This is a genomic window from Oricola nitratireducens, assembly GCF_014904745.1.
GTDB classification, from domain to species: Bacteria; Pseudomonadota; Alphaproteobacteria; order Rhizobiales; family Rhizobiaceae; genus Oricola; species Oricola nitratireducens.
The window spans coordinates 1-82099 of the sequence record NZ_JACZCS010000026.1; the positions used below are offsets into that span (position 1 = coordinate 1).

At 65.7% G+C, this 82099-nt stretch carries 87 protein-coding genes; 39 read left to right on the forward strand and 48 right to left on the reverse strand.

Features of this window, described 5'->3' with window-relative positions; translation table 11 throughout:
• Positions 1-71 precede the first annotated feature (71 nt).
• From IG169_RS13670 to IG169_RS13705, 8 genes are all read left to right on the forward strand, one after another.
• Positions 72-1184 (forward strand): sirohydrochlorin chelatase, encoded by a 1113-nt coding sequence (locus tag IG169_RS13670; RefSeq protein WP_193176782.1) that lies wholly within the window; start codon positions 72-74, stop codon positions 1182-1184.
• Positions 1185-1196: 12 nt separating this feature from the next.
• Positions 1197-1826, forward strand: coding sequence for a precorrin-8X methylmutase (locus IG169_RS13675; protein ID WP_193176783.1), 630 nt, complete (start codon positions 1197-1199; stop codon positions 1824-1826).
• Entirely contained in the window at positions 1823-3025 is a 1203-nt protein-coding gene (gene cbiE / locus IG169_RS13680; RefSeq protein WP_193176784.1) for a precorrin-6y C5,15-methyltransferase (decarboxylating) subunit CbiE, read from the forward strand. Before IG169_RS13675 ends, cbiE begins: the two co-directional genes overlap by 4 nt.
• Positions 3022-3762 carry a precorrin-2 C(20)-methyltransferase gene (gene cobI / locus IG169_RS13685; RefSeq protein WP_193176859.1) on the forward strand — a complete coding sequence of 247 codons (741 nt, stop codon included), beginning with the start codon at positions 3022-3024 and terminating at the stop codon, positions 3760-3762. The genes cbiE and cobI overlap by 4 nt, the downstream gene beginning before the upstream one ends.
• Complete coding sequence (gene cobJ / locus IG169_RS13690) at positions 3752-5584, forward strand: precorrin-3B C(17)-methyltransferase (protein WP_193176785.1); 1833 nt, start codon at positions 3752-3754, stop codon at positions 5582-5584. The genes cobI and cobJ overlap by 11 nt, the downstream gene beginning before the upstream one ends.
• Positions 5584-6357, forward strand: a complete 774-nt coding sequence (gene cobM, locus IG169_RS13695) for a precorrin-4 C(11)-methyltransferase (RefSeq protein ID WP_193176786.1) — start codon at positions 5584-5586, stop codon at positions 6355-6357. The genes cobJ and cobM overlap by 1 nt, the downstream gene beginning before the upstream one ends.
• 166 nt (positions 6358-6523) lie before the next feature.
• Positions 6524-6886 carry a SpoIIAA family protein gene (locus IG169_RS13700; RefSeq protein WP_193176787.1) on the forward strand — a complete coding sequence of 121 codons (363 nt, stop codon included), beginning with the start codon at positions 6524-6526 and terminating at the stop codon, positions 6884-6886.
• Positions 6887-7071: 185 nt separating this feature from the next.
• The gene (locus tag IG169_RS13705; RefSeq protein WP_193176788.1) at positions 7072-7365 is read left to right on the forward strand and encodes a hypothetical protein; all 294 of its coding nucleotides are present in this window, start codon (positions 7072-7074) and stop codon (positions 7363-7365) included.
• 64 nt (positions 7366-7429) lie between these two features.
• Here the strand turns inward: IG169_RS13705 and IG169_RS13710 are convergent, their stop codons facing one another.
• Together IG169_RS13710 and IG169_RS13715 are read right to left on the reverse strand one after the other, a co-directional pair.
• The gene (locus tag IG169_RS13710) at positions 7430-8323 is read right to left on the reverse strand and encodes a DMT family transporter (protein WP_193176789.1); all 894 of its coding nucleotides are present in this window, start codon (positions 8321-8323) and stop codon (positions 7430-7432) included.
• 32 nt (positions 8324-8355) lie between these two features.
• Positions 8356-9555: a multidrug effflux MFS transporter gene (locus IG169_RS13715; RefSeq protein WP_193176790.1), complete on the reverse strand. Its 1200-nt coding sequence runs from the start codon at positions 9553-9555 to the stop codon at positions 8356-8358.
• Between IG169_RS13715 and IG169_RS13720 the strand changes: the two genes are divergently transcribed.
• The gene (locus IG169_RS13720) at positions 9554-9952 is read left to right on the forward strand and encodes a hypothetical protein (protein WP_193176791.1); all 399 of its coding nucleotides are present in this window, start codon (positions 9554-9556) and stop codon (positions 9950-9952) included. The genes IG169_RS13715 and IG169_RS13720 overlap by 2 nt on opposite strands.
• Positions 9949-10854, forward strand: a complete 906-nt coding sequence (locus tag IG169_RS13725) for a LysR substrate-binding domain-containing protein (protein WP_193176792.1) — start codon at positions 9949-9951, stop codon at positions 10852-10854. Before IG169_RS13720 ends, IG169_RS13725 begins: the two co-directional genes overlap by 4 nt.
• On the opposite strand, the gene IG169_RS13730 is transcribed toward IG169_RS13725, so the two are convergent.
• The gene (locus IG169_RS13730; RefSeq protein WP_193176793.1) at positions 10838-11512 is read right to left on the reverse strand and encodes a cobalt-precorrin-6A reductase; all 675 of its coding nucleotides are present in this window, start codon (positions 11510-11512) and stop codon (positions 10838-10840) included. The two genes, IG169_RS13725 and IG169_RS13730, sit on opposite strands and share 17 nt — an antisense overlap.
• Positions 11509-12642: a cobalt-precorrin-5B (C(1))-methyltransferase gene (locus IG169_RS13735; protein ID WP_193176794.1), complete on the reverse strand. Its 1134-nt coding sequence runs from the start codon at positions 12640-12642 to the stop codon at positions 11509-11511. The genes IG169_RS13730 and IG169_RS13735 overlap by 4 nt, the downstream gene beginning before the upstream one ends.
• Positions 12643-12713: 71 nt before the next feature.
• Between IG169_RS13735 and cobA the strand changes: the two genes are divergently transcribed.
• Genes cobA through cbiB form a run of 4 tightly spaced genes read left to right on the forward strand, consistent with a single transcriptional unit; the run spans position 12714 to position 16851 of the window.
• Complete coding sequence (gene cobA / locus IG169_RS13740) at positions 12714-13544, forward strand: uroporphyrinogen-III C-methyltransferase (protein WP_193176795.1); 831 nt, start codon at positions 12714-12716, stop codon at positions 13542-13544.
• Positions 13541-14839: a cobyrinic acid a,c-diamide synthase CobB gene (locus tag IG169_RS13745; protein WP_193176796.1), complete on the forward strand. Its 1299-nt coding sequence runs from the start codon at positions 13541-13543 to the stop codon at positions 14837-14839. Before cobA ends, IG169_RS13745 begins: the two co-directional genes overlap by 4 nt.
• Entirely contained in the window at positions 14839-15840 is a 1002-nt protein-coding gene (cobD, locus tag IG169_RS13750; protein WP_193176797.1) for a threonine-phosphate decarboxylase CobD, read from the forward strand. The genes IG169_RS13745 and cobD overlap by 1 nt, the downstream gene beginning before the upstream one ends.
• 18 nt (positions 15841-15858) lie before the next feature.
• Positions 15859-16851 (forward strand): adenosylcobinamide-phosphate synthase CbiB, encoded by a 993-nt coding sequence (gene cbiB / locus IG169_RS13755; RefSeq protein WP_193176798.1) that lies wholly within the window; start codon positions 15859-15861, stop codon positions 16849-16851.
• Here the strand turns inward: cbiB and IG169_RS13760 are convergent.
• Positions 16836-17711 (reverse strand): NmrA family NAD(P)-binding protein, encoded by an 876-nt coding sequence (locus IG169_RS13760; RefSeq protein WP_193176799.1) that lies wholly within the window; start codon positions 17709-17711, stop codon positions 16836-16838. The genes cbiB and IG169_RS13760 overlap by 16 nt on opposite strands.
• Before the next feature lie 109 nt (positions 17712-17820).
• Here IG169_RS13760 and IG169_RS13765 point away from each other — a divergent pair, with 109 nt between their 5' ends.
• Positions 17821-18549, forward strand: a complete 729-nt coding sequence (locus IG169_RS13765; protein WP_210326014.1) for a TetR/AcrR family transcriptional regulator — start codon at positions 17821-17823, stop codon at positions 18547-18549.
• 12 nt (positions 18550-18561) lie between these two features.
• On the opposite strand, the gene IG169_RS13770 is transcribed toward IG169_RS13765, so the two are convergent.
• The 5 genes from IG169_RS13770 to IG169_RS13790 form a co-directional block, all read right to left on the reverse strand.
• Positions 18562-20190 (reverse strand): ABC transporter ATP-binding protein, encoded by a 1629-nt coding sequence (locus IG169_RS13770; RefSeq protein ID WP_193176800.1) that lies wholly within the window; start codon positions 20188-20190, stop codon positions 18562-18564.
• Entirely contained in the window at positions 20187-21059 is an 873-nt protein-coding gene (locus IG169_RS13775; RefSeq protein ID WP_193176801.1) for an ABC transporter permease, read from the reverse strand. Before IG169_RS13775 ends, IG169_RS13770 begins: the two co-directional genes overlap by 4 nt.
• Before the next feature lies 1 nt (position 21060).
• On the reverse strand, positions 21061-22005 hold the full coding sequence (locus IG169_RS13780; protein WP_193176802.1) for an ABC transporter permease: 945 nt from the start codon (positions 22003-22005) through the stop codon (positions 21061-21063).
• A gap of 80 nt (positions 22006-22085) precedes the next feature.
• Positions 22086-23570 (reverse strand): ABC transporter substrate-binding protein, encoded by a 1485-nt coding sequence (locus IG169_RS13785; RefSeq protein ID WP_210326015.1) that lies wholly within the window; start codon positions 23568-23570, stop codon positions 22086-22088.
• Between the two features lie 85 nt (positions 23571-23655).
• A complete protein-coding gene (locus IG169_RS13790) occupies positions 23656-24927 on the reverse strand; it encodes an acetylornithine deacetylase/succinyl-diaminopimelate desuccinylase family protein (RefSeq protein ID WP_210326021.1) in 1272 nt (423 codons plus the stop codon).
• Positions 24928-25164: 237 nt separating this feature from the next.
• Between IG169_RS13790 and IG169_RS13795 the strand changes: the two genes are divergently transcribed.
• Both IG169_RS13795 and IG169_RS13800 read left to right on the forward strand, forming a co-directional pair.
• Positions 25165-25995 (forward strand): hypothetical protein, encoded by an 831-nt coding sequence (locus tag IG169_RS13795; RefSeq protein ID WP_193176803.1) that lies wholly within the window; start codon positions 25165-25167, stop codon positions 25993-25995.
• 254 nt (positions 25996-26249) lie between these two features.
• The gene (locus tag IG169_RS13800; protein ID WP_428982250.1) at positions 26250-26672 is read left to right on the forward strand and encodes a L,D-transpeptidase; all 423 of its coding nucleotides are present in this window, start codon (positions 26250-26252) and stop codon (positions 26670-26672) included.
• Between the two features lie 33 nt (positions 26673-26705).
• Here the strand turns inward: IG169_RS13800 and IG169_RS13805 are convergent, their stop codons facing one another.
• Genes IG169_RS13805 through IG169_RS13825 form a run of 5 tightly spaced genes read right to left on the reverse strand, consistent with a single transcriptional unit; the run spans position 26706 to position 31561 of the window.
• Positions 26706-27677, reverse strand: coding sequence for a lipid A biosynthesis lauroyl acyltransferase (locus IG169_RS13805; protein WP_193176805.1), 972 nt, complete (start codon positions 27675-27677; stop codon positions 26706-26708).
• Between the two features lie 15 nt (positions 27678-27692).
• Positions 27693-28721, reverse strand: a complete 1029-nt coding sequence (locus IG169_RS13810; RefSeq protein WP_193176806.1) for a zinc-binding dehydrogenase — start codon at positions 28719-28721, stop codon at positions 27693-27695.
• Between the two features lie 37 nt (positions 28722-28758).
• Positions 28759-30039, reverse strand: coding sequence for a beta-ketoacyl-ACP synthase (locus IG169_RS13815; RefSeq protein ID WP_193176807.1), 1281 nt, complete (start codon positions 30037-30039; stop codon positions 28759-28761).
• A complete protein-coding gene (locus tag IG169_RS13820) occupies positions 30036-31238 on the reverse strand; it encodes a beta-ketoacyl-ACP synthase (RefSeq protein WP_193176808.1) in 1203 nt (400 codons plus the stop codon). The genes IG169_RS13815 and IG169_RS13820 overlap by 4 nt, the downstream gene beginning before the upstream one ends.
• Positions 31239-31279: 41 nt before the next feature.
• A complete protein-coding gene (locus IG169_RS13825; protein ID WP_193176809.1) occupies positions 31280-31561 on the reverse strand; it encodes an acyl carrier protein in 282 nt (93 codons plus the stop codon).
• A gap of 211 nt (positions 31562-31772) precedes the next feature.
• Between IG169_RS13825 and IG169_RS13830 the strand changes: the two genes are divergently transcribed.
• The gene (locus tag IG169_RS13830) at positions 31773-32774 is read left to right on the forward strand and encodes an aldose epimerase family protein (RefSeq protein WP_193176810.1); all 1002 of its coding nucleotides are present in this window, start codon (positions 31773-31775) and stop codon (positions 32772-32774) included.
• 7 nt (positions 32775-32781) lie between these two features.
• Here the strand turns inward: IG169_RS13830 and IG169_RS13835 are convergent, their stop codons facing one another.
• Positions 32782-33702 (reverse strand): sugar kinase, encoded by a 921-nt coding sequence (locus IG169_RS13835; protein ID WP_193176811.1) that lies wholly within the window; start codon positions 33700-33702, stop codon positions 32782-32784.
• 195 nt (positions 33703-33897) lie between these two features.
• On the opposite strand from IG169_RS13835, the gene phnX reads away from it, so the two are divergent.
• The 3 genes from phnX (at position 33898) to IG169_RS13850 (ending at position 36254) form a co-directional block, all read left to right on the forward strand.
• The gene (gene phnX, locus IG169_RS13840; protein WP_193176812.1) at positions 33898-34752 is read left to right on the forward strand and encodes a phosphonoacetaldehyde hydrolase; all 855 of its coding nucleotides are present in this window, start codon (positions 33898-33900) and stop codon (positions 34750-34752) included.
• Positions 34753-34875: 123 nt separating this feature from the next.
• Positions 34876-35388 carry a hypothetical protein gene (locus tag IG169_RS13845; protein ID WP_193176813.1) on the forward strand — a complete coding sequence of 171 codons (513 nt, stop codon included), beginning with the start codon at positions 34876-34878 and terminating at the stop codon, positions 35386-35388.
• 158 nt (positions 35389-35546) lie between these two features.
• Entirely contained in the window at positions 35547-36254 is a 708-nt protein-coding gene (locus tag IG169_RS13850; protein WP_193176814.1) for a DUF1045 domain-containing protein, read from the forward strand.
• A gap of 10 nt (positions 36255-36264) precedes the next feature.
• Here the strand turns inward: IG169_RS13850 and IG169_RS13855 are convergent, their stop codons facing one another.
• A complete protein-coding gene (locus IG169_RS13855; protein WP_210326017.1) occupies positions 36265-36513 on the reverse strand; it encodes a hypothetical protein in 249 nt (82 codons plus the stop codon).
• Positions 36514-36518: 5 nt separating this feature from the next.
• Positions 36519-37670, reverse strand: a complete 1152-nt coding sequence (locus IG169_RS13860; protein ID WP_193176815.1) for an aromatic ring-hydroxylating oxygenase subunit alpha — start codon at positions 37668-37670, stop codon at positions 36519-36521.
• Between the two features lie 187 nt (positions 37671-37857).
• On the opposite strand from IG169_RS13860, the gene IG169_RS13865 reads away from it, so the two are divergent.
• Positions 37858-39525, forward strand: a complete 1668-nt coding sequence (locus tag IG169_RS13865) for an ABC transporter permease subunit (protein WP_193176816.1) — start codon at positions 37858-37860, stop codon at positions 39523-39525.
• Between the two features lie 49 nt (positions 39526-39574).
• Here the strand turns inward: IG169_RS13865 and IG169_RS13870 are convergent, their stop codons facing one another.
• Positions 39575-40603 (reverse strand): Fe(3+) ABC transporter substrate-binding protein, encoded by a 1029-nt coding sequence (locus tag IG169_RS13870; protein ID WP_193176817.1) that lies wholly within the window; start codon positions 40601-40603, stop codon positions 39575-39577.
• A gap of 156 nt (positions 40604-40759) precedes the next feature.
• Here IG169_RS13870 and rirA point away from each other — a divergent pair, with 156 nt between their 5' ends.
• The 5 genes from rirA (at position 40760) to glpK (ending at position 46315) form a co-directional block, all read left to right on the forward strand.
• A complete protein-coding gene (gene rirA, locus IG169_RS13875; RefSeq protein WP_193176818.1) occupies positions 40760-41221 on the forward strand; it encodes an iron-responsive transcriptional regulator RirA in 462 nt (153 codons plus the stop codon).
• A 171-nt stretch (positions 41222-41392) separates the two neighbouring features.
• Positions 41393-42400: a DUF7507 domain-containing protein gene (locus tag IG169_RS13880; protein WP_193176819.1), complete on the forward strand. Its 1008-nt coding sequence runs from the start codon at positions 41393-41395 to the stop codon at positions 42398-42400.
• A gap of 48 nt (positions 42401-42448) precedes the next feature.
• Positions 42449-44008: a DUF7507 domain-containing protein gene (locus IG169_RS13885; RefSeq protein ID WP_193176820.1), complete on the forward strand. Its 1560-nt coding sequence runs from the start codon at positions 42449-42451 to the stop codon at positions 44006-44008.
• 69 nt (positions 44009-44077) lie between these two features.
• Positions 44078-44755 carry an MIP/aquaporin family protein gene (locus tag IG169_RS13890; RefSeq protein WP_193176821.1) on the forward strand — a complete coding sequence of 226 codons (678 nt, stop codon included), beginning with the start codon at positions 44078-44080 and terminating at the stop codon, positions 44753-44755.
• Positions 44756-44818: 63 nt separating this feature from the next.
• A complete protein-coding gene (gene glpK / locus IG169_RS13895) occupies positions 44819-46315 on the forward strand; it encodes a glycerol kinase GlpK (RefSeq protein ID WP_193176822.1) in 1497 nt (498 codons plus the stop codon).
• Between the two features lie 62 nt (positions 46316-46377).
• On the opposite strand, the gene IG169_RS13900 is transcribed toward glpK, so the two are convergent.
• From IG169_RS13900 to IG169_RS13990, 19 genes are all read right to left on the reverse strand, one after another.
• Positions 46378-48669 (reverse strand): amylo-alpha-1,6-glucosidase, encoded by a 2292-nt coding sequence (locus IG169_RS13900; protein WP_193176823.1) that lies wholly within the window; start codon positions 48667-48669, stop codon positions 46378-46380.
• Between the two features lie 104 nt (positions 48670-48773).
• Positions 48774-49901, reverse strand: a complete 1128-nt coding sequence (locus IG169_RS13905) for a glycosyltransferase family 4 protein (protein WP_210326018.1) — start codon at positions 49899-49901, stop codon at positions 48774-48776.
• Between the two features lie 215 nt (positions 49902-50116).
• Positions 50117-50545, reverse strand: coding sequence for a MarR family winged helix-turn-helix transcriptional regulator (locus IG169_RS13910; protein ID WP_246717382.1), 429 nt, complete (start codon positions 50543-50545; stop codon positions 50117-50119).
• Between the two features lie 2 nt (positions 50546-50547).
• Entirely contained in the window at positions 50548-51159 is a 612-nt protein-coding gene (ureG, locus tag IG169_RS13915) for an urease accessory protein UreG (RefSeq protein WP_193176824.1), read from the reverse strand.
• Between the two features lie 2 nt (positions 51160-51161).
• On the reverse strand, positions 51162-51596 hold the full coding sequence (locus IG169_RS13920) for a DUF3995 domain-containing protein (protein WP_193176825.1): 435 nt from the start codon (positions 51594-51596) through the stop codon (positions 51162-51164).
• A complete protein-coding gene (locus tag IG169_RS13925; RefSeq protein ID WP_193176866.1) occupies positions 51593-52222 on the reverse strand; it encodes an urease accessory protein UreF in 630 nt (209 codons plus the stop codon). Before IG169_RS13925 ends, IG169_RS13920 begins: the two co-directional genes overlap by 4 nt.
• Positions 52223-52248: 26 nt before the next feature.
• A complete protein-coding gene (locus tag IG169_RS13930; RefSeq protein WP_193176826.1) occupies positions 52249-52530 on the reverse strand; it encodes a YrhK family protein in 282 nt (93 codons plus the stop codon).
• A 37-nt stretch (positions 52531-52567) separates the two neighbouring features.
• Positions 52568-52915, reverse strand: coding sequence for an SMR family transporter (locus tag IG169_RS13935; RefSeq protein ID WP_193176827.1), 348 nt, complete (start codon positions 52913-52915; stop codon positions 52568-52570).
• Positions 52916-52950: 35 nt separating this feature from the next.
• On the reverse strand, positions 52951-53424 hold the full coding sequence (locus IG169_RS13940) for an urease accessory protein UreE (RefSeq protein WP_193176828.1): 474 nt from the start codon (positions 53422-53424) through the stop codon (positions 52951-52953).
• A 10-nt stretch (positions 53425-53434) separates the two neighbouring features.
• A complete protein-coding gene (locus tag IG169_RS13945; protein WP_193176829.1) occupies positions 53435-53971 on the reverse strand; it encodes a hypothetical protein in 537 nt (178 codons plus the stop codon).
• 21 nt (positions 53972-53992) lie between these two features.
• On the reverse strand, positions 53993-54445 hold the full coding sequence (locus tag IG169_RS13950) for a baeRF12 domain-containing protein (protein WP_193176830.1): 453 nt from the start codon (positions 54443-54445) through the stop codon (positions 53993-53995).
• A 126-nt stretch (positions 54446-54571) separates the two neighbouring features.
• A complete protein-coding gene (locus IG169_RS13955) occupies positions 54572-55594 on the reverse strand; it encodes an NHL repeat-containing protein (RefSeq protein ID WP_193176831.1) in 1023 nt (340 codons plus the stop codon).
• A 127-nt stretch (positions 55595-55721) separates the two neighbouring features.
• Positions 55722-56210 carry a GNAT family N-acetyltransferase gene (locus IG169_RS13960; protein ID WP_193176832.1) on the reverse strand — a complete coding sequence of 163 codons (489 nt, stop codon included), beginning with the start codon at positions 56208-56210 and terminating at the stop codon, positions 55722-55724.
• A 62-nt stretch (positions 56211-56272) separates the two neighbouring features.
• Positions 56273-56815, reverse strand: coding sequence for a peroxiredoxin (locus tag IG169_RS13965; RefSeq protein ID WP_193176833.1), 543 nt, complete (start codon positions 56813-56815; stop codon positions 56273-56275).
• 241 nt (positions 56816-57056) lie between these two features.
• Positions 57057-57353, reverse strand: a complete 297-nt coding sequence (locus tag IG169_RS13970; protein WP_193176834.1) for a putative quinol monooxygenase — start codon at positions 57351-57353, stop codon at positions 57057-57059.
• A 98-nt stretch (positions 57354-57451) separates the two neighbouring features.
• The gene (gene ureC / locus IG169_RS13975) at positions 57452-59164 is read right to left on the reverse strand and encodes an urease subunit alpha (protein WP_193176835.1); all 1713 of its coding nucleotides are present in this window, start codon (positions 59162-59164) and stop codon (positions 57452-57454) included.
• Between the two features lie 19 nt (positions 59165-59183).
• The gene (locus tag IG169_RS13980; protein WP_210326019.1) at positions 59184-59597 is read right to left on the reverse strand and encodes a lysozyme inhibitor LprI family protein; all 414 of its coding nucleotides are present in this window, start codon (positions 59595-59597) and stop codon (positions 59184-59186) included.
• Positions 59594-59899: an urease subunit beta gene (locus tag IG169_RS13985; RefSeq protein WP_193176836.1), complete on the reverse strand. Its 306-nt coding sequence runs from the start codon at positions 59897-59899 to the stop codon at positions 59594-59596. The genes IG169_RS13980 and IG169_RS13985 overlap by 4 nt, the downstream gene beginning before the upstream one ends.
• A gap of 99 nt (positions 59900-59998) precedes the next feature.
• Positions 59999-60301 carry an urease subunit gamma gene (locus IG169_RS13990; protein WP_193176837.1) on the reverse strand — a complete coding sequence of 101 codons (303 nt, stop codon included), beginning with the start codon at positions 60299-60301 and terminating at the stop codon, positions 59999-60001.
• Between the two features lie 247 nt (positions 60302-60548).
• On the opposite strand from IG169_RS13990, the gene xylB reads away from it, so the two are divergent.
• Together xylB and xylA are read left to right on the forward strand one after the other, a co-directional pair.
• Positions 60549-62003, forward strand: coding sequence for a xylulokinase (gene xylB, locus IG169_RS13995; protein WP_193176838.1), 1455 nt, complete (start codon positions 60549-60551; stop codon positions 62001-62003).
• Complete coding sequence (gene xylA, locus IG169_RS14000) at positions 62000-63313, forward strand: xylose isomerase (protein WP_193176839.1); 1314 nt, start codon at positions 62000-62002, stop codon at positions 63311-63313. Before xylB ends, xylA begins: the two co-directional genes overlap by 4 nt.
• Positions 63314-63373: 60 nt before the next feature.
• On the opposite strand, the gene IG169_RS14005 is transcribed toward xylA, so the two are convergent.
• Genes IG169_RS14005 through paaG form a run of 5 tightly spaced genes read right to left on the reverse strand, consistent with a single transcriptional unit; the run spans position 63374 to position 68601 of the window.
• A complete protein-coding gene (locus tag IG169_RS14005; protein ID WP_193176840.1) occupies positions 63374-65344 on the reverse strand; it encodes a 3-hydroxyacyl-CoA dehydrogenase NAD-binding domain-containing protein in 1971 nt (656 codons plus the stop codon).
• On the reverse strand, positions 65341-66003 hold the full coding sequence (locus IG169_RS14010) for a TetR family transcriptional regulator (protein ID WP_193176841.1): 663 nt from the start codon (positions 66001-66003) through the stop codon (positions 65341-65343). The genes IG169_RS14005 and IG169_RS14010 overlap by 4 nt, the downstream gene beginning before the upstream one ends.
• Before the next feature lie 7 nt (positions 66004-66010).
• A complete protein-coding gene (paaK, locus tag IG169_RS14015; protein WP_193176842.1) occupies positions 66011-67321 on the reverse strand; it encodes a phenylacetate--CoA ligase PaaK in 1311 nt (436 codons plus the stop codon).
• Between the two features lie 39 nt (positions 67322-67360).
• A complete protein-coding gene (paaI, locus tag IG169_RS14020; protein ID WP_193176843.1) occupies positions 67361-67801 on the reverse strand; it encodes a hydroxyphenylacetyl-CoA thioesterase PaaI in 441 nt (146 codons plus the stop codon).
• Positions 67802-67809: 8 nt separating this feature from the next.
• A complete protein-coding gene (paaG, locus tag IG169_RS14025; RefSeq protein WP_193176844.1) occupies positions 67810-68601 on the reverse strand; it encodes a 2-(1,2-epoxy-1,2-dihydrophenyl)acetyl-CoA isomerase PaaG in 792 nt (263 codons plus the stop codon).
• A 122-nt stretch (positions 68602-68723) separates the two neighbouring features.
• On the opposite strand from paaG, the gene paaZ reads away from it, so the two are divergent.
• Both paaZ and IG169_RS14035 read left to right on the forward strand, forming a co-directional pair.
• Entirely contained in the window at positions 68724-70754 is a 2031-nt protein-coding gene (gene paaZ, locus IG169_RS14030; protein WP_193176845.1) for a phenylacetic acid degradation bifunctional protein PaaZ, read from the forward strand.
• A gap of 82 nt (positions 70755-70836) precedes the next feature.
• The gene (locus IG169_RS14035) at positions 70837-71700 is read left to right on the forward strand and encodes a PaaX family transcriptional regulator (RefSeq protein WP_193176846.1); all 864 of its coding nucleotides are present in this window, start codon (positions 70837-70839) and stop codon (positions 71698-71700) included.
• Here the strand turns inward: IG169_RS14035 and IG169_RS14040 are convergent, their stop codons facing one another.
• Entirely contained in the window at positions 71701-72114 is a 414-nt protein-coding gene (locus tag IG169_RS14040) for a PaaI family thioesterase (RefSeq protein ID WP_193176847.1), read from the reverse strand. It lies immediately after the preceding gene.
• Between the two features lie 95 nt (positions 72115-72209).
• Between IG169_RS14040 and paaA the strand changes: the two genes are divergently transcribed.
• The 5 genes from paaA to paaE are packed head-to-tail and all read left to right on the forward strand — an operon-like array spanning position 72210 to position 75876.
• Entirely contained in the window at positions 72210-73205 is a 996-nt protein-coding gene (gene paaA, locus IG169_RS14045) for a 1,2-phenylacetyl-CoA epoxidase subunit PaaA (protein WP_193176848.1), read from the forward strand.
• A 5-nt stretch (positions 73206-73210) separates the two neighbouring features.
• Positions 73211-73495, forward strand: a complete 285-nt coding sequence (paaB, locus tag IG169_RS14050; RefSeq protein WP_193176849.1) for a 1,2-phenylacetyl-CoA epoxidase subunit PaaB — start codon at positions 73211-73213, stop codon at positions 73493-73495.
• Between the two features lie 16 nt (positions 73496-73511).
• The gene (paaC, locus tag IG169_RS14055; RefSeq protein ID WP_193176850.1) at positions 73512-74264 is read left to right on the forward strand and encodes a 1,2-phenylacetyl-CoA epoxidase subunit PaaC; all 753 of its coding nucleotides are present in this window, start codon (positions 73512-73514) and stop codon (positions 74262-74264) included.
• On the forward strand, positions 74258-74782 hold the full coding sequence (paaD, locus tag IG169_RS14060; protein WP_193176851.1) for a 1,2-phenylacetyl-CoA epoxidase subunit PaaD: 525 nt from the start codon (positions 74258-74260) through the stop codon (positions 74780-74782). The genes paaC and paaD overlap by 7 nt, the downstream gene beginning before the upstream one ends.
• Positions 74783-74799: 17 nt before the next feature.
• A complete protein-coding gene (gene paaE / locus IG169_RS14065; RefSeq protein WP_193176852.1) occupies positions 74800-75876 on the forward strand; it encodes a 1,2-phenylacetyl-CoA epoxidase subunit PaaE in 1077 nt (358 codons plus the stop codon).
• A gap of 9 nt (positions 75877-75885) precedes the next feature.
• Here the strand turns inward: paaE and IG169_RS14070 are convergent, their stop codons facing one another.
• Entirely contained in the window at positions 75886-76482 is a 597-nt protein-coding gene (locus tag IG169_RS14070; RefSeq protein ID WP_246717383.1) for a TetR/AcrR family transcriptional regulator, read from the reverse strand.
• Positions 76483-76657: 175 nt separating this feature from the next.
• On the opposite strand from IG169_RS14070, the gene IG169_RS14075 reads away from it, so the two are divergent.
• The 3 genes from IG169_RS14075 to IG169_RS14085 are packed head-to-tail and all read left to right on the forward strand — an operon-like array spanning position 76658 to position 80452.
• The gene (locus IG169_RS14075) at positions 76658-77152 is read left to right on the forward strand and encodes a (2Fe-2S)-binding protein (RefSeq protein WP_193176853.1); all 495 of its coding nucleotides are present in this window, start codon (positions 76658-76660) and stop codon (positions 77150-77152) included.
• Positions 77149-78207, forward strand: coding sequence for an FAD binding domain-containing protein (locus IG169_RS14080; RefSeq protein WP_193176854.1), 1059 nt, complete (start codon positions 77149-77151; stop codon positions 78205-78207). The genes IG169_RS14075 and IG169_RS14080 overlap by 4 nt, the downstream gene beginning before the upstream one ends.
• The gene (locus IG169_RS14085) at positions 78200-80452 is read left to right on the forward strand and encodes a xanthine dehydrogenase family protein molybdopterin-binding subunit (protein ID WP_193176855.1); all 2253 of its coding nucleotides are present in this window, start codon (positions 78200-78202) and stop codon (positions 80450-80452) included. Before IG169_RS14080 ends, IG169_RS14085 begins: the two co-directional genes overlap by 8 nt.
• Positions 80453-80552: 100 nt before the next feature.
• On the opposite strand, the gene minE is transcribed toward IG169_RS14085, so the two are convergent.
• The 3 genes from minE to minC form a co-directional block, all read right to left on the reverse strand.
• On the reverse strand, positions 80553-80816 hold the full coding sequence (gene minE / locus IG169_RS14090) for a cell division topological specificity factor MinE (protein ID WP_193176856.1): 264 nt from the start codon (positions 80814-80816) through the stop codon (positions 80553-80555).
• The gene (gene minD / locus IG169_RS14095) at positions 80813-81628 is read right to left on the reverse strand and encodes a septum site-determining protein MinD (RefSeq protein WP_193176857.1); all 816 of its coding nucleotides are present in this window, start codon (positions 81626-81628) and stop codon (positions 80813-80815) included. Before minD ends, minE begins: the two co-directional genes overlap by 4 nt.
• A gap of 31 nt (positions 81629-81659) precedes the next feature.
• A partial coding sequence (gene minC / locus IG169_RS14100) for a septum site-determining protein MinC (protein ID WP_193176858.1) occupies positions 81660-82099 on the reverse strand: 440 nt, incomplete at its 5' end.

Sequence of the window (82099 nt, forward strand, 5' to 3'; positions counted from 1 at the left end):
GAGGACAAGGCAGACACCGCCACCGAAGACGGCGCGACCGCCGACGACACGAACGCAGTCGAGGCCTGATCATGCTGAAAGGGATCGAGGGCGGCCCGCGCTACGGGATCATGGTGTGCGGCCATGGCAGCCGCAACCAGAACGCGGTCGGCGAGTTCTCCAAGCTGGCGATCCGGCTGCGCGAACGCTTTCCGCAATGGCCGGTCGAATATGGCTATCTGGAATTCGCCAATCCGGTCCTGCACAAGGGGCTGGACGCGCTGAAGGAAAAGGGCGCGACACATATTCTCGCCGTGCCGGGCATGTTGTTTGCGGCCGGCCACGCCAAGAACGACCTGCCCTCGGTGCTGAACAGCTACCAGGCGAAAAATCCGGACGTCAGAATCGATTACGGCCGCGAGCTCGGCATCGACCTGAAGATGATCCGCGCGGCCGGCGAACGCATCCGCGAGGCGCTTGACGCCAGTCCGTCCGACGTGCCGATGGAAGAGACCATGCTGGTCGTTGTCGGGCGCGGCGCGTCCGACCCGGACGCCAATTCCAACGTCGCCAAGGTGATGCGCATGCTCTGGGAGGGCATGGGATTCGGCTGGGGCGAGACCGCCTATTCGGGCGTCACCTTTCCGCTGGTCAAGCCGGCGCTGGAACATGCCGCCAAGCTCGGCTACCGGCGCATCGTCGTCTTCCCGTATTTCCTGTTCACCGGGGTGCTGGTGAAGCGGATCTATTCGCAGACCGACGAGGTGGCGGCGGCAAATCCGGAGATCGAATTCGTCAAGGCGCCGTATCTGAACGACCACGACCTCGTCATCGAGAGCTTCGTCGACCGGGTGCGCGAGATCCTCGACGGCGCCAACAACATGAACTGCCAGATGTGCAAGTATCGCGAGCAGGTGCTGGGCTTCGAGGCGGAGGTGGGCCAGGCGCAGGAAAGCCATCACCACCATGTCGAGGGCGTCGGCGGCGCGCCCGAAAACTGCCCTTGCAACGGCGACTGCGACGGGCGCTGCCGCGACGAGGAATTCTGCCGCGAACACGGCATCGAGTGGACGCCGGTGCACGCGCATGACCACGATCATGACCATCAGCACGGGCACGATCATGACCATGGCCACCATCATCATCCCTATCCGCATGCCGGCCACCCGCTCGGGCCGAAAAGCATGGAAAAGGCGCGGGGCTGAGACAGGCCTTCGATGATGGACTACATCCGCGAACCTGACGCCATCTATGCGAAATCCTTCGAGATGATTTCGCGCGTCGAGCAATTGCAGGCGCTGCCGGAGGCGATCCGGCCGGTGGCGACGCGGATCGTCCATGCCTGCGGCATGCCGGAAGTGCTCGGCGACCTGCGGTTCTCGGACGACATCGCCGACGCGGTCGCGAAAGCGCTTGCCGGCGGAGCCGACATCTATTGCGACGTCGAGACGCTGCGTTACGGGGTGATGAAGCATCTCCTGCCCGGGGGCTGCGAATTGCATTGCCGGATTTCCGCGCCGGATGTCGCGGCCCACGCCAAACGGAACCGGATGACGCGGGCGGCGGCGCAGATCGACCTTTGGGGCGAGCGGCTGGCAGGCCAGATCATCGCCATCGGCAATGCGCCGACGACGCTGTTCCGGCTGCTGGAGGCGATCGACGCGGGCGGCGCGCGGCCGGCGGCGATCATCGCCTTTCCGGTCGGATTCGTCGGCGCGGCGGAATCGAAGCAGGAACTGGCGGACAATCCGCGCGGTATTCCGTTCATCACGCTGCTCGGCCAGAAGGGCGGCACGGCGATGGCGCAGGCCGCTGTCAACGGGCTCGCCGGAGGATTGAACACATGAGCGATGCCTGGCTGCATATCGTCGGTATCGGCGAGGACGGCATGGACGGGTTGACCGCCGAGGCGCGGGCCCTGGTCGGGGACGCCGAGGTGATCGTCGGCGGCGATCGGCATCACACGCTCGCCGCCAACATGACGGCGAAACGGATCGCATGGCCGTCGCCCTTCGATGCGATGATCGAGGAGATCAGGAGCCACAAGGGCAAACGCGTCGTGGTGCTGGTGACCGGCGATCCGCTGTGGTTCTCGGTCGGCGCGAAGATCCTCAAGGGCATTCCGAAGGACGAGATCGTCTTCCACCCGCAATTGTCGGCGTTCCAGTTCGCGTCCTGCCGGATGGGCTGGTCGCTGGCCGATGTCGAAACGCTGACGGTGCATGGCCGCGCCGCCGAGCAGATCGTCCCGTGGTTCGCGCCAGGCGTGCGGATGCTGCTGCTGACCAAGGATGCGACGTCGCCGGGGACGGTGGCAAGGCTTCTGAGCGAACGCGGCTACGGGCCGTCGACGCTGACGGTGCTGGCGGCGCTGGGCGGGCCGAACGAGGCCCGGTTCGAGGGCGTTGCCGAAAACTGGGACACGCAAGTGCCGGATTTCCACGTCCTGGCGGTCGAGTGCATCGCCGGGCCGGATGCGCAGGTGCTACCGCGCACCGGGCTTCCGGACGAGGTCTTTTCGCATGACGGCAAGATCACCAAGCGGACGGCGCGGGCGCTGGCGCTGGCAAAGCTGGTGCCGGTGCGCGACGGCATCCTGTGGGATGTCGGCTGCGGTTGCGGTTCGGTCGCCATCGAGTGGATGCGGGCCGGCCGCGAGGCGCTCGCCATCGGCATCGAGCCGCAGGAAAAGCGCCGCGCCATGGCGGAAGAGAACGCGCTGAAACTCGGCGCGCCGAAATTGCGTCTCGTCGACGGGACCGCGCCGGAGGCGCTCGCCGGACTGCCGGCGCCGGACGCCGTTTTTGTCGGCGGCGGGATTTCGCGAGTCGGCATAGAGGCTTGCATCGACGCGTTGAAGCCGCATGGCAGGCTGGTCGTCCACGCGGTGACGCTGGAAAGCGAGGCGGTGCTGCTTGCCGCGTTCGACGCGCATGGCGGCGAGTTGCAGCGCATCTCGGTCGACACGGCGCAGCCGGTGGGGCCGTTCCACGGCTGGAAGCCATCCATGCCGGTCACCCAGTGGGCATGGACGAAACGACCATGACCGGCACGCTCTACGGACTGGGCGTCGGGCCGGGCGATCCCGAGCTCCTGACGCTGAAGGCGCACCGTATCCTGACGGCATGCCCGGTCGTCGCCTATCCGGCACCGGATACCGGCGAAAGCTTCGCGCGGTCGGTCGTTGCGGGCTACCTTTCACCCTATCAGGTCGAAATCCCCATTGTCGTGCCGATGCGGGTCGAACGGTTCCCGGCGGCGGAGGTCTACGACCGCGCGGCCGACGAAATCGCCGGCCAGCTCGACGCCGGGCGCGACGTGGCGGTGGTCTGCGAGGGCGATCCGTTCTTCTACGGCTCCTTCATGTACCTGTTCGAGCGGCTGGGGCCGCGTTACCGGACCGAGATCGTGCCGGGCGTCTCCTCGGTGATGGCGTCGGCTGCGGCGCTGCAGCGCCCGCTCGCGGCGCGCAACGACGTGCTGACCGTCATTCCCGGCCCGTTGCGGGACGCGGAGATGGAAACGCGGATTCTCAATTCAGACGCGCTGGCGATCATGAAGGTCGGCCGGCATTTCGCTCGGATCAGGAAACTGATCGACAAGCTCGGCCTGCTCGATGTCGCCGGCTATTGCGAGCGGGTCAGTCTCGGCGACGAAAAGATCCTGCCGCTGGAATCAGTTACCGCCGATACAGCACCCTATTTCTCGATGATCCTGATCTACAAGGGCGCGGAGGACTGGATCCGCGCGCTTCCCGCCGGAGGCGGACAACATGCCGACTGAAACCGTTCCCCCGGCGATCGTGATCCTGAGCGACGCGGCGCTGCCGGTCGCCGAGACCATCCGCAACACGACCGGCGGGATGATCCACGGCGCGAAAAAGCGCGTCACGCAAGCGGACGGCATCGTGCTGTTCGACGATGTGAAGGCGCATATGCAGGCGCTGTTTCTCGATTCCGTGCCGATCGTCGCGGTGATGGCGTCCGGCGCGGTGATCCGCATCCTCGCGCCGCTACTCGCCGCCAAACAGGACGAGCCGCCAGTGGTCGCGGTGGCGGAAGACGGCCATGCGACTGTGCCGCTGCTCGGCGGCCATCACGGCGCCAATACGATGGCGCGGGACATTGCCTTTGCGCTCGGCGGGATGGCGGCGGTGACGACGGCGGGGGATCTCCGCTTCGGCGTGGCCCTCGACGCGCCGCCCAAGGGCTATGCGCTTGCCAATCCGGGCGATGCCAAGGCGGTGATGGCCGAACTTCTGGCCGGCGCGGACGCGGTGCTGGACGGCGAGGCCGACTGGCTGTCGCAAAGCGCCATCCCGCTTGCCGGAAACGGCACCGTGACGCTCGCGGTCACCGACATGCGGCGCGATCCGGGCAAACTCGAACTGGTCTATCACCCGCAACGGCTCGTGGTCGGGATCGGTTGCGAACGCGGCTGCGACCCGGCGGAGGCGTGGACGCTGGTGCGCGACACGCTGGCCGAAGCCGGCCTGGCGGCGGACGCCGTCGGCGCGGTGGTCTCGCTCGATCTCAAGGCGGACGAACGGGCGGTGCATCACGTTGCGGCTCAACTGGGCGTGGCGGCGCGGTTCTTCGACGCGACGGCGCTGGAGGCCGAGACGCCGCGGCTGGAAAACCCGTCCGAGGTAGTGTTCGCCGAGGTCGGCTGCCATGGCGTCGCCGAAGGCGCGGCACTGGCCGCCGCCGGACCGCAGGGCGAACTGGTTGTCGCCAAGCGGAAATCGGCACGGGCCACCTGCGCGGTCGCGCGGGCGCCGAAACCGTTCAAGGCGGCGAATTTCCCCGGGAGGGCGCGCGGCACGCTTTACGTCGTCGGCATCGGGCCGGGCGCGGAGGCCTGGCGGTCGCCGGAAGTCAGCCGCATGGTGACGGCGTCGAGCGATCTCGTCGGCTATTCGCTCTATCTCGACCTGCTGGGGCCGCTCGCAGCCGGCAAGACGCGGCACGATTTCGACCTCGGCAAGGAAGAGGACCGCGTCCGCCATGCGATGGAACTGGCGGGCGAGGGCAAGGATGTGGCGCTGGTCTGCTCGGGGGACGCGGGCATCTACGCGATGGCGACGCTGGTGTTCGAACTGATCGACAAGGGCGGTGTCACGGACGCGGCCAGCCGAATCGCGATCCAGGTGTCGCCCGGCATCTCGGCGCTGCAGGCGGCGGCGGCGCGGGCCGGCGCGCCGCTGGGGCACGATTTCTGCACCATCTCGCTGTCGGACCTGCTGACGCCGTGGGAGGATATCCAGCGGCGGGTGAAGGCGGCGGGCGAGGGCGATTTCGTCGTGGCCTTCTACAATCCGGTGTCGAAGAAGCGGCGCACGCAGCTCGCCTGGGCGCGCGACGAATTGCTGAAGCATCGCCCGGCGGAAACGCCGGTGATCCTGGCGACCAATCTCGGCCGCGACGGCGAGCAGGTGCGCATCGTGCCGCTCGGAGAACTGAATGTCGACGATGTCGACATGCTGACCGTGGTGGTCGTCGGCTCGTCCGACAGCCGGGTTGCCGAGACGGGCGACGGCCGGCGTTGGGTCTACACGCCGCGCGGCTATTCCGGGAAGGCCGGGACCATGATGGGGAACGCATAATGACCGTCTATTTCATCGGCGCCGGGCCGGGCGCGCCGGACCTCATCACCGTGCGCGGGCTTCGCCTGATCGAGCGCTGCCCGGTCTGTCTTTACGCGGGATCGCTGGTGCCCGAGGAAATCGTGCAGGCGGCGCCGGCCGACGCGCTGGTGCTGGACACCGCGCCGATGCATCTCGACCAGATCATGGAGGAGATCGAGAAGGCGCACCGGAAAGGCCAGGACGTGGCGCGGGTACATTCCGGCGATCCGTCGATCTATGGCGCGGTCGCCGAGCAGATGCGCCGGCTCGACGCGCTCGGGATCGACTGCGAGATCGTGCCCGGCGTGCCGGCCTTTGCCGGGGCGGCGGCGAAACTGAAGGCGGAACTGACGCTGCCGGAGATCGCGCAGACGATCATCGTCACGCGCACAGGCATGAAGGCCTCGGCGATGCCGGAGGGCGAACAGCTGGAAGTGCTCGGCAAATCCGGCGCGACGCTGGCGATCCACCTGTCGATCCGCAATCTCGACTATATCCGCCGGTCGCTCGAACCCTATTATGGCGCCGACTGCCCGGTGGTAATCGCCTATCGCGCGACATGGCCTGACGAACTCTATATCCGCACCACGCTTGCCGGGATGAAGGAGAAGGTGCGCGAGGCGAAGATCACGCGCACGGCGCTGGTCTTCGTCGGCAAGGTGTTCGGCGAGGTCGCGTTCCGCGATTCCGATCTCTACAACGCCGATTATGCTCATGTGCTGCGCAACCGCGGCAAGAAGAAAGCCGGTTAGCGCGACGGCGCTGAAATCCGGCCGCCGACGCGGAAATTGACGGACATCAAAGCGTCTTCCGGCCAAATGCGGACAACATCGTCGCCATAATGGATTCGGCGTCCGCACCGGTCGAGATGACCGTGCAGCGCGGGGATGACGGGTTTCTGTGCAAAGGAGAACGCCAATGATCGAGTTCATGGACGAAAGCACCGGAAAATTCGTCGGAATCCGGGCGAGCGGCAAGCTCACCGACGCCGATTACAAGGAGGTCCTGATCCCGCGGCTGGAAAAGATCCTGAAAGAGGAAGGCAAGCTCGACCTGCTGGTCCACATGGACAAGGATTTCGCGGGATGGGACCTGCACGCCGCCTGGGACGACATGACCTACGGTTTCGGGCACACCGCCGATTTCGACAAGCTCGCCATCGTCGGCGGGCCGGACTGGATCGGCTGGTGCATCAAGGCCTGCGGCTTCCTGTTCAAGGGCGAGGTCCGGACCTATCCCGAAGACCAGCTGGAGACGGCGTGGGAATGGGTCGCGGGCTGACGCGGCGGGGTCTGGCCTCCGTTGCTTCAGGGCGCCGGAGACGATCATCGTTTCAAGGAACCGACGAACGTCCCCAACTGTTTGTTTTAACGCAATTCCGGACGGAAAACCGGTTTCCACTTTTCCTGGAATTGCGTTAGACGGGACCAAACGGGACCACCAAACGACACGATCAGGAGAATGCCGTGACGACGATAAAGGAAAGCCTGCAGGAACTGCGCGAGAGCCTCAAGGAACTCGAGGACCGTCTGGCGGAAAAGAAGACCAGGATCGAAGCGGACGCCGAGGCTCCGGCCGAGGGGAAGGCGAAGATCGAGGCATTCGAGGCCAAGGCGGCGGCCATGAAGGCCAAACTTCCCGCAGAGGAAGGTTCGGTCTGGCAGGCGATCAAGAACGAGGTCAACCGCGACCTCAACGCCCTGTCGCAGGATCTCGATCATACCGTCAATTATATCGACGAGCACTACGGCGAGAAGTAAAAGGCGGGGTTTTTCCCGCTGCGTCTCCGGACGGCGAACCGGCTTCCACTTCGCCTGGAAACGCTCAGGCCGCGAAAATCAGGCTCGATCCTGCGATCACCAGCGCCGCGCCGGCCCAGGCAAATGCGGCCGGGCGCTCGCCGGTCCTGATCCAGATCAGCGGCAATATCCAGGCGGGCGTCGTCGCCGACAGCGTCGCGACGATGCCGACCTTTCCGCCCGAAAGCGCGAACAGCACCAGCGTCATGCCGATGCCCATGGCGGCGATGCCGGAGATGCCGATCACCGCCACCATGCGCGCCGTCGGCCGCGCCCTGGCCTGAACCTGCCGGATGCCGGTCGCCATCAGCAGCGACAGGCAGACCACCGCGACGGCGACGCGCAGCGCCGAGGCAGATGCCGGATCGACGCCGGAGGCCATGACGGGCCGGGCGATCAGCGATCCGACGGACTGGCAGAGCGCTGCGCCCAGTCCGAGCGCGATGCCGGCCGGCAGCGAGCCTTTCACCGTTTCCCAGATGTCGAGTTGCGAGCGCCTTTTGCCGAAGACGATCGCCAGGATGACGCCGGCGAACACGATGGCGATGCCGGCGATCTTCTGCGGGACGATCGCCTCGCCGAGGAACAGCCAGCCGAGCACCGCCGACATCGGCGCGTTGGTGGAAAACAGGATGTTGGAGCGGCGCGGGCCCATCCGGTTCATGGTCAGGAACAGGCAGGTGTCGCCGAGAAAGATGCCGATGAAGCCGGACGGCGCCAGGGGACCGAGAAATTCCGGCCGAAGCGTGCGCCAGCCGCCGGTGATCGCGACGATGATGACCAGCATGACCAGCACGATGCCCATGCGCAGCCGGTTGAAGGCGATGGCGCCGAACTGAGACGACGGGCCTGCCGCGATCACGGCGGAGAAGGCCCAGGTCATCGCGGCGCAGGCCGCGGCCAGTTCGAATATGCTCATCTCTCGCCCGATCCCATATGGTCAGGACGGCGTCATGCGGCGGCGCCGGGCTGCGTGCGGACCCGCAGCGTGACGACGGCGAGCGCCAGCGCGGACGCGGCGCAGACCGCGATGGCCGCGACCATCGGCAGGGCGGTGCCGTCGAAGAACGGACCGGTCGCCGCGATCATCACGCCGCCGGCGAGCATCTGCAGCGTTCCGCCGAGCGAGGAGGCGAGGCCGGCCATGTCGCCGTGATCGTCGAGCGCCATGACCATGGTCGGCGCGATGACGAGACCCATGAAGGCGTTTGCGACGAACAGCAGGCCGATCAGCAGGTAAATCGACCGGAAGCCGAGCAGGACCAGCGCGAACAGCGCGAAGGCGGCCGCGGCGAAGCCGGTGACGGCGGCGAGGACCATGCGTCCCATGCCGAACCGGTCGCCGAGGCTTGCCGCGAATTGTGACGCGCCGAAGAAGCCGACCGCGTTGACCGCGAAGGCAAGGCTGAAACCGGTCGGCGACATGCCGTACTGGCCGGTATAGACGAAGGACGCCGTGGCGAGAAAGACGAAGAAACTGGCCATGCCGAAGCCGCCTATGAAGGTCAGGCCCATGAATTTCGGATCGCCGAGAAGCTGCCTCGCTCCGGCCAGCAGAACGCGCGGGCGGATTGCAACGCGGTGTTCCGGCACAAGCGTTTCCGGCAGGATGAAGGCGGTCAGCAGGATGGAGAGCACCGCGGCGGCGGCGAGCACGCCGAAGATCAGCCGCCAGCCGCCAAGTACGATCAGGCCCGAGCCGGACAGCGGCGCGAGCATCGGCGAGACCGAGATGACCAGCATGATCAGCGCCATCAGCCGCGTGGCGGCGCTGCCGGTGTAGAGGTCGCGCACGATGGCGCGCGGCACGACCATGACGGTCGCCGCGCCGAGCGCCTGCACGAAGCGTCCGGCAGTGAGCCAGCCGATGGACGGCGCCAGCGCGCAGCCAAGCGAGCCGACGATGAAGATCGCGAGGCCGAGATAGATCGGCTGCTTGCGGCCGATCCAGTCCGACAGCGGGCCATAGACGAGCTGGGCGATGCCGAAGGCAATGAAATAGGCCGTCAGCGTCGTCTGGGTCGCGGCGATGGTCGTGTCGAGGTCGTCCGCGATCACCGGGAGCGCGGGAAGATACATGTCGATGGCGAAGGGCCCGACCCAGGCAAGCAGGCCAAGCACGATTGCCGAACGCAGGAATCCGGGCTGCATGGAAATTTCCGCCGTGTTCTCGATTGCCGGGATCGCGGGCCGGAGCGATTCCGGTGCGAGGGCGCTCCCTACATCGATTCAGAAGACGAGGCCAGAGGCGGCGGGATTCCTGCTGACAAAACCGGATGGCAGACGGGCCGGGTCAGCGCCTGCCATGCTCGCGGGCCGACCGGAAGGGCAGGTCCGCAAGCTCGTTCGGGTCCATGGCGCGAATGACCGGATGGGACAGCGGATCGCTGTGCCAGTCGGCGTCTCCGGGCCGGACCGGGACGGAAGGAGATCGTTTCCGCCACGGATTGAGCATATAGAAGATGTTGAACATGAAGCTATTAAAGCATCATGGCTCCGGCTAAAAAATCGACTTCTTGTCGATTCTGATTTAGAAAAACTAAAATGAAGAATCTCAACAGGATCCATCTTTCAGGGTTGCGCGCGGTCGAGGCGGTCGGCCGGCTCGGCAGTCTTGCGGCTGCGGCCGAGGAAATGGGCGTCACCGCCGGGGCGGTCAGCCAGCAGCTGCATCGCACGGAAGAGGCGCTCGGGCGGCCGCTGTTTGCGCGCGAGGCCAAAGGGCTGCGGCTTACCGCGCTGGGGGAGGAGGTCTGCGCCCGGCTGACGGCGGGCATGGCGGAACTGTCGCGGGCCGTGGCGCTCACCGAGGCGCGGGCACATGACGCGCTGACGGTCTCCGTCGCGCCGATTTTCGCCAGCCGGTGGCTGGTGTGGCGGCTCGAAAAGTTCCGCGCCGCCGATCCCGGCGTGCGGGTACGCATCGACGCCGATGTCGGGCTGGTCGATCCTAACACCGCCGATATCGACGCCTGCGTACGCGTCGGCAAGGGCGGCTGGCCGGGCGTCGCGGCGGAATGGATGCTCGATCAGACGGTCTTTCCGGTCTGCCATCCACGACTCGCGGAGACCCTGAAATCGCCCGGCGACCTGGCGAAGGCGCCGATCGTGCGGGACCAGTACGCGATGTTCGACTGGGATGTCTGGCTCGCGCCGAACGGTCTCGACAAGTCGATCCTTGGCGAGGGGCCGGTCTATTCCGACGGATCGCTCGGCCTCGACGCGGCAATCGCGGGGCAGGGCGTGTTTCTCGCCTGGGAACCGTTGGCGAGCCATGCGCTTGCGTCCGGACAGGTGGTCGCGCCGTTTCCCGACCGGTATCCGACGGGTGATTCCTACTGGTTCGTCACCGCTGCAGCACCGCGGCCCAACCCGCATGTGGCGCGGTTCCGGGAATGGCTGAAGAACGAGTTGCAGGCGTCTGTCGGCGGTTTCAGCGCGCAATCATGATGACGGGCAGGTCGAACTGCCGCGCGGCCTCGATCTTGGCATAGGCGCCGTTGCCACCGGAATTGCGGCAGACGATGTGGGTGATCGCGTGGCGTTCGAGCAACGCCGCTTCCTCCTCCGCCGTGCGGCCGGGCAGGCCGGTGACGATCTCGTGGTCCGGCAGGGCGAGTGGCTCGGCCGGCGGATCGACCATGCGGACGACGAAATGCACGTCGCCGCGCGCCGCGAAGGGGGCGATATGCTGGCGTCCGAGCGCCAGAAGGACACGCGCGCCGGAGGGAAGCGCGTCGCGGGCCTCCTCCAGCGAGGCGACCTCGGTCCAGTCGTCGCCGGATTGCTTGCGCCAAGGGGCGCGGGTGCGCGTGTCGAGCGGCACACAGGCGAGCGTGGCGGCGGCCTTCGCGTTGGCGGATATCCGGTTCGCGAAGGGGTGGGTCGCGTCGATCAAACGGGTCACGCGCTCCCGTTCCAGAAAGACGGCGAGTCCTTCCGCGCCGCCGAAACCGCCGATGCGGACCTCGCCTGCGACGGGTTTCGGTTCCTTCGTGCGGCCGGCCAGCGAGGTGATGACGCGCCAGTCCGGATGCTCGCGGACGATCTCCGCCGCCAGTTCCGCGGCTTCCCTGGTGCCGCCGAGAATGAGGACGGTTTCGCTCATGCGAAACCCGTCCGGGCGAGGATTTCGCCCTGGCGGCCGGTGACGATGACCTCGACGGCGACCGGGGCGTCGCGCAGCGTTTCCTTCGCGGTCGCGCGGGCCAGTTCGGCGATCGGCGGGGCGAGCGCGACGCCGTTTTGCCGAGTCAGTTCAAGCACTTCCTGCGCCGTGTTGGCGGATCGAATCCGGTCGCTCAGCTCCTGATTCAAGCCGGCGTCGAGGGCGTGTTTCAACAGGAACTCCATGTCGACCTGGCTGCGGCCGGAATGCAGGTCGAGCGCGCCTTGCGCCAGCTTGGCGAGCTTGGCGAAACCGCCGGCGATGGTCAGTCTTTCGACCGGGTGGGCGCGCAGATATTTCAGTAGCCCGCCGGCGAAATCGCCCATGTCGAGCAGCGCGATCTCGGGCAGGCCGTAGATCGCCTGGGCGGCGGCTTCCGAGGTCGAGCCGGTTGCGCCGAGGACATGGGTCAGCCCCGCGGCGCGCGCCACGTCGATGCCGCGATGGATCGAATGGATCCAGGCGGAACAGGAAAACGGGTGCACGATGCCCGTGGTGCCGAGGATCGAGATACCGCCGAGGATGCCGAGGCGCGGGTTCCAGGTCTGCTGCGCCAGCGCCTCGCCGCCGGGCACCGAGATCGTGATCTCGATGTCGGCCGGAATGCCGTGCTCGGCGCAGAGCGTCTCTACCTCTTTCGTCATCATGGCGCGCGGGACGGGGTTGATCGCCGGTTCGCCGGGCGGCACCGGCAGGCCCGCTTTCGTTACCGTGCCGACGCCGTCGCCGGCGCGAAAACCGATGCCGGTTCCAGGCCCGGCGCGGCGCACGCGGGCGATTATCGTCGCGCCATGCGTGACATCCGGATCATCGCCCGCATCCTTGACGATGCCCGCCTCGGCATAATTGTCGCCGAGGGTTTCGCGCGCCAGCGCGAAGGCGGGCGTTTCGCCCTTCGGCAGGGTGATCGAGACAGGATCGGGAAATTTTCCGGTCAGGAGCGCCGTCAGAGCGGCCCTGGTCGCGGCGGTCGCGCAGGCGCCCGTCGTCCAGCCGCGCCGAAGCGGGCCTCCCGGCTTGCGGCCTTCCTTGCGCCTTACGCGCCTGATTTCGGCTTTGCCCGTGACCATCACCGCCTTATAGGTGACAGCATGACGGCGCGAAAGCGGGAAGGACGACAGCGTTGAACGCAGACGGGATCATGGACGGATTGCCGTGTTTCGAGGCGGGCCATGTCTGGCTCGTCGGGGCGGGGCCGGGCGATCCGGGCCTGCTGACGCTGCATGCCGTCAATGCGCTGAAACAGGCCGACGTGATCGTGCACGACGCGCTGGTCAATGCCGGCTGCCTGGCGCTCGCCAACGCGGATGCGGTGCTCGAATATGCGGGCAAGCGCGGCGGCAAGCCGTCGCCGAAACAGCGCGACATCTCGCTGCGCCTCGTCGATCTTGCGCGCGAAGGCAAGCGCGTGCTGCGGCTGAAGGGCGGCGACCCGTTCGTCTTCGGGCGCGGCGGCGAAGAGGCGCTGACGCTGGTCGAGCACGGCATTCCGTTCCGCATCGTGCCCGGCGTCACCGCCGGGATCGGCGGGCTTGCCTATGCCGGTATCCCGGTGACGCATCGCGACGCCAACCACAACGTCACCTTCCTGACCGGCCATGACGCGACCGGCGTGATGCCCGACGCGATCGACTGGGCCGGCGTCGCGCGCGGCTCGCCGGTGATCGTCATGTACATGGCGATGAAACATGTCGGCACCATCACCGCACGGCTGATCGCCGAGGGGCGCTCGCCGGACGAACCGATGGCCTTTGTCTGCAACGCGACGACGGCGCAGCAGCAGGTGCTGGAGACGACGCTCGGCCGCGCCGAGGAGGATCTCGCGGTCGCCGGGCTGTCGCCGCCGGCCATCGTCGTCGTCGGCGAGGTGGTGCGGATGCGCGCGGCGCTCGACTGGCTGGGCGCCGCGGAACAGGGCCGGGTGCTGCGAACCGATCCGCTCGGCAGCCGGACAAAGGGCCGGTCCGCATGATGGGTTTCCTCGTCGCCGCGCCGCATTCCGGCTCGGGCAAGACGACAGTGACGCTCGGGCTTCTACGCGCGCTGCGCGACCGCGGCGTGGCGCTGGCGCCGGCCAAGGCCGGGCCGGACTATATCGATCAGGCATTCCACACCGAGGCGGCCGGCGAGACCTGCATCAATCTCGATCCGTGGGCGATGCGGCCGGATCTCCTGCGTATTCTCGCCACGCGCCACGCCGCAGGCGACCGGCTGCTCGCCGTCGAGGGCATGATGGGGCTCTACGACAGCGCCGCCAATGGCGAGGGATCGCCCGCCGATCTCGCGGCGCTGCTCGGCCTGCCGGTCGTCTTCGTCGTCGATTGCGCCCGCATGGCGCATTCGATCGCCGCGCTGGTCGCCGGTTTCAACGATTTCAGGTCCGACGTCCTGATCGCCGGGGTGATCCTCAACCGGATCGGCAGCGCGCGCCACGAACAGATGCTGCGCGACGCGCTGGACCCGTCGGGAATACCGGTGCTCGGCGCGGTGCGCCATGACCCGTCGCTGGCGCTGCCGTCGCGCCATCTCGGTCTCGTGCAGGCGCGCGAACACGAAAATCTCGACCGGTTCATAACGGACGCCGCCTTTGCCATGACCGTCTCCCTCGATCTCGACCGGATCGCCGCGCTGACGACGATGACCGGCGACGGCGAAGTGACGGCCGGCGTGCCACGCCTGCCGCCGCTCGGCCAGCGCATCGCGGTGGCGCGCGACGCGGCTTTCGCGTTTTCCTATCCGCACGTCCTGCGCGGCTGGCAGCGCCAGGGCGCGGAAATCTCCTTTTTCTCGCCGCTCGCCGACGAGGCGCCGGCCGAGGATGTCGACGCGGTCTATCTTCCGGGCGGCTATCCCGAACTCCATGCGGGCAAAATCGCGGCCGCGGAGGGCTTCCTTTCCGGCCTGCGCGCGGCGGCCGGGGCCGGCAAACCGGTCTATGGCGAGTGCGGCGGTTACATGGTGCTGGGCGAGGGCCTGATCGACGCCGACGGCGCGCGCCACGCAATGGCCGGGCTGCTGCCGGTGGTCACCAGCTACGCGAAACGGAAGCGGCATCTCGGCTACCGGCGGCTGGCGCCGCTCGCCGCCTCGCCCTGGGCGCTGCCGCTGACGGCGCACGAGTTCCACTATTCGACGCTGATCTCGGAGGGCGAGGGCGAGCGGCTGTTTTCGGCGGCCGACGCGCGCGGCGCCGATCTCGGCCCGATGGGGCTCAGGCGCGGCTCCGTCGCCGGTTCCTACATGCATGTCATCGACAGGGCGGACTGATGGACACGATCCGGCACGGTGGCGCGCTCGATCGCGCGATTGCGGAATATGGCGGCGACCGCGCCGACTGGCTCGACCTGTCGACGGGCATCAACCCGGTTGCCTGGCCGGTGCCGGACCTTCCGGCCGGAGTGTGGCAGCGGCTGCCGGACGACAGCCTGATGCAGGACTGCCTTGACGCGGCGCGGAGTTATTACGGCGTTCCGGATGGCGCGGACATCGTCGCCGCGCCGGGCACGCAGGCGATCATCCAGTGGCTGCCGCTGCTGTTCAACTATCTCGACCGGGTGACGATCGTCTCGCCGACCTATGGCGAATACGCGCAGGCCTTCCACATGGCCGGCGCCGGGATCGAGACGCCGGCGGAGCTTCCCGAGGGCGGCGATACCGGTCCGCTGCTGATCGTCGGCCAGCCGAACAATCCGGACGGGCGGGCATGGCCGGCCGAGCGGATCGCGCGTCATGCGCGCGGCGAGGGCGGCGTGCGCATGGTGGTCGCCGACGAGGCCTTTGCCGACGTCAAGCCCGGCTGTTCGCTGGTTGCGCTGACCGCCGAACCGGGGCTGACCGTGCTGCGCTCTTTCGGCAAGTTCTTCGGCCTTGCAGGCGTACGGCTCGGCTTTGCCATCGGCGACCCGGACGTGATTGCCTCGCTGCGACAGATGATCGGCCCGTGGGCGGTGCCGGGGCCGGCGCTCGCGATCGGCGCGCAGGCGCTGCGCGACCACGACTGGATCGCGGCGGCACGGGCGCGGCTTGCCTCCGACAGCGCGCGGCTTGCCGACCTGCTGGACAAGGCGGGCCTGGAAATCGTTGGCGGCACGGACCTGTTCGTGCTGGCCGCCCTTGACGAGGCCGCGCGCATCGCGCGGGCGTTGGCGGAACGGCACATCCTGGTGCGTGCGTTCGACTACGAGAAACGCTGGCTGCGCTTCGGACTGCCTGGCGGAGGTCAGGAGTTTATCCTGCTAGAATCGGCCCTTGCCGAAATTTTCCGGTAAGGGCAAGACTTTGGCGTCATGTATGCCGGGGGTCACTTCACCATTCTCCTGATCGCCCTGATCGCCGACCGGCTGATCGGCGATCCGGACTGGCTTTGGCGGCGCGCGCCGCATCCGGTCGTCTGGTTCGGCACGGTGATCGGCGCCTTCGAGCAGGCCTTCAACAATCCGGAGCATTCGCCGAAAACGCGCGAGAAACTCGGCTTCCTGGCCATTGCGGTGCTGCTGCTGTTTTCCGGCGTCATCGGCCACTGGCTTGCATGGGCGTTCGATTTCATCGGTGTCTTCGGCCTGGCGGCGGAACTCGTCGTGGTGACCATCCTGATCGCGCAGAAATCGCTTGCCGACCATGTTCGCGCGGTGGCGGACGGGTTGCGTGACGGCGGACTTGCCGGCGGCCGCAAGGCGGTGGCGATGATCGTCGGGCGCGATCCGCAGACGCTGGACGAAGCCGCCGTCGCGCGCGCGGCGATCGAGAGCCTCGCCGAAAACGCTTCCGACGGCGTCGTCGCGCCGGCTTTCTGGTACGCTGTCTTCGGACTGCCGGGGCTGTTCGTCTACAAGATGCTGAACACCGCCGATTCGATGATCGGCCACAAATCCGAACGCTATCGCGCCTTCGGGCGCGCCTCGGCGAAACTGGACGATCTTGCCAACTGGGTTCCGGCGCGGCTGACGGGCGTGATGATCGCGCTGGCGGACGGGAGCCTGCAGGGGATCGACCGGGCACGGCGGACCTTTGGCGTGATGATGCGTGATGCGGGGCTGCACCGCTCGCCGAATGCCGGCTGGCCGGAAAGCGCGATGGCGGCGGCGACCGGCATCGCGCTCGGCGGCCCGCGCTTCTATGCCGGCGACATCGCCGACGATCCCTTCATGAATGTCTCGGGCCGACATTCGGCGACCGAAAGGGATATCGTGGCGGCGCTCGCAGTGTTCTGGCGCACCATGACGATTCTCGCGGTGATCGTGGCGGTCGTGGCATTGACCTCGCGCTATTCCCTTTTCTGACCTATCGGCAGGTGCGTGGCGAGAAAGTCGCGCGCCGATATCGGCGGACGAGCGAGCAGCTTTTCCAATGCCGGATCGATGGCGGCGAACTCGCCCCTGCGGCTGGCCCTGAAAACCCCAAGGAGCATTTCGGCCCGATCTTCCGGCATACCGTGAGACATCATGTTCTGCTTGTGCTGTTCATCGGAAATCGTGATGCGCCTTATCGGGCGCCCGGCCAGTTCGGAGGCCATGGCGGCGATATCGTCGAAATCGAGCGCCTCGGAGGCCGTCAGCGGTGGTGTCGGGCCGTCGAAACGCCCTTCATCGGCGAGGATGATGGCGGCGGCCGTAGCGAGGTCGGCATGGCTGGTCCAGGACACCGGACCGTCCTCGGGAGCAGCGAATTCGCCAGTTTCGACCGCCCGTCCGAGCGTCATGAGAATTGTGGCGGCGTAAAATCCGTTGCGCAACGACGTGAAGGGGACACCCGAGGAACCCAATATTTCCTCTGTGGCGGCGTGGTCGCACATGGGTTCGAACAGCGACGCCGGATTGGCGCCCATATGGGCCGTGTAGAGGATGCGGCGGGCGCCGGCCTGTTTCGCCATCTCGATCGCGGCGCGGTGCTGGCCGAGCGCGGCTCCGCCGGTGGTGCTGGCGGACACGATCAGGACCTGCGCCGCCCCTTCGAAGGCATGCGGCAGGCTTGCGGGGTCCGCGTAGTCCCCGCGGCGCACGCGCACGCCCCTGTCGCCGAACGCCAGCGCCTTTTCGGGATCGCGAACGCTGGCGCCAATCCTGTCGGCCGGCATGCGGTCGAGGAGCTTTTCGATAATGGAACGGCCGAGCTGGCCGCTGGCTCCGGTGACGATGATCATGATGCTGTTCCTGAATTTTATCGTTGATAATACGTTTGTGTTATCATCGATATTTATCGATAACAAGTCTCTGCTATCGTTGTTAACAGGGAGGGTGTAGGATCGGCGCATGATGGACATTCAGAGTGCGGAACGGGCTGAAGGAAACGACGGACACGATGTGCGCGGGCGGATTGTTTCCGCAGCGGCGGAACTCATCGCGAGCGGTGGGCGCGACGCGGTGACGACGCGCGCGGTGGCAGCGACGGCAGGCGTCCAGGCGCCGACCATTTACCGGCTGTTCGGCGACAAGGGGGGACTTCTCGACGCGGTCGCCGAGCAGGGCTTTGCGGATTATCTGAGGGAAAAAAAGGTCCGCAAACCGGATTCCGATCCGATCGGGAACCTGCGGACCGGCTGGGATCTGCATGTCGGTTTCGGCCTCGCCAACCCCGCGATCTTCTCGATCATGTTCGGTGATCCGCGTCCGGGCGTTGGCCCGCCGGCCGCCGAAGCAGGCTACGACCTGTTGAGACAACACGTCCGGCGCGTCGCTGCGGCGGGGCGACTGAGGGTGAACGAGGAGAGGGCGGTTAACCTGATGCGCGCTGCAGGGACCGGCACCGTGCTGGCGTTGCTGACCATGCCGGAAGGCCGCCGGGACATGGGGCTCTCCGAGGCCGCGCGCGAAGCCGTCATCGCCGCGATCACATCCGATGTTTCCGCGGTCGACAATCCGGGGCCCGCCGGTGCGGCAATCGCATTGCGCGCGGTGTTGCCGGAAGCGACGGGATTGACCGACGGCGAGCGGCGTTTGATGGCGGAATGGCTCGACCGGCTTGCCGGGGGCTCGTCCTGAGCCGGAGTTGCATCAACCGGCTGTTAGCCGTCTTGTAATTGCCCTTTGCAAATCCGGCGCGGCGGCAATGAGGCGTCGGGTCACATCGGTCTGCGGGTGGTCGAGCACGGTGGACGTCTTCCCGGTCTCCACGATCTTTCCGTGATCCATCACCAGCACGTCATGGGTGATCGCGCGGGCGACCGTCAGGTCATGGGTGATAAACAGGAAGGCAAGGCCGAGATCGTCGTTCAGCTTGGCGAAGAGATCGAGGATCTGGGCGCGGATCGATACGTCGAGGGCGGAGACGGGCTCGTCGGCGACGACCAGCTTCGGCCGGGTGATGATGGCGCGGGCGATGGCGAGGCGCTGGCGCTGACCGCCGGAGAATTCATGCGGATACTTGTCCCTGTCGGCGGGCGTCATGCCGACCTCGACAAGCGCCTCGGTGACCCGTTCGCGTTTCTCGCGCCGGCCCATGCGCTCGTCCATCAGGTGCAGCGGCTCGGCGACCGAGGTCTCGATCTTCTGGCGCGGATCGAATGAGCCGTAGGGATCCTGGAAGACGACCTGCATCTCGCGGCGGGCGGGGCGGAGCGCCCGTTCGCCGAGGGCAGAAGTCTCCATGCCGTCGAAGACGATTTTCCCGGATGTCGGCCTGTCGAGCGCCAGGATCATGCGGGCGAGCGTGGACTTGCCGCAGCCGGACTGCCCGACCAGCGCGACGGAATGGCCGGCGCGCACCGAAAACCCGACGCCGTCGACCGCGCGCACCGGCTCGCCGCGGCCGAACAGGCCCTTGCGGTGGCCGGGATAGTGGCGCGCGACATTCTCGAGTTCGAGCAGGCGGTGCTCGTCGCCGGGCGGCGTTGCGGCGTTCGCCCAGGCGGGCACATGCGTCGAGGCCTCGGCGAGCGCGCGGGTATAGGGGTGCTTCTGCTCGCGCAGCACGGAGGCGGTTTCGCCGGCCTCCTGCACTTCGCCGCGGCGCAGGATGGCGATGCGGTCGGCCATGTCGGCGACGACGCCGAGATCGTGACTGATCAGGATCAGGCCCATGTCGTTTTCGGCGACGAGTTCGCGCAGCAGGTCGAGGATCTGCGCCTGCAACACAACGTCGAGCGCGGTGGTCGGCTCGTCGGCGATCAGCAGTTTCGGATGCAGGGCGCAGGCGATGGCGATGACGACGCGCTGGCGCTGACCGCCGGAGAGTTCGTGCGGGTAGCGCGACAGCGGGAATTTTTCCTCCGGCAGGCCGACCCGGGCGAGGATGGCGCGGGCGCGGGACTCGGCTTCCGGCCGGTTGGCGCCGGTATGCCAGCGGATGCCTTCGGCGACCTGCTCGCCGATGGTCTTGACCGGGTTGAGCGCGGTCATCGGTTCCTGGAACACCATGCCGATGTCGTCGCCGCGCAGGTCGCACAGGCGGTCCTCGGTCGCCGACAGCAAGTCCTCGCCGATGAAGCGGACGCTGCCCGCGGTGCGCGCGGCATGTGGCAGCAGGCCCATGACGGTCAGCGCTGTCATCGACTTGCCTGAACCGGATTCGCCGACCAGTCCGACGACCTCGCCGGCCCTCACGGTGAGATCGACGTCTTTCAGGATCGCATGGCGGCCGATCGACAGCGACAGGTTTTCGATCTCGAGGACGGGACCGGTCATCGCTGCCGCCGCAATCTCGGATCGAGCACGTCGCGCAGCCCGTCGCCGAGCAGGTTGAGGCCGAGCACGGTGACGATGATAGCAAGGCCCGGCACGATCGCCATGTGCGGGGCGATCGTCATCATGGTCTGCGCCTCGAACAGCATGCGGCCCCAACTCGGCGCGGGCGGCTGGGTGCCGAGGCCGACATAGGAAAGCCCGGCTTCGGCGAGGATGCCGAGCGAGAACTGGATCGTGCCCTGGACGAGCAGCAGGTTGGCGATATTCGGCAGGATATGCTGGACGGTGATCAGCCCAGCGCGTTTTCCCGAGGCACGGGCGGCGAGGACGAATTCGCGCGGCCACAACGCCAGCGCGCCGCCGCGCGCCACGCGGGCGAAGACCGGAATGTTGAAGATGCCGATGGCGATGATGGCGTTGACGATTCCGGGGCCGAAGATCGCGGTGATCATCACGGCCGACAGCAGCGCCGGAAAGGCGAAGACGATGTCGGAGGCGCGCATCAACACCTCGTCGGCGAGGCCGCGTTTCGCCGCCGCCCAGCAGCCGAGCGGCACGCCGACGGCGATGCCGATGCCGACGGCGATCAGCGCCACGGCGATGGAATTGCGGCTGCCGACCATGATCATCGAGAGGATGTCGCGGCCGAAATGGTCGGTGCCGAACCAGTGCGCCGCATTCGGCGATTGCAGCCGGTCGGCGATGACGAGCTTGGTTACGTCATAGGGCGTCCAGGCGAATGAAAACAGCGCGACGGCGACGACGACGGCGGTGATCAGCGCGCCTGCGAGGAAGGAGCGGTTGGTGAACGCCTTGCGGGTGAAGTGCCGCCAGTCCTCATGTTCGAGGGCGATCAGCTCCTCTTCCATCTCACCGCCTCCTCAGGCGCGGATCGGCCCAGGCATAGGCGAGATCGACGAGGAAATTGACGATAATGACGGTGGCGACCAGCAGCACGACGACGCTTTCGACGACGATCAGGTCGCGCTGGGTGATCGCCTGGAAGACGAGGCGGCCGAGGCCGGGCAGGTAGAACACGTTCTCGATGATGATCGTGCCGGCGAGCAGGAAGGAGAATTGCAGGCCGAGGATGGTCAGGACCGGGATCAGCGCATTGCGCAGCGCGTGACGCCACAGCACGATGTTGGCGGGCAGACCCTTGGCGCGCGCGGTGCGGATATAATCCTCGCCCATGACGTCGAGCAGCGCCGAGCGGGTGACGCGCGACAGGATCGCCGCCTGCGGCAGGGCCAGCGCGATCGCCGGCAGCAGCAGCGAGGCGAGCGCCGGCCAGAAGCCCGCCTGCCAGCCGGGAAAGCCGCCGGCGGGAACGAGGCGCAGCGTGACCGCAAAGACATAGACGAGAAGCAGCGCGAACCAGAAATTGGGGATGGCGATGCCGAGCTGGGTCGCCGCCATGACGCCTGCATCGGAGGCGGTGCCGCGCCGCGACGCCGAAAAGATGCCGACGGGAATCGCGATCGCCGTCGACAGGAACAGCGCCATCAGCGCCAGCGGCAGCGAGACGACGAGCCGCTCGCGCACGAGGTCTATCACCGGAACCGAATAGGTGTAGGAGCGGCCGAAATCGCCGCTCAGCAGGCCGCCGAGCCAGGAAAAATAGCGGATCAGTAGGGGTTGATTCAGGCCCATCTGCTCGCGCAGCGCGGCGATGGCGTCCTCGCCGGCGTTCATGCCGAGCATCAGGCGGGCCGGGTCGCCGGGGACGATCTCGAGGACGGCGAAGACGATGGCGCTCGCCGCCAGAAGCGTGATCAGGACGACGGCGATGCGGCGCAGCGCGTAGGAGAGCATGGAACCGGTTTACCTGCTGCAAGCGCAAAGAAAAAGGCGGGCCGTTGCAGGCCCGCCCGAAAATCTGGCCTCGCGCCTGCCTAATCCTTCCAGGAGACGCCGGTCAGGTCGTCGGCCTGCAGCGGCATGTCGTGCCACAATCCCTGCAGCTTGGCGTCCCAGATGCCGATCTTCGGAAGCTGGAACAGGTAGCCGTTGACCGCATCCTTGGCGATGATCTCCTGCGCCTGGCGCAGCAGCGCATAGCGCTCGTCCTCGTTGGCGGTCGCGTCAAGCTTCGCCATCACGTCCTTGAAGGCCTGGTTGTGATAATCGAAATAATAGTCATCGCGCGCATAGATGCCGATGTCGTTCGGCTCTGTGTGCGAGACGATGGTCAGGTCGTAGTCCTTTGCCTTGAAGACCTGGTCGAGCCATTGCGCCCATTCGACCGGGATGATCTCCAGATCGATGCCGACCTCGCGCAGCTGCGCGGCGACGATCTCGCCGCCGCGGCGCGCATAGCTCGGCGGCGGCAGTTTCAGCGTCGCCTTGAAGCCGTCCGGGTAGCCGGCTTCGGCGAGCAGCTGCTTCGCCATTTCCGGATCGTAGGGGTAGGTCTCGACGAGTTCCTCGTAGGCGGGGTTATGCGGGGCGAAATGCGAGCCGATCGGTGTGCCGAAGCCGAACATCGCGCCGTCGATGATCGCCTGGCGGTCGATGGCGTGGGCGATGGCCTGGCGCACCTTCAGATTGTCGAAGGGCGGCTTGCCGTTGTTGGTCGCAAGAATGGTCTCGCCCTCGGTGGAGCCGATGACGACGGAAAAGCGCGGGTCCGATTCGAACTGGGCGACGGCTTCCGGCGCCGGAAAGGCCGGGAAGGCCTGGATGTCGCCGGCCATCAGCGCCGAGGTGGCGGCGGCCGGATCGGAGATGAAGCGGAAGGTCGCCTTGTCAAGCGCCACCGGATCGCCCCAGTAGTCCGGATTCTTGACCAGTGTCACCGACGACCCCTTGGCCCAGGTGTCGAACTTGAACGGGCCGGTTCCGACCGGCTTTTCCTTGTTGGTGTCGGCCGACTCCGGCGCGACGATCACCGCGTCGCCCCAGCCCATATTGTAGAGGAACGACCCCTGGGGATGGCTGAGCGTCACCTTGACGGTGAGATCGTCGACCGCCTCGACGCTTTCGATGGCCGCAAACAGCGCCTTCTGGGCGTTGGTCGAATCGTCGGCGCGGGCACGATCGAGCGAGAAGACCACGTCGCCGGCATCAAGCGCCGTGCCGTCGTGGAACTTGACGCCGTCATGCAGCTTGAAGGTGTAGACGAGGCCGTCATCCGACAGTGTCCAGCTTTCGGCGAGGTCCGGCTGGACCGCGCCGTTGGAGCCGATCCGCGTCAGGCCCTGGAAGATGTTGGCGTATGTCACATCGTCGATCGCGCCGGCCGCGCCCGCCGTCGGATCGAGATGCGGCGGTTCGAGCTGGATGGCGAGCGTGAGATCGGTGCGCGCCGCGAAGGCGGACGTCGTCAGGGCAAGCGCGAAGGCCGCGCCGGCGAGAATGGATCTGATTATCGGTATCATGGCGAGCCTCCCGAGTGTCGCGGCCAAATCTAAGCAGGATCGGTGTGGATTGTCAGCACGGTTCGGACTTCAATCGCGTATGTACTCACCGTTGCCGTGCAAAAAGCAGTTCGTGCAGCGCCAGCGCCATCACCTGCGCCGACTGGATCATGTCCTCGATACCGACCCATTCGTCCGGGCGGTGGGCGAGATCGAGGATGCCGGGACCGTAGGCGACGCAGTCGTAGAGATGGCCGAGGCGGGCGATGTGCTTCTGGTCGTAGGTGCCCGGCGAGATGACGTAATCCGGCTCACGGTCGAAGATCGTCTGGATGCCGTGCGCGACGGCGCTGGCGACGGGCGCGTCCTTTTCGGTCATCAGCGGCATCACTTCCATGATGTCGCGGATCTCGTAGTCGAATTTCGGCCGCGTCGCCTTGAGATCGTCGAGGATTGCGATGACCTCGCCCTTGACGTCGGAAATCGTCTCCTCGAGCAGGAAACGCCGGTCGATGGTGAGCTTGCAGGAGTCCGGTACGTTGGGCGAGGGCAGGCCGGTATAGTCGTCGGTCTGGCCGCCATGGACGGAATTGAGGTTCAGCGTCGACCGGCGCGCGCCTTCCGGCACGACCGGCATGCGCGTCTGCCTGGTGTCGAGGGCGGGAAACAGCTTGTCCTCGAAGGCAGCGAGCAGCGCGCCCATGTGGCGCACGGCGCAGTCGCCGAGGAACGGCATCGAGCCGTGCGCCTGTTCGCCCATGGTCTCGATCTCGGCCCACCAGACGCCGCGATGGCCGAGGCAGACGCGGTCCTTGTTGAGCGGTTCCGGAATGATCACGTGGTCGACGCGCGGATGCGAGAAATAGCCCCTCTTCGCCAGATAGGCGACGCCGCCGAAGCCGCCTGATTCCTCGTCGACCGTGCCTGAGATCTCGATCGCGCCCGGATAGTCGGGAAACGCCTCGATGAAGGCTTCGACCGCGACGACCGAGGCGGCGAGCCCGCCCTTCATGTCGCAAGCGCCGCGCCCGTAGACGCGGCCGTCGCGCACAACGCCCTCGAAGGGATCGACCGTCCAGCCGTCGCCGGCCTCGACGACATCGATGTGCGAGTTGAAATGGACGCACGGGCCGGGGCTTTTTCCCTCGCGGCGGGCGATCACGTTCATGCGCGGGAAATAGTCGTTGTCGCCGGGGGCGCCTTCGCCGCGGACGAACTCGGTCGCGAAACCCGACGCTTGCAGACGCCTGCCGAGGAATTCGGCGCAGGGCACATAGGCCTCGCCGGGCGGGTTGACCGTCGGAAAACGGATGAGATCGCGCGTCAACGCGACGAGGTCATCCTTGCGCCCGGCAATCGATTCCAGCATCCCGTCCATCACCGCATTGATCACCAGATTTCCGGGGAGGGCAAGCGCGAAGGGAGATTTCCCTGCGGGCCATGCAAGTGGTTGAAGCTGTTGCCGTCATGCACCACTTGGGCGCGAAATTTTCCCGCGGCGGTGTCTCCTCTTTACGTAAGGTGCTTTGGGGCGTATCGGAACGTCAGGGCATCAAGAGACTCGAAATCAAGACCACGGCGACAACGCGATTCGCCAACTCCGGAGCTCTTCTTCATGAAAAAACTGATTCTCGCCGCGGCCATGGCCGCTATTTCCGCTCCCGCATACGCCGCCGACTACACGATGGCGCCGGTTGCGACGACGTCCGGCAATGCGTGCTCGGGCCATATCGAGGCCTATGCCGGCGATACGCATTTGACCGGTAACGGTGGCGGCGGGGATGCGTGGGCCTATGGCGGCGCAGCCCGTGCCAACTGCAACTTCAATGCGCGCTGGAATGCCCAGGGCGATCTCATGGTCGACGGGCTCTCGTCGCAATCGAGCGGCAGCGACCTCACCAGCTATGGCGGCGCCGTTCACGTCTATTGGCGCGATCCGTCGGCCTATGCACTCGGCGGTTTCGCATCGCTGGAAGGCTTCGGCGGCTCGTCCGGCCTGAATGACGTCTACCGCTACCTGATTGGTCCGGAAGGCCAAGTCTATATGGGCAATGTCACGCTCTACGGACAGACCTATTACGGTCAGCTCACTGACGGAAACAGCGGTTACGATATCTGGGGCGCGCGCGGCGTGGTCCGTTATTTCGCCCGCGAGAACATACGGTTCGACGGCGAGCTCGGTTATCGCAACATGTCCGTTAGCGGCGGAGATCTCGACGTGTTCACGGCCGCTGCGGAAGCCGATTACCGCTTCGACAACAGCCCGGTCTCCGTCTTCGGCCGCTACCAGTTCGATCATCTGACGCCCAATAGCGGCGGTAGCAATATCAGCCTGCACAAGTTTGTCGTCGGTGCGCGGCTGAGCTTCGGCAGCAAGACGCTGCTGGACGAAGACCGCAACGGCGCCACGATGGATACGATCCAGCCGAACTACATCATCTACTGATCCTGACGGATCACGCCGGCCGGGTAAGGCCAAGAGCGGAAATTGAAACCGCGGAGCTGATGCTCCGCGGTTTTTTCATGTTTCACGGGGGCGTCAAAACGAGGTGTTATTCGCGAACTGCGCCAAGGCGTATAACAGCCGAAGTAACGATTTGTTTGAATCGTTCATGTATTTTGACCAAGGGGTAAAAGTGGGGCTACCGTGACGTGGTGGGGCGGCAGTCGTCGAGTAGAGGAGTAGGTCGAGTGATACGCATTCTTGCAAGCGCCGTCCTTGCCGCGGCCATTCTGATTTCCGGGACTTCCGCCAGCCTGGCCAACAGGCTCGTCGCCCATGTCGATCTTTCCAAACAGACCATGACCGTCAAGAAAAACGGGCGTGTTCTCTACAAATGGCGCGTTTCGACGGCGCGTAGCGGCTACCGTACGCCAACCGGCCAGTGGAGCCCGACCCGCATGCACAAGATGTGGTATTCGCGCAAATACGACATGTCGCCGATGCCATATTCCATATTCTTTTATGGCGGTTACGCGATTCACGGCACAAATTACGTGAAATCGCTCGGCCGTCCGGCGTCGCATGGATGCGTTCGCCTCGACACCGCCAATGCGCGCAAGCTCTACGATCTGACGCGGGAAGTCGGCGCCGACAATATGCGCGTCGTGATCACGCACTGATCGTTTGGGACTGCGGCCGGCCTGTCCGGCCGGTCATGCCGCGCCGGGTTTCGTCCCGGCGCTCTTCTTCGTGTTGCGTGGAGGATGTCTGACCTCCCAGCGGCGGTGAAACCACATCCACTGATCGGGATATTCGCGCACCCAGCGCTCGACGATGTCGTTGAGCATCTGGGCGGTGGCCTCGACGTCGATCTCGCCCTTGTCGTCACGCGGCAGGTCGACGGCTTCCTCGAGGATCAGCCGGAACCGGCCCTGCGGCAGACGTACGCAGCGGGCCGGGTGGACCGGGCGGTCGAACTGGCGGGCGAGCTTGGGTAGCAGCGGGTTGGTCTGGACCGGCCGGCCGAAGAAGGTTCCCGCGATACCGCGGATGAACTTCTGGTCGACGAGCATGCCGACGGAGCCGCCTTCGTCGAGCATCCTGGCGAGGCCCCAGGCCGCGCCCGCCTTGGACGGGACGAGGTGGCCCATCGCGGTGCGGCGCGCCGACAGCAGTTTCTTGGCGATATAGGGATTGTTGGGCGGCCGGAAGAGGGCGGTGACATTGAGCCCGAAGGTCGCCGCGCAGACGGGCAGCAGTTCGAAATTGCCGGTATGGGCGGTGAAGAAGATGCAGGACGCGTTCTCGGCATGCAGGCGACGGAAGATTTCCTCGCCCTCGACCTCGACGAGGCCGGGCTCGTCGGCGTCGGGATCGAAGTCGAACAGCTTTTCCAGATAGACGTATTCGGCGCCGAGCCGGAACATGTTGCGCCACATGCGTCTCGCGATTTCCTTGCGTTCCTCCTCGGTCTTTTCGGGGAAGGCGGCGCGCAGATTGTCGAGGGCTATTCTGTGGCGCGAGGTCAGCGGCCCGAGCGCCTGTCCGAGGGCGGCGGCGAGTTCGATCGCGGTGCGGGCCGGCAGAAGCCGGGCGAGGCTGAGAAGCCCGAAGGTCAGCTGCGCGATCAGCCACAGGCGCAGCCGACGGGCGTTCTTCCACAAGCGCAGGAGGGATTGGGGCATTGGGGATATGTTCCGTCAGCTGACGCGCAGCAGGATCTTTCCGAAGACGTCGCGCGTTTCCATGCGCGCCAGCGCGTCGCCGATGCCGTCGAAATCGACTTCCGTGTCGACCACGGGATGGACGATGCCGCGCGCCATCTTCTGCATCGCGTCGGCCATGTTCTGCATCCGGCAGCCAAAGGAGCCGATGAGGCGCAATTGCTGCTGAAAAAGCATCATCAGGTTCACGTCCGTGGATACACCGGAGGTCGAGCCGCAGGTGACCAGACGACCGCCTCGTTTCAGTGACAGCATGGAGCCGGCCCATGTGTCCTTGCCGACATGCTCGAAGACGACATCGACGCCCTTCTTCTTCGTCAGCTTGCGCACGACGCCCTCGAAGCGGTCCTCGCGGTAGTTGATGACGTGATCGGCGCCGAGCGCCTTCGCCGGCTCGATCTTGGCGTCCGAGCCGACGGTGGTGATCACCGTGCAGCCCATCTTTTTCGCAAGCTGGATCGCCGCCGAGCCGATGCCGGACCCGCCGGCATGGACGAGGACGGTCTCGCCGGGCTTCAGCTGCGCATTGTCGAACAGCATGTGCTCGACGGTTCCGAAGGTGATCGGGGCAACCGCCGCACCGGTCGCATCGACGCCGGGCGGGGCGGGCACGAGGTTGCGGGCGGGAAGATTGATCTTTTCCTGGGCGAAGCCGTCGAGGTGGAAGCCGTGCACGCCGGCGACGTTTTCGCAGAGATTGTCGCGGCCCTCGGAGCAGGGGCCGCACAGGCCGCAGGTCTGCGCGCCGAAGATCGCAACGAGCTGGCCGGGCTTCAGGCCGGATACGCCGGGGCCGACGGTCTCGACCTCGCCGGAGGCTTCCGCGCCGATGACAAGCGGCATCTTGCGCTTGGCGAAGGCCATGCCGCGCCATCCCCACACGTCGATATGGTTCAGCGCGACCATGCGGATGCGCACCGTCACCTCGCCGAGGCCCGGCGGGGGCGGCGGCGGCAGGTCCACCTCAACAAGTTTGCGGTCTTCCACGAGCTGCAAGGCGCGCATGGCGGTTCCTTCTCGGCGTAATCGGATCGGAGTGGGCTTAAGCGGGTTCCGCCGCGATGACAAGGCAGGTGTTCTGTCCGCCGAAGCCGAAGGAGTTGGAAAGCACGCGGCCGACCTTCGCCTCGCGTTTCACATTCGGAACGACATCGAGCGGGATCGCCGGGTCGGGATTGGCGTGATTGATCGTCGGCGGCAGCGTGCCGGTGCGGATGGCGAGCAGCGAGAACACCGCCTCGATCGCGCCGGCGGCGGTCAGCGTGTGGCCGATCATCGACTTGTTGGACGAAATCGGGATCGACGAGATGGCGTCCCCGAAGACGGTCGACAGCGACAGATATTCCATCTTGTCGTTTTCCGGCGTCGAGGTGCCGTGCGCGTTAACGTAGTCGACGTCGCCGGTCGACACACCGGCATCGGCAAGCGCGGCGCGCACGGCGGCAATCGCCGGCGAGGCGTCCGGCTTGGAGCGCGTGCGGTGGAAATCGTCGGCGCATTCGCCGCAGCCTTCGAGGATGCCGAGCACGGTCGCGCCGCGGGCATGAGCGCTTTCCAGCGATTCCATGACGAAGGCGCCAGCGCCTTCCGCCATGACGAAGCCGTCGCGATCCTTGGAGAAGGGCTTGGAGGCCTTTTCGGGAACGTCGTTCTGGGTCGACAGCGCCGACAGCAGCGAGAAGCGGACCAGGGCCTCGGCAGTCACCGAACCGTCGGTGCCGACGGAAGTCACCCGCTCGGCCTCGCCGCGGCGAATTGCCTCGACGCCGAGCTGGATCGCGGTCGCGCCCGAGGCGCAGGCCGTCGACAGGGTAACCGGCAGGCCGCGCGTGCCGAGCCGCTCCTGCAGCTTCTGGCCGACGGTGCCGAACTGGGCCGAATGGTAGAAATCGAGATGATTGCCGTTGCGCGCTGCAAGCAGCAGGCGGTCATAGCCCGGTTCCTTGCCGCCGGCTTCGCGCCCGTCCGCGTCGAGCTTGAGGCGCTGCCACCATTCCAGTTCGACCGGCGGAGCGGCGAGGAAAAGCGGGCCGCCAAATTCCTTTTCCGACAGGCCGGATTCGCGGATCGCCTCGACTGCGGCGGCTTCGGCGAGCGCATAGGTGAGCGCGGCGGAACCGGCCTCGACCGGCGTCATGAAATCGACCGTGCCGGCGATGGTGGTGCGCAGATGCTCGGTCGGGAAACGCTTGATGCGGTGGATGCCGGACTGGCCGGCGGTCAGCCTGGCCCAGTTGTCGTCCTTGCCGGCGCCGAGCGAGGAGACGACGCCTGCGCCGGTGATGGCGATGATCGGCCGTCCGGCGTGATCGGTGTAGCTCATGCGCCGGCTCCTTGCGCCCTTGTGACGACGGCCATGCCCTCGGCGGCGTTGAAGCCGAGTGTCAGGACGCCGATCGAGGCGGGGACATCGGCCGCGGCCTCGAAACCGGAGCCGAGTGACGGAATGGTTTCGCCGTGGCTGAGCGACAGGGCGGCAAGAGCCACGGCCATCGGGAACTGCGCGTCGCGCATGTGGCCGAGCGCCGAGGTGACGCCGCGCACCGGAATGCCGGGCGCATGCGCCGCAAGGAACGCCTTTTCGTCGGCGGTGCGGGCATGGATGCCGGCGGCCGAGGAGACGATCATTGTTGTCTCGGCGATGCCGGCCTCGGCGGCGAGCCGTTCCAGGCGCTTCATGGTTTCGGGCGAGCCGACAGGACCCTGGTCGGCTGCGACCGGGCCGAGGACGCCATAAATTTTCGCGCTGCGCGCCTCGGCGTGTTCGCGGCTTTCCAGCACCAGGAAGGCGCCGCCGGAGCCGGAGACGATGCCGCCGCCCTCGACCGGTTCGCGCTCCCAGACCGGCGCCCAGCCGCCGCGCGAGAGATAGTGGCCGAGTTCGTAGCCGAGCAGCATGTCGGGGTGTTCGGCATTGTAGGCGCCGCCGACGAGCGCGTGCGTGCTCTGGCCGGCGCGGATGCGCGCCGCCGCCGTCTGCACGGCCGAGATGCCGGAGCCTTCCTCGCCCATGAAGGTGCGCGAGGACCCGGTCACCTTGTGGACGATGGAAATGTTGCCGGCGAGCAGGTTGGAGAGCTGCGCGAGAAAGAGGGTCGGGCGCAATTCGGTCGTCAGCACCTCGTTGATCGCGACGCCGACATCGTCGACGCCTTCCGCGACCTTGTTGAGGATCATGGTGTCGACATCGACGTCGCGTTCGCCGCCCGAAGCGGCCACGATCATGTCCATCGAGGCGCACAGCGCCTCGTCGCCCTTTATGCCGGCATCTTCCAGCGCGAGGCCGGCGGTGTAGGTGCCGATGCGTTGCCAGGCTTCCATCTGGCGCTGATCGCCGCGCTTGGCGATCTGCAGCGACCAGTCGACTTCCGGCAGGGGATGGACCGTGTAGGGCGCGAAACGCTCGCGCTCGAGCACCGGGCCGGCGAAATTGCGCAGCGCATTCCAGTTGGCTTCCGCTCCCTCGCCGAGCGAGGAGAGGATGCCGATGCCTGTAATGACGACGTCGTTGGGGCTGGACATCAGTGAGGCAATCAACCGTTCATGCCGGCCGGGCCGGAGGCTCAGGCCGTTTTGGCTGCGACAAGATCGTCGATCTTGGCGCAAAGATTCTTGAGGACAAAGTATTCTTCGGTGGCAACCTTGCCGTCATTGACGTCCTGGGTCCACTGCTCGAGCGGAATCTTGATGCCGAATTCCTTGTCGATGGCAAAGACGATATCCAGGAAATCGAGGCTGTCGATGCCGAGGTCGTCAATCGTGTGGCTTTCGGGAGTGATCGAGTCGCGCTCGATTTCGCTGGTGTCCGCGATGATATCGGCGACTTTTTCGAATGTAGTAGCCACTCTTGTGTCCTTCATGTCTTCGCACGGCGCCCGGTCGGCAGGCGGTGCATCAAATCAAACAATTACCGTGTTGCGCGCTCTCTAGCGTGTTTGTACGCCAAGGAAAAGGCCGTTGTCGCGCGAGGAATGCAACCAGGACGCGAAACCGGGTATGGCCTCGCGTTTACGGGTATCCTAGTGATTCCCCGTCGCTGCGGAAAGGTGGAGCCGAATGGAAGAATGGGGATATCTGTCATCCGGCGAAACGGTGCGCCGCGTGACGCTTGCCGGCGGCGGGCTGACGGCCCGCGTCATCACGCGCGGCGCGGCGGTGCAGGACCTGCGCCTCGAAAGCTATGACGCGCCGCTGGTGCTCGGTTTCGACCGTCTCGACCACTACGAGCGGTTTTCCCCCTATTTCGGCGCAATCGCCGGGCGTTTCGCCAATCGCATCGCGAATGGCCGGTTCTCGCTGGACGGCGTCGAATACCGGCTCGACCAAAACGACCACGGTCATTGCCTGCATGGCGGCAGGCGCGGCTTCTCGGAGTTGCTCTGGGACATCGAGGATCTCGGCGCCAGCCATGTCGTGCTGCGTCTCGACAGCGCCGACGGCGACATGGGCTTTCCCGGCGCGCTCAGCGCGCGCTGCCGCTACGCACTGGGCGGGGAGGGCGAATTCCGCGTCACGCTGACGGCCGTGACCGACGCGCCGACGGTCTGCGCGATGGCGCATCACAGCTATTTCAACCTCGATGACGGCGGCGCGACACCGGCGACCGGGCACGAAATCATGATCGCGGCGGACAGCTATCTTCCGGTCGACGACACGCTGATCCCGCTCGGGGCTCCGGCTCCCGTCGAAGGCACGGCGTTCGATTTCCGCCGGATGAAGCGGATCGACGCCTACGATCCGGGCGCTTTCTACGATCACAATTTCTGCCTTGCGGAGACCGGGGGCGCGATGCGCGAGGTGGCGAGACTGCACGCGCCGCGCTCCGGCGTGTCGATGACGGTCGCGACGACGGAGCCCGGCCTGCAATGGTTCACCGCACCGGGCATGGCGATCGAACCGTCGGGCCTTGACGGGCGGCGCTATGGCCATCACGCCGGGATGTGCCTGGAAACGCAGATCTGGCCGGACGCGCCGAACCGTCCGGGCTATCCGAGCGCCGTGCTCCGGCCCGGCGAAACGCGCGAACAGAAAACAATCTACCGGTTCCGGCGCGGCTGAGGCCGGCTCAGGGGCGCAGGATCGCGAATTCGGTCATCGGCATCAACGCGCCGTGGTGGCGGATGACCCGGCCGGCGACCCGATGCGCGAACAGGGCGGCGTCTTCCGGCGGGTGGCCGGCGAGGCGGGCGGCGAGATAGGCGCCGTTGAAACTGTCGCCCGCGCCGGTGGTGTCGAGCGGCTGGATTTCTTCCGGCGGCGCGACGGTATGGCTGGCGAGATCGACGGCGACCAGCGCGCCGCCGCCGCCGGATTTGACGACGATCTCGCCGGGACCGAAATGGCGGATGCGCTCGACGGTTTTTTCCGGCGTGGCGTCGCCGAAAAGCGCCCGCTCGTCGTCGAATGTCGGCAGCACGATTGTGGCGGCGCGATAGGCCTCGGCGATGGCGGATTGCGCCTCGTCCCGGCTGGCCCAGAGCCGAGGCCGATAATTCGGATCGAAGGCGACGGCCGCGTCGGCGTTGCGGGCCGCTTCGACGATGGACAGAAGATCGGCGCGTGCGCGCGGGTCGAGGATGGCCAGCGTGATGCCGGAAAAATAGATCAGCCCGGCGCCCGACAGGCTCGCGGCAAGCGCGTCGTGGTCGTCCGCCAGAAGGCGCGCGGCGGAATTTTCGCGCCAGTAGGTGAAGGAGCGCTCGCCCTTCCTGTCAAGCGTGATGGCATAGAGCCCCGGCGCCTTGCCGTGGATGACCGGGCTTGCGGCGACGCCGATGCCGTTGGCGCGCAGAAAACCGATCTGCTCCCTCGAAAACGGATCGTCGCCGAAGGCGCTCACATAGTCGGTTGCCGTCGTTTCCGGGGAGAGCGCGCGCAGATACCAGAGCGTGTTCAGCGTGTCGCCTGCGAAGCCCTGCCGCCACGTCACACCGTCGCGGCCGGACAGTTCGATCATGCATTCGCCGATGGAAACGATTCGGGTCATGGGCGGCGCTCGCGGTTGAAACAGACGGACAACGCTTCGACTCCGGATACAGCACGGCCTCGCGGCGGAGGCAAGAAAGCGGTGACGGGGAAATTTCGTGAAGCCCGGATTTCCCCGATTTTGCGGGTTCTTCCGCCGCTGTTTTCAACTGTCTTATGACTGTCACATGGCCCGGTAGAATAGGAGGCAACCGAATTGGGGCATTGGTCGGTCCGGATGCATGTGAAGGCGGTCATCTTCGATTGGGCCGGAACGCTGGTCGACTTCGGCTCGCTGGCGCCCGTCCTGTCGATACAGCGTGTGTTCAAGGAGGCCGGGACTCCCGTCGCCGTCGAGGAAGTGCGCGCCGGCATGGGGCTGGGAAAACTCGAACATATCCGGATGCTCGGCGCGAGCGACCGCGTCGCGCAGGCCTGGGCGCACGGTCATGACGGCGCGCCGTTCGCGGACAAGGACGCCGTCCTGCTGCATGAAGCCTATCGCGCCGTGAACCGCCACGTCGCCAGCGAACGCGGCAAGCTGATTTCCGGCGCGCTCAAGGCGAGCCGGGCGCTGCGCGAGCGCGACATCGCGATCGGAACCACGACCGGCTATTCGCGCGACATCATGGAGCATGTGATCGCGGTCGCGCGGGCGCAGGGCTTCGAGGCGGACGCGGTGGTGTGCGCCGACGATGTGCCGGAATCGCGGCCGTCGCCGCTCGCCGTCTATCACGCCATGGTGCTGCTCGGTGTCTACCCGGCCTCGTCGGTCATCAAGGTCGACGACACGGTGCCCGGCCTGATGGAAGGCAAGGCCGCGGGGGCATGGACGGTCGGCGTCAGTGAGACCGGCAACGAGATGGGGCTGACCGAGGAGGCGTTTGCGGCGCTGCCGGCGCGCGAACGCCTCGAACTCGCCAATGCGGCGGCCAAGCGGCTCACCGACGCAGGCGCCGATTACGTGGTCGGATCGGTCGCCGAGATCCCGGCCATCGTCGACGACGTCAATGAAAGGCTGGCCGACGGCGAGCGCCCGGAATTGCTCGAATACGAACCAACGGCGGCGTGACGCGCCCGACGAACGGACGAGGAAAACGGGGTGTGTCCTGTCTCGGCCCTTGCGACTGAAGGCTTGCAATTCGAAGCGGTATCCGGCCATTTTTCGGCGACAGCCCAGACGCTGGAAGGCTTGATGCAGATATTACCGAAGCGCCGTTCTACCCGACTCGAACAGGGGCACCGTCGCATCGCTACAATTTTGGCCGCGGTCATGTGCCTTTGCCTGGCGCATCCGGCCTATGCCGGTTCCCGGTCCTGCGGCCCGGAATGGCATTCCGCGCGCCTGACCAACTATGAATCCTATCCGGAGCCAGGCAGTGCGGAATGCATAGAAAATAACGGCTGCACCTGGGCGGGGCAATTCTATGGAGGCTCCGGAACCTATTCCGAAGAATGGGTTGCGAAGCACAATATCGTGGCCGTGCATCTGAAGGACTGGGACTGGCTTGGCATGAAGACCCTGCGCCTGCGCCAGGGCACCAGAGAGATAATCGTACAGGCGATCGACGCGTGCTCGGATGCGGATTGCGACGGGTGTTGCACGGCCAATCTCGGAGGAGACGGCCACCTGATCGACATCGAGAAATACACCATGGCCCGCTTCGGATCGGGGGACGGCCTGGTCGAGTTTCAGGTCTGTGACTAGCGCCCCGCGAAGACGGGCTTTTGCCGCGCCCGGAGCCTCCGGCGATGCCAGTGCCGGATATTTATTACGCCGGATAAGGTTTTTTCCGCCGGTTTCGCATGGTTGTCACAAGCAAAGCGTAGCAGGGTTGAACCTGTTTCAGGAGGCTGATTCGCCCCATGCGCTATGCTATTTACTACACGCCGCCCCGCGACCATCCGCTGACGCGCGCCGCATCGAGCTGGCTTGGGCGCGACGCGTTTTCCGGCCTGACGCTGCCGCATGCCGAGCGCACCGGACTGGCGCTCGGGGAAATCGCATATTTCACGGCGGTGCCGCGCCGCTACGGATTTCACGGGACGTTGAAGGCGCCGTTCCGGCTGGCCGACGGCGTCGGCGAGGCCGAATTGCTGGACATGGCCGAGAAATTCAGCCGCGAGGCCGAGCCAGTCGTCGTCCCGAAAGTGACGGTGGCGCGGTTGGGCGGGTTCTTCGCGATCGTTCCGGAAGAACCGAACCGGGCGCTGAACGAGTTCGCGGGGCAGGTGGTCGCCGTGTTCGACAAGCTGCGCGCGCCGCTGAGCGAAAAGGAGTTCGAGCGCCGCGACCCGGAAAAAATGTCGACATCGCAGCTGCGCAACCTGCAGAACTGGGGTTACCCCTACGTTTTCGACGATTTCCGTTTTCACATGACGCTGACGGGCCATGTCGAGCCCGCCGACCGTCCGCGCCTCGAGGCCGCGCTCGACCGGCATTTCCATGCCGTGATCGGCGAGCCGCTGGTGATCGACCACCTCGCGGTCTTCATCGAACGCGAGCAGGGGGCCCCGTTCGAGGTGCATTCGCTGTTTCCGATCGCCGCTGGCGGCAAACGCCGCTTCGCCTGAGGCCGGACGTTCAGAGGCGGCCGTGGCGCCGCAAGACGGCCGCGTAGCGCTCGGCCTCGGGCGCACCCTGTTCCAGCGCGAAAATATAGGCCTGGGTATAGAAGAAACAGGCCGAGGCGATGTCGCCGTCTTCCGCGAACCGGTCCGCGGCTTCGCCGTAGAGGCCGGCCAGGCGCATCCCGTCACCGGCCTCGTGGGCGGCAATGACCGCGCCATTGAGGCGGTCGAGCGGCTGCGCGGGCCCCGGCAACGGCATCACCGACGTCACCGCGCCAACTGCGTCGCGATCCAGTGGTGGAACATGTGCGTCGGGCTGTCCATGGCCGGCGAGAAGCGGCCGCCGTCGAAATGGACCGCGTTGCGTCCTTCCTGCATGCCCTCGACCACGAAGATGTCCTCCTCGAAGACGACTCTCCACTGCGCTGTGTTCTTCGCGCGCAGCGCGGCGCGTTCGGGGCCGGTGGAACTCTCGTCGTGATAGTAGATCTCGACATGCTCGACCGTGCTGGCATTATCCCGCGGTTCGAGGATGATGGCGAAGGAATGGTCGCGGTGCACGCCGAACAGAACGTTGGGATAAAGCGCGATATATTCGGCGGCCGTGTCCCATTTTTCGCCGAGCCCCGGCGCATCGGCGAAGGTTTCATTCTCGTCGCCGCGCAGCTGGCGGTAAACCAGCGTTCCCTGGCCTGAAAAAGCACCCGGTTCCTCGATATGGTAATGATCCTCGAGGCGCGAATAGCTGTTCAGGCCGGGATGCACCCAGGGCAGGTGGTAGCTCTCGCAATAATTCTCGACGGCGAGTTTCCAGTTGGTCGCGACCTCGAGTTTGAAGCTCGAATCGGCGCCGGAATGGAGCAGGGGGCGATCGAATTCGCGCCAGCGCGCGAGCATCTTTTCATGCGCTTCCTCGAAGGGCGGGGCGTCGCCGGAAATATTGACGAAGACGACGTCGCGCCAGACATGGGACCGGACCTCGATCAGGCCGAGCGCGTCGCGGTCGATCGCCGCGTGGGTGTTGTGGCCGGGACCGCCGACATGCGGCGTCGCCTTGAGCGCGCCGTCGAGGTCGTAGCACCAGGAATGGTAGGGACAGCGGATGGCGCCGCGGATGCGGCCCGGCTCGCGGACGAGGATCATGCCGCGATGGCGGCAGATGTTCTGGAAGACGCGCAGCTTGCCGTCGCGGCCGCGAATGACCACCAGCGGCTGGCCGAGAAAGGTGAGCGGCATGGCGTCGCCATTTTCCGGCACGTCCTTGGCGAAGCCGATGGCCGCCCAGTTGTCGAAAAAGACGCGCTCCTTTTCTGCCTCGAAACATTGCCGGTCGGTGTAATACCGGTTCGACAGGCCGTTCGCTGTCGCGACCGGTTCCATGACACGCGCCAGATCCTCATCCACCAAACGTTGTTCCATCGTGAGCCTCCACCCGGGTCGACAGATTGTCCGTAACAGTGATTTTGAGCGGGCAGGGACGCTTTGCCCATGCGGATTTGAGAAATCGGCAGGTCCATTCGCGACGCCGTGACGCGATTGACGTTAAAACCTGTTTGTCATACTCCACTTTCCTTATCGTTTCGAAACCGGGCTCCTGGCGCCTTCTGTGACGCATTTTCCACTCAAAACCCTCGCATGGATCGGCGCGGGACTGTGCATCATCCCGATCGCCGCCGTCGGCATTGCAGCGGCGGGCGGGACGTTCGACACGTGGTTCCGGCTGTGGGACACGGTCCTGCCGCGTTACATCTGGAACACGGTGCAGCTTGCCTTCTATGTCGGGATAGGCACGGCGGCGACGGGAACGGGGGCGGCCTGGCTGGTCACGATGTGCCGCTTTCCCGGCAGCCGCATCCTCGAAATCGTGCTGGCGCTGCCGCTGGCCTTCCCGGCCTATGTGCTGGCCTATGCCTATACCGACCTGCTCGATCATCCGGGGCCGGTGCAATCGACGCTGAGGGCCGTCACCGGCTGGGGACCGCGCGACTACTGGTTTCCCGAGATCCGCTCGCTCGGCGGCGCTGCGCTGATGCTGATCTTCGTGCTCTATCCCTATGTCTTTCTGCTGGCACGGGCGGCGTTCCTGCGGCAGTCTCCCACAGCCTATTTCGCGGCGCGCACGATGGGACACGGACCCTGGAGCGCCTTTTTCCGGGTCAGCCTGCCGGTCGCGCGGCCGGCAATCGCCGGCGGCACGATCCTCGCCATGATGGAGGCCATCGCCGACTTCGGCACCGTGGCGCATTTCGGCGTGCAGACCTTCGCCACCGGCATCTACCAGGCATGGTTCTCGATGGGAGACCGTCCGGCCGCCTCGCAGCTCGCATTCTGCCTGATGCTGGCGGCGCTGTTTCTGGTCGCGCTCGAATCGAGGCAGCGCGGCGGGGCGAAACACCACCAGGCGGGCAACCGCATCGAGGCGATGACCCCGCATTTTCTGTCCGGCTGGCGGGCGGCGGCGGCGATCCTCGCCTGCCTGATTCCGGTTGCGGCCGGCTTCGTCATTCCGCTGGTCACGCTGCTCGAAATGGCGGTGCGGTCCGGGCAGAACCCGTTCGCGCCGCGCTATCTCGATTTCGTCCAGAATTCCCTGATCCTGGCCTCCGTCGCCGCGGTACTGACGGTGATCGGCGCCGTGATCGTTGGCTACCGGATGCGGCTTGCGCCGGGCAAGGCGGCGATGATCACCAAGACCCTGTCGGGTATCGGCTACGCGCTGCCGGGCTCCGTCATCGCGGTCGGGTTGCTGGTGCCCTTCGCGCGGCTCGACAATACGATCGACGCCTTCATGCGCGCGCATTTCGACATCTCGACCGGGCTGCTCTTCACCGGCTCCATCGCGCTTCTGGTGATGACCTATATCGTGCGCTTCATGGCGGCCGCCTTGTCGGCCTTCGATACCGGCATCAGCCAGATCAGGCCGAATGTCGACGCGGTGGCGCGCACGCTCGGTTCCGGCACGCTCAACATGCTTTTGAAAGTGCATTTGCCGCTGATGCGGGCGAGCCTGCTGACCGCCTTGCTGATCGTTTTCGTCGATACGATGAAGGAACTGCCGGCAACGCTTATCCTCAGGCCGTTCAATTTCGACACGCTGGCGGTGCAGGCGCACCGGCTGGCCTCCGACGAGCGGCTGGCGCAGGCGGCGGTGCCGTCGCTGGTGATCGTCGCCTTCGGGCTGCTGCCGGTCATCATCCTGTGCCGGACGATTGCGCGTACGCAGCAAACCCGCGAGGCGGTGGAGATCGAGGGGCTGGTGCCGCTGGAGGCATGAAAAAGCCCGGCCGAAGCCGGGCTTTGCGTTTCGGCGATGCGTGTCGCGATTACCTGAAGCCGATCGCATTGAAGATGTTCTGGGCCTCGGCCTGGTACTCGCCGAGCGCGGCGAGGTTCAGGTCGTCGCGCTTGAACTTGCCCAGCTTGACGACCGCCGCCGACATGGCGACGCCATCGACGACGGGATATTCGTCGTTGCCGGACGCGAAATATTCCTGCGCCGAATCCGAGGCGAGATATTCGAGGAACTTGACCGCATTTTCTCGGTTGGGCGCGTTTTTGAGAACGCCGGCCGCCGAAACGTTGACATGCGCGCCGCGGCCGTCCTGGTCCGGGAAGACCCAGCCGATCTCGTCGGTATGGCCGCTGACGCCGTCCACCTGGGAATGCAGGGTGCGGGCGAAATAATAGGTGTTGGCGACGGCGATGTCGCATTCGCCCGAAACGATACCGGCGAGCTGGTCGATGTCGCCGCCCTGCGGCTGGCGGGCGAGGTTGTTCTTCAGGCCCTCAGCCCAGGCCTTGGCCTTTTCGGGGCCTTCCTCGGCGATGCGCGAGGCGAGCAGGGACAGGTTGTAGATGTCGAGGCCGGAGCGGATGCAGATCTGGCCCTTGTATTTCGGGTCGGCGAGTTCGTCATAGGTCTGCGGCGGCTCCTTCACGCGGTCCTTGGCGTAAAAGATGATGCGGGCGCGGGTCGAAAAGCCGAACCAGAGATTGTCCGGGTGCCGCAGCGCCGCGGGAATGCGCTTTTCCAGGAAGTCGCTGTTGACCGGCGACAGCAGGCCGGCGTCGGCGGCGCGCCAGATGCGGCCGGCATCGACGGTGATCAGCACGTCGGCGGGGCTGTTCTTGCCTTCCGCCTTGAGACGTTCGATCAGTTCGTCGGCATTGCCCTCGATCCGGTTGACCTGGATGCCGGTCTGTTTCTCGAAATCGGAATAAAGCCGCTCGTCCGTGTCGTAGTGGCGCGACGAATAGAGATTGACTTCGCCGTCGGCGCGAGCCGCCGATACAATCGGAAACGCCACAGTCGCTGAGAGGAGGGCTGTGACGACGCGCATGCGCAGGGTCATGGATGGCTCCCGTTTATCGTTGTTAACCTGACTGTCAGGCTCATGTTTACCTGATAAAATCGCCCCGGACTGTCAAGAAAAAAGTTGACAAATTTGGTTTGGTTATCTGGAATGATTCCAAACTAGCGGCTATATAGGTCTGAACGGAGACGATTCATGCGCCTGACCAAACAGACAAACTATGCCGTCCGCATCCTGATGTACTGCACGGCCAATGCCGGTCATCTAAGCCGGGTGGCGGAGATCGCCCGGGCCTATGGCGTGTCGGAACCGTTCCTGTTCAAGATCCTGCAGCCGCTGACCGAAGGCGGGCTGATCGAGACCGTGCGCGGCCGCAATGGCGGCATCCGGCTCGGCCGCGACGCCTCCGACATCACGCTTCTCGACGTGGTCCGGCTGACCGAGGACAATTTCAGCATGGCCGAGTGTTTCGACCGCGACGACACGGGTTGTCCGCTGGTGGAAACCTGCCGGCTTTCTTCGGCGCTGCGCGAGGCGCTGGGCGCGTTCTTCGGCGTACTTGCGAAATACTCGATCGCCGACCTCGCGCGCCCCAGCGACAATATCGGCATGCTGCTCGGGCTCGATCCGCTCGAAGTCCCGATCGTCGCGCACTGATCATCCCTTTATCCGGCGTTGAATCTTAACGTGGCGGGCTAAAAGCGCGCCGCGTCAATGTTTTTCGTGACTCGCCGAAGGCCGACGCAATATGATTTCCGCGATCGTCCGGCACTGCCGCCGGCGCCGATACCTGTCAGTAAACGAGTCATGCAGCGGAGGCCTGTCACCATGAGCCGCAAAACGGAAAACGCGAAATCACGCCAATCGAAGACGCATATATCGCCTGTAAACGGGTTCCGTTCGAGAAGCGCGCGGATCGTCCGGCGCCTCAACCCGGTCTTGGCGCTCGCGCTTGCGCCCGGTTTCGCCTTCGCGGCGACGGTTCCCGTCCACGCGACCATCGACAACACGGCGACGGCGAGCGGCACCTATGGCGAACAGATGGTGCAGACGGATGCGGCGACACTCAATCTCGACGTCGAACCCGCCAAGGCTTCGCTGAGCGTGTCGTCTGTCGGCGTGCTCGATGTGACGGGCGGCGGGGAAAGCGATGCCGCCGATGGCGGCGACACGGTCTCGCTCTCGGTGACGGTCACCAACAGCGGCAATGTGACGGTGCGCAATGTTCACCCGGCGGATGCCGCATTCCTGGCGAATGGCGAGACCGGAACCGGCTCGCTTGCCGCCTTCGAGCCGGCATCGGCCGTTATCGAACCGGGCGGGTCGCAGCTGTTCACGGCGCTCTACACGCTGAGTGCCGATGACGTCTACCGCGCCGCGGGCACGGAAGGCGGCATCACGGCAAGCATCGGTGCAAGCGGCGCCGTGGCCGCCGGCGCCGTCAACGCCGAGGCGGTGGCCGCGAAGGTGGACGTCGACGCCAATCCGCGGCTCGAAATCCGCAAGGATGCCGCCATCGCCAAGGGCGACGGCAATACCGGCGAGGATCTCGAGGCGGGCGACCTGGTCACCTACACCTACACGGTCACCAATACCGGCAATGTCGCGATCAACGGCATCACGATCACCGACGAGCACGAGGGCACGGCGCTGGCTTCATCCGAGGTCACGAATTCGAGCGAGGGGCCGTTCGACGAGACGAAGAGTGTCGACGATCCGCTCGGCGTCAGCGCCGACGAAAGCGTGAACGGTACATGGGACGTACTCGGCGCCGGCGGTGCGGTCACCTTCACCTTCAAGCACGTCGTCACCCAGGCGGAATTCGAGGCGCAGTAAGCGGCGAACCGGATCCGGGATCATTTCGCCGTGCAGGTGCCATCCGCAATGCCGACTTTCAAAAGGCGTCCGAAACGCGCGTTCCGGACGGCGGCGTTGCTATGCGCCGCGCTGGCCTTCGGCCTTGCGGGCCCGGCGTCGGCGGCGATCACCAGCAGCGCGGTCGCGACCGGCACATATGCCGGCGAGACGGTGCGATCGGCTCCGGCAGATATGACGCTCGACGTCGAGAAGGGATCGCCGGCGCTCGCGCTCAGCACGGAGGCGACGGTCAATGACGACGACGGGACGCCGAACATCTCGGCCGGCGACACCGTCGAATTCACCATCGAGGTTCAAAACACCGGCGATGTCGGGCTGACGGGCGTCGCCATGGCGGTCGAGCTGACGCAGCGCCAGGAGACGTTCTCGCCGGCCGAACCGCCGCGCCTTGTCGGAGGCGACGAGACCAATCCGGGCATTCTGGATCGCGGCGAGACATGGCGGTACTCGGCGCGCTACGTGCTGGCACTCGCCAATCTCGAAGCCCGCGACCCGATCACGGCAGCGGTGGTCGCGTCGGGCGAGGGGATCGGCATTGCGGTCACCGGCCGCTCGAGGGCAACGGCGGTGCTGCCGCCGCTGCAGGGCATCGCGCCGCGGCTGATCTCGCTGTCGCACACGCCGAGCGCAAGCGCGGCGGGCAAGGGCGATACGGTCGATTACACGATCACGATCAGCAATCGCAGCGACCGCGAACTCGACACAAGGCTGGCCGGCATACTGTCCGACGGGATCGTCCTTGCGGCGGACAGCGCGGTCATCGACGGCGCGCTCGCGCATCCCCTGGTCGACGGGTCGGCACTCGATTTCGGCGATATCGCGGTTGCCGCCGGGGCCAGCGCGACGGTCACCTATTCGGCGCGTGTCAGCGCCGAGCCGGTGCGCGGCTTCCACGTCAATTCGGCGATGATCGCCGACCCGGCGACGGGCATCGCGCTGATCCCGCCGGCCAATGCGACGGTGCAGACGGGAAGGGGGCCGCAAACCGGCTGCACCGGCATTTCCGTTCGCGTGTTCCACGACGACAACCGCGACGGGGAGCGCGAGGCCGACGAGGCCGGAATTTCGGGCGTACGCGTCTCGACGGACGATGCCGGCCCGTTCACGACCGATCCGTCCGGACGGTTCCATTCGCCCTGCGTGGCGGTCTCGCGGCTGGCCGGCATCGACCTGCGCTTCCGGCTCGACGAGGGCACGCTGCCGGACGGCTATTTCGTCACCACGCAGAACCCGCTCTCCATCCGGGTCGAACGCGGCGAAAGCGGCGCGGTCTCGTTCGGGGCGGCGGCGGCGCGGATCGTGCGGATCGACCTCAACGAGGCGGCGTTCCGGCGCAACACCGTCACGCCCGACGCGGAGATGACGGCCGGGATTACGCGGCTGATCTCGGTGCTCGGGCGCGAACCGTCGATCCTGCGCCTGACCTATTACGCGCATCGCGAGGACACCGATCTCTCCGAACGGCGTCTTGAGGCCGTGCGCAAGACAATCCTTTCCTACTGGACGGCGTCCGACCACGACTACGACCTGAAGATCGAGGCGCGTGTCGTGCAAAGCGACGGATGAGCCGGCGCAGTTGACGAGTCTGAAACCTATCGATAATTCAAGAATTGTTGATATGTTGGGAATCGCCTCATGGACGCCTCGCGCAAATATGCAGCCGAATTCATCGGGACGGGATTTCTGCTCGCGACCGTCGTCGGATCGGGGATCATGGCCGAGCGACTGGCGGGCGGAAACGTCGCCATCGCGCTGCTCGGAAACACGATCCCGACCGGCGCGATTCTTGTCGTGCTGATCACCATGCTCGGGCCGATCTCGGGCGCGCATTTCAATCCGGCCGTGACCTTCGCCTTCTGGCTGCGCCGCGAGATCGCGGCACGCGAAAGCCTGGTCTATATTGCGGTGCAGGTCGCGGGCGGACTTGCCGGCGTCTGGGCGGCGCATGCGATGTTCGGCGAGGACATTTTCCAGGCCTCGACCAAGATGCGTACCGGCGGCGCGCAATGGTTCGCCGAGTTCGTGGCGACATTCGGCCTCGTCTTCACGATCTTCGCGACGCTGAATGCGAACGAGAAGGCGGTCGCGATGGCGGTCGGGCTCTACATCACGGCGGCCTACTGGTTCACCGCCTCGACGTCGTTCGCCAATCCGGCCGTCACTGTGGCGCGGGCGTTCTCGGACACCTTCGCCGGCATCCGGCCCACGGACATGCCCTGGTTCATCGCGATGCAATTCATTGGCGCGGCCGCCGCCTTCGCGGTCTGCCGCTGGCTGCTGGCGGACGGCAAGGAACAACCCGAAGCGGGTTGAAGCCGTCCACGCGATCTGATTGTAATCCTCGCCGACGCGGACCGGATCGGGAGGAGACATTCAATGGGCGGCTATGTTCTGGCGATCGACCAGGGGACCACGTCCTCGCGCGCCATCGTGTTCGACGCGCAGCAGAGGATCGCCGGCGCCGGCCAGAAGGAGTTTCCGCAACATTTCCCGAAATCCGGCTGGGTCGAACACGAGCTGGAGGATATCTGGCAGAGCGTGGTCGGAACCTGCCGGGCGGCGATCGCCGATGCGGGCATCGCCGCATCCGACATCGCCGCTATCGGCATCACCAACCAGCGCGAGACGGTGGCGCTGTGGGACCGCAAGACGGGCGAACCGGCGCACCGCGCCATTGTCTGGCAGGACCGGCGCACCGCCGACTTCTGCGACGGGTTGAAGGCCAAGGGGCACGAGGCCGAGTTCACCGAGAAAACCGGGCTGCTGCTCGATCCCTATTTCTCCGGCACCAAGATCGCCTGGATGCTCGACAATGTCGACGGACTGCGCGCCCGCGCCGAGGCCGGCGAGATCGCCTTCGGCACGATCGACAGTTTCCTGATCTGGCGGCTGACCGGCGGCGCGCGCCATGTCACCGACGCAACCAACGCCTCGCGCACGCTGATCTACAACATCGCCGAGAACCGCTGGGACGACGGGCTTTTGTCGATCCTGAACATCCCGTCCGCGATCCTGCCGGAGGTGCTCGATTGCGCCGCCGATTTCGGTACGGCCAAAGCCGACATCCTCGGCGCGGCGATCCCGGTCTATGGCGTTGCCGGCGACCAGCAGGCGGCGACCATCGGCCAGGCCTGTTTCGCGCCGGGCATGTTCAAGTCGACCTACGGAACGGGCTGCTTCGCGCTGCTCAACACCGGCACCGACCGTGTCGCCTCGAAGAACCGGATGCTGACGACCATCGCCTATCGCCTGAACGGCGAGACGACCTATGCGCTGGAAGGCTCGATCTTCATGGCCGGCGCGTCGGTGCAGTGGCTGCGCGACGGGCTCGGCATCATCGACAATGCTGCCGAAAGCGGCGTGATGGCCGAGAAGGCCGACCCGGAACAGGACATCTATCTGGTGCCGGCCTTTGTCGGCCTCGGCGCGCCGCACTGGGACGCCAATGCGCGCGGCGCGCTGTTCGGGCTGACGCGCGGGACCGGGCCGAACGAGATCGCCCGGGCGACGCTGGAATCGGTCTGCTACCAGACCCGCGACCTGTTGGAGGCGATGCATGCCGACTGGGACGCGCCGGACCATGCCTCGACGACGCTGCGCGTCGATGGCGGCATGGTGGCCTCCGACTGGACGATGCAGTGCCTCGCCGACATCCTCGACGCGCCGGTCGACCGTCCGCAGGTCCTGGAGACGACGGCGCTCGGCGCGGCATGGCTCGCCGGGTCGCATGCCGGCGTCTGGCCGGATCGCGACGGATTCGCCAAGACCTGGGCGCTGGAGAAGAAGTTCAGCCCGAACATGGGCGAGGAGGAAAGGTCGCGCAAATATGCCGGCTGGCGGGACGCGGTGTCGCGGACGCTTTCGGCGCGCTGATCAGGCCTTTGGCGCGAATGCCGGGTGCGACCATTGACGAAACACCTGTGGTGATCGGCCTGTCACGCTTGCGCCGGCTCTCCATCTATCAACACGCTAATCCCCTCCGGCACGTTAAGCACCTCCAGCACAGTTGTTCCGTCGTCCCGCTTTATGAAACGCAGATCAACGCCGTGATCGCCGATCCGCAGATCTGCAATCGTCAATTGCGAGACGGCGACCGGAAGGGCTGGCCGCCGGACGTGAACGGTGCGGTCGACGGCATCAACGGTCAGCCCCAAGCTTGACACAAGGCAAAGAAACGGCGCTCCTGCCGCCCATGCCTGGGGTGCGCAGGCGGACGGATACGCAACAGGCCGGCCATGCTCCCTTCGATCGAAGCCGCACCATAATTCCGGCAAGCGGTGATGGTCGAACTCGCATGCTGCATTGAAAAGCGCCGTCGTTATCCGGCTGGCGTCGCGGGTGTATCCATAACGCGCCAGGCCTGCGGCAATCAGGCTGTTGTCATGCGGCCAGATACTGCCCGTATGGTATCCCATCGGATTGTACCGCGCCGCGCCGGCGGCGATTGTCCGCAACCCCCAACCGGTCAGCAGAGCCGGCGTCCGCAGGGTTTCGGCGAGTTGCCGCGTCCGCTCATCGGCAACCGCGCCGGCAAAAAGCATGTGCCCGGCATTCGAGCTGACGACCCGGATTCGTTCCTTGTTTCCGTCGAGTCCGATGCAGAAGCTCTTCAGATCGTCGTCCCAGAATTTTTCGTCTATTTTCGCCGAAAGGTTCTCTGCATGGAGCCGCAAGCGGGCCGCCTCATCGGCGGACCCAAGCGCCGCTAGAAGCTCCGCACCGTCGCGCAGGGCCGCGACATGATAGGCCTGTATCTCGATCAGCGCGATCGGACCGTCGCACAAAGTGCCGTCGGCGTGGAAAATGGCGTCTTCCGAATCCTTCCATCCCTGGTTTCGCAGTCCCGTCTCTGTCGCGCGGGAATATTCGATCAGGTCGTCGCCGTCCCGGTCGCCGTAATCGCGCGCCCAGGCGAGCGCGGCGCGGATCGACGGCTCCAGGCGGCGGATGTGTTCCAGATCGGCGGTGCGCCGATAATAAGCGCCGGCCAGAATCACGAAGAGCAGCGTCTGGTCCGCGCCGCCATAGTAGAGCTCAAAGGGTACCTCGCCGGCCCGCGCCATTTCGCCCGCGCGCGTCTCGTGCATGATCTTTCCGGGTTCGGCGTCCCGGATTTCCGATGTCCCGGTCGCCTGCTTCGTCGCAAGGAAGTCCAGTACGCCTGCCGCGAGACAGGGATCGAGCCAAAGGCATTGCATTGCGGCGATAATGCCGTCCCGACCGAAAGGTACGGAAAACCATGGTGTGCCCGCATAAGGATAGGGTCCGGTCGGCAAGTCCGCTGTCAGCATGGCCAGGTCGGAGGACGACCGAAGCAGCCAAGCGTCAAATTCGGGGCGGTCGGTGGTAATCCGCTGAGTCCGGTCTATGCGAACGCGCACCCGGTTGCGCACGGTCGAAAGCGCCAGGGTGCGATCCGGGACGGCCTGATTGAAATCGCCGCCCGAGCGTCCCCCGGGATGTTCGCCCTTGCTCCGGCCCTTGCTCGAACCCGGATGTTCCTGCCAAACGCGGACGGCCAAACGGATCGAGGCCGATTTGCCCGCGGGAATTTCGAGGTTGATGTGAACCCGGCTTCCGCGAACGACGACAGGCACGTCGAAGACGATCTCGGTCGACAGGATGATATTGTCGAAGGTCAGGTACGAGAATATTACGCCATTGTCCGTCGAGCGCGGCGCAAGATGCCGGCCACGTACGTGCCTTTCCGCGCCGCGCACCTCAAAAATATCGCGATAGTCGGCATAGCAATCGAACACGACATCCAGCACGGCATTTTGAAGGCCGTAATTCGTCAGTTCGACAGCTTCATGCAGAAAGTTGATACCGAGGAAACGTTCGCGGCTTACGTGAATCTGGTAGGGATCGAAAATGTGCCCTTCGGAATCGATCAGGCGCATATTGGCCGTATCGCAGCGGAAAACGACCGCGTCGTCATCGACCTCGGCTTCCATGGGAATGGGCTGTGTCTGGTTCAGCGTGAGCACGAGCCTCGAGAGCATCCGCGTATCACGCAGGAACAGACCGTCCTTGGATTGTGCCTCTCCGGCAATTCCCTGCGGTCCGTTCATGTCCCCGTTCGATGCGAAGACGGCGAACAGGTCGCCGTCTTTGAGAACGTAAAACTCACCGCGCGTATCGGGACCGAAGTCGTTCGGCGCCAGTCCGCCGGGATGTATCGCCTCCTCGGCGAGCGGCTCGGAAGGTATGTCGCTAGCCTTGGACAATATTGCTCCTTCGTGGTTGGTCTGCTTGTCCGGCACAACATTGTCGGGATCATATGCGCCCGGCGGCAGGACATTTTCTGCTGCAGGCGGAACAGCTCGCTTCGCTACGCGACGTGTTTACCCGGTTGGACCGAGCAATCTTCATACAGGCGGCGATAGACTTCCACATAGCTGGACACCATCGCGGAATCGGAAAACCGCGCTTCGAAATGCGCGCGAATACGCGCGCGATCCAGACGAAGCGTATCCTCCAGGGCGTCAGCGGCTTCCTCGACATCACTTACGATTGTGCCCGTTACGCCCTCGTCGATCACTTCGGGCACAGAGCCGCAGCCAAAAGCCAGGACCGGGGTTCCGCAGGCCATCGCCTCGATCATCGTAAGCCCGAACGGTTCCGGCCAGGCGATGGGGAAGAGAAGCGCATCCGCCATGCTCAGGAATTCCGATTTCTGGTCTTCCCCGATTTCACCGACATATTCGATGCGGTGTCCATCAATCAGCGGCAGTATCTCGTCGTGCCAGTAGCGTTGTTCCAGGTCATTGATCCGGGCTGCAATCTTCAGGCGGCGGCCGGTCCGCTTGGCAATGCTGATCGCCTGGCGAATGCCCTTGTCCGGATCGACGCGGCCGAGAAACGCAAGATAACCTTCTTCGCCGGCCCGGTCCGTACGGGGTATCATCCGGTACTGATCGAGCGGATAGCCATGCGGAATGGTCGCCTGCCAGTTGAGGTTCGGCAGCGGCCGGCGCTGGCTGTCAGACGCAGAGACGACCGGGAAATGGCGATAGGGCGCGAAGAACTCCCTCAGGCCGACAAGATCCAGCCGACCATGAAATGTCGTCAACGTTTTATACGAGATGTCGTCGAAGAGCGGGAATTGCAGCAGGTCGGTGTGGAAATGGATGATGTCGAACTCGTCAACGCGCTCGCGGACGCGCCGCAGCATGGTGAGTTGATCGGCTACCTCTGATGAGGGCCGCGGGTCGGTCATGATCGGACGGTCCCGGCAGGGGATCAGATGCGCGTCGATACAGCTGTCCGCGGTGGCGAAAACCGAAACGTCATGTCCGGCCCATGTCAATCCGTTTGCGAGCGCCGCAACAACCCTTTCGGTGCCGCCGTAAGTCCTTGGCGGAACCGCGAGAAGAAGTGGCGTGACCAATGCAATACGCAAGCAAACACTCTCCTGAGTTTTCGTGAGTGTATGATGCTTTCTCCCGGTGACGCGCAATGCACTCACAATAGGCCCGGGACCGCGTCCCGACCGTCATCGCGTGTACCAAAATAGGACATATATCTGCTGCAAACGTTGATCTTCGTCAATTGCAGCCTACGGATTCGTCTGGCGGGAGGTCCACATTCCTCTCCGTCATGGTCGCGTCCCGCCGGCGGCGCGGATCGAGTTGACGAAAGCCGCGGCTGTTTGCGGGTCAGCCCCCGGGTTTTCTATGCGGTCATCTTCTCAAGCAGCGAGAGCGCATCCGCGATGGTGCGCATCTGGTGATCGTCGAGCCGCCGCAACAGCTCTTCCTCCCGCGCCTTCAGAAGGCTGACAAGCTTGTCATATTCGATGCGGCCCCTGGCCGTCAGGGCGAGATGCTCGATGCGGCGGTCCGCCTCGTCGCGGTTGCGGTCGAGCCAGCGGCGCGCCTCCAGCGCGGAGACCGCGCGCGACACCTTGGTCTTGTGCAGGCCGGTGCGGCGCACGATCTCGCGGGCCGTCAGCGTGTCGGCCTCGCCGAGATGGGCGAGTACTTTCCATTCCGGCCGAGTCATGCCGTGCTGGTCGCGATAGACCGGCTGGAAATGCCGGCTGACGGCTTCCGAGATGCGGTCGAGGCGGTAGGGCAGGAAGGTTTCGAGGTCGAAGGTCAAGCTCAGAGTCCGCCCTGGGTGGTGACGAAATCGACGATTTCGGCGACGCCGTTGCCGTGTCTGAGATCCGTGAACAGGAACGGCCGGTCGGCGCGCCCAGCGGCGGCGTCGGCGCGCATGCGTTCCAGATCGGCGCCGACATGCGGCGCGAGATCGGCCTTGTTGATGATCAACAGGTCTGAGCGCGAGATCGCCGGGCCGCCCTTGCGCGGGATGTCGTCGCCCTGGCAGACCGAGATCACGTAGAGCGACAGGTCCGCGAGATCCGGCGAGAAGGTCGCGGCGAGATTGTCGCCGCCGGATTCGATGAAAATCACCTCGATGCCGGGAACCCGTTCCCGCAGACGCTCGATGGCGCGCAGATTGATCGAGGCGTCCTCGCGGATGGCGGTGTGCGGGCAGCCGCCGGTTTCCACGCCCTCGATGCGTTCGGCGGGCAGCGCCTGCATGCGGGTCAGCGCCTCGGCGTCCTCGGCGGTGTAGATGTCGTTGGTGACGACGCCGATCGAGAAGCTGTCGCGCATCGCCTTGCAGAGTTCGGCGGTCAGGGTCGTCTTGCCGGAGCCGACCGGCCCGCCGATGCCGATGCGCAGGGGCCCGTTTGGTGAGGTCATGTTCAGTTACTCCAGATGAGCGCGGCGATGCCCAGTCCCACGCCGATGCAAAGCGGCGAATAATAGCGCCGGTCAAGTGTCCTGAAGGGCTGTTCCGGCGTCAGCCGGGCCCAGGCGGAGGTATATCCGGCGAGGCCGCGCGACAGGAAGACGAGTCCGGCAATTCCCGACGCGATGAGGACAAGCGTGTCGGGCAGCCATGGCAGGCCGCTCGCAAAGGACAGGGCTGCGACCAGCAGGGCGCAGGTAAAGAGCGCGAGAGCCACGACCAGGCAGGATAATGTGTCGGGCATGCGCGCCATGCCGCGGAAGCCGGCGATGGCGTGCGTCAGCGCAGCCTCGTCGCGCACGGGCCACCAGATTTTCGCGCCCCAGGCGAGGTGCAGGAGCGCCAGGGCAGTGAGGATTGCCGACAGGACGATTCCGAGTGCGATCATGACAGGAAAAGCCTCGGTTCAAGGGTTTCGTGATTCATCGCGGCAATGTCCGCCAGAATCGTCGCGCTGCCAAGATCGTCCAGCGTCGAGGACGCGGCGCGCGACGCGGTTCGCGCGATGACCGGTTCCAGGTCGGCAAGCAGTTTCGCCGCGCCGCGCTGGCCGGTGACCGACAGGCGGATCGCCGCCTGCAACTGGTTGGCGACGAAGGCGTGCAGGAAGGCGGCAAGCCCGTCTTCGAGCGCGATCGCCTGCAGGCCGCAGGCGGCGCCGACGGCGACGCAGAGCGGCGTGCCGCGCGGCGGCAGAACCTCGGGTTCGAACCAGTTGGCGGCGGCCTCCAGAAAGCCGCTTCCCTGATCGACGGTCTCGCGGTGGCGTTCGGCCGAACCGGTCATGGCGCGGGCCAGGGCGGCGATTTCGGCGATGTCACCGGCGCTCGCTGCCGCTCGCCAACTCGCCGCGAAGACCACCGCGTCGTTCCATTGCGGGCCTTTTGCGAGAAGCGCTTCCAGCCAGGCGCGCAGGCTGTCGGGATCGGCGACGGTGCGGCCGGCGACGGCCTGTTCCAGTGCCGCCGAATAGGCGTAGCCCCCGGTCGGGAAGACCGGCGACAGCCAGGACATCAGCCGCAGGAGATTGGCGGAACCGGTCACTGTTTCGCCCGCGCGGCAAGGTCGGCGAAATCGCCGATCACGGCGTAATGCAGTTCGCGCACCAGCTTCAGCGACGGCCCGACGACGAAAAGGACGGAGCCGACGACGAAGCACCAGATCGCGGGCGTTTCCCACGCCTTGTAGAAGAACATCCAGGAGCCGACGAGGAACAGCATGCCGGCGGTGAACTGGACGAGGGTGAAGGCCAGTTCGTAGGCCGCGTAGAGCTTCTCGTGCTGTTTGGAGATATGCCGCGTGTCGGGCGCGAAAATTCTCATGGTGTGGCCTCCGGATTCGCCTGTGCCGCCGGACTTTCTAGTGTTCCACCGATCTGGAGAAAAGATTGATGATGACAACTCCCGAGATGATCAGAGCGAGGCCGACGATTGCCGGGAGATCGAGCCGCTGGCCCAGAACCAGCCATGCCGCCAGCGTTATCAGGATGATGCCGGTACCCGACCAGATGGCATAGACGACGCCGGCCGGAATCACCCGTATCGGGAAGGAGAGGAGCCAGAACGACAGGGAATAGAAAATGATGGTGACGAGGCTCGGGCCGAGCCGGGTGAAGCTCTCGGTGCGCACGAGCGCCGTCGTCGCGACCACTTCCGCGGCGATGGCCACGGCGAGGACGAGATAGATGCTGAGCGAGATCGGAGGCATGCTGTTTGTTCCCGGCAGGACGCGCGTCACGCGGTTCAATGGTCGTGGTGATGGGCATGTGCATGGCCGTGGCCGTGCGCGCCGTGGGCGTCGCCATAGGCGCCGCCTTCCGGGTCGAACGGGGCCGAGACGTCGGCGACGGCGGCGCCGAGACCTTCGAGCATGTCGCGGATGACGTGATCGCGGCGGATCAGGATCCGATCGGGCAGGATCTGGGCGGCGAGATGGCGGTTGCCGATCTGCCAGGTGAGCGCCAGAAGGTGGCGGGCGTCGCGGCCGCGGACTTCGAGCAGGTCTTCCGGCGCGGCGCGTACCTCGATCACCTGGCCGTCGTCGAGCAGCAGCCCGTCGCCGTGGCGCAGCAGGCGTGCCTCGGCGAGGTCGAGCAGGAATTCGATGCCGTTGTCGGAGACCATCTTCATACGGCGGCGATGGCGCGCGGTCTCGTCGAGGGTGATCGTCCCGGCGGGATCGTGAAAGTGGCGGGTGACGGAAGTGGCGGTCGGCATGACCGCGATCCTATACCGGTTTGTGCGCCGCACGCCAGCGCCGGAATCCCCAAAGAACAAGCAGGACGAGCAGGATCGTCATCGACACGGTCGAGGTCGCGGCTTTGAGTTGCGAATGCAGGCTGGCGCTTTCGACGAGGGCAGGGGTGATGCCGTCCGGGCCGGCCCTGAGCATCGCCGATACGTCGAAATTTTCCCAATAGTCGAAGACCATGCCCGGAATGGCCGTGGCCGCAAGGACATAACGCCAGATGCCCCAGCGTACGGGCGCCAGGCGCAGGATCGCCCAGCCGAGCGTCAGCGCCAGAAGCGTGGGATAAACGGCGTCGAGACGGTGCTGGACATTGGCGTAGAAACGGCCGCCCTCCGGCGAGAGCGCGGCGAGAAACGTCCGCGCCTCGTCGAAGGTGTATCCGCCGGGCCGCATGTCGAAGACCGCGAGCCCGCCTGCGTCACGGCTCAGCGCCGGGATCGACCACAGCACCATGGCAAGATAATCGCCGAGCATGACGGCGAAGAGGAGCCAGAAGATGCGGTTCGAGGTCATGGCGCGAGCCGTCAGGCGAGACTAGCCGGCGCTGGCGAGCACCAGCTTCTCGATCTCGTGGACCGGATGCTTGGTCAGGTCCTTGTCGAGTTCGCCAACGATCTTGTCCTGGACTTCCTTGTGCAATTCCTTGCGCATGGCGCCGAGGACAGCCGGCGGCGCGACGAGGACGAGTTCATCGAAGCCGTTCTTGTGCGCGGTCTTGTAGAGGCGCTCGGCGATATCCTTTGCGAAACGCTCCTTTTCGACGCGGTGCCAGTCGGTTTCCTGCACAGCACTGCGATGCGAGCCGCTGTCGTTCAGACGGCCCGGTCGGTCGGCGCCCTGGTCGCGGGTGGCCGGATTTTCGTGCTCCAGTTCGCGGAAGACGGTGAGATTGGGAAATTTCTCGTCGCCGTCATTGCGCAGGAACAGGGCTTTTTCGCCATCGGCGATCACCAGCCAGCCATTATTTTTGAGCGTTAGTCCAGCCATCGGGGGCCTCCTTCTTTTTCGATTCCGCATCACTCGCAGAATTTGAGCGGTTTGCAATTGATCGCGCTCAATAACGGTGATTGTGGCGCGACAGGGAAAGGAATGTCTCGCGGGGGCGGCCGGATTTCAACCGGACGCGAACAGCGACGGCACATGAAAGAAGGCAAGCGCGCGTTCTTCGCATGTCACCGCCATGATCTCGCCGCTCGCGTCGACATCGACGCCCTTGGGGCCGCCTTCCTCGGGGTTGACGCGTCCGCGCCGGAAGGTTTCATCGTCGAGCACCGTGACGGTGCGAACGGGCGCATGCGGGCCGCGCCAATCGCCTGCACGCGCTTCGTAGACATGCACGAAAGGCGCGCCGGCATCGGCGACGTAGATGCGGCTGCCATCGGGCGAGAAGCGCAGGCCGTGCGGATAGGCGACGCCGTCGAGCGTGCCGACGGGTTCGTCGGAGCGGCGCAGCCGTGCACGGTTGTCGAAGATCAGGACATTGGCCGTCATGTGATTGCTGACCGCGACCCACGCCCTGTCCGGGCTCACGGCAATTCCGTCCGGTATGTCGAGGGTGTTTTCGAGGACGATGCTGTCACGCGGCAGGGCGAAGCCGCCCCGCAGCGCCACCGAGTGCCGGGTGATGCGGTGTTCGTAATTGTTGCAGACGAGGATATCGGCACGGCGCCGGTTGGCGCTGACGACACAGACCGAACCCGGCGATCCGATCCGCTGCCGGTAACCTGCCCGGCAGATCGTGCGCAACGGATTGACGTGGTGGACGCGGTTGTTGCCGTCGCGTTCGGGGATCGCGAAAACGGTCACTTGTCCCGACCGGTTCGCGACGATCAGCTTGTCATCGCCGGCAAAGTCGAAGCCATGCGGGTCCGCGAGCGCGTTCGAACGCAGTTCGAGATAGTCATGGATCCCGACGGTGGGGCGCTCCGCCGCGCGGTCGATGCGGATATCGAACAGGAAGCAGGAATTCTTCGCATAACCGGCGATCGCGAGCCTGCGATTGTCCGGAGAAAACCGGATATCCTCGGTGCGTCCAAGCCGCGATACCACGGCTTGTACCGGGGACGAGATATCGACGGCGACGCATGCGCGCCCGCCGTCGACGACCTTCGCGGGCCGGTCGATGGAAATGTTCATGGCTTGCGCCACCCGGTATGCGCAAACGACACCGCTCCGGCTGTCTGACCGGCGCGTTCGCCTGCAGCGTTGCGTCCCGCCGAAAAGCATAGCGGGAAAGGGCATCTAGGCAAATATCCGCAGGCGATTATTTACTGTGTGCCGTTACGGGCTTGCGCATGGTGACACTTGTCGGACGATCATAGCCATCGTGCGCCGTTGCTCCGGTTCGCACAAAGCCGAGCCGGGAAAAGGTTTCGTGGTTCTCGGTCAATTCGATGCGGGTCTGCAGTTCGAGGAAGGGGAGGTCGGCGGCGCGGGCTTCGTCCTCGGCGATCGCGAACAGCCGCCGGGCGATGCCGCGGCCGCGAAAGGCGTCACCGACAGCGAGCTTGCCGACATAGAGGGCGTCCGGCTCGGCGCGCAGGAACACGCATCCGGCGATGCGGCCGCCTTCTGTCGCCAGGACAAGCGTCTCCGACTTCGCCTTCCCGGCGAGCGCGCTCGCGTCCATGCGCAGCAGCGAGGAGGGCGGATCGATGCGATCCGCCATATAGGCGAAGCTCGCCATCAGCAGCGCGTGCAGATCTTCCCATCGGTCGAAATCCGGCGGGGCCTTGGCTATTTCCACGGTCATGACGCCATATGAAAAGGCCCTCGCGTTTCCGCAAGGGCCCTCGTTTCCGTTTCCGCTGAGGCTCAGGCCGCGACTGCTTCCTTTTCGTCGAGATTGGCGAGGATGTTCTGCGGCGAGGAGACGCCGTAGGGATCGCTCTCGCAATTGTCGGAATAGCCTTCTTCCTCGAACCATTTTTCGACAACGCCGTCATTGACGACCGCGCCATAGCGCCAGGAACGCAGGCCGAAGCCGAGATTGTCCTTGCGCACCAGCATGCCCATCTTGCGGGTGAATTCGCCCGAGCCGTCGGGGATCAGCTTGACCTTCTCGACGCCCTGCGCCTTGCCCCATGCGTTCATGACGAAGGCATCGTTGACGGAAATGCAGTAGATCTCGTCGATACCCTTGGCCTTGAACTCGTCGAAAAGCTTCTCGAAATCGGGAAGCTGGTAGGTCGAGCAGGTCGGTGTGAAGGCGCCCGGCAGCGAGAACAGAACGACGCGCTTGCCCTTGAAATAGTCGTCCGAGGTCTTGTCTTCCCAGCGGAAGGGGTTCGGGCCCTCGATGGATTCGTCACGTATGCGCGTGCGGAAGGTGACGAAAGGGACTTTCCTGCCGATCATTCTCTACTCCATGGTTTTGGTTTCCGGCGGACAGGCGCCGTTGCGGGAGGAAAATGAACGGCGCGCTTTCGTAATGTCCTGATTACGGACTAACAGCCTGTATACATTCCTGTCCAGCAGGAATGCTGCATTGCAACGGTAAAATGGTGCAGCGCAATGCCGTCGCGTCAGGTCAAGAAACGCGTTTGCCGCGGGCTGCGTGCGCCCCGAATTCGCATGACCGCGGCCGGCGCCGGATCGCCTACAAGGTTTCGATCCGCTCCGGATGAATGATCTCGACCGTCCGGCTCTCGATCAGCGGCGCCGACGCCTCGCGAAAGGCCTTTATATGCGCCGTGTTGAAATGGTTTTCGAGGTCCTCGCGGCTCTTCCACTGCTCGACGAAGACGACGCGCCGCGAATTGCTGACGCTTGTGTTCAGATCATAGAAAATGCAGCCGTGTTCCTCGCGGGTGGCCTCGATGCACGGCATCGCCGCTTCGCGCAGGGCGGCCAGCGAATCCGGCTTGATGGTGAGCGTGGCGACGACGTAGATCATGGTTGTTCCTCCCGACAGGCATGTCGCGCGAGCTTAAGTCCGAACGCCTGCCGTGACCAGTCTCGCGATACTCCAGGTCGTCTGGCGGCTCATCACGCTCAGAACAGGAAATACCGTTGCGCCATCGGAAGTTCGGTCGCGGGCTCGCAGGTCAGCAACTCGCCGTTGGCGCGCACCTCGTAGGTCTCCGGATTGACCTCGATGTCCGGCGTCATGTCGTTGAGCACCATCGACGCCTTGGAAATGCCGCCGCGGGTGTTCTCGACGGCGACCAGTTCCTTGTCGATGCCGAGTTGTTCGCCGAGGCCGGAATCCATGGCGGCGGCGGAGGTGAAGACGATCGACGACGCGGTGCGCGCCTTGCCGTAGGCGCCGAACATGTAGCGGTAATGCACCGGCTGGGGCGTCGGGATCGAGGCGTTCGGGTCGCCCATCGGGGCCGCGGCGATGGAGCCGCCGATCAGCACCATGTCCGGCTTGACGCCGAAGAAGGCCGGGTTCCACATCACCAGGTCGGCGCGCTTGCCGATTTCGATCGAGCCGATCTCCCTCGACATGCCCTGCGCGATGGCCGGATTGATCGTATATTTGGCGATATAGCGGCGCACCCGGTAATTGTCGTTGTGGCCCTGTTCCTCGGGCAGGCGGCCGCGCTGGCGCTTCATCTTGTCGGCGGTCTGCCAGGTGCGGATGATGACTTCGCCGACGCGGCCCATGGCCTGGCTGTCGGACGCGATGATCGAGAAAGCGCCCACGTCGTGCAGGATGTCTTCCGCCGCGATGGTTTCCTTGCGGATGCGGCTCTCGGCAAAGGCGACGTCTTCGGGAATGTTGGCGTCGAGATGGTGGCAGACCATCAGCATGTCGAGATGCTCGTCGATGGTGTTGACCGTGTAGGGCCGGGTCGGGTTGGTCGAAGACGGGATGACGTTGGGCAGGCCGCAGACCTTGATGATGTCAGGCGCGTGGCCGCCGCCGGCGCCCTCTGTGTGGAAGGCGTGAATGGTGCGGCCCTTGAGCGCTTGAATCGTGGATTCGACGAAGCCGCTCTCGTTCAGCGTGTCGGTGTGGATCATCACCTGCACGTCGTAGTCGTCGGCGACCGACAGGCAGTTGTCGATGGCGCCGGGCGTGGTGCCCCAGTCCTCGTGCAGCTTCAGCGAGCAGGCGCCGCCGAGGATCATCTCGGTCAGGGCGTCGGGCAGCGAGGCGTTGCCCTTGCCGGAAAAGGCGAGGTTCATCGGGAAGGCGTCGGCGGACTGGATCATCCGACCGATATGCCAGGGGCCGGGGGTGCAGGTGGTCGCCAGCGTGCCATGCGCCGGGCCGGTGCCGCCGCCGAGCATGGTCGTCACCCCGCTCATCAGCGCTTCCTCGATCTGCTGCGGGCAGATGTAGTGGATATGCGCGTCGAAACCGCCGGCCGTCAGGATCTTGCCTTCCGCCGCGATCGCCTCGGTGCCGGGACCGATGACGATGTTGACGCCCGGCTGGGTGTCCGGGTTGCCGGCCTTGCCGATGGAGTGGATGCGACCGTCCTTCAGACCGACATCGGCCTTGTAGATGCCGGTATGGTCGACGATCAGCGCGTTGGTGATGACCGTGTCGACCGCGCCGCCGGAGCGCGGCGCTTGGCTCTGGCCCATGCCGTCGCGGATGACCTTGCCGCCGCCGAACTTGACCTCCTCGCCATAGACGGTCTTGTCGTCCTCGACCTCGATGAACAGCTCGGTGTCGGCGAGGCGAACCTTGTCGCCTGTCGTCGGTCCGAACATGTCGGCATAGGCGGCGCGGGAGATCTTGGCGGGCATGGGTCTCGTCCTTCGGTGGTCAGTTTTCCTGCATCAGCAGGAGAAGTTCCTCGGTGCGCTTGCGCGTCATCGTGGCCTTGCATGAAATGGTGATGAGCGGCCTGATCGAGCCGCCGGCGAATTGCGCGCCTTCGGCCTCGCACTGGCCGTCGCGGTAATCGATCCAGGCGCGCTGGGCCTTGAGCAGGTTTTCCGCGCCGTTGGCCTGATCGGGGACATATTCCCGGTTGGCTTCGTCGATGGATTTCATGTAGGCGCGGACCTTCTTCCATGCCGCGTTCAAGGCGTCGTCGGCGCGCGCATAGTCCTGCGCCGCGCACCAGTTCATGCCCAATTGCGGCAGGTCGCCGGGTTTCGAGCAGTCCCAGTCCTGCGCGAGGACGGGGGATGCGAGGCATCCGAAAACCGCGGCAAGGGCGAGACGACGGATCATAACTCCCCCATGATCTCCTGGCGGAAACCGTAGACCTTGCGGTCGCCGCGCAGCGGTACCAGCGTGACGTCGCGGGTCTGGCCCGGCTCGAAACGCACGGCGGTGCCCGAGGCGATGTCGAGGCGCATGCCGCGCGCCTTGGCGCGGTCGAAGTCGAGCGCCGGATTGGTCTCGAAGAAATGGTAATGCGAGCCGACCTGGACCGGGCGGTCACCGGTGTTGGCGACGGTCAGCGTCACGGTCGTCGCGCCCTCATTGAGGGTGATGTCGCCTTCGGCGGTGATGACTTCTCCGGGGATCATGATTTTTTCCTTCGCTCACGCCGTCGCTTCGCGGGGCGACAATTCGAGATTTTTCGCGACGATCGGGGGCTGTTCGGCCGGTTCGGACACGGTTTCTCCTCAGCGGATCGGTTCGTGCACCGTCACGAGCTTGGTGCCGTCGGGAAAGGTCGCCTCGACCTGGATGTCGTGGATCATCTCGGCGATGCCGTCCATCACCTGGTCGCGGGTCAGCACATGCGCGCCGGCTTCCATCAAATCGGCGACGGTGCGGCCGTCGCGTGCGCCCTCGACGACGAAATCGGTAATCAGGGCAATGGCTTCGGGGTGGTTGAGCCTGACGCCCCGCGCCAGCCTCTTGCGGGCGACTTCCGCCGCCATTGCGATGAGGAGCTTGTCTTTTTCTCGCGGTGTCAGATGCATTCGTTCCCCCGGCAACAGGCCTTGCGATCGCGGCCGTCGGCTCGTTAAGTCTCGGCCGCATCGTGGAAAAAATGGCCGGCAAGTGCAAGCGTAATGTGCATCTTTATCGAAACCGCGCGGGCTGCATAAAAATTGTGCAGGCTGACCGTGTTCCGTCGCGAAACTGATTTTTTTTACCCCTTGAAGAAAAGGACGCAACGCGGTTTAAATTCATGGAAGACGCCGCGCGGCGTACGGGAGGAGCATCATGTATCTCGGGATCGACCTCGGCACGTCGAGCGTCAAGGCCTTGCTGATCGACGGCGACCAGCAGGTCATCGACTCGGCTTCGGCGGCGGTGGAGCTGTCGCGGCCGCATCACGGCTGGTCGGAACAGGACCCGGCGGACTGGATCGAGGCGACGTCGAACGCGCTTTCGGGGCTTCAACGCGATCATGCACAAGAAATGGCGGCAGTGCGTGGCATCGGGCTTTCCGGCCACATGCATGGCGCGACGCTGCTCGACGCCGACGACAAGGTGCTGCGGCCCTGCATCATGTGGAACGACGTGCGCAGCTTCAGGGAAGCCGCCGCGCTCGATGCCGATCCGCGCTTCCGCGCAATCACCGGCAACATCGTCTTTCCGGGCTTCACCGCGCCGAAGCTGGTCTGGGTCAGGAACAACGAACCCGAAATCTTCGCCAAGGTTCGCAAGGTTCTGCTGCCGAAGGATTATCTCCGGCTGTGGCTGACCGGCGAGCATATCTCCGAAATGTCGGATTCGGCCGGGACAAGTTGGCTCGACACCGGCGCACGGGCGTGGTCGGCGGACCTGCTCGCGGCGACGGATCTCGGCAAGGACGCCATGCCGGCGCTGGTCGAGGGCAGCGAGCCGGGCGGGCATCTGCGCGCGGACATCGCCGACCGCTTCGGCCTGGCGGCGGGGATTACGGTCGCGGGCGGGGCAGGCGACAACGCCGCTGCCGCCATCGGCATGGGCACGATCCACGATGGCGCGGCCTTCGCTTCGCTCGGCACGTCGGGCGTGCTGTTTGCCGCCAACAAGGCCTATCTGCCCAATCCCGAAAGCGCGGTGCATGCCTTCTGCCATGCGCTGCCGAACACCTGGCACCAGATGGGCGTGATTCTGGCGGCGACGGATTCTCTCAACTGGTATGCGAAGCTGGTCGGCGCCGACCCGGCGGAACTGACCGACGCGCTTGGCGAGACGCTGGACGGACCGTCCGGCGTGATCTTCCTGCCTTATCTCGGCGGCGAGCGGACCCCGCACAACGATGCGGCGATCCGCGGCGTCTTTGCCGGCATGGGCCACGAGAGCGACACCGCAACGCTGACGCGGTCGGTTCTCGAAGGCGTATCATTCGCCTTCCGCGACTGCCTCGAGGCGCTGCGCGAGGCGGGCACCACGCTGGAGCGCGTCACCGCGGTCGGCGGCGGATCGCGCTCGGACTACTGGCTGAAACTGATGGCGACCGTTCTCGGCATGCCGGTGGAAGTGCCGGCCGACGGGGATTTCGGCGCCGCCTTCGGCGCGGCCCGGCTCGGCCTGATGGCCGCCGAGGGCGCCGATCCCGCAACCGTCTGCACGCCGCCCGAGGTGCAGAAAATTCACGAACCGGACCGCGATCTCGAACAGGCGTTCGGCGACGCCTATCAGCGGTACCGGGCCCTCTATCCAGCCATCAAGGGAGTCATGGCATGAGCACCGGCTTTTTCGGAGATGTGACGAAGATCCAATATGAGGGCCCCGAGAGCACCAATCCGCTCGCCTTCCGGCACTACAAGGCCGACGAGATGGTGATGGGCAAGCGGATGGAGGACCATCTGCGCTTCGCGGTCGCCTATTGGCACTCCTTCGGCTGGACCGGCACGGACCCGTTCGGCGGCGATACGTTCCAGCGGCCGTGGTTCCCGGCCGGCACGATGGAACTGGCGAAGCTGAAGGCCGACGTCGCCTTCGAGATGTTCACCGCGCTCGGTTCGCCGTTCTACTGTTTCCACGACGCCGATGTGCGGCCGGAAGGGGCAAATTTCGCCGAAAACACGAAGAATCTCGAGGAGATCGTCGACTATTTCGCCGAGAAACAGGCGGCGACCGGCGTCAGGCTGCTGTGGGGGACGGCCAACCTGTTCGGCAACCGCCGCTACATGTCGGGGGCGGCGACCAATCCGGACCCGGACGTCTTCGCCTTCGCGGCGGCGACGGTGAAGACCTGCATCGACGCCACCCACAAGCTCGGCGGCGCCAACTACGTGTTGTGGGGCGGGCGCGAAGGCTACGAGACACTGCTCAACACCGACCTGAAGCACGAGGACCAGCAACTCGGCCGCTTTCTCAACCTCGTCGTCGAGTACAAGCACAAGATCGGTTTCAAGGGCACGATCCTGATCGAACCGAAGCCACAGGAGCCGACCAAGCACCAGTACGATTACGACGTCGCCACGGTCTACGGATTCCTGAAACGGCACGGGCTCGAAAACGAGGTCAAGGTCAATATCGAGCAGGGCCACGCGATCCTCGCCGGCCATTCCTTCGAGCACGAACTGGAACTGGCGCAGGCGCTGGGCATCTTCGGTTCGATCGACATGAACCGCAATGACTACCAATCCGGCTGGGACACCGACCAGTTCCCCAACAACGTGCCGGAGATGACGCTCGCCTATTACGCCATCCTGAAGGGCGGCGGCTTCGAGACGGGTGGCACCAATTTCGACGCCAAGCTGCGCCGCCAGTCGCTGGAACCGGACGATTTGCTGATGGCGCATGTCGGCGGTATGGACACTTGCGCTCGTGCCTTCAAGGCGGCGGTGAAAATGCTGGAAGACGGCGTGCTGACGAGCTTCGTCGAGGAACGCTATGCCGGCTGGAACGGCGCCGAGGCGAAGAAGATGTTTGCGGGCGGTTATTCGCTCGACGAGATTGCCGACTACGTCACGAAGGCCGACGTCAATCCGCAGCCGAAATCCGGCCGGCAGGAATATCTGGAGAACGTCGTCAACCGGTATGTCTGACGCGCAGGAGGGGAGACCGCGCCAGGCGGTCTCCCGTTTAAAGCGTCATCGCGGATCATGTCAGTCGCGAATGCCCGCCGCGAACATCGGCCCGCCCTTGTGGCGCGGGAAGCCGTAGCCATGCACCATCGTCACGTCGATGTCGGACGGTTTTAGCGCGATGCCCTCGTCGAGCACGGCGCGCGCTTCCGCCTGCATCGACGACAGGATGCGCTGCATGATCTCGTCAGCGGTGAACGTCTTGCGCTCGTAACCGAGGCGGGCGCTTTCCTCGAGGATGATCGCCTCGATCGCCGGGTCCGGCTGGCCTGCCTTCGCCCCATCTGACGGATAGGCAAACCAGCCGGCGCCGGTCTTGCGGCCGAAACGGCCGAGCTCGCAGATACGATCCGCGATTTTCGAATAGCGTTCGTCGGAAGGCCGCGTCTCGGCGCGGCGCTTGCGCATCGCCCAGGCGATGTCGAGGCCGGCCATGTCCTGGACGGCGTAGATGCCCATGGCGAAACCGTAGCCGCGCATGGCGGCGTCGACGTCCTGCGGCAGCGCGCCTTCCTCGAGGATGAAGTCGCATTCGCGGCGATAGGCCGACATGATGCGGTTGCCGATGAAGCCGTCGCAGACGCCGGCCAAAACCGGGATCTTCTTCAGCTTTTTCGCCAGAGCGAAGGCTGTCGCCAGCGTCGTGGGCGCCGCGGCATCGGTGCGCACGATCTCCAGCAGCTTCATGATGTGGGCAGGCGAGAAGAAATGCAGCCCGACGACGCGGGACGGGTCCTTCGTCGCCTCGGCGATCGCGTTGACGTCGAGATAGGAGGTGTTCGACGCGAGGACCGCGTCCGGACGGCAGACGCGGTCGAGCTCGGCGAAGACAGCGTTCTTGACGCCCATTTCCTCGAACACGGCCTCGATGACGAGGTCGCAATCCGCAAGCGCGCCGTAATTGTCATGCGCGGAAAAGCGGGACAGCGCGTCGTCATGGGCGGCGTCCGACAGGAGACCGCGCTTGCGGCTGCCGTCGAGAATGCCGGCGACGCGCTCCTGCGCCTTGCCGGCGGCGTCCGCGTCGCGCTCGGCCAGCGCCACGGTCATACCGGCGAGCAGCATGGCGGCGGCGATGCCGGCGCCCATGGTTCCGCCGCCGACTACGCCGGTGGAATCCAGGGGCAGGGGATCGACGCCTTCGATGTCTGCGGGCCGGCCGGTGTTGCGCTCGGCAAAGAACATGTAGCGCAAGGCGGCCGCCTGTTCGCTGTCGCGCAGGCGCAGGAAGCGGGCGCGCTCGGCGGCAAAGGCGTCAGGGACCGGCAGGGTGACGCCGTCGCGCAGCGCGTGCAGCGCCTCGACCGGCGAGGCCTGGCCGCGCGCCCTGGCGGCGATGGCCTTTTCCTTCTCGGCCCAAAAATCGTCGCCGGGCACCTCGCGCGGCGGCCGCGCCGAGACGGCTTCCGGCTTGCCGGATTGATTCAGTTCGGCGGCGTAAGTCCTTGCGTCCGCGAGGAGATCGCCGTCGGCGATGCGCTCGACAAGGCCGATCCCGTTCGCCTTTTTCGCGCCGACCGGTTTGCCGGAGGTGACCATGTCGATGGCGTCGTCGAGCGCGACGAGGCGGGGCAGGCGCACGGTGCCGCCGGCGCCCGGTACGAGGCCGAGGGTCACTTCGGGCAGGCCGAGTTTGGCGGCCGGATCGGCGATGCGGGCATGGCAGGCGAGCGCCAGTTCCAGCCCGCCGCCGAGCGCCGTGCCGTGGACCGCCGCAACCCAGGGGACGCGCGAGGCCTCGATCGCCGCCAGCACGTCCGGCAGATGCGGTTCGACGGGCGGTTTGCCGAATTCCCTGATGTCGGCGCCGGCGACGAAGGTGCGTCCGGCGCAGGCGAGCACGGCCGCTCCGACCGACGCATCGCCCTCGATCCGGGTGACGGCGTCCATGATGCCCTGGCGCACGGCGAGCGAGAGCGCGTTGACGGGCGGGTTGTCGATCGTGACGAGCGCGATACCGTCCTCGACGGTCACGGAAACGGGATTGGTCATCGGTCTGCGGACTTTCTGCGGGTGAATTCGACTGATTCTGTTTTGGATGCTCCGGACTTACCCGAAGCGATGCGGTCAAGGCCACCCAGAATGAAATCGGTGATGAGGCCGGCATAGGCGTCGCGGCTGATACCGGAACCTTCACGGTGCCACATATAGAACCAGTTGAGCATGCCGAAGGCCGACATGGCGGCCGGTTTCAGGAGTTCCGGCCGGCTGGCGAACAGCTCAGGTGCCGTGGCGCGGATTGCGTCGGCCATGATGGCGATGAGGTGGCGCTGCTGGTCCTTCAGTTCGCGCTGCTGATCTTCGGGCAGGGCGGAAATGGTATCGAGCTGCAGTTTGTGCTCGGCGTCGGCGTCGCGATAGGTGGCGAGGATGGCCGCGCAAAGCGCGTTCAGCGCCTCCGTGGCGTCGCTGACGACCGGGACTGCCTCGACCGCCTCGATCAGGTCCGTCAGGTGGGCATGGACGATGTCGAAGAGCAGGGCGTCCTTGCTCTCGTAATAGTGGTAGATCAACGCCTTGGAGACGCCGCAGACCTTCGCCAGCTGGCTCATCGACGCGCGGTCGTAGCCGTTTTCCGCAAAGAAGCCGGCGGCCGTCTTGAGAAGCGCGGCGCGCTTCTCGTCGTGATCCTTGGCGATCGTGCGGGCCACGTCGCTGCTATTCCTTCGGACGGTTGTCGAGAATGCGCTGCGCCTTGCCCTGGCTGCGCGCGACGCCTTCCGGCGTGGTCACGTCGACGCGGGCGGTGATGCCGATCACCTGCTTGATGCGCTCGCCGAGATCGGCGGCGGCGGTGGCGCGGGCGATCTCGTCGGCATGGTCGGCAAGCGCCTCGACATGGATGGTCATCTCGTCCATGCGGCCTTCGCGGGTCAGCTCGATCTGGAAATGCGGCGCCAGTGCCGGGATTTTCAGGATCTGCTCCTCGACCTGGGTCGGGAAGACATTGACGCCACGGATGATCATCATGTCGTCGGAGCGGCCGGTGATCTTTTCCATGCGCCGCATCGAGCGCGCGGTGCCGGGCAGCAGCCGGGTCAGGTCGCGGGTGCGATAGCGGATGATCGGGAAGGCTTCCTTGGTCAGCGAGGTGAAGACGAGTTCGCCCTTTTCGCCGTCGGGAAGGACCTCGCCGGTCACCGGATCGATCACCTCGGGATAGAAGTGGTCCTCCCAGATGTGCAGGCCGTCCTTGGTCTCGACGCACTCGTTGGCGACGCCGGGGCCCATCACCTCCGACAGGCCGTAGATGTCGACGGCATGCATGTCGAAGGCCTGCTCGATCTCCTGGCGCATGGCGTTGGTCCAGGGTTCGGCGCCGAAGATGCCGACCTGCAGCGGCGAGTTGCGCGGATCGAGCCCCTGCGCGCGGTATTCGTCGAGGATCGACAGCATGTAGGAGGGCGTCACCATGATGGTATGCGCCTTGAAGTCCTCGATCAGCGTGACCTGGCGGGCGGTCATGCCGCCGGAAACCGGGACCACGGTGCAGCCGAGTTTTTCGGCGCCGTAATGGGCGCCGAGGCCGCCGGTGAACAGGCCGTAGCCGTAGGAGACATGGACGACATCGCCTGGCCTTGTGCCGGACGCGCGCATCGAGCGGGCGACGACGGTCGCCCAGTTGTCGATGTCGTTGCGGGTATAGCCGACCACGGTCGGCTTGCCGGTGGTGCCCGACGAGCCGTGGATACGGGAGATCTGCTCGCGCGGCACGGCGAACATGCCGAAGGGATAATTGTCGCGCAGGTCCTGCTTCACGGTGAAGGGGAACCTGGCGAGATCGGACAGGTCCTTCAGGTCGTCGGGATGGACGCCGGCCTTGTCGAAGGCGTCACTGTAGAAGGGGACGTTATCGTAGGCGTGGCGCAGCGACCACTTCATCCGTTCAAGCTGAAGCGAGGCGATTTCGTCGCGCGAGGCGATCTCGATCGGGTCCAGTTCGTGTCGTGCCGGTGCGATGTCTTTCATGGGGTTCCGTTTCCTCCCGCAGGCGGTGGCTTGTTATTGCTATTGCTGGTCTTCGTCGAAGAGGGTGCCGCTGATCGTGCGCGCCAGGCCGCGGAACAGCGCGATGACGGCTCCGTCCTGGTTGGTGACGGTCGCGTCCCAGGTGCCGGAGCGGCCGCTGCGCGCGACTTCCGCCGCCACCGCCGTCAGCCGGTCTCCGGTCTTGCCGGGCGCGACGAAGGTGATCGTGTTCGACTGGGCGACTGTGACCTGGTTGCGGCTGTTGCAGGCAAAGGCAAAGGCCGAGTCGGCGAGCGCGAAGATGACGCCGCCGTGGCAGATGTCGTGGCCGTTGGTCTGGCAGTCCTGCACGGTCAGCGACATGGTCGCGGTGCCGGGGCCGACGGCGTCGAGCGACATGCCGAACCATTTCGAGGCATCGTCGCTCGCCCACATGGCGGCTGCGCTTCTTTCGGCGCGCTGCTGATCGCTGATCGGCATGGACGGTCTCATTTCTTTCCGGTGAATTCAGGCGCGCGCTTGTCGAAAAAGGCGATGACGCCTTCGGCATAGTCGGGCGTTCGGCCGGCGCGGCCCTGATATTCGGCCTCGACGTCGAGATGGGCGTCGAGCGTGTTGGCGGAAGCCTTGTGGATCAGTTCCTTGGTCAGCGCGTAGCCGACGGTCGGGCCCTTGGCGAAACCGGTGACGAGCGCGCGGGCCTCGTCCATCAGCGCCTCGTCGGGGCAGGCTTTCCAGATCATGCCCCAGTCGGCGGCCTTCGCGGCGGGAAGCGGTTCGCCGGTCAGCGCGAGGCCCTTGGCGCGCGCCTCGCCGAGCAGGCTGGTCAGCGCCCAGGAGCCGCCGGCATCCGGGATCAGGCCGATCTTGGCGAAGGCCTGGATGAATTTGGCCGATTCGGCGGCCAGCACGATGTCGCAGGCCAGCGCGATGTTGGCGCCGGCGCCGGCGGCGACGCCGTTGACGGCGCAGACGACCGGCTTGGGTGCGGCACGGATCAGGCGGATCAGCGGGTTGTAGAACTTGTTCAGCGTCTCGGAGAGGTTCGGCGGGCCGTCCATCTTGCGCGGATCGCGATCGCCGAGATCCTGTCCGGCGCAGAAGCCCTTGCCGTTGCCGGTCAGGAGGATGGCCCGGCAGGTCTCGTCGCCGGCTGCCTCTTCCAGCGCTGCGCGCAGCGCCAGATGCATCTCCTCGTTGAGAGCATTGCGCCGGTCCGGCCTGTTGAGGGTGATTTCGACCCAGCCGTCATGCCGGGCCGTCAGGATTGTGTCGCTCACGCCATCGCCTCCCACGAATAGGGCGTCGGCAGGAGTTGTGCACGACGCCGAGAAAATCGTTGCATAAACCGACCGGCCGGTCAATATTGTTTGCAGATGTTTCACAGGGAGGATGTGCGCTCATGACCGCATTGATGTTGGAAAGTTTCGCGGCCGGCAAGTGGATCGGGCCGGGACCGGATGCGCGCGCGATCGCCTCGGCGGTGACCGGGGAAGAGGTGGCCGTCGCCGGCTCCGCGCTCGATTTCCAGGCGATGCTCGACCATGCGCGCACTGTCGGCGGGCCGAAACTGCGGGCCATGACGTTCCATGACCGGGCGCGCATGCTCAAGGCGCTGGCGACCTGGCTCGGCGAACGCAAGGCGAAGCTCTACGAATTGTCGCTGCATGCTGGCTGCACCAAGGCCGACGCATGGATCGACGTCGACGGCGGCATCGGCACGCTGTTCGTCTTCGCCTCGAAGGGACGGCGCGAATTGCCGGACGCGCAGGTCTATGTCGACGGCGCGATCGAGCAATTGTCGAAAAAGGGAACCTTTCTCGGCCAGCACATCCTGACGCCGCTGCAGGGCGCGGCGATCCACATCAACGCCTTCAACTTCCCGGTCTGGGGCATGCTGGAAAAGCTCGCGCCGACGCTGCTGGCCGGCGTGCCGGCGATCGTCAAGCCGGCGACGGCGACCAGCTATGTCGCCGAGGCCTGTTTCCGGATGATGATCGAAAGCGGCATCCTGCCGGACGGCGCGGTGCAGTTCATCGCCGGCGGCACGGGCGACCTTCTCGACCGGCTGATCCCGCAGGACGTCGTTTCCTTCACCGGCTCGGCGGCGACCGCGCTGATGCTGCGCTCGAAGCCGCATATTCTCCAACACTCGATCCGTTTCATTGCCGAACAGGACAGCCTGAACGCGTCGGTGCTCGGGCCGGACGCGACGCCGGACACGCCGGAATTCGACCTTTTCGTCAAGGAAGCGGTCAGGGAGATGACGGCCAAGGCCGGGCAGAAATGCACTGCGATCCGGCGCATGATCGTGCCGAAAGCGGTCGAGGGCGATCTCATCGAGGCGCTGAAGGCCCGGCTTGCCAAGACCGTGATCGGCGATCCGGCCAACGAAGCGGTGCGGATGGGGCCGCTCGCCTCGCTCGCCCAGCGCGACGACGTGCTGGCGAAGGCGGCGGTGATCGGCACGGAAGCCGAATGCGTCTATGGCGATCCCAACGCATTCGCGGTCGAGGGCGCGGATGCGCAGAAGGGGGCCTTCGTGCCGCCGATGCTGTTCCGCTGTCCCGATCCGGCCGGCGCCAGCAAGATCCACGAGACGGAAGCCTTCGGGCCGGTCTCCACGGTCATGGCCTATGACACGCTCGACGATGCGATCGCGCTGGCGAACCGCGGCGGCGGCAGCCTCGTCATGTCGCTGATCACGCACGATCCGGCGGTGGCGCGCGCCGTCGCGATGGAGGCAGGGGCCTGGCACGGCCGCATCTACATCAACGACCGCGATTCCATGGGTGAATCGACGGGCCACGGTTCGCCGCTGCCGCATCTGACGCATGGCGGTCCGGGACGCGCCGGCGGCGGCGAGGAAATGGGCGGCGTGCGCGGCGTCTTCCACTACATGCAGCGCACCTCGGTCCAGGGCAGCCCGGACATGCTCGGCGCGGTCGCCGGTACCTTCGTCCCCGGGTCGAAAACCTTCGAGGCCGACCGGCATCCCTTTACCAAGACGTTTGGGGAACTGCAGCTCGGCGAGACGCTGCACACCAGGTCGCGCACCGTCACGCTAGAGGACATCGAGCATTTCGCGGAATTCACCGGCGACACGTTCTACGCCCACATGGACGAGGAGGCAGCGAAGGCCAATCCGTTCTTCCCGGGCCGCGTCGCGCATGGCTACCTGCTGCTGTCATTTGCGGCCGGGCTGTTCGTCGAGCCGTCGCCGGGCCCGGTTCTGGCCAATGTCGGGCTGGAAGGCCTGAAATTCATGAAGCCGGTGTCCCCGGGCGACTCGATCAAGGTGGCGCTGACGGTCAAGCGCAAGACCAGGCGCACCGATACCTATGGCGAAGTGCGCTGGCATGTCGTCCTGACCAACCAGGACGACGAGACAGTCGCGGAATACGAACTGCACACGATGAACGCCTACGCCTGATCGCCGCAATTCATGGGCGATTTGCGGTTGCATGGCCTGACGGAATATATCGCTTTGGGTTGCAAGGCGATTCGGACAGGGCATGACCGACAGATCTCAGGCGTGGGATACGATTATCGAACGGCTGCAGGGGCCGGGCAGGCTGCGTGTCTGGTCGGTCATCATCACGGTGTTCGGCGACGCCATCGCGCCGCATGGCGGGTCGATCCCGCTGCAGACGCTGCAGGAAATCATGAGCCGTCTCGGCATCGAGGCCGGTGCAGTGCGTACGGCGCTGTCGCGGCTCGCCTCCGAGGGCTGGGTGACGCGCGAACGCGAAGGCCGTCTCAGCCACTACAGCCTGGCGCCGCAGGGCCAGCGGGCCTTCGACGAGGCGACGCAGCGCATCTATGCGGCGCGGCCGTCGGAATGGGAAGGGCAGTGGACCGTGGCCGTTCCGACCAACGGAAACGGCGAGGCCGGTCCGGGATTCAAGGCCGCGGGGTTCGCATCGCATGGCGGAACATGGGTCCGGCCGGATGTCCGCAACGCACCCGAACTGCCGGTCAATCTCGACGGCTTCCTGGTCGTTTCGGGGACGGCTGTCTCGGTGCCGGCGGACGTTCTGGCGCTCTGGAATGTCGATGACATCGTCCGGCAGGTGCGCGATTTCGCTCGTTACATCGCGCCGCTCGCCGAGGCGCTGGAGGGAGGGGCTTCGCCGCAACCTCTCGATGCGCTGGCGGCGCGCACGCTGCTGATCCACGAATGGCGGCGCATGGTTCTGCGCACGCCCCCGCTGCCCGATGCGCTGCTGCCGCCGGAATGGCTCGGCCGCGAGGTGCGGGCGCAATTGAAGAGCATCTATTCGAGGCTTGCAGGCCCGAGCGAGGCGTGGCTGACATCGGCCGGCCTGCCGCCGCTCGTCGATCCGGACGCCTTCGCGGCCCGATTCGGGTCTTCCTGATCAGTCTTCCAGATAGGCGAAGGTCATCATCGAGGTGACGGCCGTCTTGCCGTTGCCGCCGACGACATCGACGCTGGTATAGGCCATGCGCTTGCCGTTGGAGAGGACCGTGACGCGGACTTCCGCATCGCCCGGCGGCAGCGGGCGCATGAACTTCACGCTCAGATCGACCGTGGTGCAAAAGCGGAACCGCCCGTTGACGGCAGCGAGCGTCACCACGGAGCAGGTGTCGGCGGCGGCCGCTGTCGCCTGGCCGCACACGACGCCGCCGACATGGACGAGGGTCTTGTTTTCCGGCAGCAGGAACGTCCCGCCCTCGGCTGTGAATTCCACCGGTTTCAGCCCAAGATCGATGACCCACGGCGCGAAAGCCGTTGCCAGCAATTCCCCGGCCTCCTTCACTGCGAACGCCATGCGCTGCCCTTTCTTATTGTGTTACGAAATATTGCCATGTTAATAAAATTCTGTTACACATCATCCCAGACATTCAATATGCACCGGAGCGAGCAATGTACAGCCAGGGACTGATCGGCGCGCAGACCGCAACCGACGAAGACGAGGCGTTTCTGGAGCGGTTTCAGGCCCGCGTTGATGCCGACGAGAAAATCGAGCCGACGGACGAGATGCCGGAAGGCTATCGCCGCACGCTGATTCGCCAGATCGGCCAGCACGCGCATTCCGAAATCGTCGGCATGCTGCCGGAAGGCAACTGGATCACGCGCGCGCCGTCGCTGCGCCGCAAGGCGGCTTTGCTCGCCAAGGTGCAGGACGAGGGCGGCCATGGGCTCTATCTCTATTCGGCGGCCGAGACGCTCGGCGTCAGCCGCGAGCAGATGACCGAGGAACTTCTGTCCGGAAAGGCGAAATATTCCTCGATTTTCAACTACCCGACGCTGACCTGGGCCGATATCGGCGCGATCGGCTGGCTGGTCGACGGCGCGGCGATCATGAACCAGATCCCGTTGTGCCGCTGTTCCTACGGGCCGTATTCGCGCGCCATGATCCGGGTCTGCAAGGAAGAGAGCTTCCACCAGCGCCAGGGCTACGAGATCATGATGACGCTGGCCAACGGCTCCGCCGAGCAGAAGGAAATGGCGCAGGACGCGCTCAATCGCTGGTGGTGGCCGTCGCTGATGATGTTCGGTCCGCACGACAGCGAAAGCCAGCATGGCGACCAGTCGATGAAGTGGAAGATCAAGCGCTTCTCCAACGACGAGTTGCGGCAGAAATTCGTCAACGCGACCGTGCCGCAGGCCGAGTTCATCGGCCTCAGCGTTCCCGACCCCGAGTGCAAGTGGAACGAGGAAAAGCAGGGCTACGATTTCGGCCCGATCGACTGGGACGAGTTCTGGCGCGTCGTCAAGGGCGGCGGCCCGATGAACAAGGATCGCATCGCCGCGCGCCGCAAGGCGCATGAAGACGGCGAATGGGTGCGCCAGGCGGCGATGGCCCATGCCGCCAAGCGCAAGGCGCGCGCGGCCGCAACCAAAATCGCAGCGGAGTAACAGACATGACCACGCAGACCCCCCTCTGGGAAGTTTTCATCCGGCCGCGCAACGGCCTTGCGCACCGCCATTGCGGTTCGCTGCATGCCGCCGACGCGGAAATGGCGCTGCAGGCGGCGCGCGACGTCTATACGCGGCGCGGCGAGGGGACCTCGATCTGGGTCGTGCCGTCGGCCGAGATCACGGCGTCCGATCCGAAGGACAAGGACGCGCTGTTCGAGCCGACCGCCGACAAGATCTACCGGCATCCGACCTTCTACGAGATCCCCGACGAAGTCGGGCATATGTGAGCGCCGGGACGGTCCCATGAAGAAAGAACTTTTCGAACTGCTGCTGCGGGTTGCCGACGATCACCTGGTCCTCGGCCACCGGGTCTCCGAATGGTGCGGCCACGCGCCGACGCTGGAGGAAGACCTGGCGCTGCCTAATATCGCGCTCGACCTGATCGGCCAGGCGCGCTCGCTCTATACCTATGCCGGCGAGATCGAGGGCAAGGGCCGCGACGAGGATGCGCTCGCCTATATGCGGCGCGAACGCGAGTATCATAACCTCCTGCTGGTCGAACGCCCGAACGGCGACTTCGCGCAGACCGTGTTGCGCCAGCTCTATTTCTCGGTCTTCATGCATGGATGGTGGCGCGAGGCGGCGAAATCGACCGACGAGACGCTGGCCGCGATCGCCGCCAAGGCGGTCAAGGAATCCGTCTATCACGTGCGCCACGCCGCCGAATGGACGATCCGTCTCGGCGACGGCACCGAAGAGAGCGCGCGCCGCATGGCCGCAGCGGTCGAGGCGCTCTATCCCTATACCGGCGAACTGTTCGAGACCGACGCGGTGACGGACGCGCTTTCCAAGGCCGGCATTGCGCCCGATCCGGCGTCGCTGAAGGCCGAATGGGAGCGCACCATCGCCGATGTCTTCGCCGAAGCCGAGCTCGCCCTGCCGGGCGAAGCCTGGCAGCATTCGGGCGGCCGCAAGGGCGTCCACAGCGAGGATATGGGTCATCTGCTTGCCGAGTTGCAGCACATGCAGCGCACCTATCCGGGGCTGACATGGTAGCCGATACCGCTGTCGATCGCGCCAAAGCGCAGGCGAAGGCGACGCAGGCGAAGGCTTGGGCCGCCGCTGCCGCGGTGCCCGACCCGGAAGTGCCCTGCGTGACGGTCGCCGATCTCGGCATTTTGCGTTCGGTCGAGATCGCCGACGACGGCGCCGCCGTCGCCAAGGTGACGCCGACCTATTCCGGCTGCCCGGCGACGCTGGCCATCGAGCTTTCGATCGAGACCGCGCTGCGCGAAGCAGGCTTCGAGGCGCGTGTCGAACGCGTCCTGTCGCCGGCTTGGACGACTGAGTGGATCGGCGAGGAAGCGCGCGAGAAACTGCGCGAATACGGCATCGCACCGCCGGTCGAGGCGTCCGGCTCGATCCGTTCGCTGTTCGGCGAAACCACTGTCGCGTGCCCGCGTTGCGGCTCGACCGACACCGAGCGGGTCTCGGAATTCGGCTCGACGCCGTGCAAGGCGCACTACCGCTGCTCGGCCTGTCTCGAGCCTTTCGACTATTTCAAATGCATCTAGGAAAACGGTCGTTTCCCATGTCCACGCAATTCCACGAACTTTCCGTTGCCGATATCACCCGCGAGACGCCGGATTCGGTGTGCGTCGCCTTCGACGTGCCCGAGGCGTTGCGCGAGGCCTTCCGCTACAAGCCGGGCCAGCACCTGACGCTGCGCACGACGATCGGCGGCGAGGATGTGCGTCGCTCCTATTCGATCTGCTCGGGCCTGAGCGAGGGACGGCTGCGCGTCGGCATCAAGAAGGTGCCGGGCGGCGTCTTCTCGGCTTTCGCCAATGACAACCTGGCGGCGGGCGATGTCATCCAGGTGATGGCGCCGCAGGGCCGCTTTGCCGTCGACGTGTCGGAAAACGCCGCCAACAACTACCTGATGATCGCCGCCGGCTCCGGCATCACGCCCGTGCTGTCGATCATCCGCTCGACGCTTGAGGGCGAGCCGATGAGCGAGGTGACGCTGGTCTACGGCAACCGCGAGACGGCCTCGATCATGTTCCGCGAGGAACTGGAAGACCTGAAGGACCGCTTCCTCGACCGCTTCCGCACCGTGCATATCCTCAGCCGCGAGACGCAGGACGTACCGCTGTTCAACGGCCGCATCGATGCCGCGCGGCTCGAGAAGCTGGCCAGCGCCGGGCTGATCCAGCCGGGCGAGGCGGATGGCATCTATATCTGCGGACCGGGCGAACTGATCGACGAGGCGGCCGACGCCGTCGCGGCGCTCGGCGCGGACCGCGGCCGCATCCATTTCGAACGCTTCACGGCCGACGGCACGCCGCACAAGGCGTCGAAGGCGGCGCTCGAAGCCGCGCAGAAGGGCGCCACGGTCGAGGTGATCCTCGACGGCGTATCGAAGAATTTCGCCTTCGACGATCCGTCGAAGAAGGTCGTCGATGCCGCCGCCGCCAAGGGGATCGACCTGCCATTTTCCTGCAAGGGTGGCATGTGCGCGACTTGCCGCTGCAAGGTGGTGGAAGGCTCCGCCGAGATGGACGCCAATTTCTCGCTCGAGCCGTGGGAAACCGAGGCCGGCTACATTCTTGCCTGCCAGGCGCGGCCGACCTCGGAGAAGCTGGTGCTGGATTTCGACGCGGTGTGAGCCGTCCGTTCAGTCCCCGCGTATTCTCAGTCCGTCCAGGAACACGTCCATCAGCCGGATGACCTTTTCCTGCCAGCCCGCCTGCTCTCGCGTGTAGCACATGCCGAGCAGCGCGCGCATGACGTCTTCGGGCGCAAGGTCGTCGCGAATCTCGCCCGCCTCGATGGCGGCCGCCATCAGCCTGCCGATTGCGGCAAGCATCCGGGCGGAGGAATCTGCATATAGCGCATCGGAACTTCCGGCGGCCGGGGTGAGGGCGGCCAGCATGCCCTTCTTCGTCGCGACCATTCCTATCTGGGCGTGCAGCCATTGGCGCAGGGCCTCGAAGGGCGGCTTTTCCTCGGCAAGCCTCGCGGCCAGCTCGACGAGCTGATCGACCTCGCGCTTGTAGACGGCCTGGAACATCGCTTCGCGAGTCGGGAAGTGCCGGTAAAGCGTGCCGATGCCGACGCCGGCTGTCTTCGCCACTTTTTCGAGGCTCGCATCCGGTCCGCCCGCGCTGAAGACATCATGCGCCGCGGCGAGCAACTTCTCCCGGTTTCGCAGGGAATCTGCCCTCGGTTTGCGGGTTGCCTTTTCGGATTCCTGTTCCATCTTTCCAGTCATAGCATTTTTCGCTTGCAAAACGGAGGCACCCTCCGTATAAATTGTTCAGGCGGCCGATGCATATCTTCCCGAGACATGTACGCGGTGCCGCGCCCTTTATGAGGGGCCTTTTCACGTCGCACAGACGACCTTCTACGTCGACCCAAATCTCAGACCCCGAACGATCGGAGCGAACATGTCTCTGTCCGTAACGCTTACCATCAACGGCGACCGGAAGGACGTCGTGCTCGAAGACCCGAGGGTAACGCTGCTCGACCTCCTGCGCGAGCGGCTGCACCTGACGGGAACCAAGAAAGGCTGCGACCGCGGCCAGTGCGGCGCCTGCACCGTGCTGGTGGACGGGCGGCGCATCAATGCCTGCCTTGCGCTTGCCGCCAGTCTGGACGGCGCCGAGGTGATGACCATCGAAGGCCTCGCCGTCGGCGGCCGGCTCGCCACCGTCCAGTCGGCCTTCATCGAACATGACGGCTTCCAGTGCGGCTTCTGCACGCCGGGCCAGATCATGAGCGCGGTCGGCCTGATCCTCGAGGGCGACGCAGGGGACGACCCCGACCGCGTCCGCGAGGGCATGAGCGGCAATCTGTGCCGTTGCGGCGCGCATGCCGGAATCATCGAAGCCGTGCTCGATGCGCAAAAGCGCGTCGCCGGAGAAGAAGGGAAGGCCGCATGAACCTGTTCGACTATGTAAGGCCCGCATCGGTGGCCGAAGCCGTCGCCGCGGCCTCCAAACCCGGCGCAGCCTATTTTGCCGGCGGCACGAACTTGCTCGACCTGATGAAGACCGGCGCGCTGACGCCCGGCAAGCTCGTCGACATCACCCGTCTGCCCGGCCTCGACCGCATCGAAACCCTCTCCGAGGGCGGGATGCGCATCGGCGCGATGGTGCGCAATGCCGACCTGGCGCGCGCGCCGGATTTCGCGGCGGCCTATCCGGCGGTCGCCGAGGCGCTGCTTTCGGGCGCCTCGGCGCAACTGCGCAATGCGGCCACGGTCGGCGGCAACCTGATGCAGCGCACGCGCTGCGCCTATCTCGCCGACCCGGCCAGCGTGTGCAACCGGCGTGATCCCGGTGCCGGATGCGACGCGCTCGAAGGCGAGAACCGCACCCATGCCGTCCTCGGCTGGTCGGACGCCTGCATCGCCACGCATCCATCCGATTTCTGCGTGCCGCTCGTCGCTTTTGACGCTGTCGTGGAGATCGAGGGGCCCGAAGGGCGCCGCGAAATGCCGCTGGAAGAGTTTTATCTGCTTCCGGGCGAAACGCCCGAGCATGAAAGCGTGCTGGCCGGCGGCGAACTGATCACCGGATTGCGCCTGCCGCCGGAGGCGGCGGATTTCCGCGCCCGGTCCCGTTATCTCAAGCTGCGCGAGCGCACCTCCTTCGCCTTCGCGCTCGTCTCTGCCGCTGCCGCGCTGCAGATCGAGGACGGGACGATCGGAAAAGCCCGTCTCGCGCTCGGCGGCGTCGCCGCCAGGCCCTGGCGGGCGCGTTCGGCGGAGGCGCTGCTTCGGGGCGCGGAGCCGACCGCGGAGAGCTTCGCGCGGGCAGCGGAAGCGGCGCTCGCCGATGCCAAACCCTCCGGAGACAACGCCTTCAAGATCGAACTCGCCAGGCGGGTCGTGACCCGCGCCTTTCTTCTCGCCGCAGCCGGTACGCCCGAAAGCGTGCCCGCATTGCCGGCATCCGTCTTCAGCTCTGACACCGGAGTATCCATTCATGCCTGACACGATTCCATTTCCGAGCGCGCAAGTCCGTTTCGGCTCGTCGAGCGGCCAGCCGCTGACCCGGCGCGACGGTTTTCTCAAGGTCACCGGCGCGGCGACCTTCGCCGCCGACAACCATCCCGAAAACCTGCTGCATGCGGTCGTGGCGGTCAGCACGATCGCGCGCGGCCGGGTCGTCTCGCTCGACGTCGAGGCGGCTAAGGCGCATCCGGGCGTGGTCGAGGTGATCACGCCCGCGAACTGCCCGCCGCTGGCGCTCGATCCGGACGAAAAGCACGGGCTGTTCGGCTTCCGCTTCGACGCGTTGCAGAACGATCGCGTGCGCTATGCCAAGCAACCCATCGCTCTCGTCCTCGCCGAGACGCTGGAAGCGGCGACCGAGGGAACGCGGCTTCTCGCGCCGGTCTACGAGACCGAGCCGGCCCGGATCGGCTTTGACAATGGAGAGCCATACGCCCCGGCCACCGTCGGGGTCGGCGGCGCGCCGGATTTCGATCGCGGCGACCTTGCCGCCGGCCTTGCCGCGGCGGCGCATCTGGTCGACACTGAATACGAGACGCCGGCCCAGTATCATAACGCGATGGAGCCGCATGCGATCGTCGCCGAATGGGACGGCGACACGCTGACCATCGATACGCCGAACCAGGCGATCGTCTTGTCCCGGGCGGCCTATGCGGCCTTTTTCGGCATCCCGCCGGAGAACGTCTATCTGCGCAGTCCGTTTCTCGGCGGCGGTTTCGGCTCCAAGGCGATCCTCGCGGGGCCGCAGATCCTCTGCATCCGCGCCGCGCGGATGCTGCAGCGCCCGGTCAAGCTGGCGCTGCCGCGCGACCAGATGTTCGGACCGGTCGGCCATCGCGGGGCGACGCGGCAGCGTCTGCGGCTCGCAACCGATGCCGAGGGAAGGCTGACCGCGCTGGAACACCACGCGGTGGCAACGACCAGCAGTTTCGACGAGTTCATCGAGCCCGCTGCCAATGCCTCACACAATCTCTATGCCAGCCCGGCGATCTCGACCCGGCACGGCGCGGTGCGGGTCGACACCGGCACGCCTGGCCCGATGCGCGCGCCCGGCGAGGCGTCCGGCTCGGCGGCGCTGGAATGCGCTTTGGACGAGGCCGCGGCGGCCATCGGGATCGACCCGCTGGAGATGCGGCTGCGCAACTATGCCGAGACCGACCCGGCGACGGGCCGGCCGTTCTCCGCCAAGGCGTTGCGGGAATGCTACGCGCAGGGCGCCGAACGCTTCGGCTGGGCGGGCCGTCCGCTGGCGCCGCGGCAGATGACCGACGATGCCGGACGGCTGGTCGGCTGGGGCATGGGCAGCGCCCTGTTCCCGGCGCCGATGTTCCAGGCCGAGGCGCGCGCGACCCTGCGCGCCGACGGCACGGCGCTGGTGGAGACGGCCGCCGCCGACATGGGGCAGGGCGCGTGGACGGCGCTGGCGCAGATCGCGGCGGATTCCCTCGGCCTCGATATCGAGCAGGTGGAATTCCGCTCGGGCACCTCGGATCTTCCCGACGGCGGGGTCGCCGGCGGCTCCGGCCACACCGCCACGGCGGGCAGCGCGCTTCACAATGCGGGGACCGACGCGATTGCCAAGCTGGCCGAGATCGCCGTCAACGATCCGGCGTCGCCGCTGTTCGGCGCCGGCAATGCGGGTGTCGAGGCGCGCGAGGGCCGGCTCTGGCACCGTGAGGACGAGACCCGCAGCGAAGGCTATGGCGACATCCTCGCCCGTTCGGGCATGGAAAGCCTCGAAGGCAGCGGAACGGGCGGACGCGATCCGGCCGATGCGGAGGCGCGGGCGATGTTCTCGCACGGCGCGGTCTTTGCGGAGGTCAAGGTCGATCCCGATCTCGGCCAGGTGCTGGTCACGCGGCTTGTCGGCGCGTTTGCGGCCGGTCGGATCATCAATCCGAAACTGGCGAGGAGCCAGCTCTATGGCGGGATGATCTGGGGTCTGTCCTTCGCCCTGCACGAGGAGGCGATCCATGACCGCCGCACCGGCCGTCCGGTCAATGCCGATCTCGCCGGCTATCACATCCCGGTCCATGCCGACATTCCGGCCATGGAGGCGCTGCTGATCGACGAGGACGACCGATACGTCAACGTACTCGGGATCAAGGGCGTCGGCGAAATCGGCATCACCGGCACGGTGGGCGCGATCGCCAATGCGATCTGGCATGCGACGGGCGTGCGGGTGCGCCGGTATCCGATCCGCATCGAGGATCTGATCGGCTAGGCCGGATCGCGGCGGGCGGGAACCGGCCGCCACGAAAGCAGACCGCCTGCCCGAATTTCCGGCGGGCGGTTTTTCGTTCGGTGTTGCGGAGCGGCCCTTGTCAGGCCGCCCGCCGGTTCGTGTCGAAGGGGATCTGGACGTCGACTTCGAGAGTCGAGACCTGCGCGCCGCGCTCCAGCTTCACGTAGACCTTGTTGTCGTCGACTTTCACGTGCTTGGAGATGACTGCAAGGATTTCGTCCCTGAGAATAGCGACCAGGTCGTTGCCGCCCACCGATGCCCTTTCATGGGCGAGCAGCACCTGCAATCGCTCGCGCGCTGTCGAAGCCGATTTCGGCCTGACGAAGAGGCGGAGGATATTCATGCGGCCTTCCTTCCGAAGAACTTGCCGAAGAATCCGCGTCTGTCGCTCGGGATCGTGATCGGCACGGCTTCACCGGTCAATCGCCGCGCGGCCTCGAAATAGGCCTGCGCCGTTTCGCTGTGCTTGTCGGCCAGCGTCACCGGCGTGCCGAGGTTCGAGGCGCGCAGGACATCCATGCTTTCGGGTATGATGCCGAGCAGCGGGATCGACAGGATTTCCAGGACGTCGTCGACCTGCAGCATGTCGCCGCATTCGGCGCGGGCCGGGTCGTAGCGGGTGAGGAGCAAGTGCTTTTCGACGCGCTCGCCGCGTTCGGCCTTGACGGTCTTGGCGTCGAGCAGGCCGATGATGCGGTCGGAGTCGCGGACCGAGGAGACTTCCGGATTGGTCACAACAATCGCGATGTCGGCATGGCGCATCGCCATGGTCGGCCCGCGCTCGATGCCGGCCGGGCTGTCGCAGATAACCCAGTCGAAATTCTTCTTCAGCGCCGTGATGACTTCCTCGACGCCCTCGGGCGTGAGCTTGTCCTTGTCGCGGGTCTGCGATGCCGGCAGCAGATAGAGGTTTTCAAGCCGCTTGTCGCGGATCAGCGCCTGCTGCAGCTTGGCCTCGCCCTGGATGACATTGATCAGGTCGTAGACCACGCGCCGCTCGGCGCCCATGACCAGATCGAGATTGCGCAGGCCGACGTCGAAATCCACGACCACGACCTTCTCGTCGCGCTGCGCCAGTGCGGCGCCGAGAGCCGCCGTGGTCGTCGTCTTGCCGACACCGCCCTTGCCGGATGTCACAACGATCGCCTTACCCATTGCCTTCTCCTTTTTCCGGCCGCTCATCGGCTCAGTTGAATGTTTCCGCCAAAATCGAATCGCCTTCGAGCCAGAGCTGGACGGACTGCCCGCGCAGTTCGGGCTCCAGGTCTTCGGAGGTCTTGTAGAGGCCGCCGATCGCAATCAGTTCCGCTTCGAGCTTGCGGCAGAAGATGCGCGCGGAGGCGTCTCCCATCGAGCCCGCCGCGGCCCGTCCGCGCAAGGTTCCGTAGATATGGATCGACCCGCCGGCGACGACTTCCGCGCCCGACGCGACCGATCCGACAACGGTTATGTCGCCTTCGAACATCAGCGATTGTCCGGAACGCACCGGTTCGGTGACGATGATCGAGGGCACCGTTCTTCCCGGCTTCCATTCCGGACGGCGCGAAGCGGCCGCCGGCCTGGCCTGATCGGCGCCCGGCGTTCTTGCCTCCGGTGCTTCGAAATCGGGGGCCGGGCGCCCGCCGC

Coding starts and splice junctions, on each gene's coding strand:
- IG169_RS13670 (WP_193176782.1), top strand. CDS start 72: ATGCTGAAAGGGATCGAGGGCGGCCCGCGCTACGGGATCATGGTGTGC.
- IG169_RS13675 (WP_193176783.1), top strand. CDS start 1,197: ATGATGGACTACATCCGCGAACCTGACGCCATCTATGCGAAATCCTTC.
- cbiE (WP_193176784.1), top strand. CDS start 1,823: ATGAGCGATGCCTGGCTGCATATCGTCGGTATCGGCGAGGACGGCATG.
- cobI (WP_193176859.1), top strand. CDS start 3,022: ATGACCGGCACGCTCTACGGACTGGGCGTCGGGCCGGGCGATCCCGAG.
- cobJ (WP_193176785.1), top strand. CDS start 3,752: ATGCCGACTGAAACCGTTCCCCCGGCGATCGTGATCCTGAGCGACGCG.
- cobM (WP_193176786.1), top strand. CDS start 5,584: ATGACCGTCTATTTCATCGGCGCCGGGCCGGGCGCGCCGGACCTCATC.
- IG169_RS13700 (WP_193176787.1), top strand. CDS start 6,524: ATGATCGAGTTCATGGACGAAAGCACCGGAAAATTCGTCGGAATCCGG.
- IG169_RS13710 (WP_193176789.1), bottom strand. CDS start 8,323: ATGAGCATATTCGAACTGGCCGCGGCCTGCGCCGCGATGACCTGGGCC.
- IG169_RS13720 (WP_193176791.1), top strand. CDS start 9,554: ATGGAAATTTCCGCCGTGTTCTCGATTGCCGGGATCGCGGGCCGGAGC.
- IG169_RS13715 (WP_193176790.1), bottom strand. CDS start 9,555: ATGCAGCCCGGATTCCTGCGTTCGGCAATCGTGCTTGGCCTGCTTGCC.
- IG169_RS13725 (WP_193176792.1), top strand. CDS start 9,949: ATGAAGAATCTCAACAGGATCCATCTTTCAGGGTTGCGCGCGGTCGAG.
- IG169_RS13730 (WP_193176793.1), bottom strand. CDS start 11,512: ATGAGCGAAACCGTCCTCATTCTCGGCGGCACCAGGGAAGCCGCGGAA.
- IG169_RS13735 (WP_193176794.1), bottom strand. CDS start 12,642: ATGGTCACGGGCAAAGCCGAAATCAGGCGCGTAAGGCGCAAGGAAGGC.
- cobA (WP_193176795.1), top strand. CDS start 12,714: ATGGACGGATTGCCGTGTTTCGAGGCGGGCCATGTCTGGCTCGTCGGG.
- IG169_RS13745 (WP_193176796.1), top strand. CDS start 13,541: ATGATGGGTTTCCTCGTCGCCGCGCCGCATTCCGGCTCGGGCAAGACG.
- cobD (WP_193176797.1), top strand. CDS start 14,839: ATGGACACGATCCGGCACGGTGGCGCGCTCGATCGCGCGATTGCGGAA.
- cbiB (WP_193176798.1), top strand. CDS start 15,859: ATGTATGCCGGGGGTCACTTCACCATTCTCCTGATCGCCCTGATCGCC.
- IG169_RS13760 (WP_193176799.1), bottom strand. CDS start 17,711: ATGATCATCGTCACCGGAGCCAGCGGCCAGCTCGGCCGTTCCATTATC.
- IG169_RS13765 (WP_210326014.1), top strand. CDS start 17,821: ATGATGGACATTCAGAGTGCGGAACGGGCTGAAGGAAACGACGGACAC.
- IG169_RS13770 (WP_193176800.1), bottom strand. CDS start 20,190: ATGACCGGTCCCGTCCTCGAGATCGAAAACCTGTCGCTGTCGATCGGC.
- IG169_RS13775 (WP_193176801.1), bottom strand. CDS start 21,059: ATGGAAGAGGAGCTGATCGCCCTCGAACATGAGGACTGGCGGCACTTC.
- IG169_RS13780 (WP_193176802.1), bottom strand. CDS start 22,005: ATGCTCTCCTACGCGCTGCGCCGCATCGCCGTCGTCCTGATCACGCTT.
- IG169_RS13785 (WP_210326015.1), bottom strand. CDS start 23,570: ATGATACCGATAATCAGATCCATTCTCGCCGGCGCGGCCTTCGCGCTT.
- IG169_RS13790 (WP_210326021.1), bottom strand. CDS start 24,927: ATGGACGGGATGCTGGAATCGATTGCCGGGCGCAAGGATGACCTCGTC.
- IG169_RS13795 (WP_193176803.1), top strand. CDS start 25,165: ATGAAAAAACTGATTCTCGCCGCGGCCATGGCCGCTATTTCCGCTCCC.
- IG169_RS13805 (WP_193176805.1), bottom strand. CDS start 27,677: ATGCCCCAATCCCTCCTGCGCTTGTGGAAGAACGCCCGTCGGCTGCGC.
- IG169_RS13810 (WP_193176806.1), bottom strand. CDS start 28,721: ATGCGCGCCTTGCAGCTCGTGGAAGACCGCAAACTTGTTGAGGTGGAC.
- IG169_RS13815 (WP_193176807.1), bottom strand. CDS start 30,039: ATGAGCTACACCGATCACGCCGGACGGCCGATCATCGCCATCACCGGC.
- IG169_RS13820 (WP_193176808.1), bottom strand. CDS start 31,238: ATGTCCAGCCCCAACGACGTCGTCATTACAGGCATCGGCATCCTCTCC.
- IG169_RS13830 (WP_193176810.1), top strand. CDS start 31,773: ATGGAAGAATGGGGATATCTGTCATCCGGCGAAACGGTGCGCCGCGTG.
- IG169_RS13835 (WP_193176811.1), bottom strand. CDS start 33,702: ATGACCCGAATCGTTTCCATCGGCGAATGCATGATCGAACTGTCCGGC.
- IG169_RS13845 (WP_193176813.1), top strand. CDS start 34,876: ATGCAGATATTACCGAAGCGCCGTTCTACCCGACTCGAACAGGGGCAC.
- IG169_RS13850 (WP_193176814.1), top strand. CDS start 35,547: ATGCGCTATGCTATTTACTACACGCCGCCCCGCGACCATCCGCTGACG.
- IG169_RS13860 (WP_193176815.1), bottom strand. CDS start 37,670: ATGGAACAACGTTTGGTGGATGAGGATCTGGCGCGTGTCATGGAACCG.
- IG169_RS13870 (WP_193176817.1), bottom strand. CDS start 40,603: ATGACCCTGCGCATGCGCGTCGTCACAGCCCTCCTCTCAGCGACTGTG.
- rirA (WP_193176818.1), top strand. CDS start 40,760: ATGCGCCTGACCAAACAGACAAACTATGCCGTCCGCATCCTGATGTAC.
- IG169_RS13880 (WP_193176819.1), top strand. CDS start 41,393: ATGAGCCGCAAAACGGAAAACGCGAAATCACGCCAATCGAAGACGCAT.
- IG169_RS13885 (WP_193176820.1), top strand. CDS start 42,449: ATGCCGACTTTCAAAAGGCGTCCGAAACGCGCGTTCCGGACGGCGGCG.
- IG169_RS13890 (WP_193176821.1), top strand. CDS start 44,078: ATGGACGCCTCGCGCAAATATGCAGCCGAATTCATCGGGACGGGATTT.
- glpK (WP_193176822.1), top strand. CDS start 44,819: ATGGGCGGCTATGTTCTGGCGATCGACCAGGGGACCACGTCCTCGCGC.
- ureG (WP_193176824.1), bottom strand. CDS start 51,159: ATGACCTCACCAAACGGGCCCCTGCGCATCGGCATCGGCGGGCCGGTC.
- IG169_RS13920 (WP_193176825.1), bottom strand. CDS start 51,596: ATGATCGCACTCGGAATCGTCCTGTCGGCAATCCTCACTGCCCTGGCG.
- IG169_RS13925 (WP_193176866.1), bottom strand. CDS start 52,222: ATGTCCTGGCTGTCGCCGGTCTTCCCGACCGGGGGCTACGCCTATTCG.
- IG169_RS13930 (WP_193176826.1), bottom strand. CDS start 52,530: ATGAGAATTTTCGCGCCCGACACGCGGCATATCTCCAAACAGCACGAG.
- IG169_RS13935 (WP_193176827.1), bottom strand. CDS start 52,915: ATGCCTCCGATCTCGCTCAGCATCTATCTCGTCCTCGCCGTGGCCATC.
- IG169_RS13940 (WP_193176828.1), bottom strand. CDS start 53,424: ATGCCGACCGCCACTTCCGTCACCCGCCACTTTCACGATCCCGCCGGG.
- IG169_RS13945 (WP_193176829.1), bottom strand. CDS start 53,971: ATGACCTCGAACCGCATCTTCTGGCTCCTCTTCGCCGTCATGCTCGGC.
- IG169_RS13950 (WP_193176830.1), bottom strand. CDS start 54,445: ATGGCTGGACTAACGCTCAAAAATAATGGCTGGCTGGTGATCGCCGAT.
- IG169_RS13955 (WP_193176831.1), bottom strand. CDS start 55,594: ATGAACATTTCCATCGACCGGCCCGCGAAGGTCGTCGACGGCGGGCGC.
- IG169_RS13960 (WP_193176832.1), bottom strand. CDS start 56,210: ATGACCGTGGAAATAGCCAAGGCCCCGCCGGATTTCGACCGATGGGAA.
- IG169_RS13965 (WP_193176833.1), bottom strand. CDS start 56,815: ATGATCGGCAGGAAAGTCCCTTTCGTCACCTTCCGCACGCGCATACGT.
- IG169_RS13970 (WP_193176834.1), bottom strand. CDS start 57,353: ATGATCTACGTCGTCGCCACGCTCACCATCAAGCCGGATTCGCTGGCC.
- ureC (WP_193176835.1), bottom strand. CDS start 59,164: ATGCCCGCCAAGATCTCCCGCGCCGCCTATGCCGACATGTTCGGACCG.
- IG169_RS13980 (WP_210326019.1), bottom strand. CDS start 59,597: ATGATCCGTCGTCTCGCCCTTGCCGCGGTTTTCGGATGCCTCGCATCC.
- IG169_RS13985 (WP_193176836.1), bottom strand. CDS start 59,899: ATGATCCCCGGAGAAGTCATCACCGCCGAAGGCGACATCACCCTCAAT.
- IG169_RS13990 (WP_193176837.1), bottom strand. CDS start 60,301: ATGCATCTGACACCGCGAGAAAAAGACAAGCTCCTCATCGCAATGGCG.
- xylB (WP_193176838.1), top strand. CDS start 60,549: ATGTATCTCGGGATCGACCTCGGCACGTCGAGCGTCAAGGCCTTGCTG.
- xylA (WP_193176839.1), top strand. CDS start 62,000: ATGAGCACCGGCTTTTTCGGAGATGTGACGAAGATCCAATATGAGGGC.
- IG169_RS14005 (WP_193176840.1), bottom strand. CDS start 65,344: ATGACCAATCCCGTTTCCGTGACCGTCGAGGACGGTATCGCGCTCGTC.
- paaK (WP_193176842.1), bottom strand. CDS start 67,321: ATGAAAGACATCGCACCGGCACGACACGAACTGGACCCGATCGAGATC.
- paaI (WP_193176843.1), bottom strand. CDS start 67,801: ATGCCGATCAGCGATCAGCAGCGCGCCGAAAGAAGCGCAGCCGCCATG.
- paaZ (WP_193176845.1), top strand. CDS start 68,724: ATGACCGCATTGATGTTGGAAAGTTTCGCGGCCGGCAAGTGGATCGGG.
- IG169_RS14035 (WP_193176846.1), top strand. CDS start 70,837: ATGACCGACAGATCTCAGGCGTGGGATACGATTATCGAACGGCTGCAG.
- IG169_RS14040 (WP_193176847.1), bottom strand. CDS start 72,114: ATGGCGTTCGCAGTGAAGGAGGCCGGGGAATTGCTGGCAACGGCTTTC.
- paaA (WP_193176848.1), top strand. CDS start 72,210: ATGTACAGCCAGGGACTGATCGGCGCGCAGACCGCAACCGACGAAGAC.
- paaB (WP_193176849.1), top strand. CDS start 73,211: ATGACCACGCAGACCCCCCTCTGGGAAGTTTTCATCCGGCCGCGCAAC.
- paaC (WP_193176850.1), top strand. CDS start 73,512: ATGAAGAAAGAACTTTTCGAACTGCTGCTGCGGGTTGCCGACGATCAC.
- paaD (WP_193176851.1), top strand. CDS start 74,258: ATGGTAGCCGATACCGCTGTCGATCGCGCCAAAGCGCAGGCGAAGGCG.
- paaE (WP_193176852.1), top strand. CDS start 74,800: ATGTCCACGCAATTCCACGAACTTTCCGTTGCCGATATCACCCGCGAG.
- IG169_RS14070 (WP_246717383.1), bottom strand. CDS start 76,482: ATGACTGGAAAGATGGAACAGGAATCCGAAAAGGCAACCCGCAAACCG.
- IG169_RS14075 (WP_193176853.1), top strand. CDS start 76,658: ATGTCTCTGTCCGTAACGCTTACCATCAACGGCGACCGGAAGGACGTC.
- IG169_RS14080 (WP_193176854.1), top strand. CDS start 77,149: ATGAACCTGTTCGACTATGTAAGGCCCGCATCGGTGGCCGAAGCCGTC.
- IG169_RS14085 (WP_193176855.1), top strand. CDS start 78,200: ATGCCTGACACGATTCCATTTCCGAGCGCGCAAGTCCGTTTCGGCTCG.
- minE (WP_193176856.1), bottom strand. CDS start 80,816: ATGAATATCCTCCGCCTCTTCGTCAGGCCGAAATCGGCTTCGACAGCG.
- minD (WP_193176857.1), bottom strand. CDS start 81,628: ATGGGTAAGGCGATCGTTGTGACATCCGGCAAGGGCGGTGTCGGCAAG.